Origin of the sequence: Flavonifractor sp. An82 (genome assembly GCF_002159265.1) — a bacterium.
GTDB lineage: Bacteria > Bacillota > Clostridia > Oscillospirales > Oscillospiraceae > Flavonifractor.
Map to the genome: position 1 here is coordinate 57672 of NZ_NFHG01000007.1, position 87417 is coordinate 145088.

Annotated in this window: 92 protein-coding genes, 1 other RNA gene, 1 pseudogene and 2 riboswitches (1 of these 96 cut by a window edge); of the genes and pseudogenes, 24 read left to right on the forward strand and 70 right to left on the reverse strand. The window is 62.8% G+C overall.

Going from position 1 to position 87417, the window contains the following annotated elements; genetic code table 11:
• The 4 genes from ssrA to B5G34_RS09175 all read right to left on the reverse strand — a co-directional run.
• Positions 1 to 212: a transfer-messenger RNA gene (ssrA, locus tag B5G34_RS09160) on the reverse strand (it extends 136 nt beyond the left edge of the window).
• 65 nt (positions 213 to 277) lie between these two features.
• Complete coding sequence (locus B5G34_RS09165) at positions 278 to 799, reverse strand: peptidylprolyl isomerase (protein WP_087336327.1); 522 nt, start codon at positions 797 to 799, stop codon at positions 278 to 280.
• Positions 800 to 841: 42 nt separating this feature from the next.
• On the reverse strand, positions 842 to 1315 hold the full coding sequence (smpB, locus tag B5G34_RS09170) for an SsrA-binding protein SmpB (RefSeq protein WP_087336329.1): 474 nt from the start codon (positions 1313 to 1315) through the stop codon (positions 842 to 844).
• Positions 1316 to 1377: 62 nt separating this feature from the next.
• Entirely contained in the window at positions 1378 to 1872 is a 495-nt protein-coding gene (locus B5G34_RS09175) for a hypothetical protein (protein WP_087336331.1), read from the reverse strand.
• A 155-nt stretch (positions 1873 to 2027) separates the two neighbouring features.
• On the opposite strand from B5G34_RS09175, the gene B5G34_RS09180 reads away from it, so the two are divergent.
• From B5G34_RS09180 to B5G34_RS09200, 5 genes are all read left to right on the forward strand, one after another.
• Positions 2028 to 2564, forward strand: coding sequence for an NUDIX hydrolase (locus B5G34_RS09180; protein ID WP_087336333.1), 537 nt, complete (start codon positions 2028 to 2030; stop codon positions 2562 to 2564).
• A gap of 15 nt (positions 2565 to 2579) precedes the next feature.
• The gene (locus tag B5G34_RS09185; RefSeq protein WP_087336335.1) at positions 2580 to 3290 is read left to right on the forward strand and encodes a response regulator; all 711 of its coding nucleotides are present in this window, start codon (positions 2580 to 2582) and stop codon (positions 3288 to 3290) included.
• 81 nt (positions 3291 to 3371) lie between these two features.
• Positions 3372 to 5162: an ATP-binding protein gene (locus tag B5G34_RS09190; RefSeq protein WP_087336337.1), complete on the forward strand. Its 1791-nt coding sequence runs from the start codon at positions 3372 to 3374 to the stop codon at positions 5160 to 5162.
• Positions 5149 to 6486 carry a hypothetical protein gene (locus tag B5G34_RS09195; protein WP_087336339.1) on the forward strand — a complete coding sequence of 446 codons (1338 nt, stop codon included), beginning with the start codon at positions 5149 to 5151 and terminating at the stop codon, positions 6484 to 6486. Before B5G34_RS09190 ends, B5G34_RS09195 begins: the two co-directional genes overlap by 14 nt.
• Positions 6487 to 6524: 38 nt before the next feature.
• Positions 6525 to 7352 (forward strand): hypothetical protein, encoded by an 828-nt coding sequence (locus B5G34_RS09200; protein ID WP_087336341.1) that lies wholly within the window; start codon positions 6525 to 6527, stop codon positions 7350 to 7352.
• 50 nt (positions 7353 to 7402) lie between these two features.
• Here B5G34_RS09200 and raiA read toward each other — a convergent pair whose 3' ends face one another.
• The 31 genes from raiA to B5G34_RS09355 form a co-directional block, all read right to left on the reverse strand.
• Entirely contained in the window at positions 7403 to 7948 is a 546-nt protein-coding gene (gene raiA, locus B5G34_RS09205; RefSeq protein ID WP_087336343.1) for a ribosome-associated translation inhibitor RaiA, read from the reverse strand.
• A 97-nt stretch (positions 7949 to 8045) separates the two neighbouring features.
• The gene (locus B5G34_RS09210) at positions 8046 to 8453 is read right to left on the reverse strand and encodes a DUF134 domain-containing protein (RefSeq protein WP_087336345.1); all 408 of its coding nucleotides are present in this window, start codon (positions 8451 to 8453) and stop codon (positions 8046 to 8048) included.
• A 97-nt stretch (positions 8454 to 8550) separates the two neighbouring features.
• Positions 8551 to 9831: a glutamate-1-semialdehyde 2,1-aminomutase gene (hemL, locus tag B5G34_RS09215; RefSeq protein WP_087336347.1), complete on the reverse strand. Its 1281-nt coding sequence runs from the start codon at positions 9829 to 9831 to the stop codon at positions 8551 to 8553.
• On the reverse strand, positions 9831 to 10814 hold the full coding sequence (gene hemB, locus B5G34_RS09220) for a porphobilinogen synthase (protein ID WP_087336349.1): 984 nt from the start codon (positions 10812 to 10814) through the stop codon (positions 9831 to 9833). The genes hemL and hemB overlap by 1 nt, the downstream gene beginning before the upstream one ends.
• Before the next feature lies 1 nt (position 10815).
• A complete protein-coding gene (gene cobA / locus B5G34_RS09225; protein ID WP_087336351.1) occupies positions 10816 to 12300 on the reverse strand; it encodes a uroporphyrinogen-III C-methyltransferase in 1485 nt (494 codons plus the stop codon).
• On the reverse strand, positions 12285 to 13175 hold the full coding sequence (gene hemC / locus B5G34_RS09230; RefSeq protein ID WP_087336353.1) for a hydroxymethylbilane synthase: 891 nt from the start codon (positions 13173 to 13175) through the stop codon (positions 12285 to 12287). The genes cobA and hemC overlap by 16 nt, the downstream gene beginning before the upstream one ends.
• Positions 13172 to 14818, reverse strand: a complete 1647-nt coding sequence (locus B5G34_RS09235) for an NAD(P)-dependent oxidoreductase (RefSeq protein WP_242956947.1) — start codon at positions 14816 to 14818, stop codon at positions 13172 to 13174. Before B5G34_RS09235 ends, hemC begins: the two co-directional genes overlap by 4 nt.
• Positions 14815 to 15507: a precorrin-2 C(20)-methyltransferase gene (gene cobI / locus B5G34_RS09240; protein WP_087336355.1), complete on the reverse strand. Its 693-nt coding sequence runs from the start codon at positions 15505 to 15507 to the stop codon at positions 14815 to 14817. Before cobI ends, B5G34_RS09235 begins: the two co-directional genes overlap by 4 nt.
• Entirely contained in the window at positions 15504 to 16352 is an 849-nt protein-coding gene (locus B5G34_RS09245) for an ATP-binding cassette domain-containing protein (RefSeq protein ID WP_087336357.1), read from the reverse strand. The genes cobI and B5G34_RS09245 overlap by 4 nt, the downstream gene beginning before the upstream one ends.
• The gene (gene cbiQ / locus B5G34_RS09250; protein WP_087336359.1) at positions 16349 to 17128 is read right to left on the reverse strand and encodes a cobalt ECF transporter T component CbiQ; all 780 of its coding nucleotides are present in this window, start codon (positions 17126 to 17128) and stop codon (positions 16349 to 16351) included. The genes B5G34_RS09245 and cbiQ overlap by 4 nt, the downstream gene beginning before the upstream one ends.
• Positions 17129 to 17130: 2 nt before the next feature.
• The gene (locus B5G34_RS09255; protein WP_087336361.1) at positions 17131 to 17427 is read right to left on the reverse strand and encodes an energy-coupling factor ABC transporter substrate-binding protein; all 297 of its coding nucleotides are present in this window, start codon (positions 17425 to 17427) and stop codon (positions 17131 to 17133) included.
• A gap of 13 nt (positions 17428 to 17440) precedes the next feature.
• Complete coding sequence (locus B5G34_RS09260; protein WP_087336362.1) at positions 17441 to 18160, reverse strand: energy-coupling factor ABC transporter permease; 720 nt, start codon at positions 18158 to 18160, stop codon at positions 17441 to 17443.
• 32 nt (positions 18161 to 18192) lie between these two features.
• A riboswitch (cobalamin riboswitch) is annotated at positions 18193 to 18389 on the reverse strand.
• Positions 18365 to 19150 (reverse strand): sirohydrochlorin cobaltochelatase, encoded by a 786-nt coding sequence (locus B5G34_RS09265; RefSeq protein ID WP_162609457.1) that lies wholly within the window; start codon positions 19148 to 19150, stop codon positions 18365 to 18367. It overlaps the preceding riboswitch by 25 nt.
• A 5-nt stretch (positions 19151 to 19155) precedes the next feature.
• The gene (locus tag B5G34_RS09270) at positions 19156 to 19803 is read right to left on the reverse strand and encodes a precorrin-8X methylmutase (protein ID WP_087336364.1); all 648 of its coding nucleotides are present in this window, start codon (positions 19801 to 19803) and stop codon (positions 19156 to 19158) included.
• Positions 19804 to 19806: 3 nt separating this feature from the next.
• Positions 19807 to 21303, reverse strand: coding sequence for a cobyric acid synthase (locus tag B5G34_RS09275; RefSeq protein ID WP_087336366.1), 1497 nt, complete (start codon positions 21301 to 21303; stop codon positions 19807 to 19809).
• The gene (gene cobD / locus B5G34_RS09280) at positions 21303 to 22358 is read right to left on the reverse strand and encodes a threonine-phosphate decarboxylase CobD (protein WP_087336368.1); all 1056 of its coding nucleotides are present in this window, start codon (positions 22356 to 22358) and stop codon (positions 21303 to 21305) included. Before cobD ends, B5G34_RS09275 begins: the two co-directional genes overlap by 1 nt.
• Before the next feature lie 14 nt (positions 22359 to 22372).
• Positions 22373 to 23350 carry an adenosylcobinamide-phosphate synthase CbiB gene (gene cbiB / locus B5G34_RS09285; protein WP_087336370.1) on the reverse strand — a complete coding sequence of 326 codons (978 nt, stop codon included), beginning with the start codon at positions 23348 to 23350 and terminating at the stop codon, positions 22373 to 22375.
• Positions 23347 to 23940 carry a histidine phosphatase family protein gene (locus B5G34_RS09290; protein ID WP_087336372.1) on the reverse strand — a complete coding sequence of 198 codons (594 nt, stop codon included), beginning with the start codon at positions 23938 to 23940 and terminating at the stop codon, positions 23347 to 23349. Before B5G34_RS09290 ends, cbiB begins: the two co-directional genes overlap by 4 nt.
• Complete coding sequence (locus B5G34_RS09295) at positions 23931 to 24287, reverse strand: bifunctional adenosylcobinamide kinase/adenosylcobinamide-phosphate guanylyltransferase (protein WP_087336374.1); 357 nt, start codon at positions 24285 to 24287, stop codon at positions 23931 to 23933. Before B5G34_RS09295 ends, B5G34_RS09290 begins: the two co-directional genes overlap by 10 nt.
• Positions 24284 to 25051 carry an adenosylcobinamide-GDP ribazoletransferase gene (locus B5G34_RS09300; RefSeq protein ID WP_204245935.1) on the reverse strand — a complete coding sequence of 256 codons (768 nt, stop codon included), beginning with the start codon at positions 25049 to 25051 and terminating at the stop codon, positions 24284 to 24286. The genes B5G34_RS09295 and B5G34_RS09300 overlap by 4 nt, the downstream gene beginning before the upstream one ends.
• Positions 25048 to 25569 carry a bifunctional adenosylcobinamide kinase/adenosylcobinamide-phosphate guanylyltransferase gene (locus B5G34_RS09305; protein WP_087336376.1) on the reverse strand — a complete coding sequence of 174 codons (522 nt, stop codon included), beginning with the start codon at positions 25567 to 25569 and terminating at the stop codon, positions 25048 to 25050. The genes B5G34_RS09300 and B5G34_RS09305 overlap by 4 nt, the downstream gene beginning before the upstream one ends.
• Positions 25570 to 25620: 51 nt before the next feature.
• Positions 25621 to 26679 (reverse strand): nicotinate-nucleotide--dimethylbenzimidazole phosphoribosyltransferase, encoded by a 1059-nt coding sequence (cobT, locus tag B5G34_RS09310; protein ID WP_087336378.1) that lies wholly within the window; start codon positions 26677 to 26679, stop codon positions 25621 to 25623.
• Complete coding sequence (locus B5G34_RS09315) at positions 26676 to 28046, reverse strand: cobyrinate a,c-diamide synthase (RefSeq protein ID WP_087336380.1); 1371 nt, start codon at positions 28044 to 28046, stop codon at positions 26676 to 26678. Before B5G34_RS09315 ends, cobT begins: the two co-directional genes overlap by 4 nt.
• Positions 28043 to 29236 carry a precorrin-6y C5,15-methyltransferase (decarboxylating) subunit CbiE gene (gene cbiE / locus B5G34_RS09320; RefSeq protein WP_087336382.1) on the reverse strand — a complete coding sequence of 398 codons (1194 nt, stop codon included), beginning with the start codon at positions 29234 to 29236 and terminating at the stop codon, positions 28043 to 28045. The genes B5G34_RS09315 and cbiE overlap by 4 nt, the downstream gene beginning before the upstream one ends.
• Positions 29233 to 29973, reverse strand: a complete 741-nt coding sequence (gene cobK, locus B5G34_RS09325; RefSeq protein ID WP_087336384.1) for a precorrin-6A reductase — start codon at positions 29971 to 29973, stop codon at positions 29233 to 29235. The genes cbiE and cobK overlap by 4 nt, the downstream gene beginning before the upstream one ends.
• Position 29974: 1 nt before the next feature.
• Positions 29975 to 30709, reverse strand: a complete 735-nt coding sequence (cobJ, locus tag B5G34_RS09330; RefSeq protein WP_087336386.1) for a precorrin-3B C(17)-methyltransferase — start codon at positions 30707 to 30709, stop codon at positions 29975 to 29977.
• Positions 30706 to 31695 carry a cobalt-precorrin 5A hydrolase gene (locus B5G34_RS09335; protein ID WP_087336388.1) on the reverse strand — a complete coding sequence of 330 codons (990 nt, stop codon included), beginning with the start codon at positions 31693 to 31695 and terminating at the stop codon, positions 30706 to 30708. The genes cobJ and B5G34_RS09335 overlap by 4 nt, the downstream gene beginning before the upstream one ends.
• The gene (gene cobM, locus B5G34_RS09340) at positions 31692 to 32447 is read right to left on the reverse strand and encodes a precorrin-4 C(11)-methyltransferase (protein ID WP_087336390.1); all 756 of its coding nucleotides are present in this window, start codon (positions 32445 to 32447) and stop codon (positions 31692 to 31694) included. Before cobM ends, B5G34_RS09335 begins: the two co-directional genes overlap by 4 nt.
• A 46-nt stretch (positions 32448 to 32493) precedes the next feature.
• Positions 32494 to 33630, reverse strand: a complete 1137-nt coding sequence (gene cbiD, locus B5G34_RS09345; RefSeq protein ID WP_204245936.1) for a cobalt-precorrin-5B (C(1))-methyltransferase CbiD — start codon at positions 33628 to 33630, stop codon at positions 32494 to 32496.
• 95 nt (positions 33631 to 33725) lie between these two features.
• Positions 33726 to 33909, reverse strand: a riboswitch (cobalamin riboswitch).
• Positions 33910 to 33956: 47 nt separating this feature from the next.
• Positions 33957 to 34409, reverse strand: a complete 453-nt coding sequence (locus tag B5G34_RS09350; RefSeq protein ID WP_087336489.1) for a GNAT family N-acetyltransferase — start codon at positions 34407 to 34409, stop codon at positions 33957 to 33959.
• A 2-nt stretch (positions 34410 to 34411) separates the two neighbouring features.
• Positions 34412 to 36847: a cation-translocating P-type ATPase gene (locus B5G34_RS09355; protein WP_087336392.1), complete on the reverse strand. Its 2436-nt coding sequence runs from the start codon at positions 36845 to 36847 to the stop codon at positions 34412 to 34414.
• Positions 36848 to 37037: 190 nt separating this feature from the next.
• On the opposite strand from B5G34_RS09355, the gene B5G34_RS09360 reads away from it, so the two are divergent.
• On the forward strand, positions 37038 to 37298 hold the full coding sequence (locus tag B5G34_RS09360; RefSeq protein ID WP_087336394.1) for a hypothetical protein: 261 nt from the start codon (positions 37038 to 37040) through the stop codon (positions 37296 to 37298).
• A 47-nt stretch (positions 37299 to 37345) separates the two neighbouring features.
• Here B5G34_RS09360 and B5G34_RS09365 read toward each other — a convergent pair whose 3' ends face one another.
• The 4 genes from B5G34_RS09365 to B5G34_RS09380 all read right to left on the reverse strand — a co-directional run bounded on the left by B5G34_RS09365 (position 37346) and on the right by B5G34_RS09380 (position 41179).
• Positions 37346 to 38296 (reverse strand): ROK family protein, encoded by a 951-nt coding sequence (locus B5G34_RS09365; protein ID WP_087336396.1) that lies wholly within the window; start codon positions 38294 to 38296, stop codon positions 37346 to 37348.
• A gap of 88 nt (positions 38297 to 38384) precedes the next feature.
• Positions 38385 to 39458 (reverse strand): lysylphosphatidylglycerol synthase transmembrane domain-containing protein, encoded by a 1074-nt coding sequence (locus tag B5G34_RS09370; RefSeq protein WP_087336398.1) that lies wholly within the window; start codon positions 39456 to 39458, stop codon positions 38385 to 38387.
• Complete coding sequence (locus B5G34_RS09375) at positions 39458 to 40546, reverse strand: glycosyltransferase (protein ID WP_087336400.1); 1089 nt, start codon at positions 40544 to 40546, stop codon at positions 39458 to 39460. The genes B5G34_RS09370 and B5G34_RS09375 overlap by 1 nt, the downstream gene beginning before the upstream one ends.
• A 108-nt stretch (positions 40547 to 40654) precedes the next feature.
• Entirely contained in the window at positions 40655 to 41179 is a 525-nt protein-coding gene (locus B5G34_RS09380; protein WP_087336401.1) for a 4'-phosphopantetheinyl transferase superfamily protein, read from the reverse strand.
• A 591-nt stretch (positions 41180 to 41770) separates the two neighbouring features.
• On the opposite strand from B5G34_RS09380, the gene B5G34_RS09385 reads away from it, so the two are divergent.
• Both B5G34_RS09385 and B5G34_RS09390 read left to right on the forward strand, forming a co-directional pair.
• Positions 41771 to 42469: a response regulator transcription factor gene (locus B5G34_RS09385; RefSeq protein WP_087336403.1), complete on the forward strand. Its 699-nt coding sequence runs from the start codon at positions 41771 to 41773 to the stop codon at positions 42467 to 42469.
• Between the two features lie 28 nt (positions 42470 to 42497).
• Positions 42498 to 44615: a HAMP domain-containing sensor histidine kinase gene (locus B5G34_RS09390; RefSeq protein ID WP_087336405.1), complete on the forward strand. Its 2118-nt coding sequence runs from the start codon at positions 42498 to 42500 to the stop codon at positions 44613 to 44615.
• Between the two features lie 48 nt (positions 44616 to 44663).
• Here the strand turns inward: B5G34_RS09390 and nifU are convergent, their stop codons facing one another.
• Both nifU and nifS read right to left on the reverse strand, forming a co-directional pair.
• Entirely contained in the window at positions 44664 to 45104 is a 441-nt protein-coding gene (gene nifU, locus B5G34_RS09395; RefSeq protein ID WP_087336406.1) for a Fe-S cluster assembly scaffold protein NifU, read from the reverse strand.
• Between the two features lie 19 nt (positions 45105 to 45123).
• Positions 45124 to 46323, reverse strand: a complete 1200-nt coding sequence (nifS, locus tag B5G34_RS09400) for a cysteine desulfurase NifS (protein ID WP_087336408.1) — start codon at positions 46321 to 46323, stop codon at positions 45124 to 45126.
• Between the two features lie 210 nt (positions 46324 to 46533).
• Here nifS and B5G34_RS09405 point away from each other — a divergent pair, with 210 nt between their 5' ends.
• Complete coding sequence (locus B5G34_RS09405) at positions 46534 to 47655, forward strand: AI-2E family transporter (protein WP_242956949.1); 1122 nt, start codon at positions 46534 to 46536, stop codon at positions 47653 to 47655.
• Between the two features lie 215 nt (positions 47656 to 47870).
• Here B5G34_RS09405 and B5G34_RS09410 read toward each other — a convergent pair whose 3' ends face one another.
• Entirely contained in the window at positions 47871 to 48749 is an 879-nt protein-coding gene (locus B5G34_RS09410; protein ID WP_087336410.1) for a DegV family protein, read from the reverse strand.
• A gap of 99 nt (positions 48750 to 48848) precedes the next feature.
• On the opposite strand from B5G34_RS09410, the gene B5G34_RS09415 reads away from it, so the two are divergent.
• The 3 genes from B5G34_RS09415 to B5G34_RS09425 are packed head-to-tail and all read left to right on the forward strand — an operon-like array spanning position 48849 to position 50936.
• Positions 48849 to 49448: a TetR/AcrR family transcriptional regulator gene (locus tag B5G34_RS09415; protein ID WP_242956950.1), complete on the forward strand. Its 600-nt coding sequence runs from the start codon at positions 48849 to 48851 to the stop codon at positions 49446 to 49448.
• A 57-nt stretch (positions 49449 to 49505) separates the two neighbouring features.
• A complete protein-coding gene (locus B5G34_RS09420; RefSeq protein ID WP_087336412.1) occupies positions 49506 to 50696 on the forward strand; it encodes a nucleoside recognition domain-containing protein in 1191 nt (396 codons plus the stop codon).
• 30 nt (positions 50697 to 50726) lie between these two features.
• Positions 50727 to 50936, forward strand: coding sequence for a hypothetical protein (locus tag B5G34_RS09425; RefSeq protein WP_087336414.1), 210 nt, complete (start codon positions 50727 to 50729; stop codon positions 50934 to 50936).
• Positions 50937 to 50982: 46 nt separating this feature from the next.
• On the opposite strand, the gene B5G34_RS09430 is transcribed toward B5G34_RS09425, so the two are convergent.
• Positions 50983 to 51501, reverse strand: a complete 519-nt coding sequence (locus tag B5G34_RS09430) for a nucleoside recognition domain-containing protein (protein ID WP_087336417.1) — start codon at positions 51499 to 51501, stop codon at positions 50983 to 50985.
• 2 nt (positions 51502 to 51503) lie between these two features.
• Entirely contained in the window at positions 51504 to 52082 is a 579-nt protein-coding gene (locus tag B5G34_RS09435) for a spore maturation protein A (protein ID WP_087336419.1), read from the reverse strand.
• Positions 52083 to 52297: 215 nt separating this feature from the next.
• On the opposite strand from B5G34_RS09435, the gene B5G34_RS09440 reads away from it, so the two are divergent.
• Positions 52298 to 52540, forward strand: a complete 243-nt coding sequence (locus B5G34_RS09440; RefSeq protein ID WP_087336421.1) for an AbrB/MazE/SpoVT family DNA-binding domain-containing protein — start codon at positions 52298 to 52300, stop codon at positions 52538 to 52540.
• A gap of 247 nt (positions 52541 to 52787) precedes the next feature.
• Here the strand turns inward: B5G34_RS09440 and rsmI are convergent, their stop codons facing one another.
• Genes rsmI through B5G34_RS09460 form a run of 4 tightly spaced genes read right to left on the reverse strand, consistent with a single transcriptional unit; the run spans position 52788 to position 55099 of the window.
• Positions 52788 to 53618 carry a 16S rRNA (cytidine(1402)-2'-O)-methyltransferase gene (rsmI, locus tag B5G34_RS09445; RefSeq protein ID WP_087336423.1) on the reverse strand — a complete coding sequence of 277 codons (831 nt, stop codon included), beginning with the start codon at positions 53616 to 53618 and terminating at the stop codon, positions 52788 to 52790.
• A gap of 4 nt (positions 53619 to 53622) precedes the next feature.
• Positions 53623 to 54267 carry a methyltransferase gene (locus B5G34_RS09450; protein WP_087336425.1) on the reverse strand — a complete coding sequence of 215 codons (645 nt, stop codon included), beginning with the start codon at positions 54265 to 54267 and terminating at the stop codon, positions 53623 to 53625.
• Positions 54264 to 54875, reverse strand: a complete 612-nt coding sequence (locus B5G34_RS09455; RefSeq protein ID WP_087336427.1) for a CoA pyrophosphatase — start codon at positions 54873 to 54875, stop codon at positions 54264 to 54266. The genes B5G34_RS09450 and B5G34_RS09455 overlap by 4 nt, the downstream gene beginning before the upstream one ends.
• Positions 54872 to 55099, reverse strand: a complete 228-nt coding sequence (locus tag B5G34_RS09460; protein ID WP_242956952.1) for a helix-turn-helix transcriptional regulator — start codon at positions 55097 to 55099, stop codon at positions 54872 to 54874. Before B5G34_RS09460 ends, B5G34_RS09455 begins: the two co-directional genes overlap by 4 nt.
• Positions 55100 to 55167: 68 nt before the next feature.
• Between B5G34_RS09460 and B5G34_RS19405 the strand changes: the two genes are divergently transcribed.
• The gene (locus tag B5G34_RS19405; RefSeq protein ID WP_275532295.1) at positions 55168 to 55302 is read left to right on the forward strand and encodes a hypothetical protein; all 135 of its coding nucleotides are present in this window, start codon (positions 55168 to 55170) and stop codon (positions 55300 to 55302) included.
• Here B5G34_RS19405 and nrdG read toward each other — a convergent pair.
• From nrdG to B5G34_RS09485, 5 genes are all read right to left on the reverse strand, one after another.
• Positions 55297 to 55824 (reverse strand): anaerobic ribonucleoside-triphosphate reductase activating protein, encoded by a 528-nt coding sequence (nrdG, locus tag B5G34_RS09465; protein WP_087336428.1) that lies wholly within the window; start codon positions 55822 to 55824, stop codon positions 55297 to 55299. The genes B5G34_RS19405 and nrdG overlap by 6 nt on opposite strands.
• A 60-nt stretch (positions 55825 to 55884) precedes the next feature.
• Positions 55885 to 56448, reverse strand: a complete 564-nt coding sequence (locus B5G34_RS09470) for a chromate transporter (RefSeq protein ID WP_087336429.1) — start codon at positions 56446 to 56448, stop codon at positions 55885 to 55887.
• A complete protein-coding gene (locus tag B5G34_RS09475; RefSeq protein WP_087336431.1) occupies positions 56445 to 57041 on the reverse strand; it encodes a chromate transporter in 597 nt (198 codons plus the stop codon). Before B5G34_RS09475 ends, B5G34_RS09470 begins: the two co-directional genes overlap by 4 nt.
• A 1-nt stretch (position 57042) precedes the next feature.
• Positions 57043 to 58965, reverse strand: coding sequence for an NAD(+) synthase (locus B5G34_RS09480; RefSeq protein WP_087336432.1), 1923 nt, complete (start codon positions 58963 to 58965; stop codon positions 57043 to 57045).
• Positions 58966 to 59116: 151 nt separating this feature from the next.
• Positions 59117 to 59569, reverse strand: a complete 453-nt coding sequence (locus B5G34_RS09485; protein ID WP_087336434.1) for a helix-turn-helix domain-containing protein — start codon at positions 59567 to 59569, stop codon at positions 59117 to 59119.
• A 405-nt stretch (positions 59570 to 59974) separates the two neighbouring features.
• On the opposite strand from B5G34_RS09485, the gene B5G34_RS09490 reads away from it, so the two are divergent.
• The 9 genes from B5G34_RS09490 (at position 59975) to B5G34_RS09530 (ending at position 70365) form a co-directional block, all read left to right on the forward strand.
• Positions 59975 to 60325 (forward strand): cupin domain-containing protein, encoded by a 351-nt coding sequence (locus B5G34_RS09490; protein ID WP_087336435.1) that lies wholly within the window; start codon positions 59975 to 59977, stop codon positions 60323 to 60325.
• Positions 60326 to 60380: 55 nt separating this feature from the next.
• Positions 60381 to 61190 carry an SDR family oxidoreductase gene (locus B5G34_RS09495; RefSeq protein ID WP_087336437.1) on the forward strand — a complete coding sequence of 270 codons (810 nt, stop codon included), beginning with the start codon at positions 60381 to 60383 and terminating at the stop codon, positions 61188 to 61190.
• A gap of 32 nt (positions 61191 to 61222) precedes the next feature.
• Entirely contained in the window at positions 61223 to 62152 is a 930-nt protein-coding gene (locus B5G34_RS09500; protein WP_087336440.1) for a 3-hydroxyacyl-CoA dehydrogenase NAD-binding domain-containing protein, read from the forward strand.
• Positions 62153 to 62203: 51 nt separating this feature from the next.
• Positions 62204 to 63217: a cyclase family protein gene (locus B5G34_RS09505; RefSeq protein WP_087336442.1), complete on the forward strand. Its 1014-nt coding sequence runs from the start codon at positions 62204 to 62206 to the stop codon at positions 63215 to 63217.
• A gap of 134 nt (positions 63218 to 63351) precedes the next feature.
• Entirely contained in the window at positions 63352 to 64200 is an 849-nt protein-coding gene (locus B5G34_RS09510) for a 3-keto-5-aminohexanoate cleavage protein (protein ID WP_343286561.1), read from the forward strand.
• A gap of 530 nt (positions 64201 to 64730) precedes the next feature.
• Positions 64731 to 66068 carry an MFS transporter gene (locus B5G34_RS09515; RefSeq protein WP_087336444.1) on the forward strand — a complete coding sequence of 446 codons (1338 nt, stop codon included), beginning with the start codon at positions 64731 to 64733 and terminating at the stop codon, positions 66066 to 66068.
• A 639-nt stretch (positions 66069 to 66707) separates the two neighbouring features.
• On the forward strand, positions 66708 to 68513 hold the full coding sequence (gene thrS / locus B5G34_RS09520; protein WP_087336446.1) for a threonine--tRNA ligase: 1806 nt from the start codon (positions 66708 to 66710) through the stop codon (positions 68511 to 68513).
• 119 nt (positions 68514 to 68632) lie between these two features.
• Positions 68633 to 68932, forward strand: a complete 300-nt coding sequence (locus B5G34_RS09525) for a hypothetical protein (protein WP_087336448.1) — start codon at positions 68633 to 68635, stop codon at positions 68930 to 68932.
• A 122-nt stretch (positions 68933 to 69054) separates the two neighbouring features.
• Positions 69055 to 70365, forward strand: coding sequence for a glycosyltransferase (locus B5G34_RS09530; RefSeq protein ID WP_204245937.1), 1311 nt, complete (start codon positions 69055 to 69057; stop codon positions 70363 to 70365).
• Between the two features lie 37 nt (positions 70366 to 70402).
• On the opposite strand, the gene B5G34_RS09535 is transcribed toward B5G34_RS09530, so the two are convergent.
• Entirely contained in the window at positions 70403 to 70642 is a 240-nt protein-coding gene (locus tag B5G34_RS09535; RefSeq protein ID WP_087336501.1) for a helix-turn-helix transcriptional regulator, read from the reverse strand.
• Between the two features lie 114 nt (positions 70643 to 70756).
• On the opposite strand from B5G34_RS09535, the gene B5G34_RS18445 reads away from it, so the two are divergent.
• Positions 70757 to 70915, forward strand: a complete 159-nt coding sequence (locus tag B5G34_RS18445) for a hypothetical protein (RefSeq protein ID WP_162609458.1) — start codon at positions 70757 to 70759, stop codon at positions 70913 to 70915.
• 67 nt (positions 70916 to 70982) lie between these two features.
• On the opposite strand, the gene asnS is transcribed toward B5G34_RS18445, so the two are convergent.
• The 16 genes and pseudogenes from asnS to B5G34_RS09615 form a co-directional block, all read right to left on the reverse strand.
• Positions 70983 to 72377, reverse strand: coding sequence for an asparagine--tRNA ligase (asnS, locus tag B5G34_RS09540; protein WP_087336450.1), 1395 nt, complete (start codon positions 72375 to 72377; stop codon positions 70983 to 70985).
• 49 nt (positions 72378 to 72426) lie between these two features.
• On the reverse strand, positions 72427 to 73875 hold the full coding sequence (locus B5G34_RS09545; protein ID WP_087336452.1) for an APC family permease: 1449 nt from the start codon (positions 73873 to 73875) through the stop codon (positions 72427 to 72429).
• Between the two features lie 89 nt (positions 73876 to 73964).
• Positions 73965 to 74471: a hypothetical protein gene (locus B5G34_RS09550; protein WP_087336454.1), complete on the reverse strand. Its 507-nt coding sequence runs from the start codon at positions 74469 to 74471 to the stop codon at positions 73965 to 73967.
• Positions 74468 to 74740 (reverse strand): hypothetical protein, encoded by a 273-nt coding sequence (locus B5G34_RS09555; RefSeq protein WP_087336456.1) that lies wholly within the window; start codon positions 74738 to 74740, stop codon positions 74468 to 74470. The genes B5G34_RS09550 and B5G34_RS09555 overlap by 4 nt, the downstream gene beginning before the upstream one ends.
• Positions 74741 to 74743: 3 nt before the next feature.
• Positions 74744 to 75034, reverse strand: coding sequence for a hypothetical protein (locus B5G34_RS09560; RefSeq protein ID WP_087336458.1), 291 nt, complete (start codon positions 75032 to 75034; stop codon positions 74744 to 74746).
• Positions 75035 to 75871 (reverse strand): DUF3021 domain-containing protein, encoded by an 837-nt coding sequence (locus tag B5G34_RS09565; RefSeq protein WP_087336461.1) that lies wholly within the window; start codon positions 75869 to 75871, stop codon positions 75035 to 75037.
• A 15-nt stretch (positions 75872 to 75886) separates the two neighbouring features.
• The gene (locus B5G34_RS09570; RefSeq protein ID WP_087336463.1) at positions 75887 to 76321 is read right to left on the reverse strand and encodes a LytTR family DNA-binding domain-containing protein; all 435 of its coding nucleotides are present in this window, start codon (positions 76319 to 76321) and stop codon (positions 75887 to 75889) included.
• A gap of 92 nt (positions 76322 to 76413) precedes the next feature.
• Positions 76414 to 77625, reverse strand: coding sequence for a beta-N-acetylhexosaminidase (gene nagZ, locus B5G34_RS09575; protein WP_242956954.1), 1212 nt, complete (start codon positions 77623 to 77625; stop codon positions 76414 to 76416).
• A pseudogene (gene rnr / locus B5G34_RS09580) lies at positions 77625 to 79685 on the reverse strand (ribonuclease R); the annotation flags it as partial. The gene nagZ and the pseudogene rnr, both read right to left, overlap by 1 nt.
• A gap of 81 nt (positions 79686 to 79766) precedes the next feature.
• Positions 79767 to 80540, reverse strand: coding sequence for a helix-turn-helix transcriptional regulator (locus tag B5G34_RS09585; RefSeq protein ID WP_242956957.1), 774 nt, complete (start codon positions 80538 to 80540; stop codon positions 79767 to 79769).
• 175 nt (positions 80541 to 80715) lie between these two features.
• A complete protein-coding gene (secG, locus tag B5G34_RS09590; RefSeq protein ID WP_087336503.1) occupies positions 80716 to 80946 on the reverse strand; it encodes a preprotein translocase subunit SecG in 231 nt (76 codons plus the stop codon).
• 140 nt (positions 80947 to 81086) lie between these two features.
• The gene (locus tag B5G34_RS09595) at positions 81087 to 82856 is read right to left on the reverse strand and encodes an ABC transporter permease (RefSeq protein WP_087336471.1); all 1770 of its coding nucleotides are present in this window, start codon (positions 82854 to 82856) and stop codon (positions 81087 to 81089) included.
• Positions 82846 to 83610: an ABC transporter ATP-binding protein gene (locus B5G34_RS09600; protein WP_087336473.1), complete on the reverse strand. Its 765-nt coding sequence runs from the start codon at positions 83608 to 83610 to the stop codon at positions 82846 to 82848. The genes B5G34_RS09595 and B5G34_RS09600 overlap by 11 nt, the downstream gene beginning before the upstream one ends.
• A gap of 124 nt (positions 83611 to 83734) precedes the next feature.
• Complete coding sequence (locus B5G34_RS09605) at positions 83735 to 84658, reverse strand: pseudouridine-5'-phosphate glycosidase (protein WP_087336475.1); 924 nt, start codon at positions 84656 to 84658, stop codon at positions 83735 to 83737.
• A gap of 25 nt (positions 84659 to 84683) precedes the next feature.
• Positions 84684 to 85760 carry a PfkB family carbohydrate kinase gene (locus B5G34_RS09610; RefSeq protein ID WP_087336477.1) on the reverse strand — a complete coding sequence of 359 codons (1077 nt, stop codon included), beginning with the start codon at positions 85758 to 85760 and terminating at the stop codon, positions 84684 to 84686.
• Between the two features lie 75 nt (positions 85761 to 85835).
• The gene (locus tag B5G34_RS09615) at positions 85836 to 86978 is read right to left on the reverse strand and encodes a site-specific integrase (protein WP_087336479.1); all 1143 of its coding nucleotides are present in this window, start codon (positions 86976 to 86978) and stop codon (positions 85836 to 85838) included.
• Positions 86979 to 87417: the final 439 nt, after the last annotated feature.

Sequence of the window (87417 nt, forward strand, 5' to 3'; positions counted from 1 at the left end):
GGTGCGCTCAAAGCTTTGCGCACACACGTGCACCACTAAACGACGCCCCGTTCCGGCTCGTGGTCCTTCCGGACGGGACGGCCGCTAATTAAGCAGCGGCGAGAACGACGTTATCGTTGTTCTTTAATTTATAAGTTGCCCGTTTTTAGGATGTCAGGCACATCCGCCCGCTATTCCCGCCTCTACGTCCCCGTCGAAACCAGTACGCCCCCGTAGAGCGGCGCGGTCCAACCGCGCCGCGGCAGGTAACATGTTTAGTTATGTGCTTTAGTCGCTCTCAGCACTTCTCCGGGGCGGGATAATCCACACCGAAGGTCTCCACGGTGACCGACTTCATCCGCTGATCCTCGTAGGGGCGGTCCATCCGGTCCCGCTTGGCGCCCACGATGGCGTCGGCCACGTCCATGCCCTCGATCACCTTACCGAAGGCGGCGTACTCGCCGTCCAGGTGAGGAGCCTTCTCCACCATGATGAAGAACTGGCTGCCGGCAGAGTTGGGATGCATAGCACGAGCCATGGACAGCACGCCGCGGTCATGCTTCAGGTCGTTCTTCACGCCGTTATGGGCAAACTCGCCCTTGATGGAGTAGCCGGGGCCGCCCATGCCGGTGCCCTGGGGACAGCCGCCCTGGATCATGAAGCCGGGGATCACCCGATGGAAGATCAGGCCGTTATAGAAGCCGGACTTCACCAGGCTGATAAAGTTGTTCACGCTGTTGGGAGCCACCTCGGGATAGAGCTCGGCCACCATTTTGCCGCCGTTTTCCATCTCAAAGGTCACAATGGGATTCTGAGCCATGTGAATCTCCTTCCTTTCTCCGGGGGTCCTTCCCCCGCTTTGTCAATAACCGCCGCGGCGGTGTGCTTTCATGGTACGGTCCATCTCACGCTTGGCGTCACGGGCAGCGGCGGAGTCCCGCTTGTCGTAGAGCTTCTTGCCCTTTGCCAGGCCCACCTCCAGCTTGACCCGAGAGCCCCGGAAGTAGATGGACAGAGGGACCAGCGCGTATCCGTCCTGCTTGACCTTGGCAAACAGTTTCAGGATCTCCCGCTTGTGCATCAGCAGGCGGCGGGGCCGCAGAGGGTCCTTGTTGAAGATATTGCCCTTCTCGTAGGGGCTGATGTGCATGCCGTGGACATGCATCTCCCCGTCCTTGACGATGCAGAAGGAGTCCTTCAGGTTGACGTGGCCCTGGCGGATGGACTTGACCTCGGTGCCTGCCAGCTCGATGCCCGCCTCGTACTTATCCTCGATGAAATAGTCGTGGTAGGCCTTGCTGTTTTTGGCCACGATCTTGATGCCCTTGCTCTCCATTCCGCCACCTCCCAACCGGGACAAATCTTCTGAGAATACATTATACCATATCTGTCAATAGCTCAGACAGGGAAATAGGTCAGCAGTCCGGTGAGGGCGTCGGAGGAGAGCACAGTGCGGCCGTGCTCGGCCAGACTGGCCGCAAGATGGGGGCGGTGGGTCTCGCTGCGGCCAAACTCCGAGAGGCGGGCAGCCGCCTGCTCCGCCCCGGTGGGCAGAGAGATCCACCACCGGTCCTCCCACCACAGCAGGGCCGCGTCCGGCCGGGGAACGGATAGGGCCCGAGCGGCGGCGGCCAGATCCTCCAGGCTGCCGAAGGAGAACCAGCACCGCTCCGGAGCGCGGACGTGGGCAAACACCAGCACCCCGCAGGACTCCGGGTAGGCCTCAATCTCAATGGCCCCCTCCAGGTCGATGCCCGCCTGGCGGAAGGCGGTACGGGTAAGCTCCAGGGCCTGCTCCAGGGTCAGGCCCGCGGAGGTCAGGCCGTGCTCCTTCAGATCGGCGGGGGTGATGTACAGGGCAACGCTGGCGCTGCCGATGGGCTGGATGGTCATAGGCTACCTCCTCATGTGATGAAATTGATTATAGCCGCTCTGCCCAGCGGCGTACAGCTGTAATGATTGGCGGGATTGGAAAAGGTGAGGGTGGCACAAGAACTGGAAGTATGGTATAATGCATCTAACCGATCAAAGAAAAGGGGATATGCCGGATGGAACTGTGGGAAAAGACCGTGGAGAGCGAAACCCTCTTTGAGGGCAAGATCGTGACGCTGAAGCTGGACAAGGCAGAGCTGCCCAACGGCCGCGTGGCCCGGCGGGAAGTGGTGGAGCACCCCGGCGGGGTGGCCATTCTGCCCCTGTTTGACGACGGCACGGTCAGCATCGTGCGGCAATTCCGCTATCCCTTCCAGGAAGTGGTCACCGAGCTGCCCGCGGGCAAGCTGGAGAAGGGAGAGGACCACCGCCCCGCCGCTCTGCGGGAGCTGGAGGAGGAGGTGGGGGTCACCTGCGGCAAGCTGACCTATCTGGGCTGCCTGTACTCCTCCCCCGGATTTTCCACCGAGGTGCTCCACATGTATCTGGCCCAGGAACTGACCCAGGGCGCCTGCCACCCGGACGACGACGAGTTTCTGGATGCGGAGCGGATCCCCTTCTCCCAGCTGGCGGACCAGGTGATGTCCGGCGAGATTGTGGACGCCAAGACGGTGGCCCTGGTGCTGAAAGTCAAGCAGCTGCTGGGTCTGTAAGGACAGGAGGTTACCATGAGCAAGCGTATTTTGATCGTGGAGGATGAAAAGAACATTGTGGACATCCTCAGCTTCAATCTGGGCAAGGAGGGCTACGAGACTCTGGAGGCCTACGACGGCGAGGCCGGTCTCCAGCTGGCCCTGGAGCAGAACCCCGACCTGATCCTGCTGGATCTGATGCTGCCCAAGATGGACGGCTTTGACGTGTGCCGTAACCTGCGCAAGGAAAACCGCTCCACCCCTGTCATCATGCTCACCGCCCGTGAGGAGGAGACTGACAAGGTCCTGGGGCTGGAGCTGGGGGCCGACGACTACATCACCAAACCCTTCTCCATGCGGGAGCTGCTGGCCCGGGTAAAAGCCAACATCCGGCGCAACGAGATGGTGTCCGGCGCCCCCGTCTCCGCCCCCGCCGCCTCCGGCAGCCGGATGGAACTGGGCCGCATCTCCATCGATCCCGACCAGATGATGGTCTATAAGGACAACCGGGCCCTGGACCTGACCCAGCGGGAATATGAGCTCATCAAGTTCCTGGCCGCCCAGCCCGGCAAGGTGTTCTCCCGTGAGGCCCTTATGGAGCACGTGTGGAACTACGAGGGCTATGTGGGCGACGTGCGCGCCGTGGACGTGGCCATCCGCCGCCTGCGTGAAAAGGTGGAGGATGATCCTGCATCGCCTCAGTTCGTGGTTACAAGACGAGGGCTGGGATATTATTTCAACGCCTGATGAAACCGATTCCGGCGGGCCGGGGCAGCGGTCCCTGCCCGCCCTATTTTTGATTCTGACAAGAGAGGAGTGGTCCGCAGTATGTTTCGCAGCCTGCACATGAAGCTCATGCTCATCATGACGCTGCTCATCATTCTGCTGATGACCGTTGTGGGCGCATTCCTCATCAACTCTGTGGCCAACTACTACACCCAGGACTTCTACACCCAGATGTCCGAGGCCTTCCAGGACGCAGTGTTCTGGTCCGACCTGACCACCCCCACTCCCGGCGAGGAGGACGGGGCAGCCAGCATTGCTGAGATCCTCAACACCTACAACGGAACCCTGGGTGTGGACAACCGCAGCCGGAAATACTATGTGCTGGATGGCTCCGACGGCCATTTTCTGGCGGGCTCCGACGATCAGGACGCCGACCAGCCTCTGGACATGGACTCCCGCAATCTGATGCGGGTGCTGGCCGGGGAGGAAAAGAGCGACGACTGCACCCCCTCCGCCTCCTACATGGACGTGGCGGTGGCGGTCCAGCGGGGCGGCCAGCGGTACATCATCTACGTCCGGGACGACGGCACCAACGCCGCCGCCCTGAACAGCGAGCTCATCACCCTCATTGTGGAGGCCCTGGTCTTTGGTCTGGTCATCTCGGTGCTCCTCTCCTTCCTGTTGTCCAAAACCCTGATCACCCCCATTGAGCGGCTCACCGAGGGAGCCGAGCGGGTGGCCAACGGCGACTTCTCCCAGAAGCTGGAGGTGGCCTCCCGGGACGAGATCGGCATCCTCACCGGCACCTTCAACGACATGGCCCGGCAGCTCCACCAAACCCTGGAAGAGGTGGAGAACGAGCGCAACAAGCTGGGCACCCTCTTCCTCCACATGACCGACGGCGTGGTGGCCTTCGCCCGGGACGGCGCGGTGATCCAGTCCAACCCCGCCGCCGAGGAGCTGCTGGGCATGGACATTCCCATCGGCGGCAGCGTCAACTACGACACCCTCTTCTCCGACATCGCCCCCCTCCAGGGGGTGCTGGCGGTGGAGTCCCCCGGCTATCTGGACGGAGTACGCAACGTGGGCGGCAAAAGCCTGGAGCTGCTGCTCACCCCCTTTGACCAGGAGCGGCTGGGCGGCGTGCTGGTAGTGATCCACGACGTCACCGAACAGCACAAGACCGAGGAGATGCGCCGGGAATTTGTGGCCAACGTGTCCCACGAGCTGCGCACCCCCCTGACCAACATCCGCTCCTACGCCGAAACACTGGTGGACAACGCCGGAGAGCTGCCCCCCGACACGGAGAAAAACTTCCTGGGGGTCATCCTCAACGAGTCCGACCGGATGACCCATATCGTTCAGGACCTGCTCACCCTGTCCCGGTTCGATTCCGGCCGGTCGGAGCTGAAGCTGGCCCCCTTCTCCTTCGGGCAGGCGGTACAGGACGTGTACAACGCCATCCTGATGGAGGCCCAGCGCCACGGCCATCAGGTGGAGCTGAAGCTCCCCTCCGCCCTGCCCGACATCGTGGGCGACCGGGAGCGTATCGTCCAGGTGATGATGAACATCGTCTCCAACTCCATCAAGTACACCCCCGACGGCGGCCACATCCGCATCTCCGCCGGCCAGTGGCCGGGCAAGGTGTGGATGGAGGTGGCCGACAACGGCATCGGCATTCCCGAAGCCGACCGGGGCCGTATCTTTGAGCGCTTCTACCGGGTGGACAAGGCCCGCTCCCGGGAGTCAGGCGGCACCGGTTTGGGCCTCTCCATCGCCAAGGAGATCATCGACCGCCACGAGGGCATCATCGAGCTGCTGGACCGCCCCGGTCCCGGCCTGACGGTGCGCATCACCCTGCTGACGGAGGGACCACGCCATGGAAAGGAGTAAGCCCAGACGCCGCCGCAACCGGGGCATCGAGCGGCTCAAGAGCATCCTGATCGTGGTGCTCTCCCTCTCCGCGGTCTACCTGACCTTCCGCGCCCTGGTACAGAACGAGGTGCGCTCCGGCTCCCAGGGACTCCTGGGGTCGGTCCTCTCCCTGTTCCAGGACCAGGAGTCCACAGCACCCTCCAATCCCACCGGCAGCAGCGAACTGACTGCCGCCGCCCGGCCGGTGCGCATCGCCGTATATGACGGCGTCAACCGCTACGCCGTCCAGTATAATACCGCTCAGACCGACAAGCTCTTTGACACCCTGGGCATCCTGCTGGGGGAGGCCCTGACCAGCGCCAAGGCCCCTGGTGAGATTACGGAACAGCAGTGGCAGGCCGCCCTCCAGTCTCCCAGCGTGTGGTTTGACTTTCTGGGGAACATTCCCCTGGAGACTCTCAGCGCCTGGACCGGCGGAGGGAGCGCCAACCATGTCCTGTCCGGCTCCGCCCGGCAGATCGCGGTAGCCCTGGATGGGCAGAACGTGCGGCTGTACTATCATAATGAAAGTGACGGCCTGTATTATGCCTGCGAAACGGCGGTGGCCTACACCGGCCACATGGACGAGCTGGTGTCCGGCTACGGCGGTAACGGCACCTTTTTTGTCTTTGAGCTGGGGGAGGACAGCGGCTACACCGGGCTGGACCCCTATGTGCTCATCTCCGCCTCCACCCCCACGCCCCCGGTCTACCGTGCCTCCAACCCGCTGTCCAGCCTGGAGGAAAGTCTGATCAGTGAGCTCCAGGAGGCCCTGTCCTTCCAGACCGCCTCCTACCCCATCCCCAACGGCATCCGCATCCGGGAAGGCCAGGAGACCCTGGAGATCAACCGGGACGGCACCGTGGTATACAGCACTGCGGAGGACACCGCCTCCCGCTACCTGGTGGGGGACAGCGACGTGACCGAAGTGATCGAAACCACTTATCGCCTGGCGGCCGACACGGTGGGCCGCTACTGTTCCGCCGCCCGCATCTATCTCATGGGCATAGAGCAGACGGAAGCGGGTGTAGAGGTCTCCTACGGTTATTGCCTGAACGGTACCCAGGTCAGTCTCTCCGGTGGCGGCTATGCCGCCCGGTTTACCATCCGGGACGGACAGATCACCGCCTTTACCCTCCGCTTCCGCCGGTATGAGGACGGCGGAGAGGCCGGTCTGCCTCTCCTGCCCGAGCGGCAGGCCGCCGCAGCACTGGAGGCCCTTCAGTCCGAGGAGCGGGAGCTGGTGCTCTGCTACACCGACACCGGCGGTGAAACGGTACAGGCCGACTGGATCGCCCAATAACATTCTGAATTTCCGGCAGGCAGGAGAGAGAGGTTCCTATGGAATGGTCAAAGCTGAAAAACGTGATCCTGCTGATGCTGGTATGTGTCAACGTGATCCTCCTGCTGCTGGTAGGCAGCCAGGAAAACCGGGACCACCGCTATCGGGAGGAGACCCTGGAGGCCGTTCAGCAGGTGCTGGAGAAAGGCGGCATCACCTTTGGGCTGGATGAAGTGCCGGAGGACCTGTCCCTTCCCCTGGTGACTGTGACCCGGGACCGGGACAATGAGGCCGCTGTGGCCGCCGCCCTGCTGGGTGAGGTCACCCTCCAGGGGGAGAGCGAGGTGCGCCCCCGCTATACCGGCCCCGGCGGCACCGCAGAATTCTCCATGAACGGCAGCTTTACCATCTTCCTTCAGCCCGGCGTCCGCACCCTGAAGAGCGGTCAGGATTATGAGGCTGCAAGCCGGGAGTGTTTGCAGACCATGGGCATTACGGGAACGCTGGAGGATCTGGAGATGAGCGGCTCAGACGCCGTGGTCACCTACTGCCAGAGCTGGGAGGACAGCCCCCTTTTCTCCTGTCCGGTCATTTTCTACTGGCAGGGAGAGGATCTGGTTCGGGTGGAGGGCCAGCGGCTGGATGGCACGGTATCGGAGTCGTCCAACACCAAGCTGCTGTCCACCACCACCATTCTGGTCCAGTTCCTGGCCGGGATCAACGAGGGCGGCTATGTGTGCAGCCGCATCGACGACATGACCGCCGGCTACCTGACCTCCAGCAGCACCACCCGGCAGGTCCAGCTCACCCCGGTATGGCGTTTTCTCACCGACACCGGCACCTACTATGTAGACGGAGTCACCGGCGCCTTTACCCCGCTGGAATAAAACACGTAAAAAAGGGAGCGGCGAGAGCCGCTCCCTTTTTTATGTTTGGATTACTCCTGGTCCACAATCAGACCGTAGCCGCCGTCGTTGCGCTTATACACCACGGCAAAGCGGCCGTCCTGGTCCACATCCTTGAAGGCAAAGAAGGTGTGGTCCACCAGATTCATCTGGAGCACCGCCTCGTCCACCGTCATGGGCTTGATGGGGAAGCGCTTGGTGCGGACGATCTTGAACTCCTCTTCGTCGGTGTCAGGAACAAAGGAGGAGATCTCCTCCGCATCCACGCTGCGGGAGAAGGCGTCCTGACGCAGGCGCTTCTCCAGACGGCTCTTATTCTTGCGCAGCTGGCGCTCTACAGAGGAGACTGCCGCGTCGATGGTGGCAAACATATCGGAGGTGCTCTCAGCCACACGGATGATGGTACCGCCGGAGCGGATGGTCAGCTCCACATTGTTGCGGTCCTTTTCCACGCTGAAGACGATGGCGGCCTCCGCATCCGCCTTAAAATAACGGTCTAACTTGCCCACCTTTTTCTCGGCATAGGCATGGACCTTGTTGGGCAGATTGATCTTCTTGTCTGTGAATACGAACTTCATCGTTTTCAACTCCTTCCACCCTCCGAGGAGGGATTGGGTCCCGGCGGGTCCGGTTCCCTGTCTTAATTATACCACGTCGTACGCAGATTGTCACAACTTATTTCAAAATCTTTTGTGAATTTTGCCCATCGTCTTTACCGGAACATGAGCCGCAGCCGCAGCGTCCCCTGCCGCAGTCCCGCTTGGCACAGCTGCGTCCCGGGCAGACCTCCCCCTGGGGACACAGGACGTAATCGCCGCCGGAGATGTGAAGCCGCCGCCCTTCCACCAGGGCCAGAGCCAGCTTTTTCCGGGCAGTGTCATACACCTGCTGCACCGTGGACCGGGCCACCCCCATCTGGGCGGCGCACTCCTCCTGGGTACATCCCAGCAGATCCATCAGGCGGATGGACTCATACTCCTCCACCGCCATCTCCACCGTCCCGTCCGCCGCTCCCTCCAGGGGGCCAAAGCTGCTGTGCCGGGGCAGGGCGCAGATGCGGCGGCATTTTTTCGGTCTTGGCATGGGTCTTCCCTCCTGTTCCTGCTCTCAGTGTAGCAGATTCCCGGTATCTGTCAACCGTCCAAAAAACAAAGCCGCTGCTGATGCAGCGGCTTTGTACTTACAGCTCGGCAAATACCGCTTCCGCAGCGGCCAGAGTAGCCTGGAGCTCCTCCTCCCCGTGGGCGGCGGAGACAAACATGGCCTCAAACTGGGCGGGAGCCAGGGCCACGCCCCGCTCCAGCATCCCCTGGAAGTAGCGGGCGTACTTGCCCACGTCGCTGCCCTTGGCGTCCACGAAGGTGGACACGGCGGTGGGGGTAAAGAAGGGGGCCAGCAGGGAGCCGATCTGGTTGACCACTACCGGCGCGCCGGTTTTGGCGATGGCTGCCCGCAGGCCGCCGGCCAGCTTCTCACCCTTGGATGCGATGTCGGTATAGACCTCCGGGTGCTCCTTCAGATAGTTGAGCTGGGCCAGACCGGCGGCCATGGCCACCGGGTTGCCGCTGAGGGTACCCGCCTGATACACCGGGCCACAGGGGGCCACCTGCTCCATGAGGGCACGGCTGCCGCAGTAGGCCCCCACCGGCATACCGCCGCCGATGATCTTGCCAAAGGTGACCAGGTCGGCCTTCACGCCGAAATACTCCTGGGCGCCGCCCAGGGCCAGCCGGAAGCCGGTGATGACCTCGTCAAAGATGAGCAGGGCGCCGCTCTTGTCGCACAGCTTCCGCAGGCCCTCCAGGAAGCCGGGGGCGGGACCCACTACGCCCATGTTGGCGGCCACCGGCTCCACGATGATGCAGGCAATCTGGCCGGGCCAGGCGTCCAGCAGCTCCTCCACCGAGTGGAGGTCGTTGAACTGGGCGGTGAGGGTATGCTTGACAATGTCCTCTGGCACACCGGCGGAGGAGGGATGCCCCCCCGCCAGGGCGGAGGAGCCGGCATTCACCAGCAGGCAGTCGGAGTGGCCGTGGTAGCAGCCCTCAAACTTGATGATCTTATCCCGGCCGGTGGCCCCCCGGGCCAGCCGGACGGCGGACATGACCGCCTCGGTGCCCGAGTTGACCATACGCACCATCTCGATGTTGGGCACCAGGTCGATCATCAGCCGGGCGATCTCCACCTCCCGGCGGGTAGGCGCGCCGAAGGACAGGCCGTCTTTCACGGCCTTCTCCACCGCCTCCCGGATCACCGGGTGGTTGTGGCCCAGGATCATGGGGCCCCAGGAGCAGACGTAGTCGATATACTTCTTTCCGTCCTCGTCCCAGATGTAGGGGCCGTCTGCCCGGGTGATGAAGCGAGGGGCCATGCCCACCGCCCGGTAGGCACGCACCGGGGAGTTGACCCCGCCGGGCAGCACCTGTACCGCCTGCTCAAACAGTTCCTCTGAGCGTCCCATCAGCCGATATCCCCTTTCTGGATGGCCTGAGCCAGTTCCTTGGCGTAGTAGGTAATGAGCATATTGGCCCCCGCCCGGAAGACGGACAGGGCGGACTCACACATAATGCGGTACTCGTCGATAAGGCCCGCCGCCGCCGTGGCCTTGATCATGGCGTACTCACCGGACACGGAGTAGGCGCACATGGGCAGGTCGTAGGCATCGGAGCACTCCCGGATCACGTCCAGATAGCTGAGGGCGGGCTTGACCATGATGATATCGGCACCCTCCTCAATGTCCAGGGCGCACTCCTTCAGGGCCTCCTTCCGGTTGTGGGGGTCCATCTGGTAGCCCTTCCGGTCCCCGAAGGAGGGGGCGGAGCCCGCCGCCGACCGGAAGGGGCCGTAGAAGGCGGAGGCATACTTGGCGGAGTAGGCCATGATGGGGGTGGCGGTGTAGCCGTGCTGGTCCAGGATGGCCCGGATGGCAGCCACCCGGCCGTCCATCATGTCGGAGGGGGCCACCATGTCGGCCCCGGCCTGGACGTGGGACAGGGCGGTCTTGGCCAGCACCTCCAGGGTCTGGTCGTTGTCCACCTCATGGCCGCAGAGGATGCCGCAGTGGCCGTGGTCGGTGTACTCGCACATGCACACGTCGGTGATCACATAGAAGTCGGGGTACTTTGCCTTGATGGCACGGATGGCCTCCTGGACCACGCCGTGCTCGTCCCAGGCGGAGGAGCCGATGGCGTCCTTGTGGGCGGGCAGGCCGAAGAGAATGCAGTGATTCACTCCGGCAGCCAGGCACTCCTCCACCGCCTGGCACACGCTGTCCAGGCCGTAGTGGTTCTGTCCCGGCAGAGCCTCGATGGGACGTACCCCCTGAAGGGTCTCGTCCACAAAGATGGGGTAGATCAGGCTGTCGGGGGACATGCGGGTCTCCCGGCACAGGCGGCGCACCGCGTCGTTGCCCCGCAGGCGGCGGGGCCGTTGGATCAGTTCCATATCAAACACCTTCTGTTATCAATTCCACCAGCGCATCCATGGTGGCCTCCCGGGCCACCCGCACGGGAATGCTGTACTTCCTGGCTTCGGCGGCGGTCTGGGCCCCGATGCACATACCCACCATACGGGAGAAGTCGGCGTCCTCCCCCACGGAGGAGACAAAGCCCTTCACGGTGGAAGCAGAGGTGAAGGTCACCAGCAGGCCCTCCGTCCCCTCCACCGCCTCCCGCAGCTCCTGAGAGCGGGGGTTGTCGTACACCGTGCGGTAGCTGGCCACATCGTCACAGGCAATGTTACGCCTTGCCAGCGCCTCTGTCAAGGCGGGAGAGCCCTCCTCCGCCCGGAGGGCCAGCACCTTGCCCGTGGCGGGCAGGCCCTCTCCCAGATGGGCAGCGTCATACACCTCCGGCACATAGTCGGCCCGCAGCCCGTGGGCCGCCAACGCCTTGGCGGTACCGGGGCCGATGGCGGCCAGCTTCACCGTCCCCAGGGCACGGGCATCCCTGCCGTGGTCCTCCAGCCACTTCCACAGGGCCTCCACCCCGGCGGGGCTGGTGAGGGCCAGCCACTCATAGCCGGAAAGCTCCTCCATGGCCTTGTCCACACCGGGACAGGGGTCCAGAGGGAGGGTGGCGATACAGGGATATTCCCATACATCGGCCCCCAGCGCCCGCAGCCGGGCGGACAGGGTGCCAGAGCGCTCCCTGGGCCGGGTGACCACCACCCGCTTGCCCTTCAGAGGCAGCTTGTCGAACCAGTCAAAATCCTCCGCCAGGGCGCACACCTTGCCCACCACGATGACGGCGGGGCTCTCCACCCTGGCCTCCTCCGCCACGGCGGGCAGGGTGCCCAGGGTGGCGGAGATGCGCCGCTGGGCGGGGGTGGTCCCCCGCTCCACCACGGCGGCAGGCATATCCGGCTCCATGCCCGCCTCCAGCAGCCCTGTGCAGATCTGGGGCAGGGCGGACACGCCCATCAAAAAGACCAGGGTACCGCGGGTTCGCACCAGGGCCTCAAAGTCGATGTCCAGCTCCTTCCCCGCCCGCTGATGACCGGTGACGATGTGCAGGGAGGAGCAGCAGTCCCGGTGGGTCACCGGGATACCCCCGTAGGCGGGGGCGGAAATGGCAGAGGTGATGCCGGGCACCTCCTCAAAGGAGACACCGTGCTGGGCCAGCAGCTCCAGCTCCTCGCCGCCCCGACCGAAGAGGAAGGGGTCGCCTCCCTTGAGGCGCACCACATTTTTGCCCTCCAGGGCCTTGTCCAGCAGGATCTGATTGATCTGGTCCTGGGGCACCGGGTGGCGGGAGGCCTGCTTGCCCACGTCGATGTGCTCGGCCTTCTCGGGCATCATGGCCAGAATGGCGGGGCTGACCAGCCGGTCATACACCACCACCTCCGCCTTCTGGAGGGCCTCCAGCCCCTTTCGGGTCAGCAGGCCGGGGTCACCGGGGCCTGCCCCCACCAATGTCACTTTACCAGGCATGGATGTCCCTCCTTCATGGAATTGGCCAGCTGCTCCGCCAGCGCGGTGCCCCGTTCTCTGGGTCCGGAGATCTTGTCCCGGAACACCTGACCGGCCTCGTCCACATAGAGGCCGGTGAGGGTAATGTTCTCCCCCTCCAGTACGGCGTGGGCGGCAATAGGGGAGGAGCAGCCCCCGTCCAGCTTGCGAACAAAGGCCCGCTCGGCCCGGGCGCACAGGGTCCCCTCCTCATCCACCACGCCGGTAAGATAGCTCAGGTCCTCCCCGGCCCGGGTCTGGAGGGCCATAATGCCCTGACCGGCGGCGGGGATCATCTCCTCCACGGTAAAATACCGGGTGATGCGCCCCTCCAGCCCCAGCCGCTTCAGACCGGCGGCGGCCAGCACCAGGGCGGAATACTGGCCCTCGTCCAGCTTGCGCAGCCGGGTGAGCACATTGCCCCGCACCGGAGCCACCTCCATGTGGGGGAACAGGGCTTTCAGCTGCACCGTCCGCCGGGCGGAGGCGCAGCCGATGGGCTTGGTGGGGTCCAGTTCGGTGACCCCCTCAGGGAGCACCAGCACGTCCCGGGGGTCCTCCCGCTGGGAGAAGCCCGCCAGGGGGATGGCCGGATTCTCCTCCATGGGCAGGTCCTTGCAGCTGTGTACCGTCAGATCCACCCGCCCGTCCAGCAGGGCGGCGTCCAGCTCCTTGACGAAGAGGCCCTTGCCGCCGATCTTGTCCAGGGTGCGGTCCAGGATCTTGTCGCCGGTGGTCTTCATGGTCACCAGCTCCAGCGTAATATCCGATTGATGGGTGCGGATGGCCCCCATCACCAGCTCCGACTGGATGACAGCCAGCTTGCTCTCCCGGCTGCCCACCCGTATGGTCTTCATTCCAATCCCTCCAGTACGGCCCGGATGGCCTTGGCGGCCCGGGCGGTGCGGGCGTGGTCATCTCCCCGCCCGGCCACGCCGGCCACAATGTTGTCCCCGGTGCAGACGGCGGGGAAAAAGAAGGTGCACTCGTCGGGGGCGTCGGCCACGCTTACCGGGATGCCCAGAGCCCGGGCCTCCTCCCCCACGGCGCGGTTGACGGCGCGGTCGTCGGTAGCGGCCACCGCAATGGCGGCTCCCGCCAGATCGCCGGGGGCATAGGGCCGACCCTCCCACTGTATGCGCCCGTCCAGGGGTTTACACCTGGGGGCGATGACTTTGACCTCCGCCCCGAAGCGGGAAAGTACCTCCGCCCGGCGGCAGGCCACCACGCCGCCGCCGATAACCACGGCAGTTTTCCCCACCAGGTCGATGAAAAGTGGAAAACGGAAGTGCTTTTCCGGCGGCAGGCTCCACCGGGGCCGGGCGGCGGTGTGCACCTCGATCTTGGCGGCGCACCGCTCCAGGTCCTCCGGGGTCAGGTTGTCTTTCAGCCCGCCGGACAGCAGGTCCACCGCCCGGCTCACTGCCAGCTCCACCAGTTCCCGGGCCTCCGGGCCCTCCAGGTCGGTGGACAGCACCCGGGCGGCCACCGCCTGCTTCACCCGCTCCAGGCCGGGCAGGCAGGAGCGGTAATTCTCCCACTGGCTCAGCCGGTCCAGATACTTTTCCACAATTTCTGCCGCCTCCGGTGGAATCTCCCGGCTGGCGTCCACCCCCAGGTCGTCCACATTGTAGAGGGTGAAGCCGGGCAGGGTGGCCACCTGGGGCTCGATATCCCGGGGGATGGCCAGGTCGGCCAGCACCCTGGGCGGATGGGACAGCTCCGCCAGCTCCCAGGCCGTCACGGTGTAGTGGGGGCTGGTGGTGGCGGAGAGCACCAGGTCCATATCCTCCATGGCCTTGTAGCGCTCCTCATAGGGGGTGACGGCGCAGCCGGCGGGCACCACGGTCTCCCCGTGGTGATAGCTGCGCAGGGTGATGGTGACGGCGCACGCCGCCTCGTGGAGGAGGGATGCCGACAGCCGGCCCATCTCCCCGTTGCCGATGACCAGGGCCTTGCGGCCCTTCAGGCCGCCCAGATGGGCCTCCAGCCGGCCCACGGCGGACCGGGCCGCCGACCGGGGCACCCCGATGAAGCGCACCCTGGTCTTGATCTCCTTGCCGGCGGCGGCGGCATTACGGAAGAGGGTCTCCAGCACACCGTCCGCCGTCCCCGCCTCACGGGCGGCGGCGGCGGCTCCCTTGACCTGGGTGACGATCTGATCCTCCCCCCAGATCTGGGAGCGCAGTCCCCCGGCCACCTCCATCAGGTGGCGGGCTGCCTCCTCCCCCGTCCGGGTGACAAAGGCGGCCTCAAAGGGAGCGTGGTCCACCCCGGCCTCGGCGCACAGCAGCCGACCAGGATCGGGGAGAGGCCCCTCCGCACAGGAGAGGTAGAGCTCGGTCCGGTTGCAGGTGGACAGCAGCACGCAGCCCTCCACCCCTTCCCGGCGGGCCAGACGGCGGTCCAGCTCCAGCACCTGGTTGCGGGTGAAGGACAAGCCCTCCCGCAGGTCGATGGGGGCCTTGTGCCAGTCCAGGCCGGTCATGATGAGATTCACGCCTGTTCCCCCTTTTTCACCAGCACCACCGAGAAGTAGCCGCTGCCCTCCTCCAGCTCGGCAAAGCGGGGACACACCAGCTCCCCCTCCATGCCGCAGTTGGCCACCAGGCTGGCCTTGTCCAGCAGGCCGTGATCGGCCAGGGTGGTTTTCAGGGCCCCGATCTCCTTGCCCGCTTTCATAAACACCAGGTTGGCGTCCAGGTCCAGGCAGTCGGACACGTCCTTATGGGAGGCGGGGACAATGAGCAGCCGCTCGCTCTTCTCGCACAGGGCCATGTTCAGCTTGGCGGCCACCGCGCAGAAGGAGGGCACGCCGGGAATGATCTCGGCCTCATAGCCCCGCTCCAGAATCTTCTTATGGAGGTAGAGGTAGGTGGAGTACACCGTGGGGTCCCCCAGGGTGATGAAGGCCACGTCCTTGCCTGCATCCAGGGCGGCGCACACCAGGTCGGCGTTGCGCTCATAGGCCGCGTCCAGGGCGGCATGGTCCCGCACCATGGGGGCCTCGCAGCTCAGCAGCTCCTTGCCCTGGGCCAGCTCCCCCACGATGTTGAGGGCGGTCTTCTCCCCCCGGCCCGCGTCGGGCACAGCCAGCACCGCCGACTGGCGGATAATACGCTCGGCCTTTTTGGTGATGAGCTCCGGATCGCCGGGGCCAACCCCCACGCCGTACAGCATTCCTCTCATTGGTTTTCCTCCTTCAGCATGCGCAGGATCTCCCGCCGGGCCGCCCCGATGGTGGCGGCGGACCGGTCGGCGTCCAGTCCGTCCACGTCCCGCAGCACCTCCATCAGGTGGGCGATGCGGGGCAGACGGAGATGATTGGCCCGCAGGGCCGCCGGGTCGGCAAAGAGGGTCTCCGGCGTTCCCTCCAGCAGAACCTTGCCGCCCCCCAGCAGGTAGGCGTAGTCACAGTACAAGGGCACGATGTCCATATCGTGGGTGGCGATGAGCACCGTCATGCCCAGCTCATCTCGCAGGCGGGTGAGCAGCTTCATGATGTCGCTGACTCCCTGGGGGTCCAGACCGGCGGTTGGCTCGTCCAGAATGAGCACCTCCGGCTCCATCACCAGCACACCGGCGATGGCCACCCGCTTCTTCTGTCCGTAGGACAGGGCATGGGTGGGTTTGTCCCGCAGGTGGGACACGCCGGTGCGCTCCAGGGCGGCCTCCACCCGGCGGCGGACCTCCTCGGCGGGCAGGCCCAGGTTCACCCCGCCGAAGGACACATCCCGGTACACATCGGCGGAGAAGAGCTGGTCGTCCGGGTCCTGGAACACGATGCCCACCCGGCGGCGCAGCTCCAGCAGACCCTTTTTGTCATAGCGCACCGGCTGACCTGCCAGGGTCACCCGACCGCTTTTGGGGGTGAGCACTCCGTTGAGACTGAGGAACAGGGTGGATTTGCCCGCCCCGTTGGCCCCCAGAATGCCGGTGACCTTACCCTGTTCCGCCCCGAAGGTGATGTGGTCCAGGGCCACGGTGCCGTCCTCATAGGTATAACACAGATCTTCTGCCTGGATGGCCTTCACGGCAGCAGCCTCCCTTCCACAAACCAAATGGCGATCTGCCCCGCCGCCGCCAGGGCGGTGAGGGGGAGCAGCCCCCACCCCGGCCGGTATTGGTCGGCCAACGTGGTAAGGCTGCCGGTATAGCCCCGGGACTCCAGGGCGGTATAGATGCGCTCAGCCTTCCGCCAGGAGCGCAGGAACACCATGGAGGCCAGCATCCCCAGGGAGGACACCGACCGGCGGAAGCCCTGATAGCCCAGCCGGGAATCCTGGGCGGTATGGATGTGCTCGGCGGTCTCGGCCAGCACGAAGATGAAGCGGTAGATGAGCTCCATCAGCTCCACCAGCAGCCGGGGCACATGGAGCTTTTCCAGGGCCATGGTCAAATCCGTGACCGGGGTATTCAGGGCCAGAAAATACATGCATCCGATGGTACCCATAGCCTTGCAGAAGATCTGGGCGCCCAGATACAGCCCGTCGGCGGTAAAGCCCCACAGCCTCTCCCCCACCGGCAGGGCGGCCACCATCTCCGTCCCGGCACGGTAGGAGCCCGCCACGATGGTGATGCAGCCGATGACCAGGAATACCAGAGGGACCTTGAGAAAATGGAGGTACACCCTGGGGGACAGGCCCCCCAGGGCGGTAATGAGCACCCCCATCAAAACCAGGGTGGCAAGGCCCACCGCCACGCTGCTGCAGCACAGGCACACCACCAGCGTCACCGCCGTCAGCAGCAGCTTGGGCATGGGGGACACCCGCCGCAGGCGGGACTGGTAGGCGTAGCGGTCGGTGCCCATGGTCAGTTCGTTCCTTTCTCTTTTCCGTCCGGCTTCTTGGTGATGCGGCCCAGGATGAAGCCTACCACCCCCGCGCCGATGGCGGCCTGGAGGGCAAAGAGCAGGGACTCCACTTCCCCGCTGGCAGGCTCCAGAATGGGCTGGAACCAGGGCTCATAGTCGGGGTTGAGCTCCATGATGGCCTCCTCGGCCTGGCCGTCCGCCCCGCCGAACTCCGCATTGGGCAGCAGCCACAGGGGTACGGCGGCGATGAGCACCACCAGAAGGATCAAAATCAAATTTTTCTGCCAAACTTTCATATCCGTCCCCTCCTTACAGCACCTGCAGCTCATGAAGCTCGGTCTTGCTGTACTTCTCCAGCACGTTGAAGATCACCACCGTCAGCAGGCCCTCGGCAATGGCCAGAGGGATCTGGGTAACGGCGAAAATAGTGAGGAATTTCACCAGGCCGCCGTTGACCACCGTCAGCTGGAGGGAGGTGACCACATAGGTGAACAGGTCACCCAGCGCGGCCGCGGCGAACACCGCCACAGCGGCGGGGGCCTTGGCCTTCCGCAGCAGCTTGTAGACCAGCCAGGACACGATGGGTCCGGCGATGGCCATGGAGAAGGTGTTGGCGCCCAGGGTGGTGAGGCCGCCGTGGGCCAGCAGCAGGGCCTGGAAGAGCAGCACGATGAGGCCCAGCACCGTCATCACCAGGGGCCCGAACAGGATGGCGCCCAGGCCCACACCGGTGGGGTGGGAGCAGGAGCCGGACACCGAGGGGATCTTGAGGGCGGAGAGCACAAAGGCGAAGGCGCCGCACATGGCCAGCAGGATCTTGGCCCGGGGGGCCTGATCGATCTTCTTCTTAATGGAGAAGAAGCCGGCCACCAGGAAGGGGACACACACAGCCCCCCAGCCGATGGCCCAAGGCATGGGCAGCATGCCCTCGGCGATGTGCATGGCGGAGGCGCTCATGGTCATCAGACCCAGCAGCCCCACCAGCACCGCCGCGGCGCGGACGGTTTTGTTGGCAGTCAGATTTCTCATACTCGTTTCATCCTTTCCTATCACTCGTAGGTGGTTGGATTGTCGGGCCGGGCAAGGTTTTCCGGCTTGAGTCTCTCTGCCGCCGCGCGTCTTCCCAGGTGACCCCAGTGACATGGTGCCCGGCGGCTCTTCTCTTACGGCAGCGGGACTGCGCGGGATTTCCACCCGGCTTCCCTTTTCCCGGCCCTCTCTATGCAAACAGGCTTACGCCTGGAGTTGTTTTGCCTCTCCGGCGTGCTTGACGAAGAGGGCCTGGATGCTGGGGAACTCCCCCAGACCCTGGAGCACGCAGCTGACGGCGTAGCCCTTCTGCTCCAGCAGGGACTTCCAGGAGTTCTCCTCCTCCCCCGCCAGATCGTTTTTGGCGTGGTCCCCCGCCACGATCATCAGGGGCCGCAGCTCCACCTTTGCGGCGCCCAGCTCCCGGATGCGGCGCACCGCCTCCCCAAAGCCGGGGTAGCCCTCCACGGTGCCGATGACCACGTCCTTCCGGCCCAGGTCGTGGAACACATACTCCAGCAGGGCATAACAGGAGTTGGCAAAGTGCTCGGTGCCGTGGCCCATGTAGAGGATGGCCTTGCCCGCCTCCGCCTCCGGCAGGTCGTGGAGCAGAGCCTGTACCGCGTCCAGATAGTCCCCCGTCTCGGTAAGCAGGGGGCGGCCGAAGGTCAGCTTTTCAAACCGGCCCTCAAAGGGGGTGGCCAGGTCCATCATCTTGTCGTACTCGTCGCCGTTCATGATGTGGGTGGGCTGGACCAGCACGTCGGTATAGCCCTCCTCCGCCAGCTTCTCTAGGGCGGCAGGCACGTCGTCGATGTGGGTGCCCTCTTTTTCCAGCTTGCGCAGGATCATGCCGCTGGTGAAGGCCCGGCGCAGGGTGCGCTCCGGAAAGGCGGCGGCCAGGGCGTGCTCAATGGCGGCGATGGTCTTTTCCAGGGTGTCCCGGTGGCTGGTGCCGAAGGACACCGCCAGAAGGGCTTGTGTGTTCATTTCCTTCACTCCCGTACGTTGTTGCTGGCCTGATAGAGCAAGGCGTTGCAGATGGCGGCGGCAATGTTGCTGCCCCCCTTGCGGCCCCGGGCCACGATGTGGGGGGTATCCATGGTGAGGAGCAGCTCCTTGCTCTCCACCACGTTGACGAAGCCCACCGGCACGCCGATGACCAAGGCGGGAGCGAGCCTGCCCTCGTCTATCAATTCACAGATCCGGACCAGAGCGGTGGGGGCGTTGCCGATGGCAAACACCAGGGGTCCCTCCAGCTGGGCAGCCCGCTCCATGGACACGGTGGCCCGGGTCTCCCCCCGGGCCTTGGCCTCAGCGGCCACGTCCGGATCGGACATAAAGCACACCGCTTTCCCGCCGAACTTCTCCAGCACCTTCTTATTGACGCCGGAGAAGGCCATCTGGGTATCGGTGACGATGGTACAGCCCCCCTTGATGGCGGCGATGCCCGCCGCCACCGCGTCGGAAGAGAACACCAGGTTGTCGGCGTAATCAAAGTCGGCGCTGGTGTGGATGGCCCGCTTGATAATGGGCAGCTGGTCGGCGGGAAATACCCGCTCACCCAGCTCCTGGCCGATGATCTCCATACTTCTGGCCTCAATGTCAGCGGGAGCCACCCGCTGTAATTCCACTTTTTTCATGGGTCATTCCTCCCCGTTCAGGATGCGGTAGATCCGCTCCATGTCCAGACTGGCCCGCAGGCCGTCGGCCAGCTTGTCATACTGCCGCTGGGCATACTCCTGCCAGTCCACGCTGGCGGCCTGGCCCTCCAGGCCCTTGGCCTTCATCAGGGCATTCACCAGGGCCTCAGCCACGCCGGCCTTGTCAAAAATGCCGTGGACGTAGCAGCCCCACACGTTGCGGTTACTGAGGCCGTCGGTGTGTTCCTCCCCGGTCTGGGTGGCAAACTGCACCAGGGGGGCGGCGGCGCTCTCCGTTCTGCCCATGTGGATCTCATAGCCCTCAAAGGCCACCCCCGCCAGGGGGGCAAAGATACCTTCGGCCTGGGCGAAGGTACCGGTCACCCGGGTGCGGGTCTTCTCCCCCTGGAACACGGTCTCGGCGGGCAGCAGGCCCAGCCCCGCCAGGGTGCCGCCCCCCTCCACCCCGTCGGGGTCGGAGACTGTGTTGCCCAGCATCTGATAGCCGCCGCAGATGCCCACCACCGCGCCGCCCTTGGCGGCGTGCTTCAGGATGGCCCCCTCCAGGCCGCTCTGCCGCAGCCAGCGCAGGTCGTCCATGGTGTTCTTGGTGCCGGGCAGAATGATGAGGTCGGGGTGGCCCAGCTCCCCCACGCTCCCCACATAGCGGAGGGAGACCTCCTCCATCCGCTCCAGGGGGTTGAAGTCGGTAAAGTTACTCAGCCGGGGCAGGCGGATGACGGCAATATCCACCAGGCCCACTTTACCGGATTTGGACAGACGGGCAGACAGGGAGTCCTCGTCGTCCACGTCCACCTCCAGCATGGGTACCACGCCCAGTACCGGCTTGCCCGCCAGCTCCTCCAGCTGGGCAAGGCCCGGCCGGAGAATTTCCACGTCTCCCCGGAACTTGTTGATGATGAGGCCCTTTATCAGGTCCTGCTCGTCAGGGTCCAGCAGCTTCACCGTGCCGTAGAGGGAAGCAAACACGCCTCCCCGGTCGATGTCGCCGCACAGCAGCACGGGGGCTTTGGCCATGCGGGCCATGCCCATATTGACCAGATCGTCCTCCTTCAGATTGATCTCCGCCGGGCTGCCCGCCCCCTCGATGACGATGATATCATACTCCTCAGCCAGGGAGGAATAGGCCTCCATCACGTCGGGGATCAGGTTTTTCTTATACTGAAAGTAATTTCCCGCCTTCATAGTACCCCGGGGAATGCCGTTGACGATGACCTGGGAGCCCACGTCGCTGGTGGGCTTCAGGAGGATGGGGTTCATCCGCACGTCGGGAGCTACCCCCGCCGCCTCGGCCTGCATGACCTGGGCACGGCCCATCTCCAGCCCGTCGGGGGTGATGGCGGAGTTGAGGGCCATGTTCTGGGACTTGAAGGGGGCCACCTTGTAGCCGTCCTGTTTGAAGATGCGGCACAGCCCCGCCGCCAGCAGAGACTTGCCGGCGTTGGAGGCGGTGCCCTGGATCATAATTGCCTTTGCCATCACTGCACCTCGCTGAGGGCGGCCAGCAGCCGCCGGTTTTCTGCCTCGCCCCGGACGCACACCCGGTACCAGTCGGGGCCCAGTCCGTGGTAGTTGGCGCAGGAGCGGATGAGCACCCCCCGCTCCAGCAGCTTTTCTTTCAAATTTGCCACGCCGGGCAGCCGGAACAGGAGATAATTGGCCTGCCCGGGGATGACGGTACAGCCCGCGGCCTCCAGCCCCGCAGCCAGTCCGGTCCGGGTGGATTCCACCATGGCCCGCCCCTCCGCCGCCCAGTGGGGGCAGCTGGTGAGGGCGGCCACGCCCGCCGCCTGGGCGGGGGTGGACACGCTCCAGGGCTGGGCAAATTTGCCCAGCTGCTCCCGCAGTCCCTGGTTGGCGGTCAGGCAGTAGCCTAGCCGCAGCCCTGCCATGGCATAGCTCTTGGTGAAGGCCCGCAGCAGCACCAGATTGGGGTAGTCTTTGAGCCGGGGTGCCAGCCCCGGCCCGCCGGTGGCCAGAGGCAGGAAGCACTCGTCCACCGCCAGCACCGCGCCCACCGCGCCGCACCGGTCCAGCACCGCCTCCAGCAGGTCTCCGTCAATGAGCCGCCCTGTGGGATTATTGGGGGTACACAGGAACACCAGGTCGATGTCCGGTCCGATGGCGTCCACAAAGCCAGCATCCAGGTCAAAATTCCTGCTCTGATCCAGGGCGTAGCGGACCATCTCACATCCCATACAGGTGAGGGCCTCTTCATACTCGGAGAAGGTGGGGGCGGTGACCAGGGCTTTCCTGGGTTTCAGGGCGAAGGCCAGCCGAAAGATCAGGTCGGCGGCTCCGTTGCCGCACACCACCTGCTCCTCCCCCACCCCGTCGTGGGCGGCGATGGCCCGCCGCAGGTCCCGGCACAGGGGGTCCGGGTAGCAGGCCGACTGGTCCGCCGCCTGCCGGGCCGCCTCCGCCACCGGGGCAGGCATCCCCAGGGGGTTCAGGTTGGCGGAAAAGTCCAGGACCTCCCCGCCGTAGGCGGCCTGGGCGGTGAGAATGTCGCCGCCGTGGGTGTAGACTGGCATAACAACGCTCCTTTTCACGGAAACAACAAAATCAGCAGGGGTACCCCGCAGAAGAGCAGCAGGGCGAAAAAGGCGGTGGCGTATAAGACCCGGCCCGAGCGCAGGATATCCAGAGGCTCGGCGGGCCGCTGGTCGTCCCCGATATAGGGCTTCTCCACCAGCTTACCGAAGTACCAGTTGGGTCCCGCCAGCCGGAGCTGGAGGGCACCGGCACAGGCCGCCTCGGTGTGGGCGGAATTGGGGGACTTGTGCTTCTTCCGGTCCCGCAGGAAAATGCGCCAGGCGTTCTTCCCGTCATACCCCGCCGCCGCGGCCCCCAGGCACATGAGCACTCCGGAAAGGCGGGCGGGGATGAAGTTCAGCACATCGTCCCACTTGGCCGCCGCCCGGCCAAAGTAGAGATACTTGTCATTTTTATAACCCACCATGGAGTCCATGGTGTTGGCCGCCTTATAGAACATACCCAGGGGCGCGCCGCCGATGGCCAGGAAAATGAGGGGAGCGATGACGCCGTCGGAGGCGTTCTCCGCCACCGTTTCCACGGTAGCCTTGGTCACGCCCGCCTCGTCCAGCCGGTCGGTATCCCGGCCCACGATCATGGAGACGGCGTACCGGGCCTTGTCCAGGTCCCCGGTTTTCAGGGCGTCGTACACCTTCCGGCTCTCGGCGGCCAGAGACTTGGTGGCCAGCAGCTGGTAGCTCACCACACTTTCCACCGCCAGGGCCAGCCAAGGGCTGACCTGCCAGCAGGCCCACAGCAGCAGGGCTGTCAGAGCGGTGGGAATGAACAGGGTGAGAAGCACCAGCACCACGCCCCCCGCCAGCTCTCCCCCGTGGGATTTTGGGAAGATGCGCCGCAGCACCTTCTCCAGGGCAGCGATCAGAGCGCCGATGGCCCGTACCGGATGGGGGGCCCAGTGGGGGTCCCCCAGCAGCAGGTCCAGGCAGAAGCCGATGAGCAGCGCCGCCAGATGACTGATCCACCAACTCATCCCTTGTACTCCTCCAGCACCGTCAGTTCCAGGGTATCCGGGTCCAGGGCCATGCGGAAGCCTCCGCAGTTGGGGCACATCCAGCCGTAATACTCCCGCTCCGGGCGGCCGTACTTGGACAGCAGGCCCATCAGCGCCCCGCCGTGGGATACCACACCCACCCGCACAAAGCCGTGGGCGGCGGCATCCTTCGCCAGCTTCCCGAGACCCATGGACACCCGGTCCACCACCTGCTGGGCGGTCTCCCCTACCGGCATGGCGGCAAAGTTCAGCCGGTCGCCCTGGCCGATCCAGGCCTGATACAGGGGGTCGTCCTTCAGCTCTTCGTGGTTTTTCCCCTCAAAGGGGCCGAAGTCGCTCTCCCGCAGTTCTTCGATGACCGTCATCTCCACCCCCGGCCAGAGAAGCTCCGCCGTCTGGCGGCACCGCATCAGGGGGGAGCGGTAGATATGCTCCACCGCCGGCAGGGTGGGGCTTACTTTGCGGGCCAGCTCCTCCCCCTGAGGGGCCAGAGGCACGTCCAGGGTGCCCACAAAGCGCTTCTCCAGGTTGCCCTGGGTGGTTCCGTGCCGGATGAGGATCAGTTCCATGGTTTGTCTCCTTTCAGGGTCATGGGCAGGCCGCAGAAGATGCGCTCCACCCGCTCCGCCCGACGGGCCAGGCGGCAGCACAGCCGCCCCACATCCTCCCGCCAGGCCCGCTGGTCCCGGTCCACCGGCACCACGCCGCACCCCACCTCATCGCAGATGAGGATGATATCCGGGTTGGCGGTCAGCAGTTCCTCCTCGTCCAGGTCCGGCCACTGCTCCAGCCCGTCAAAGACCGGTTTGGTTTTGGCCTCCTCCGGGGTATGGGCCACCTGGTCGGGGGTATATCCGGTTTTATGCAGCACGTAGTCCAGCTTGCCCTGGCCCGCGCCGCCGATGATCAGAATCATACCAACACCTCAATTTTCTGGACCACCGCCACCATCAGCACCATGGCCAGCTCGCAGGTCTGGAGGAAGAAGCCGGCCAGATCGCCGGTGACGCCCCCAAACTGCCGGGCGCTCATGAGCCGGTAGTAGAGGCAGGCCAGTCCCGCCCCCAGCAGGGCGGCCCCGCCGGTCCACAGGTCCAGCCACAGCAGGGCGGCGGCGCAGACCACCACCCAGATCACCAAAATGCCCCGGGCCCGCACGGTGTCCATAGGCTCCGTAAAGGTAGCCAGCAGGCCGGTGCCCCGGGCGTTGGGCAGAGTGACGGCAAAGAGGCCGGACAGGCTGCGGGAGAGCACCGGCCCTAAAGCCAGCACCAGGGCGGCCCGGCCCACTGCCGCCACCTCACTCCAGCAGGCGAAGAACACCAGCAGGTAGAGCCCGCAGCAGATGATGGCGAAGGCTCCGGTGTGGGAGTCCTTCAAAATCTCCAGCTTGCGCTCCCTGGTCTGGTGGGAGGACAGAGCGTCGCAGGTATCGCAGAAGCCGTCCAGGTGGATGCCGCCGCTGAGGGCGATGGGGATGAGCAGGGCGAAGGCTGCAAAGAAGAGGGGGCCGAAGCCCAGGTACCGTACCAGGGCCATCCAGCCGTACAGCACCGCCCCGATGACCACTCCTACCATGGGGAAAAAGCACAGGGCCCAGGACAGGGCCTTCTTTTCCCAGTCCACCCGGGGCATGGGCACCTTGGAGTACATGGCAAAGGCAATGATAAGACTTTTCACACACGCTCTCCTTTCCACGCCACCGGGATACCGCACACCACTTCGTAGACCTGGTCCGCCAGGGCGGCCGTCCGGCGGTTCAGTTCCCCCAGCACCGACAGGTAGTCCAGAGTAACTCTGTCGTAGTCCATACCGTCGGAGAAGAGCTCGTTGGTGACCACCACCAGCAGCTCCGCCCGGTCCGCCGCCCGGCGGATGCCGGAGAGCACCCGGTCCAGGGTGCCATCCGTTCCGTCGGGGGAAAAATACTCGTTGGCGCACAGGTTGGACAGATCCTCCAGCAGCACGGTGCAGCCGGGAGGCAGAGGGGCGTCTGCCAGACCGGTGGGACACTCCACCGTCTCAAAACCCTTGCCGGAGCGCATCTGCCGGTGGCGCTCCACCCGGCGGACGCTCTCGTCGTCCCACACCTGCATGGTGGCCAGATAGATCCGTCTTTCCAGACCGGAGGAGGTCACCAGAGATTCGGCAAACTCCGACTTCCCGCTGGCCGAGCCGCCGGAAACCAGGATCAACATGGTGATTCCTCCCTTCAAACGGGCGGGTATGGGCACCCGCCCCTACAAATCTCAGCTAAGAGGCTGGTATGCCTCAATGTCCGCGGCCTCAAAGGTGGTCATCTCCCGATAAACCGCCAGGCCCATATCCAGCAGAGGCATCACAGCCACCGCACCGGTGCCCTCGCCCAGCCGCATACCGGCGTAGAGGAAGGGCTCCAGGCCCAGCTCCGCCAGCACCAGCTTGCTGGCCGGCTCGTCGGAGGCATGGGAGCCCAGCATGTAGTCCTTACAGTTGGGGCAGATGCGGGCGGCGATGAGGGCGGCCACCGAGGAGATGAACCCGTCTACCAGCACCGGCACATGGCACAGGGCGCCCCCCAGGAATACGCCAGCCAGGCCCGCCAGATCCAGGCCGCCCACCTTGTGGAGCACATCCATGGGATCGCTGGGGTCGGGCTGGTTAATTGCGATACCCCGCTCGATGGCGTGGATCTTGCGCTGTAAACCCTCGCTGGACAGGCCGGCGCCCCGGCCGGTCATGACCTCGGGCTCCTTGCCCAGCAGCACGGCGGCCACGGCGGAGGAGGTGGTGGTGTTGCCGATGCCCATCTCGCCAGTACCCAGCAGCTTGACGCCTTTGGCGCACAGGTCCCGGGCTACCTCCACACCGGTGAGCACCGCCCGCTCGGCCTCCTCCCGGGTCATAGCGGGACCCTGGGACAGGTTGGCAGTGCCCCGGCGGATGTTCTTCTGCAAAATCCGCTCCCCATGGAGGGGGGTGGCCACGCCGATGTCCACCGGCACGATCTCCACCCCGGCAGCCCGGCCCATGGCGCACACACTGGTGTCACCGGTGGACATGTTCTCCGCCACAATGGCGGTGACCTCCTGACCGGTCTGGGTGACCCCGTCGGCCACCACGCCGTTGTCGGCGCACATCACCACCACCGCCCGCTTGGAGATATCCACGTTGGGGGTGCCGGTGATGGCCGCCATGCGGATCACCGCGCTCTCCAGAGCGCCCAAACTGCCCAGGGGCTTGGCGATGGAGTCCCAGCGGGCCTTGGCCGCTGCCGCCGCGTTCTGATCGGCGGGGGTGATGGAACGGACCACTTCTTCCAGTGTCATAGCGATGCCTCCTGTTGATAGCGGCGGGCCGCCGCCACGAAATTGCGGGCCATATGGGGCTGGGCCCAGAAATGAAAATGGGGAAATCCGGCGTACAGGGCGGGGGTGTGGATCCCGCAGTCCCAGCCCCGGTCACTCAAAGGCTTCTGGGCCCGGAAGCTGTCGCCGGGGTGCTGGCTGTCCCAGTAGTGGAACTCATGGGCGGGCAGCTGATCCCCCGCCTGACACAGCAGACCGTCGACCCGGGCGGTAAGGGTCACATAGCCGAACCGGCCCAGCTTGCCGGTATTCCAGGCCCTGCCGGGGATCACACCCACCATGGGCCAGTCTCTTCCGTCTGTATCCTCCAGCATCTCATGGAGGTAAAGGAAACCGCCGCACTCGGCCACGGTGGGCAGGCCGCCCGCCATCGCATCCCGGATGGCGGACAACATGGCGGTGTTTTGACTCAGCTGCTCCGCCAGCAGCTCCGGGTAGCCCCCTCCCAGGTAGAGGCCGCAGGTGCCTTCCGGCAGGCGTTCATCCTCCAGGGGAGAGAACTCCACCAGCTTTGCCCCCAGCCGCTCCAGCAGCTCCAGGCCGTCGGCGTAATAGAAGCAGAAGGCCTTGTCCCGGGCCACGGCGATGACCGGCTCCCCCTCCACCGGCTCCGGCAGCTCCGGAGGTCCGGCATTCAGGTGGGGGGCGGAGGCCGCCAGGGCCAGCAAACCGTCCAGATCCACGGTTTTCTCCGCCTGAGCGGCCAGCTTATGGAGCTTCTCCTTCAGGCCCGCCACCTCGTCGGCGGTGACCAGACCCAGGTGGCGGCTCTCCAGGGCGCAGTCGGGCAGGCTAGGCAAAAAGCCGTATACGGTGACGCCGGCCTCAGCTTCAATGCACTCCTTCAGCCGGGGGTAGAGCATGGGAGACACCCGGTTGAGGATCACGCCCTTGATCTGGCTGTCCTCCCGGAACTGCTTCATGCCGCTCACCACAGCGGACATGGTGAGGGCGCTGCCCCGGGCGTCCACCACCAGCACCGCCGGGGTGGAGGTGGCTTTGGCCAGGTGGTAGGCGCTGGCCTCATGACTCATGGCGATGCCGTCATAGTAGCCCATGACTCCCTCAATGAGGGCCAGCCCTGCCCCGGCGCTGTTCTGCTCCAGCAGGGACCGGGTGCGGTCCTCCCCCAGGAAGAACAGGTCCAGGTTGCGGCTTTTGGCCCCGATGACCTTGCTGTGGAACATGGGGTCGATGTAGTCGGGGCCGCACTTGAAGGCCACGGGATTGATCTTTCGGTCCATCAGGGCCTGCAAGAGGGCGCAGGTCACGGTGGTCTTGCCCCCTCCGCTGGCGGGGGCGCACAGCAGCAGCCGGGGGGCGCTCATGGCCGACCCTCCCCGGAGAAGATCCACACCGGATTCTGGGCGTCCATGAGGTGATACCGGCCCGCCTGTCGGGTGCGGGTGGCGGCCACCTGCACCATGTCGGCCCCCTCCAGAGGGGCGAAGAGCCGGGCGGCCTCAGCCACCGTCTCCAGGGTGACGGCGGTACACACCACCCGGGCGGCGGGATTTTTCCGGAAGATGATGTTCAAAATTTCCTCCAGCTCGCCGGAGGTGCCCCCCAGAAAAACCCGGTCGGGGGCGGGCAGGTCCTCCAGGGCCGCCGGGGCGGTGCCGGGCACCACCACCAGATTGTTGGTGTGGAACCGGGCCTTGTTCTCCGCCAGCAGGGCCAGGGCCTCCTCCTTCTTCTCCACGGCGTACACCTGCCCGGCGGGACAGGTCAGAGCGCACTCCACCGACACCGAGCCGGTACCGGCCCCCACGTCCCACACCACGTGGTGCTCCTCCAGCCGCAGCTTGGAGATGGCGAGGGTACGCACCTCCTCCTTGGTCATGGGCACGTCCCCCCGAAGGAAGGCCCCGTCGGGCAGGCCGGGGGAGTTGAAGGGCCGCACCACCGGGTCGGGGTTCTCGGCCAGCACCACCGACAGGTCGGCAAAGGACTGCTCTGCCAGTTCCGCCGCCGTGCCGGTGACCACCCGCTCGTCGGGGTAGCTCAGCCGCTCCCCCACCGAGATGGTGACGCCCCCCAGACCCCGCCGGGTCAGCTCCTTGCAGATGTCCTCCGCCTTGGTGGCTCCGCCGGTGAGGGCGAAGGTGCGGCTATTGCGCTGGATCTCTCCCACCACGTTGTGGCTGCGGCCGTGGGCGCTGACAATCTTCACATCCTGCCAGCTGGTGTGCAGCTTGGCACAGAAGTAGCTGAGAGAGGAGATGCCAGGGATGGTAATGACCTGATGGTTCCCCAGCAGGGTCCACAGTTTTTTGGCTCCGCTGTAGAAGCCGGTGTCCCCGGACAGGATGACCCCGATTGGGCCCTCCTGCTTCTTTTCGATGTATTCGGCGATATCGCTCCCGGTGATGAGGGGGACGCAGGTGTGGCTTTCCCGGAAGGGCTCCAGCAGCCGGGGAGCCCCCACCAGGGTGGAGCACTCCTTGACGGCCTCCAGCGCCCACACCGTCATGGTCTCCGGGGCCCCCATGCCCATGCCGATGAGATAGACTTTCATGCTTCTCCCTCCCGCAGCTGCGCTTTACATTCCTCCAGAGTCAGGCCGTCCTCGGCCTGGGGCCGCTCCACCACCAGCAGCGCGCACCCCGCCTCACGGGCGGCCTCCGCCTTCTCCCGGAATCCGCCGTAGCCCCCGGTGTCCTTGGTCACCAGAGTCTTGATGTGATATTGCTTGAGCAGGGCCACATTCAGCTCCCTGGAGAAGGGACCCTGCATGCAGATAATGTTTTTGGGCGGAAAGCCCAGCTTCAGGCAGCGATCCAGGGATTCCGCCATGGGCAGCACCCGGGGACAGCACCGCTCCGCCAGGCCGGGCCGGGCAAAGGCGTCCAGCTCCTTGCTGCCGGTGGTGAGCAGCACGTTGCCCGGCAGCTCCTCCAGCAGGTCCGCCGCCGCCGCCATGGTTTTTACCCTGCGGCACCCGTCCTCGCTGTCCGACCGGCGCACCAGCCGCAGCAGGGGCAGGCCCACGGCCTCCGCCGCCGCCCTGATGTTGGCGGTCACCTCCACGGCGTAGGGATGGGTGGCGTCCACCACATGGGTGAAGGGGCGGGAGGCCATCAGCTGTTCCATCGCCTCCCGGTCCATCCGGCCCACGTGGGCCTCCGCCCCAGGGGGCAGGAGGGTCTCGCCGTATTCGGTGGCTACGCAGACCAGAGCGGGGATGCGGCGCTCCAGCAGCCACTGGGCCAGCTCTCTCCCCTCCCCGGTGCCGCCGAAGAGCAGGATGTTCATCTTACTCCCCCCGCTGGAGGTAGCCACGGGGGGTGACCATTTTGCCGCCCAGCACCTTGGTCTGGCTGTTGCCGATAAACACGGTGGTGAACATATCCACCTGGGTGTCCCGCAGCTGGGTCAGGGTGAGGAGCTTGCCCTCCTCCCCCTCCCGGCCGATGTTGCGGACGGTACCGCACACGGTGTTGGGGTCCTTGTCCCGCAGCAGGATGTCGCAGGCCCGCTGCAAATAGTCGGGCCGGTTCCGGCTGGAGGGATTGTAGAGGCAGATGACGAAGTCCGCCTGGGCGGCGGCAGTCAACCGCTTCTCGATCTTCTCCCAGGGGGTGAGCAGGTCGGACAGGGAGATCACCGCAAAGTCGTGGGTCAGGGGGGCGCCCAGCACGGCGGCGCCGCCGCAGGCGGCGGTGATGCCGGGGATCACCTCGATCTCAATGGGGTCATACTCCTGGGCCACCTCGTAGACGAGCCCCGCCATGCCGTACACCCCGGAGTCGCCGGAGCATACCACCGCCACGTCCTTGCCGGTGAGGGCGGCCTCCACGGCAGCCCGGCAGCGGTCCACCTCCCGGCGCATGCCGGTGGACAGCACCTCTTTTTCCGGAAAATCCGGGCGTACCAGCTCGATATAGGCGGTATAGCCCACAATGAGGTCACACGCTTCCAGGGCGGCACGGGCCCGGCCGGTGAGGTCGACGCCCCCGCCGGGGCCCAGTCCGATCACAGTTACTTTCATACCATATTCCTTCCCGCCACCGCCACGGTGACGCCGTTTTTTGCTTGTTTGGGCACCAGAATGGTACCACCGGCACAGACTGCCGCCCGCTCGCACACATTGTCCACCCCGGTGATATGGGCCACAAAGGCGGACCGTGTAAATCTGCCCTTGGCCGCCGCCAGCTCCTCCGCCGTGTATATGGCAAGGGGCAGGTTATGGGCGGCACAGAAGGCCAGCAGGCCGGGCTCCTCTTTCTTCAAATCAATGGTGGCCGCCTGGACCACCGCCTGGGGCTCATAGCCGGACAGGGCTTCCTCCACCGCCTCCCGGATGGTCTCCTCCGGAGTGCCCTTCCGGCAGCCGATGCCCAGGATCAGCCCCCGGGGGGCCAGCCGCAGGGTGCGGGGAAAGGGGCCCTCCCTCCGCCGGTAGGTGACCCACAACCCCAGCTCCGCCGGGCCACAGGTCAGCCCCCCCGGGCAGGGGTGGCCAAAGTCGCTGACAAAGCCTACCGGCTTCCCCTCCAGCAGGGCAGCGGAGATCTCCTTGGCCAGCACCCGGTCGGTGATGACCATGTCCCGCTCCCTGGCCCACACATCTACGGCAAAGAGGCCGTTGACGTCGGTGGCGGTGGACACCGCCGCCTGGCCCCCGGTGAGGGCGGCTATGTTCAGGGCCAGCTCATTGGCGCCCCCCACGTGGCCGGACAGCAGGGGGATGACGAACCGCCCCGCCTCGTCCACGCTCACCACGGCGGGGTCGGTAAATTTATCCTTCACATGGGGTGCGATGGCCCGGACGGCGATACCCGCCGCCCCCACAAAGATGAGGGCATCCGCTTCTGTCCATGCTTTGGCGGTCCAGCCCTCCAGGCTGCCATAGGCCTCCGCCCCCACCTCAGGGGCGAAGCGGGCGGGCACATGGAGGGTAGCCTCCAGGGAGTGGGCCAGGGTACGGCCCAGGGCCGCCCCCCGCCGGGTAAAGGCGATGATGGCCGCCGTCACTTGCTGGCCTCCCGGAATTCATGGGTAAAGGTGGGGTCGTACAGCTTGGACCGCTGGTAATCGTTCCCCAGAAAATAACCGATGGTAATGAGAGCCGTCTTGGTCACCTTGTTCTCCTTGGCGGTTTTCGCCAGGGTGGACACGGTGCAGCGGTACACCTTCTCCTCCGGCCAGGTGGCCTTGTACACGATGGCCGCCGGTGTGTCGGGCGCGTAGCCGCCTGCCATCAGCTCCTCCTCCACCTGCTCCAGCAGACCGGTGGACAGGAAGAGCACCATGGTGCAGCCGTGGGAGGCCATCTTGCGCAGCTGCTCTCCCTCAGGCACCGGGGTACGGCCCGCCATACGGGTAATGATAACCGACTGTGATACATCAGGCAGAGTATACTCCGCGCAGAGGGCGGCGGCCGCTCCGGAGAAGGAGGACACGCCGGGGGTCACGTCGTAGGCGATGCCCAGTTTGTCCAGCTCGTCCATCTGCTCCCGGTGGGCGCCATACAGAGAGGGGTCGCCGGTGTGGAGCCGGACAGTGGTGCCTCCTCTGGCCTCGGTCTCTTTCATCACCTCAATGACCTCTTCCAGGGTCATCTTGGCGCTGTCGTAGACCTGACAGCCTTCCTTTTTATACTCCAGCAGAGCGGGGTTGACCAGGGAGCCGGCGTAGATGATGACGTCCGCCTCTCCCAGCAGCCTGGCTCCCCGCACGGTGATTAGATCGGCCCCGCCGGGGCCCGCGCCGATGAAATGTACCATAATCGAAACTCCTATCTGTACCGGCGGGCGACCATAAAGGTCGCCCCTACGATTGATGTTGATGCAGGGCCAGCAATGTTTCGGCCCCTGCAGTCTGTCCCAGCAGTCCGTACTGGTTGGAGAAGAACACCGCCTCAATGGCCAGGTCCGGCCCGGCCCGGTGGCGTAAAACCTCCTCCAGGGCTTGCGCGATGGAGGCCATCACCGGCTCCAGCAGTCCGGCACCCTTCAGCAGCTCCACCCCCGCGTCGGTGGTGGGGCAGTCAAAGAGGGCCTTCAGCAATTCCCTGTTCCCCCCCGCCAGGGCGGCGTGGGCGGTGAGAGTCTCCCGCCTGCCGTCGGCCACCTTGGAGTGGGTGTTCATGCTGCCCGCAGCCACTTTGATCAGCTTGCCCAGGTGGCCCACCAACAGGAAGGACCGGAAGCCCAGTCCTGCGGCGTGGTCGATGGCGTGGCCCAGGTAGTTGCTGCAGGTACAGCGGTGGGTCAGGTCCAGCCCCAGATTTTCCTCCGCAAAGGCATCCCCGTAGTTGCCGGGGGTGACCAGCAGGTCGGTTACCCCGGTGGCGCGTGCCTGTTCCTGCTCCAGGTAGAGGGAATCGATGAGGGCGGCCTCGCTCATGGGCCGGACGATGCCGCTGGTACCCAGAATGGAGATGCCCCCCTCGATGCCCAGCCGGGGATTGAAGGTGTGCCCCGCCAGGGCCTCCCCCTGGGGCACCGAAATGGTGACGGCCAGCCCGCCGGTATAGCACACTTTTGCCATCTCCTCCTCCACCTGCCGGCAAATCATCCGCCGGGGGGTGGAGTTGATGGCGGCCTGGCCCACCGGCTGGTCCAGACCAGGCCGGGTCACCCGGCCCACTCCGATACCCCCGTCAATGACCACGCCGGGAGCATCGGTCTGTTCCACCCTGGCGAAGATCAGGGCCCCATGGGTCACATCCGGGTCGTCCCCTCCGTCCTTTTGGACGGCGCAGGAAGCCCAGCCCGGTCCGGCGGTGTGCTCCAGCAGCTCGGCCTCCACCGTGATTCCCGCCGGGGTATCGATGACCACGGCAGGCAGGCGCTGGCCGGTAAGCAGCAGCCGGGCCGCCCCGGCGGCGGCCGCCGCCGCGCAGGTGCCGGTGGTATAGCCGCAGCGCAGCTGCTTGTTTCCCACCGGGATATAGACTTCCAGCACCGGACCGCCCTCCTTCCATGCAAAAAGGCCCTCCCCAAACTGGGGAGGGCCTTTTTCACTTGAAAAATGCCGCACCTCTCCACCTCAGAGCTACGTTGTACCGTATCCCTTGCAGCGGGTTTCCTGGCTCGCGCTTCCTCCGCCGGCGCACCTTCTCAGCCCCATGGGCCAATGGTCTCTGCGCCTTTGTCCACGCTTACAGTAGAGGTAAGACTGCGCCGGATTTGCACCGGCTTCCCCTTTGGCGGCAATGCCGCAACTGCGGATACTATTTGATTCCTCGCCATTATATCAGGGGCTCTTAAAAAAGTAAAGATAAATTCTTGTCACAGCCGTGCATCCACAGCCTTCCATTCCATCACGAAATTGGTTAATTTGACCCCATGGCGCTCCACCTGCTGCTCCCGCACCACCTGCCACCCCCGCTTCTCGAAGAAGGGCCGGGCGGTGATGGAGGCATGGGTGAGCCGGGCGCCGGGCAGGGTGTCGCACAGTGCGGTGGCGATCCCCCGGCCCTGGAGGTCCTTATGGACGTAGAGCCGGTCCAGATAGCCGTCGTCAGCCAGGTCAGCAAAGCCTGCCACCAACCCATCCCACTCCGCCACCAGAGTGGTATGGGCCCGGAAGGAGGCGTCCCAGGCCGCCAGATCCACCTGGCCGTGGGCCCAGACATCCAGCTGCTCCGGGGTATAATCCCGTCCGCACACCCCGTGGACAGTCTGATAGAAGAGCTCCGCCAGAACTGGGCAATCCGCCGGACGGTAGGGGCGCAAGATCACACTCATCGCCGGTCCCCCCTGTGGGTCAGCTTGTCCAGCAGCAGGGCACCCAGCTGGCAGAGGTTCAGGATCACATGCATGACGGGATAGGCCAGACCCAGGAAGACCGCCAGCACCAGCAGGTTCTGGACCGTCAGGGCGCTCAGGCCGAAGTTTCCGCCAAACCACAGGATGGCCACCAGGGAGGAGCCGGTCATGGCGCCCATCAGCACCCGCCGCTTCCAGTCAAAGGGCTTACACACCTGATAGAGCACCAGCAGACCCACCATCACCAGCAGAATGGTGGACATGGTGGACAGCTGGTCGGTGGTAAAGCCGAAGGCCAGATAGAAGGCCTCCAGTCCCAGCACCACGATCAGGTCGGTGAGGCCGCCGGGCAGAGCCGCCCGGAACACGTTGGTGAGGAATTTTCCCTTGACAATGCCGTGGTTGGGCTCCAGGGCCAGGAAAAAGGAGGGCACGCCGATGGTGACCGCGCTGAGGAAGGAAATCTGCAGGGGGGTCACCGGATAGGGGAAGGTTGCAAACAGGGAGATGATGGACAGGATAAAGGAGAAGATATTTTTGACCAGATAGAGGGCGGCGGCCCGCTGGATGTTATTGATGACCCGCCGGCCCTCCGCCACCACCTTGGGCATGGCGGAAAAATCGGAGTTGAGGAGCACCAGCTGGGCGGCGTGGCAGGCGGCCTCCGCACCGGAGGCCATGGCGATACCGCAGTCGGCGTCCTTCAGGGCCAGCACATCGTTGACGCCGTCGCCGGTCATGGCCACGGTGTGGCCTCCACGCTGGAGGGCCCGCACCAGCCGCCGCTTCTGGTCGGGGGTGACCCGGCCGAACACGGTGTACTCCCGCACCGCCCGGTCCATGTCGGCGTCAGACTGGAGGGTGGCGGCGTCCACATAGCCGTCCGCCCCCTGGATACCCGCCTGACGGGCCACCTCGGCTACCGTCACCGGGTTATCACCGGAGATGACCTTGACGGCCACCTTCTGCTCTGCAAAGTACTGGAAGGTCCTGGGGGCGGAGTCCCGCACCCGGTTGGCCAGCAGCACCAGGGCCATGGGACATACCCGCCGGGGGTCCAGCCCCTTCTGGTCGGGAGTACCCTGGTACTCCGCCGCCAGCAGCACCCGGTAACCCTTGGCGGACCAGGGGTCCACCGCCTCCTTCAGATCGGAGTAACGGGGTCCCATGATAAACTCGGGTGCGCCCACCACATAGGCGCCGTGGCCGGGAAAGACGGCGGCACTCCACTTGGTGGCGGAGGTAAAGGGAATGGTCAGTTCCGCATGCCAGGTGGAGACGCCGTGGAACTTCTTCTGCATGGCCCGGGCGGTGTCATTGTCCGCCTCGGACGCCTGATAGAAGGCGTTGAGGATCTCGGTGACCTCGGTTTCGGCGTACTTCTCCTCGTCCAGGTACACCACCTCCCCCACCTCCATGCGGGGCTCGGTGATGGTGCCCGTCTTGTCCACGCACAGCACGTCCACCCGGGCCAGGGTCTCGATGCAGTTCATGTCCTGGGCCAGCACCTTGCCTCGGGCCAGGCGGATCATGCTCACCGCCAGCGCCACGCTGGTCAGCAGGTAGAGGCCCTCGGGGATCATGCCGATGAGGGCGGCCACCGTGGACACCACCGTCTCCTGGAAGGTGCGGCCCACGATGAAAAATTCCTTGGCAAACAGGGCGATACCGATGGGGATGAGCAGGATGCCGATGACCCGGATCAGCTTGTCCAGGGAGGACATCATCTCGCTCTTACCCACGGTGACGTCCTTCTTGGCCTCCAGGGTCAGGCGGGCGGCGTAGGACTCCGCCCCCACCCGGTCCAGCCGGGCCCGGCAGCGGCCCGCCACCACGAAGGAGCCGGAGAGCAGCTGGTCCCCCGGCTTTTTGATGATGGCATCGGCCTCGCCGGTGATAAGGGCCTCATTGACCTGCACCTGGCCGGAGAGCACGGTGGCGTCGGCGGGGATCTGGTCGCCGGAGGCCAGTTCCGCCACGTCGTCCCGCACCAGGTGGGAGGCGGGCACCGAGCCCAGATGGCCCTCCCGCACCACATTGGCCCTGGGGGCGGCCAGCAGGTTCAGCTTGTCAATGGTCTGCTTGGAGCGCATCTGCTGCAAAATACCGATGCCGGTGTTGGCCATGGCGATGAGCAGGAAAAGCAGATCCTCGGTGGACCCCACCACAATGAGCAGGACAGCCAGGACCACAAAAATAAAGTTGAAGAAGGTAAAGACGTTGGAGCGCACGATCTGGCCCACGGTCTTGGTGGGAGATTCTACCGGATCATTGGCCCAGCCGTTCTGCTGGCGCTCCTTGACCTGGGCCATGGTAAGGCCCCGTTCCGGATCGGCGCTTACCCGGGGCACATCCCGGCGGGGCCTGGGTCCCTCCTGGACAGCCGGACGCTGTTTTTGCTTGCCTTTCATGCATCAGCCCTCGATATTGCGAATTTCTGTTTGTCATAGGTAACTGTTTCAAAATCTTGTCACATTATAGCCGATTTTCCCCCTGCATACAAGGCCGGCGGGGAAATCTTAACCATTTCTCCACAATTTCTTAAAGGGGAGCATGGCGCCTCACCTTCCCCGCTATACTGGAAGAAAAGGAGGGGTATCCATGGAACAAGCATCGGAGAAAATCCAGCTTCTGCTGCGGCTGGCCCTGTGCGGCGGCGGAGCCGCCCTGCTGTACGGCGGGGCTGCCAAGCTGCCCGCCCTGGAGGAACACAGGCCCTGGCTGGAGGAGCACAGGCTCCAGGTCATCGCCCTGGGAACGGCGGCCCTGTTCGGTCTGTCCCTGCTCCTGGTTCCCAGGCCCCAAAGCGATGAGGCCCACGAGGCCCCGGACTGCTGCGACGGCTATGAGCCGGTGGAGTGAGCCTTCCATAAGCGAACAGGGCCCGCCATAGGCGGGCCCTGTAGGGGTCAGCGGAACAGAGGCAGCAGAGCGGCGCCGATGATGCCGGCGTCGTTGCCCAGCGCCGCCCGCACCAGCCGGGTGCGGTGGACACTGTTGCGGGCGTAGTCCTCCCGGTTGAGGATGTAGCGCACCGGGGCCATCAGGGTCTCCCCCTGGGCGGAGGGACCGCCGCCGATGCAGAACACCTCAGGCTGGAAGATATTGACCAGGCTGGCCACGCCGCAGCCCAGGTAATCCACATACTCGTCGATGACCTTGCCGGCGGCGGCGTCGCCCAGAGCAGCGGCGTCAAAGGGGGTGCGGCCGTTGACCGCCTCCAGGGAGCCCGCCAGCTCCCACAGCTTGGAGTCGGGATGCTCCTCCATCACCTCACGGGTGCGCTTGATGAGGGCGGTGGCAGAGCAGTAGGCCTCAAAGCAGCCCTTCCGGCCGCAGGTACACAGGCGGCCGCCGTGCTCGATAACAAAGTGGCCCACCTCCATACCGGCATAGTTAAAGCCGGTATACAGCTTGCCGTTCAGGACGGCGCCGCCTCCCACACCGGTGCCCAGAGTAATGGCCACCATGGAGTTGCTGCCCTTGCCGGCGCCGGCGGCAAATTCGCCCAGGGCGGCGGCGTTGGCGTCGTTCTCCAGATAGATCTCCTTATCCAGCCGCTCCTTCATCAGGGCGGTCAGGGGTACGTTGGTGAAATCCAGGTTGGACCAGAACCGGATCACGCCGGTATCCGGCTCGATGGTGCCGGGGGAGCCAATGCCCACCGACGCAATATCGTCCATGGACAGGCCCACCTGCTCCACCGCGGCCCGGGAGGCCGCCGCCATCTGGTCGGCCACTTGGTCCGCCGGCACATTCCGGGGTGTGGGCAGGCTGACCTTGCCCAGCAGCTCGCCCTTTTCCGTCACAACTGCAGCGGCCACGTTGGTGCCGCCCAGATCAATTCCCAAGTAATACATCGTCCCGCCTCCTTTTTCTCTTCTCTGATTATAATGCACCAGGCCCGGCGGCACAAGAGAAAAAACGGCGTCCATGGGACGCCGTTTTTCAGGTTACGATAGGCCCCCGGGCCCGCTTAGGGTAAGGGGCGGGCCCTCTCTCACTCCGCTTCCGGCGGCCCCGCAGGTGGACCGCCAGGGCGATCACCGCGCTGAGGAGCAGGAAGGAATAGAAGCTGATGCCCCGGGAGACCAGCACGGCGGGGGTGACCAGTCCCGCCCCGAAGAACAGGGCCATGGCGGTGACGAAGCCGCCCTCGGAGGCGCCCACGGCGCCGGGCAGGGGCAGGTTGGACACCGCCAGGGTCACCAGAGCCTGAGTGGCGATGATATTCACCGGGCTGCTGCCGCTGAGGCCGAAGGCAAAGTAGACCATCACGGGCACGGAGAACAGGGCGGTAAGCTGCACCACGGTGATGGCCAGCAGAGCGGGCACCATGCCGGGGTTGGCCTTCACACACTCGGCCCCCCGCCGGTACTCCTCCATCTGCTTCTCCAGTCGCTGGCGGGCCTTCTCCTCATTGCGGATAATGCGCACCTTCACCAGCAGCCTGAGTACACCGTTGGTGAGCTTGCGGGCGGCGTTGGGCAAAAACATCAGGCAGAGCATACCCACCGTCAGAACGCCGCTGACCAGGGCACCATAGAGCAGCAGCAGGCCCAGGCCGCCTCCCAGATTCTTCACCAGATCGAAGTGGGTCAGGGCACAGATCAGGGCGTAGCCGATGACCACCACCTGATAGCACACCGCAATGAGCATCATGTTCAGGGCCCCGTGGGCGGCGGGGATGTCGTCCCGGGACATGTAATACACCTGGGCAGGCTGTCCGCCGGTGGCGGAGGGGGTGATGGAGCTGACATAGAACCCCACAAAGGAGTACCCCAGACAATTCCGGTAGCGCACCTTGTGGCCCAGCCGCCCCAGGATGATGCGGGAGCACATGGCCTCGCTGCCTACGAAGAGGAACATCATCCCCAGACCGGCCAGCAGCCACAGGGGGTTGAGGTGGCTCAGGGTACCGGCCAGACGCGAGAAGGATATATCCCGGAACAGCATATAGCCGGTAAAGAGCATCAGGGCCAGAATCAATCCGATACCGACCAGGCTTTTCCGTTTGTCCATCAGGCGCACACCCCTCTTTCCGCGTTCAGCCGGGCCAGGATGTGGATAAGGCTCTCCTGCTCCAGCTGTTCCTTCATTGCATGCATTTTCGCCGACATATCCGCCAGCGTATCGTCGTCATAGATCAGTTCCCGAATAGCCGTCAGGCACTCGTCGGGCTCCTTGGCCGCCACCCGGCCCATGCCCCGCTCCACCAGGAACTGGGCGTTGCGCTTCTCCTGCTCCAGGAAGGGCTCCCAGGCCAGGATGGGCAGCTCGGAAAAGATACTCTCAAACACCGTGATGCCGCCGGGCTTGGTGAGCACCAGATCGGCCCAGGCCATGTACTCATACACCCGGTCGGTGAAGCCCACCACGTTGATATGGGGGTATTTGCCCACCAGCCGGTCATACAGCTTCTGGTTGCGGCCGGTGATGATGGTGGTGTTCACCCCGGGCAGGCTGTCCAGCACCTCATAGAAGGAGTCCTTCCGGGGCATCATGCCCAGGCCTCCGCCCATGATGAGCAGGTTGCGCTCCTGCCGGTCTCCCCGGTGGACGGGCAGCTTGAACTCCGCCCGGACGGGAATACCGGTCACATGGATGATGCTCCGGTCCACCCCCTTGGCCGCCAGCCGCTCCTTGATCTCCTCGGTGCCCACCAGATAGTAGTCGGTGTCCCGGTGGATCCACTCGGAGTGGCTGGTCAGATCGGTGATACAGGTCACCAGGGGCAGGCTGCTGCCGGTCTCCTGCTTCCACCGGGCCACGATGCGGGCGCAGATGGGATGGGTGGCAATGACCACATCGGGCCGTTTGACCGCAAAGAGCTCCTCCACCCGGTCAGGGCACTGCTCCTCATTGAGGGGGCGCTCGTCGGAGTCCTTGTTCTGAGTAAACTTATAATAAAGGTTGAACAGGCCGCTGCCCCGGGTCACCAGGACATTGAACCACTTGTACATGGACTCAGGATTGTGGCTGGTGCAGGCGATGAGGTCCATCACTTCCACCTGTGCCTCGGGAAACGACCGCAGCAGCTGCTGCCGCAGCGATATGGAAGCGGACCAGTGGCCCATACCAAACTTTCCCGTTACGATCAGAATGTTCACGCCGCTCCCTCCTCATGTCACTCTTTTTCATCCTCAAGTATAACGGATGTTCCTTTAGAAAATCCGGTCCTGTTTCTTAAAAAGATATTAAGATTAAGGAACAGTTTGTTACTTCCCGTCCTCCAAGGCCTCCTGCAGGGGCTCCGGGCCGGCGGAACACACCGCCGCCCGCCAGCCTTCCCCGGCGTAGGCCCGGAAGGTGAGCCCGTCCAGAATGCCGGTCTGACCCGGCTCCAGCAGGGGCACGGCGATGGAGCGGGGAGCCTGCCGCAGGCCGGCACCGGTACACTTCACCCGCGCCTCCTTCAGGGTCCAGAGGGTGTACAGGCTCCCCCAGTCCCCGCCCCGGAGGGTAAACCAGGCATATTCCTCCTCCGAGAGCACATAGCGGGCCAGCCCCTCCCGCCGGGGGCGCACCCGCTCCACATCCACGCCCAGGGGATGCTCCCCCACGCCGCACAGAGCCAGACCGCCGCTGTGGCTCAGGTTGAAGTGGCACTGGGGATATTGGGGAAACCAGGGCTTTCCGCTGTCGGTACGGGCCACCGGGGGCAGCTGCGCCCAGGCAAAGCGCTCCCCCAGCTTCCGGGCCAGCAATGCCCAGGCATCTCCTTCTTCCAGCCACAGTTCCATACGCGCCTCCGCTGCAAAAAGGCGGCGGCCCCACCGCCCGCCGGGCGGTACGGCGGGGACGCCGCATACTCTTCTGCAGGTATTATATCATGTGTACTGAACAAAGCTGTATATCTTGAAAGCCAAGGCTTTCAAGGTAAAATAGCTTTGTTCAAGTGCAAGGATTTCGGGCCGTTTACGCCCAAAATCCTTGCACCACTCAGACAGGTGCCACGGCACCTGTCTGAGTATACACATTGCTGCAATGTCTCAATGGATGTGAAAACGGCTGATCTCAGTCGCTTTCACATCCATTGCGCGGCAATGCCGCGCAAATAAACCGCATGGCGGTTTATTCAATAGACATTATATCGGTATATTTCGAGATCCGCAAGTGTTTTTCATACATTTTACATAGGTATTCTTTCCATTTGATATAGTTCGACCCCTTTCGTCTCTTTTCCGGCCTCACCGGTCCGGTCATTGCTTTTGAGGCCGGTTGGAGGTACAATGGTGTCTGATCTTCCAAGGATCTTAAAGGGTTCTTAACCGGTTTGCGCCCTTTGTCTTAAAAGACCCGTGCTATACTCTGCTTTTAAATGAGGTGAGTGCATGTATACCATTCTCGTCTGCGACGACGACAAAGACATCGTCTCCGCTCTGGATATCTACCTGACCAGCGAGGGCTACCGCACCGTCAAGGCCTACGACGGCCTGGAGGCCCTCCAGGCCGCCGAAAGTCAGCCGGTGGACCTGATCTTGATGGACATCATGATGCCCGGCCTGGACGGAATCCGGGCCACCGCCAAGCTGCGGGAAAAGCACAACGTGCCCATCATCCTGCTCACCGCCAAGAGCGAGGACGCCGACAAGGTGCTGGGGCTGAATATCGGGGCGGACGACTATATCACCAAGCCCTTCAACCCCATCGAGGTCATCGCCCGGGTGAAGAGCCAGCTGCGGCGGTACACCAGTCTAGGCGGCAAGAGCGGCAGCGGCGACAGCGGCAAGCTGCTCACCAACGGCGGTATCGCCCTGGACGACAGCGCCAAGTCGGTGACAGTGGACGGAGATCAGGTCAATCTCACCCCGCTGGAGTACAACATCTTACTGCTGCTGCTGAAAAATCCCGGCCGGGTCTTCTCTACCAGCCAGATCTACGAACTGGTATGGAACGACCCCTCCCTGGGCTCGGAAAACACGGTGGCGGTACACATCAGGCATCTGCGGGAAAAGATCGAGATCGATCCGGCCAACCCCCGGTATATCAAAGTAGTGTGGGGCCTGGGCTACAAGATGGAAAAGATCTGACCCGCCACAGACAAGGAGCAGTGATACCATGAAGCAACTGGGTACCCGCCTGGCGGTGAAGGTTCTGGCCTTTCTGCTGGCCCTGGGCACCGGGGTGGGCGGCGTATGGGCCTCCCTGTTTATTTTTTCCCAGTGGGACACCCTGTGGACGGGGGTGGGCTACTACTCCAGCAACTCCTGTTTCCAGAACATGAGCATCTGGTACAATCAGGTATCCGAGCTGGCCCGTCTGCTCCAGTACCAGGACTGGGACGCCAAGCTGTCCTACCTGGATGAGCAGCGGCTGTCCGACCTGGAGTACAAGCTGGACAACAGCCGGACCAACTTCCGCTTCTCCATCCGGCGCAACGACACCGGCGCGCTGATCTATACCAATCTGGAGGACGGCGCCGCCATGGAAAGCAGCGTCCATACCGTGTACCGGGACTCCATCTCCCTGACCTACAATGACGGCACCGAGCGCCGGGGGGACTACTTCGTATGGAACGGTGAGAAGCAGTTTTATCTGCTCTATGCGGTACTGGACGACGGCAGCGAGCAACTCATCACCCCCAATGACGCCGCCCTTGCCGCCAAATACGGCTACACCTTCAACGGCAACTCCTGGGACTACGACCAGTCCAAGGACACCCGGCTGCTCTATGTGGAGCTGGCGGTGGAGTACGGCGTGGACCCCACCCTTCCGGTCCATGATGACTTTTATGAGGGCGCCGCCGACTTTACTGAGTACGCCCGCTATCTGCCTGCCATGGCGGTGCTTACGGTGGTACTGGACCTGTCCTGCGTGCTGCTGTGCGCCTTCCTGTGCCGCACCGCCGGCAGGCGGGCCGATCAGAAGGGCATCTACCTCACCTGGTTTGACCGCATCCCCCTGGACCTGCTGTTGCTGCTGGAGGTATGGGCGGTCCTCCTGCTGCTGGCCGGTGGAGACCCCATGGCCGTCGCCCTCAACGCCAACGGTCCCACCACCGACCTGGTGGTAGGTCTGGCCCTGGTGTCCTGCGGCATCGGCCTGTGCCTGCTCTCCGCCCTGCTCACCTGCATCGTCCGCGTCCGGGCACGCACCTTCTGGTCCAACACCCTGGTGTGGCGGCTCATTTCCGTACTAGGCCGGGCAGTCCGCAATGTGGTGGGCAGCTGGCCCCTGACCAGCCGTACCATCCTGCTTTTCCTGCTCTATCTGGTGGGCAGCTTCCTTACCGGCCTCACCCTGGTGCTGGTCCCCGTCTATCAGGGGCTGGTGCTGTGGCTGCTGTGCCGGTGGACCCTCCAGTGGAACCGGGTACGCCAGGGAGCCCAGCGCATCCTGGGAGGCGACCCCAATTTCAAGATCAACACCAAGGGTCTGTACCGGGACCTGGCCGAGCACGCCCGACAGCTCAACGACCTGGGCGGCACCATCAGCCAGGCGGTGGATGAGCGCATCCGCAGCGAGCGCTTCCGGGCCGAGCTCATCACCAACGTGTCCCACGATCTGAAGACTCCCCTTACCTCCATCATCAACTATGTGGACCTGCTGAAAAAGGAGCCCATAGACAATCCCCAGATCCAGTCCTATATCGAGGTGCTCACCCGCAAGAGTTTGCGGCTGAAAAAACTGACGGAGGACCTGGTGGAGGCCTCCAAAGCCTCCACCGGCACCCTGCCGGTCCACCTGGAGCCCCTGAGCATGGTCCAGCTGGTGCAGCAGGCTTTAGGGGAATTTGAGGAGAAATTTACCCAGAACAGGCTGTCTCTGGTCACCCGATACCCTGACGAGGCCGCCTGGATCCAAGCTGACGGCCACCATCTGTGGCGGGTCATCGACAACCTGCTGTCCAACTGCAACAAGTACACCCTGGAGGGTACCCGGGTCTACGTGGACATCGAGCATCAGGAGGACAAGGCCGTTTTCTCCGTCAAAAATATCTCCCGGGAACCCCTGAACATCCCTCCGGAGCAGCTGATGGAACGCTTTGTGCGAGGGGATACCTCCCGCACCACCGACGGCTCCGGCCTGGGGCTGTCCATTGCCCGCAGCCTCACCGAGCTGCAGGGAGGGCAATTTGGGCTCTCCATCGACGGGGATCTGTTCAAGGCCACCGTCACCTTCCCCCTGGCCCCTCCGCCGGAGGAGGAGACCCAGCCGCTGCCCCCCGCCACCTGATCAAAGGACCCGCCCCGGAACATCGGTTCCGGGGCGGGTCCTTTCTCTTTATCCGCAGGAGGAGCAGCAGTGCCCCTCTTCACAGTCACAGGGCAGCTTGAGGGAGTCGGGCACCGGCTGACCCTGTTTCCTGTAGTAGTCGGCCAGGGCGGCCTTGATGGCCTCCTCCGCCAGCACGGAACAGTGCATCTTATAGGCGGGCAGGCCGTCCAAAGCCTCTGCCACAGCGGCGTTGGTGAGATTCATGGCCTCCCCGATGGTCTTACCCTTGATCATCTCGGTGGCCATGGAGGAGGTGGCGATGGCCGAACCGCAGCCGAAGGTCTTAAACTTCACGTCGGTGATCATATCGCCGTCGATCTTCAGGTACATCTTCATGATGTCGCCGCACTTGGGATTGCCCACCTGGCCTACCCCGTCGGCATTCTCAATTTCTCCCACATTGCGAGGATGTTCAAAATGGTCCATGACCTTATCAGAATACAGCATGTGATATTCTCCTTTTCTATTACAGTTCCCAGGTAGGCTTCTGGGCTTCCTTGTCCCAAACCGGGGACATCTCCCGCAGGTAGGCCACTACGGCGGGCACTTCTTTCAGGATATAGTCCACCTCTTCCTCGGTGTTGTCAGGCCCCAGAGAGAGTCGGAGTGAACCATGGGCAATGGCGTGGGGCAGGCCGATGGACAGCAGCACATGGGAGGGGTCCAGGGAGGCGGAGGAGCAGGCGGAGCCGGAGGAGGCACAGATCCCCTTGGCGTCCAGGTGAAGCAGCAGAGCCTCGCCCTCCACGCCCTCGAACACGAAGGAGGCAGTACCGGGCAGCCGCTTGGAGGGGTGGCCGGTGAGGCTGGTATAGGGCAGCTTGCTCAGCCCCGCAATGAGCTTGTCCCGCAGGGCGGTCAGCCGGGCGGATTCCTCCGGCAGCCGGTCCACCGCCTCCTTCAAAGCAGCGGCCATACCCACCGCGCCGGGCACGTTCTCGGTGCCGGAGCGGCGCCCCTTCTCCTGGCCGCCGCCCTGGATGAGGGCGGGCAGGCGGAGGGGCTTTCTCATATACAGAGCGCCGATCCCCTTGGTCCCGCCGAACTTATGGCCGGACAGGGAGAGCAGGTCCACGTTCCACCCCTCCACATCCACCGGGATGTGGCCCACCGCCTGGACGGCGTCGGTGTGGAAGAGCACCTTGTGGGCCCGGGCAATGGCGCCGATCTCGGCGATGGGCTGTATGGTGCCGATCTCATTGTTGGCAGCCATGATGGAGATGAGGATGGTGTCCGGCCGGATGGCCTGTTCCACGGCGGCGGGGTCTACCAGACCCTCCCGGTCCACCGGCAGGTAGGTCACCTCATAGCCCTGCTTCTCCAGGTACTGGGCGGTGTGGAGGATGGCGTGGTGCTCAATGGCGCTGGTGATGATGTGGCCGGTCTTTTTACCCTTGAGGGCCATCAGCTCAGCCACACCCCGCAGGGCCCAGTTGTCGGCTTCGGTGCCGCCGGAGGTGAAGTAGATCTCCTCCGGCTTGGCATTCAGGCAGGCAGCCACCTGGGCCCGGGCCTCCTCCAGGTGGGTCTTGCCCTCCTGAGCGAAGCGGTACAGGCTGGAGGGGTTGCCATAGTCCCGGGTGAAATGGGGCAGCATAGCGGCAAGGGCAGTATCAGTCACAGCGGTGGTCGCCGCGTGGTCAGCATAAATGAATCGTTCAGCCATAGGTGGCTCCTTTCCGGAATCTACTTAATTCCTATCTGTTTACTAGATTATACGATAGCAGTTCATTCCTGTCAAGTAAAATTTCATGAACTTACATTTCATCGGGTCTCTGCTTAAATTTTTATGAAGCATCCCTCTTTCCCGTTGACGGCATACCGCCGGGATGCTATAGTGGAACTACCATTCTTTGCTATAGAACTGAGGTCTGTTATGGATAAAAAGCTGTTCAAAAGCATCCTGCTCATCATTACCTATGCGGTGGTGCTGGTGATGGTACTGGCCCGGCTGGATGTGCTGGCCGGTGCGCTGGGCATCCTGCTGTCGGTGTTCAAGCCCCTCATCATCGGCTTCTGTTTGGCATTTGTGCTCAACCGTCCCTGTCAGTTCTTTTTCCGGCTGTACAGCCGGGGCCTGGACAAAATCTCCGCCCGGGGCGCTGCCCGGCCCCTGGCCGTCCTTACCTCCTATCTGGCCCTCATTATTATTGTGGTGGCCATCTTCTCCTTCGTACTGCCCAAGCTGGTGGAGAGTATCCAGACCTTTGTCCTCAACCTCAGCGGCTATATCGCCAACGCCCAGAACTCCATCAACCATCTGCTGGACTACCTCAATCTGGATATTGAGCAGCTGGACCTGTCCAAGCTGAATACCACTCTGGAGGGCATCCTCAACAACGCCCTGAAATTTCTCTCCAACCTGGGCCCCCAGATCATAGAGTTCACCACCGGCCTGGTCTCCATCGTCGTCACCGGTGTGCTGGCCCTGGTTTTCTCCATCTATATGCTCTCCGGCCGGGATAAGTTGCTGGGCCAATGCCGCCGCCTGCTGAAGGCCTATGTCCCCGCCAAGGTGGCCGGTCCCATCTCTGATGTGGTCTCCCTTACCGCCGCCACCTTCACCAAATTTGTCACCGGTCAGTGCATCGAGGCCTGTATCCTGGGCGGACTGTGCACCATCGGCATGCTGTTCATCCAGCCCGACTACGCCCCCCTCATTGGCGTCACGGTGGGAGCCTCGGCCCTTATCCCGGTGGCGGGCGCCTACATCGGCGCCATCCTGTCGGCCGTCCTGCTGCTGATGGTCTCCCCCCTGAAGGCCTTTATCTTCCTGGTCTTCCTCATCATCCTCCAGCAGGTGGAGGGCAACGTGATCTATCCCCGGGTGGTGGGCACCTCTCTGGGCCTGCCCGGTATCTGGGTGCTGGCCGCCGTCACCGTAGGCGGCAGCCTGTGGGGCGTGCCCGGCATCCTCGTCAGCGTCCCCATCGCCTCGGTGGCCTACACCCTGCTGCGCCGGGACCTCCGCAAGCGGCTGGATAAGCCCGCTGTCTGAGTACAAAAATGCCCTGCTGCCTGTGCAGCAGGGCATTTTTATGGTTGTTTCTTTAGGCCTTGTTTGAATATTGGCGATATGCCCAGCGGCGAGGAATTTTGGCCGCTGGCAAGCAATTTTTTTGCAGGAATCCTGACGGATTTCAAGGAAAAATTGTGCCGTCCAGAGGGCAAAAGGCCCGGCGATTGGGCTTGTTGATAATATTCAAACAAGGCCTAATCCTCAAGCAGCTGGATCCCGCCGCCCAGCACACCGTCGCCGATGTAGACGCTGAGGGTGGCGTCAATCTCGCCCTCCCACATGTGCTCAGCATTGGGAAAGCGCTCTCTCATCCGGACGGCAAACTCCGCCATCTCTTCAGGTGCGCCGCCGTTGGCAATGCCCAGGTTATACCGCACACCGGGCTTGAGCTTCTGGGCCATCAGGTCCAGGATCTTGTCCTGTACCTGCCGGCGGCCCCGTACCTTGGCCACGCTCTGGAGCTGCCCATCCCCGGCAAAAGAGATGACGGGCTTGATGCTCAGCAGTGTGCCGGCCAGAGCGGTCACCTTGCCGATACGCCCGCCCTTGCTGAGATACTCCAGGGTATCCACCGAGAAGAAGGGGAAGGTGTTGTCGATCAGCTGGGGCACCCGCTTGTGCACCAGGGTATCCCAGTCGGCGCCGGCCAGGATATCCTCCCACAGCTGGAGCACCATGATCCCCATGCCCAAGGAGCCGCTCTTGGAGTCAAACACGGCGATCTCCAAATCGCTGCGGGTCTCCGCCAGAAGGCGCACCATATTATAGGTGCCCGACAGGCCGGAGGACAGCATAACAGCCAGCACCCTTTCATAGCCGTCGGCCTTGATTTGGTCCAGGGTGTCGCTGACACTGCCGCCGTCAGGCAGCGATGTCCGGGGCAGTTCGCCCCGGTGCAGCCGCTCATAGATATCCCCGGAGAAAATGTCCACCCCGTCGGAGTACTCCCCGTCGGTACACACGATCTTCAGGGGGACCGTATAGATGGGCTTGCCCTCCCGCAGGGCGGGGGACAGATCGGCGGTGGAATCGGTGAGCAATGCGATCTTCTGTACGTTTGACAAGCTGATCATCCTACTCTATAATCAAGTTTGGGAAACTGACATAACGTCGTTATGTGACTACTTAAATTATAGCGGCAAAGGGTCGCCGCTGTCAAGAGGTGGAAGCCCGTGGAGGACTATCGAACCCGTAGAAAAGAGCAGGCCAAACAGACCGAGCAGGCCATTTTGCAGGCCGCCATGGACCTGTCCCGCAAGCAGAGCTTTGACAAGGTCTCCATTCGGGAGATCTGCCAGCAGGCGGGCATCACCACAGGGGCCTTTTACCACCACTTCCGCTCCAAGGAGGACCTGCTCTCCCGGGGCTTTGCCCCGCTGGACACCTATCTGGAGCAGGCCCTCAACGGCCACCAGGACGACCCTCCCGCCGACCGGCTGTGGCGGCTGATGACCAACTACGCCGAATTTCTGGAAAACCTGGGCTGGGAGCTGGTGGCCCGTTACTACCAGCGGCGGCTGGACTCCCCTGACGACACCTCCTCCATGGATTCCAGCCGGTTCACCCTGCGGGCCATGGCCGATTGTCTGGGGCAGGCGGAGGCCGAGGGCGGGCTGCTGCCCGGCTGGTCGGCGGAGTGGACCGCCGACTTCCTGCTGCGTCACTTCCGCGGCGTAGTCATCGACTGGACCCTCCACCGGGGCTCCTACCGGCTGCTGGCCAGGCTGGAGCAGGACTATACCCTTTTCAGCCAGGTGTTCCGCACCGGCTAAGGGACAGGCAACTTTTTCTTCCATGGCGCATACCCATCTGTGAAGGAGGTGTGTGCCATGTCCCGACTGCTGTCCAAGGCCCGGATCCGCGATCTGCTCCTGGGTCTGGTCCTGTTGTGCGCCACATTGGCGCTGATGCTCTACCCAAAGCCATCCATGGAGGCCGCCCGGACCGGCCTCCAGCTGTGCTATAACGTGATTATCCCGTCTCTGTTTCCTTTCTTTGTGCTCTCCTCCCTGGTGGTGGAGCTGGGTCTGGCCCGCTATCTGGGCCGGCTGCTGGAGGGGGTCATGCGCCCCCTCTTTCACGTCAGCGGCGCCTGCGCCTCCGCCTTTGCCCTGGGCTTCGTGGGGGGCTACCCGGTGGGCGCCAAGACCGCCATCAGCCTGTATGAGAAAGGGATGTGCACCCGTACCGAGGCGGAGCGGCTGCTGGCCTTCTGCAATAACTCCGGCCCCGCCTTTATTCTGGGGGTGGTGGGGGCGGGCATCTTCGCCAGCAGCGCAGTGGGGGTGGCCCTCTACCTGGCCCACGCTCTGGCGTCGGTGTGCGTGGGGCTGCTCTTCCGGTTCTACAAGGCCGCGGAGGACTGCGGCAAGGGCAAGGCCCGCCGCTCCTCTCCTCAGTTTCAGGCCCAGCGCTTTTCCACCGCCTTTACCGGCTCGGTGAAAAATGCCTTTCTGTCTACCCTGAATATCTGTGCCTTTGTGGTGTTTTTTACAGTCGTGATCCAGCTTTTGATCCGCTCCGGCTTTCTGCCCGGTTTGGCTCAGGTGCTGGGTACCGTGCTGGCCCCCTTCGGTCTGACCCCGGAGTGGGCCCAGCGGCTGCTCACCGGCGCGCTGGAGATCTCCTCCGGAGTGTCCACCCTGTCGGAGGGGGGCGCCCTCAGCGGCCGGCTCACCATGGCCGCCTTCATGCTGGGATGGGCAGGGCTGTCGGTCCACTGTCAGGTGCTCTCCTTCATCGGGGGCAGCGGTCTGTCCGTGGGCACCTATCTGGCAGGCAAGCTGCTCCACGGCTTTTTGTCCGCCCTCTTCATCGGGGTGCTGGTCCGTCTGGTCCCCCTCACCGCTCCCGTTTCCAATTACCTGGCCGACCAGGTGGCCGGCATCGCAGGCATGGAATTTCACAGTACCCTTACCGTCTCCATCCTGGCGGCATGGCTCATCTTCCTTGGCTTTCTGCTGGCGGCGGCCCTGGGCTCACGAAAATGCCTTGGCAAACGCCGGAAAAGCGTGGTATAATGATAGGTACGAGAAAAGAGGAGGGAGCATATGCTGTTCCAAAAGGACATTGAGCCCCGCTGCTGCTACTGCCAGCGCGGCACCAAGCTGGACGAGGAGCAGGTCCTCTGCGTCAAGAAGGGCGTGGTCTCCCCCGGGGGCAGCTGCCGCTCCTTCCGGTATGACCCGCTGAAGCGGGTGCCCACTCCGCCGGTGTCGCTGGATCTGGGCAAGCTGAAGGACGAGGATTTCACCTTATAATCAAAGCGGGACCCGCTGCATCAGCAGCGGGTCCCGCTTTTGCGTTTTAAAACAGTAGCCGCACCGCCCAGGCGGCGGCCAAGAAGCCGGCCAGATCAGCGCACAGAGCGGCAGGCACGGCGTAGCGGGTCTTGACGATGCCCGCCGCCCCGAAATAGACGGCAATGGTATAGAAGGTAGTCTCGGTAGACCCCAGCATGACGGCAGCGGTACGGCCGATAAGGGAGTCCGGGCCGTAGGTGGAAATGAGCTCCGCCCCCACACCCAGGGCGGCGGAACCGCTGACCGGACGCACCAGCATCAGGGCCACCGTCTCCGGCGGGATGCCCAGGTTGGTAAGCAGAGGCGCCAGGGCCTCCGCCGCCAGCTCCAGCACCCCCGAGGCCCGCAGCATGTACACCGCTGTCAGCAGGCCCACCAGGGCGGGCACGATGCGGATGAGCACCCCCAGCCCCTCCTCCGCGCCGGAGATAAGGGCGCTGTACACGTCCACCTTCCGCACCATGCCCCACAGGGCAACCGTCCCGATGATGATGGGCACCAGCATGGTAAAAAAGGTCCCCATGGTCAGTCCCTCCACAGCCTGGCCAACAGCTTGGTCGCCAGGATACCCACGGTCACTGACAGGGCGGAGGCCAGCCACACCGCCGGCAGGATATCAAAGGGGGTCTCACACCCGGCAGCCAGCCGCACCCCCGCCACGGTGGTGGGAATGAGCTGAATGGAGGCAGTGTTGCACACCACTAGCATGCACAGGGAATCGGAGGCCACTCCCGGAGTGCGTCGGCTCATGAGCCGGGCCGCCTGAATGCCCAAGGGGGTGGCGGCGTTGCCCAGTCCCAAAAGGTTGGCCGATACGTTGGCGGAGATGCTGTCCATCACGTCCCGGTCCCGGGCAAAGGCCGGGTAGAGCCGGCCCAGCAGGGGCCGCAGCAGCCGGGACAGGCCGGCGGACAGACCGGAGCGCTTCATGATCTCCATGACCCCCATCCACAAGCAGAGCACCCCTGACATGGCCAGACACAGATCCACCGCCGCCCCGGCTCCCTCCAGCGCCGCCGCCCCCACCGCCCCGCCGTTGCCGGTGGCCAGCCCGCACAGGATGGAGATGACCACCATCCCCGTCCAGATTGCCGCCATTGCCATGCCCTCCGCCCCTTTCTCCTTCCTAATTTCCAGATCAGGCTATCTATACGATCCAGCTTCGGAAAAGATACCCAATTCCACGGCGAAAATTGGCAGATAATATATGAAGTTTTTGTAACATCGCTTGACAGGGCAATACGTTGTGTTATAATTGTGTCAGTTTCTAGTTAATGAAGGGAATAATTGGAAGCTAATAGGGAAAGGAAGTAGCATTTATGAAGTCAACTGGGATCGTACGCAAAGTAGATGAGCTGGGCCGCATCGTCCTGCCCATCGAACTTCGCCGCACGCTGGATATCGCGGAGAAGGATTCTCTGGAGATTTATGTGGACGGCGCCTCTATTGTGCTGAAAAAGTATCAGCCCGCCTGCATTTTCTGCGATGATGCCAAGGATGTGGTCAACTTTAAGGGCAAAAACGTGTGCACCAACTGCATCCGTGAGCTCCAGCTGAAGTGATCCAAGCAGAAAGAAACCGGGACTCCACCTGCATTTTGCAGGTGGAGTCCCTTTCTTTTGCTAAATTTGCTAATAATTATACAATTAACACAGGTTAAAAGATTGCTTCAATTTTGTGCTGTTTTTTCCCATCTTTTTCCCTGTTTTCCCGCTGAATCGACGCTTTTTCTGCGGATTTGACACTTTTGATTCGGGTCAAAAATATACGATTTGTAATATTTGATTATCCTAATTAGGATAACATTGTTTATTCATTCATAGCCCTGCTATAGAGCTCATTCTTGGGCAGACCGGTCTCCTTGGCGGCCTGCCGGGCGGCGTCCTTCAGGGACATGCCCTGCTCCCGCAGCTGGGCCACCCGTTCCAGCCCCTGCTCCAGGGTGGGGGTCTCCCGGGCGTCCTCCGCGGCGCCCTCCACCACCAGGACGAACTCTCCCCGGGGCGGGTTGGCCTCGTACCAGGTCACCGCCTCCCCCAGGGTGGTGCGGCGCACCTCCTCGTGGAGTTTGGTCAGCTCCCGGCACAGGGAGATCCGCCGGTCCGTTCCAAAGACCTCCGCCAGATCGGCCAGGGTGGCAGTCAGCTTGTGGGGGGCCTCGTAGAAGATCATGGTACGCCGCTCCTGCCGCAGCTCCTCCAGGTGGGCCCGGCGGTTTTTCTTGTTCATGGCCAGAAAACCCTCAAAGGTAAAGCGGCCGGTGGGCAGCCCGGATACCGACAGGGCGGTAACCAGGGCGCAGGGGCCGGGAATGGCCACCACCTCCACCCCATTCTGGGCACACAGCCGCACCAGATCCTCGCCGGGGTCGGACACCGCCGGGGTACCTGCGTCGGTGACCAGAGCGCAGCTCTCCCCTGCCAGCAGGCGGCCCAGCACCGCCTGTCCACCCGCCTCGGTGTTGTGGCGGTAGTAGGAGATCATGGGCTTTTTCAGCCCCAGGTGATTGAGCAGCTTGAGGGACACCCGGGTGTCCTCGGCGGCAATGAAGTCCACTGCCGCCAGGGTATCCGCCATCCGCTGGGAAATATCCCCCAGGTTGCCGATGGGGGTGGGTACCAGATATAAGATTCCGGCCATAGGATTACCTCCGGTTCATCAGTAATGTAGGCAGGACCTCCAGTCCCGGCCTGCCCTGCCGCACCGCCTCCACCAGAACAGCGGAGGGGGGCGTGTCCTCCCGGTGCTGGATCAGCCGGAGCCGTTTGGGCTCCAGGGCGCTTTCATGGAGGGCGGCAAAGAGCTCTGCCAGACGCTCCGGCCGGTGGACCAGGGCAAACCGCCCGCCGTTTTTGGCCAGCCGTCCGGCGGCGGCGCACCAGTCGGCCAGCGTGGCCTCCTCCATGCGGGTCGCTCCGCCGTCTCCCCCGCTGCCCGCCTTGAAGTAGGGCGGGTTGGCGATCACCAGGGAGAAGCCCCCCGCCGGCAGAGTTTTGCACACCTGGCGGAGATCGCCGGTGTAAATTTCCCCCGTCAAGCCATTTTCCGCCAGATTCTTGCGGGCCAGGGCACTGTCCGCCGGGGAAATTTCCACACCGGTCAGGGTCAATGTGGATTGCCGCCCGGCCAGAAGCAGGAGCAAAGCCCCCGCCCCGCAGCCCAGATCGCACACCCTGTCCCCCCGCCGCAGGGTGGCAAATGCGGCCAGGGCCAGGCTGTCCTGCCCCAGGGGGAAGCAGGTGTCCGACTGCTCATAGCGGTAGGGACCCAGCTGCTCCGGCCCTCTCATGCCATACCCTCCATCAGGCGGCGGACGATGCGGCCGGTGAGTCCCCAGATAGGCCGGTCCGTCCAGGGGTAGACGGGCACAGTGGCCGTCCCGCTGCGCCAGCGGTAGCCGTTGGGAAAGCCAATGCAGTCATAGGGGAAGTCCGTCCCCACCTGGGGCTTGAGCTCGTAGGAGTAGATCTGAGGCGGGTGGGTGCGCAGCCACTCCACCGGCACCAGGAAGGTGCTGTCCACCTCGGCAGGGCTGGGGGCCATGGCGGCCAGTCCCGCCGGGCTCACCACCCCCAGGAAGGGGTGCATCACAAACTTGCCCTGCTGCACCAGCAGGTCCAGGGGGGAGATAATCTCCACCTCCCCAGCTGGGATGGCCAACTCCTCAAAGGTCTCCCGCAGAGCGCAGTCCCGGGGGCTCTCCCCCCGCTCCACCTTGCCGCCTGGGAAGCACACCTCTCCCGGCTGGTGGGCCAGGGTGGAGGCGCGCACCTCGAAGAGCAGGCTCAGCCCCTCCGGCCCCTCCACCAGAGGGACCAGCACCGCATATTCCTGCTTGACGTCCTGGATTTCAGGCACATGGCCCGCCCAGCGGGCCCGAAAATCGGCCAGGGTCATGCTTCTTTCCCTTCCGTCCGCCCCAGCAGGTAGTCGGTGGTCACGCCGAAATAGTCAGCCAGATGAATCAGCGTCAGGGACGGCACATTGATATAGCCATACTCCATCCGCTGATAATGCCGGTCGGTACAGTCCAGAAGCTGTGCCATTTCCACCTGGGTCTTATGCTTTTCCTTCCGAAGCTCTTTGAGCCGCTTTCCAAAGGGCTCCATGATTTTTTCCATTGTAACAAGGCCCCCTTGACATGACATTTTATGTGGTGTATAATAAACACGACATTGGAGGTGGTGCTATGAGTGACTTTCTGACCTTCCTCTATGAAGGATACATCAAACCCTATCTGGACCGTCAGAGCAGGGACGACGGGGATGCCTTCCTGCTGGGGGTACGCACCGGGGCGGGCCTGCGCCAGAACGGGGCGCTATGACTCCGGTCGGGTGAAGTGGGCCAGGGGATCGGGGCGACTCCACAGCACCACTTTCCCCGACGCCCGGCTCTTGGGTACATCGATGAGCCGCTGGTTGGTGCTCCCCCGGAAAAGAGCGTCATAGGACTTGAGCTTTTCCACAAAGGGCCCGTCCACCAGCACATCTACCTGCTCCAGCAGGGCGGGCACGCCACCGTCCTCCCGCTCCAGCAGGGTTTCGTAGAGATAGCCGGTGTAGGCCCACACATTGAGGCCGCGGGCTCTGGCCCAGGCCGCCAGGGCGGCGCACTCCTCCGCCTGGTCAAAGGGCTCCCCGCCGGACAGGGTGAGCCCGTCGGTGAGGGGATTGGACTCCATCTGCTCCGCCAGCTCCTCCACCGTCACCTCCCGGCCCCCGGCGGGGTCGTGGGTGTCGGGATTGTGGCAGCCGGGACAGTGATGGGGACAGCCCTGAGTAAAGACAGTGAACCGCAGGCCGGGGCCGTCCACAATGGAGTCGGACACCACATTGGCAATACGCATATCAGTTCTCCTGTAAAGAGGGGGCTGCTGCACCGCAGCAGCCCCCTCTTCCTTCTTATTTTAGAATTGGAACACCACGCCTACCACCGCCGAGGCGGCGATAAACACAATGGGGTGGATCTTTTTCAGGGATTTCACCTGAAGGCAGGCAAAGACCACCACCGCCAGCAGGATGCTCTTCCACTGGAAAAATTCCGCTGTACCGAAGGCGGCGCCGGTGTTGATAAGGGCGATGGCGCACACCTCCATCAGGGCCGCGGCGATCAGAGCGGTAGAGGCGGGACGGATGCCGTAAAACACCGCGTCTACCCCCCGGCTCTCCCGGAATTTTTTCAAAAATCCGGCGATCACCAGAATCACGATGATGGATGGACAGATCAATCCCAGGGTGGCGATGACGCCGCCTGGTATGCCCCCCACATGAAATCCCACATAGGTGGCCATGTTCACCCCCATGGGGCCGGGGGTGGACTCAGAAATGGCGATCATATTGGCCAGATCCCCGGCGGTAAACCAGCCGGTGCGGGTCCCCATGTCGGTGAGGAAGGGAATGGTGGCCAGGCCGCCGCCGATGGCGAACAGACCTGTTTTGAAAAACTCATAGAAGAGCTGGAGATAACTCATCCCTTCAGCCCTCCTTTGGCGGCCCGGACACACAGGCCGGTGACACCCGCCGCCACCACCAACACAATGGGTGAGGTGACAAAGCCCATCACCGCCGCCAGGGCGGTCCCGGCAGGAAAGGTCACAAAATTGCCCACCACCGCCAGTACCACCACCACCGCGAAGATGAGGACAGTGGGCAGATCCACCATGGTACTCTCGCGCAGCTTGAGTACGCTGGACAGGATGAGGGCGCACACACAGGCCCGCACGCCGTTGAAGGCGTGGATCACCGCCGGCAGCTGGGCAAAATTCTGTAAAAAGGCGGCAATGACCATGATAATGACAATGGCGGGGAACACCACCCCCAGGGTGGCTACCACGCCCCCCACACCGCCGGCCAGCTTATGGCCCACAAAGGTGGCGGTGTTGACGGCAATGACGCCGGGGGTACACTGGCCGATGGCAAAATAGTCGGTCAGCTCCTCCTCCCGAACCCAGTCACGCTTCTCCACCAGCTCCCGCTGGAGGATAGGCAGCATGGCGTAGCCGCCGCCGAAGGTGCACACGCCTATCCGGGCAAAGAGCCAAAACAGCTTCCAGTAAAGATTCACGTTACTCCAGTCCCTCCAGTTCCTCCATCCACAGGGAGGCCACAGCGTCAGAGGGCATGCGCCAGTCGCCCCGGGGGGACAGGGCCACCGAGCCCACCTTGGGGCCATCGGGCAGACAGGAGCGCTTGAACTGCTGGGAGAAGAACCGGCGGTAGAAGTTCTTCAGCCACTTGAGCAGGGTGGCCCGGTCATACCGCTTGCCCATGGCCTGCTCGGCCAGACGCAGCACCTTTTTGGGCCCAAAGCCCCAGCGGATGGCGTAATAGAGGTAGAAGTCATGGAGCTCGTAGGGCCCCACCAGATCCTCGGTCTTCTGGGCGATCTGCCCCTCAATGGCGGGAAGCAGCTCGGGAGACACGGGGGTATCCAGAATGTCGGCCAGCACGGTGGACAGCTGAGGGTCCTCCGCCTCCTTGTCGTCGGAGATGAAGCTGACCAGATGGCGCACCAGAGTCTTGGGGATACCGGCGTTGACAGCGTAGTTGCTCATGTGGTCGCCGTTATAGGTACACCAGCCCAGGGCCAGCTCGCTGAGGTCACCGGTGCCAATGACCAGGCCGCCTGTTTGGTTTGCGATGTCCATGAGCACCTGGGTACGCTCTCTGGCCTGGCCGTTCTCAAAGGTGACGTCGTGGTCCTCCATAGACTGGCCGATATCCTTGAAGTGGCGGCGCACCGCCTCCCCGATATCAATAGTCTTGAGGGTGCAGCCCAGCCGCTCGGCCAGCAGCACCGCGTTGGACTTGGTGCGGTCGGTGGTGCCGAAGCAGGGCATGGTTACCGCGATGATATCGCTGGCCGGCCGGTCCAGCATCTCCATGGACACCGCCGTAATGAGTACCGCCAGGGTGGAGTCCAGACCGCCGGACAGGCCCACCACCGCCGTCTTGGCGTGGGTGTGCTCCAGCCGCTTCTTCAGGCCCAGGGCGGCGGTGTACAGGATCTCGTTGCACCGCTCCGCCCGGTCGTTCCGGTCCTGAGGCACGAAGGGGGTGGGGGACACCGGGCGGGTGAGGCGGGTGTCGGTCAAATCCAGATCAAAGGAGGCCCGCCAGCACTCTCGGCTGGGGTCGGCCTGATAGGTGTTCATCCGCTGCCGCTCATAGACCAGCCGGTCCACATCGATCTCGCTGATGGTCAGGCCGTTGGCAAACCGCCGCTCGGCCAGGATGGTTCCATTCTCAGCAATGATATTGTGTCCGGCAAAGACCAGATCGGTGGTGGACTCCCCCTCCCCGGCATTGGCATACACATAGCCGCACACCAGCCGTCCGCTCTGACCGGACACCAGCCCCCGGCGGTAGGCCGCCTTGCCCGCCAGCTCGTTGGAGGCCGACAGGTTCAGGATGACGGTGGCTCCCGCCCGGGCCAGACGGATGGAGGGAGGCTCGGGGGCCCACAGGTCCTCGCAGATCTCCACGCCGATGACCAGATTGGGCATCTCTGCACAGGCAAACAAATCGTTGTTCGACAGGGAGACCTCCTGGCCGCACAGGGAAATTCTGGTCTCCACCCCTGCTCCCGAAGCAAACCACCGCTGCTCATAGAACTCCCCGTAATTGGGCAGGTAGGTCTTGGGTACCAGCCCCAAAATCTCTCCGCTCTGTATCACAGCGGCACAGTTATACAGTTTGTTGTCCCATTTATTCCAGACCGGCAGGCCTACGGCGGTCACCATGTCCAGATTCTTGGTGGCCTCCAGAATGGTGGCCAGCCCCTCCTCCGCCCCTTTCAGCAAGGTGGGCTGGAGGAACAGGTCGGCACAGGTATAGCCGGTGAGGCACAGCTCAGGCAGAGCCAGCACCTTCACTCCCTGCTTGTCCGCCTCCCGCATGAGGGTAAAGATCTGTTCCGCATTGTAACGGCAGTCGGCCACCCGGATTCTGGGGGTGCCGGCGGCAACCTTGACAAATCCATCGCGCATATCACGCGCCTCCTTCCATCAGGATCTTTTTCTAGCGAATATGATACCCCAAACCGGCCCATATTGCAACGCTTCCGGTCGGGAAGAGCAAAACCCCGCCAGAGACCGGCAAAGCCGGACCCGGCAGGGTCTTTTCTGACATAAGGCCGTCTCAGTCCCGGTCCCGCCGATGGCGGGTGCGGCCCGGTTCAAAGTCGTTGGCCTGCATGATGTCCCCCAGCTCCTCGGTGTATTTGCTGGAGGTGTGGACCACAAAGGCATCGGAGTCGATGGGGATCCCCCGCTCGTCCATCTGCCGGATGCTCCAGATATACAGAGCGTCCAGTGCGGGGATGATCTGCTCCCCGCTGGGGGTGAGCACATACTCCACCTTGGGTGGGATGGTGTCGTAGGAGATGCGGCGGATGAGTCCCGCCTCCACCAGCTCCCTCAGCTGCTGGCTGAACACCTTCTCAGAAATGGGCAGAGCCTTCAACGTCTGGTTGAAGCGAATGCTCCCGTAGGTGTGGATCTCATGGAGGATGGTCATCTTCCACTTCCCGCCGATGCAATGCAGCACATAGTGGTAGGGATTTGTCGGTGTGTCAAAATGATCGTTCCACACAAGCAGTTACCTCTTTCTGTCCCAGATTTACACGTGGGGGCCGCAGACCCTCCGCTACCATGATACCACAGCGTCCCCGCTCCCCACAAGGAGGGGAATCATACTTCCGCGTCAGCTCTGCCAAAATTTTAACAAAGAAATTGTGTAGTTTCAACAAGAAGTGAAAATTCATAGCTTTCTTTCAGCCGTTTTGCACATTTTATATCTCTTCCTTTAGTCGTTTTTCACAATTTTGCGGTACTTACCATTTGGTGGGTGCAAACCGTCAAGTTACCTACTTACATAATTGTGCGTATTGCACAAAACCCGCTCCGTGACTACACTATACCCAGACAAAGTGCTGAGGCCAAAGGGGCCTGGCAATGACCCAAACACATGAAAATTATTTAAAGGAGCGGATTTCAAATGGTTAAGCGTACTGTTGAGGAGCTCAAGACTTATGAGGCCGCCGGCCACTTCGGCTGCGTCGCCATGCGCATTCACGGCAAGGAGGAGACCGGTGCCGAGAAGTTCTGGGTTGGCGTTTCCACCTTCCTGCCCGGCGGCGGCGCTGAGTGGGCTTACGAGGACAACCCGCTGGAGAAGGTCTACTACGTGCTGGAGGGCGAGATGACCGTCACCGATAAGGACGGCAAGAAGTATGTCATCCACGCCAACGAGTCCATTTCCTTCCCCCCCAACGAGGGCCGCGGCCTGAAGAACGAGAGCAACCTGCCCGCCCGCATGCTGGTCATCATCAACTACCCCAACGCCTGATCTCGTATCCGATCAGTCATTTGACCACTCATTAGAATATAAGGAGGAAATCATCATGGTTCCCGTGAATAAGGACTTCGTTGAGAATATGTTCTCCGTCAAGGGCAAGGTGGCTCTGGTCACCGGCGCTACCGGCGCTCTGGGCTGCGTGCTGGCCAAGGCTTACGGCTACGCCGGCGCCAAGGTCTTCATGACCGGCCGCAACGACGCCAAGCTGAAGGCTCTGGAGGACGAGTTCAAGGCTGAGGGCATCGACTGCGCCTACTTCGTGGCCGATCCCGCCAAGGAGGAGGACGTGGACGCTCTGGTCAAGGCCTGTGTGGCTCAGTACGGCTGCATCGACATCCTGGCTGTCTCCCACGGCTACAACAAGCCCCAGAACGTGCTGGAGCAGTCCGTTGCCGACTGGCAGTACATCATGGACGCCGACTGCAAGAGCGTTTACATCGTGACCAAGTACGTGGCTCACCAGATGGTGGCTCAGTACGAGGCCGACAACACCAAGCGCGGCAAGATGGTCATCGTGACCTCTCAGCGCTCCAAGCGCGGCATGGCCGGCTACACCGGTTACTGCACCTCCAAGGGCGGCGCCGACCTGATGGTCTCCTGCCTGGCCTGCGACCTGTCCGCCAAGTACCACATCAACGTCAACTCCATCTGCCCCACCGTGTTCCGTTCCGACCTGACCGAGTGGATGTTCGATCCCGAGTCCGCCGTGTACAAGAACTTCCTGAACCGCGAGCCCATCGGTCGTCTGGGCGAGCCCGACGACTTCGTTGGCTACGCTCTGTTCCTGTCCTCCGACGCCTCCAACTTCATCACCGGCAGCAACTGCGACTGCTCCGGCGGTTACCTGGTGGTGTAATTTCCGTTTGACGGAAAGGACGGCATAACGCAATGAAGAAAATCAAAAATATCATGATCTGCGGCGCGGGCATGATGGGCAAGAACATCGGCTTCGTGTTCGCTTCCAACCCCGACTTCCAGGTGGGCATGTACGACCTGTACCCCACCGACGTGGAGGCCGGTATCCGCACCAACACCAAGCAGCTGGTGGAGAAGGGCGTCATCACCGAGGAGGAGCTGGCTGACCGACTCTCCCGCATCTCCTTCACCACCGACATGGACAGCGACATCGTCAAGAACGCCGACTTCGTCATCGAGGCCGTGTTCGAGGACATGAAGATCAAGCGTGAGACCTTCGCCAAGCTGGAGGAGCGCTGCGCCGAGGACACCATCTTCTGCACCAACTCCTCCGTCATGAGCCCCAGCGAGATCTCCGCCGAGCTCAAGCACCGCGAGCGCTTTGTGGGTACCCACTTCTGGAACCCCGGTCACCTGATCCCCCTGGTGGAGGTGGTCAAGTCCGACGCTTCCTCCGACGAGACTGCTCAGACTGTCATGGAGGTTCTGCGCTCCGTGGGCAAGAAGCCCGTGCTATGCAAGAAGGACGTGCCCGGCTTCATCGCCAACCGTATGCAGCACGCCCTGTGGCGTGAGGCCATCTCCATTGTGGAGAACGGCATCGCCGACGCCGCCACCGTGGACGAGGCGGTGCGCTACTCCTTCGGTCTCCGTCTGCCCCAGTTGGGCCCCATGGAGAACGCCGACATGGTGGGCACCGACCTGACCTACAACATCCACGACTACATCCTCCAGGACCTGGAGGACTCCCACAAGCCCTCTCCCCTGCTCAAGCAGCTGCGGGATGAAGGCAAGATCGGCTTCAAGACCGGCGAGGGCTTCCAGAAGTGGACTCCCGAGCAGGTGGCCAAATCCAACGCCGATCTGAACGAGTATCTGATCCGGATGCTGTACGGCAAGTAAGTCATCCGGCCTATCCTACGCACTGAAATCAACTTTAAGGAGGAACCTGTTATGGGTAAGACTGTTTTTGTTGACCTGACTCACCCCTTCGGCGCCGAGATCCCCCGCTGGCCTTACTTTGACAAGCCCGACATCGTGGGCGCCCATTCCATGGCAAAGGGCGGCGTGCTGACTCAGCGCATCACCTGCACCATGCACACCGGCACTCACTGCGACGCTCCCCGTCACGTCATGGAGTATGAGTTCGACGGCCGCCGGGCCCGCTACTCCGATGAGATGCCCATCGACGCCTACACCGGCCAGGCTGTTGTGCTGAAGATCGACATCGAGCCCTGGGGCCTGATCACCGACAAGCACCTGGACGCCGCCTGCGAGAAGTACGGCATCAACCAGGCTGACCTGGAGGGCAAGGTTGTCTGCCTGAACACCGGTATGCACCGCCTGTTCGACGACTCCAAGGCCTACTATCACTATGCCGCCGGCACCGGTGTTGAGGCCGGTAAGTGGTTCGTCAAGAACAAGGTCAAGTGCGTGGCCATGGACAGCCAGGCTCTGGACCATCCCCTGCACACCGCCATGGGCAACAACGGCATGACCCGTATGAACCTGCTGGGCGCCACCGGCCGTCCCATCACTGAGGAGTACAAGGAGCTCTTCGGCGAGGAGGCCTATGCCAAGTTCGACAAGGAGGAGTACATCCGCATCTTCGGCCAGAAGGCTTACGATGAGCTGTACGGCGATCTGGAGAACATCGGCGTTTGGGGCACCTGGGAGCCCTGCCACAAGGAGATGCTGGGCCACGGCATCGTGGGCGTTGAGAACCTGGGCGGCGACCTGGACAAGATTCCCGCCGGCGTGTGGTTCCGCTTCAACTGCTTCCCCCTGCGCTGGTACATGGGCGACGGCTCCATGGCCCGCTGCAGCGCCGAGATCGACGAGGACCTGCTGATCAAGGACGTTCCCACCCGTACCTACAAGTACGGCGGCACCGGCTACGGCGAGGCCGAGGGCAACGGCGACAGCGGCCTGGAGTACATCCAGAAGCTGTTCAACCGCAACAAGTAATTCCCCCTTTCCTCTCTTTGTTCTATTAACTACCCTAAATTCCCTTCCCATTCCATGCCATGCGTAAAGCGGCGGGCTGTCGCCCGCCGCTTTATGCGGTATCTTCATTTCATTAGAAAGGACGATGACAGATCATGGCCGATCTGAAGAATAAGACCATTATTACCGTGGCCACCACCGGCGCCTGGCCCACCAAGGAGAACAACCCCAACGTCCCCATGACTCCCGCCGAGATCGCCGAGGATGTGTACGCCTGCTGGAAGGCCGGCGCCGCTGTTGCCCACCTGCACATGCGTGACGAGCAGGGCAAGGGCACTATGGATAAGGAGAAGTTCCGCGAGACCGTGGAGCTGCTGCGTTCCAATCACCCCGACTGCGATATCATCCTGAACATGACCACCTCCGGCGACCTGAACGCCACCGATGAGACCCGCCAGATCCACCTGAAGGAGCTGCGCCCCGAGATGGGTTCCTACGACTGCGGCTCCATGAACTGGCTGCACACCTCCCTGTTCCTCAACCCCCCCGCCTTCCTGGAGGAGCTGGGCAAGAACATGCAGGAGTGGGGCGTCAAGCCCGAGATCGAGGCCTTTGACCCCGGCATGATCGCCAACGCTCAGTACTACCTGAAGAAGGGCGTGCTGAAGGGGCCCCTGCACTTCCAGTTCTGTATGGGCTGCGCCAACGGCATCCCCGGCACCATGAAGAACCTGATCTTCATGAAGGAGACCATGGAGTCTCTGTGCCCCGGCTCCACCTGGAGCTGCTTCGGCGTGGGTCACTCCGCTATGACCATGCTGTACGGCGCCGTGGCCCTGGGCGGCCACATCCGTGTGGGCATGGAGGATAACGTCATGTACGCCAAGGGCCAGCTGGCTCAGAGCAACGTCCAGTTCGTGGACCGCGCCCGCCGCGTCATCGAGGAGTTCGGCAAGCAGGTTGCCACTCCCGCCGAGGCCCGCGAGATCCTCAGCCTGAAGTAAGCTTTACCATTTCCCCCGCAGGAGCGATAAACGCTCCTGCGGGTCTTTTTATATCTATTTTCGCCCTCTTCGCGCTCTGAGGCCACACACGGCTTCCAGAGCGTCTTTTATCTCCCCGGTCTCCTACCACGTCACACGTGTTTTCCCCGTTCCAGCGCCTCCTGTGCCCCTCTCAGCCCATTTCACATATCTCCAGGCTTTTGTGCGTTTTTTCATCAGTGCTGTCCCAATAGGCACCTCACCCACCCTCAGCGACAAAATTTTACCTCCAAAATTGTGCATACTGAACATTTTAAATTATAAACTAAAATTTACGCGCATTGGTTTGTCAAATTTTTAACTATACTTTTAGATATATTATACAAAACTAGATACTTATTTTTTGGTCAATATGTACTTTTGGTTAGTAACTCACCAACTTGTGGGGATTGCACAAAAGCCCTTAACTGGATAAAGTATACCTGCAACAAGGAATGGACTTGCCGGCACATGTCCTGATCCAAACCATTTTTAGAGATGAGGGAAGATCAATGGCGAAACAAAACCTTCGCGACGGAAACAAGAATTCCGTGGTCAATTTCGGCGCAGGCTGGGTCGTTATCATCTACTGCCTGCTCATGTTTTTCCTGTACGTCGGTATGTGCAACGACGGCGCTAACATCACCGCCCCCAACGTGGCCTATCGCCTGGGTGTGGAAAACGGCATGATCATGAACATGAACTCCCTGGCCGGTATCGTCGGCGTGGTGTTCTTCATCATCGTGGGCCAGATCAACCGTAAGATCGGCGCCCGCATGACCTCCGGTATCTGCTGCATCATCTCCGGTATCGCGTACATCCTGGCCTGCAACGCTCCCAGCATTGTGGTCTACACCGTAGCTATGTGCTTCGTGTACGGCGGCATCATGTCTGCCGGTTACGTGGCCGGCGGCACTCTGGTTGCCACCTGGTTCCCCAAGAAGAAGGGCGTGGTCATGGGCTACACCACCATGGGCCATAACTTCGCTTCCGCTTTCTATGTGCAGCTGGTTGCCATCCTGATCGCCCCCATGATGGCGGGCACCGAGAATATCGGCGAGAACTTCTCCGGCGGCATCATTCCCATCGGCATCGCCGCCATTGTCCTGGGCATCCTGGGCATGATCTTCATCCGCAACACTCCCCAGGAGCGGGGCCTCAATCCTGACAATGTCTCCGACGAGGTCTACAAGAACGAGTACGACACCGCCGATGAGGTGGACGGCGACGGCGGCTGGACTACCGGCAAGCTGCTGGCCACCAAGGAGCTGTGGCTGGCTGCCATCACCACCGGCGCCTTCCAGATCTGCTCCGTGGGCGTCATGAGTCAGCTGGTCATCCGCAACACTCAGCTGGGCTTCACTCAGCAGCAGGCTATGAACGTCATGACCATCCTGGCCCTGGGCGGCGTGGTCGGCTCCTGGCTCATCGGTATCATCGACGACAAGATCGGCACCAAGAAGACCATGGTTGGTTTCGGCGTGTGGTACGCCATCGCCCTGCTGTGCAACTTCGGCGCTGCCGACAGCTCCTCCCCCCTGGTGTATGTCTCCCTGTTCATGATCGCCATGGGCATCGGCGGCTCCGCCAACTTCACCACCTCCCTGCCCGCCTCCATCTTCGGCCGTCATGGCTTTGACAAGGTGAACAGCGTCATCTTCCCCATCCAGGGCGCTATCACCGCCCTGTGCTTCCTGGTCAACGGCGCCGTGCAGCTGATGACCGGCGGCCAGATCAAGATGGCCTACCTGGTGTTCGCCGGCGTGGCTCTGGTCAACGTGGTGCTGGTGCTCATCATCAACGAGCATCGCTTCAACCGCGACTGGAAGGCCGCTCACCCCGGCAAGTAAATCCTGTACCCTTGAGAGGACCGGCGCCCCGCCGGTCCTCTCTTTTTGTGTTCCCAAGCACCAAAAAGCCCCGGCCATACGGCCGGGGCTTTTTGGGTGTGTGTTGTGTGTGTTGCAAAGGTGTTGGAGAGGGATAAGAGAGGAATTGGTTTGGGAGGATGGTCTCTTGTTTTGATTCATCTCTGAATCTGTCTGTATCATACCCTGTAAATAAGGCTAAATCGTGTATGCATTGTGAATAAACTGTAAATATCGATTTTCCTGATTTCTTCCTCTCGTTCTGTCCACTTTGCCGCTTGACAGGGCCACGGTTTGGTGCTATAGTTTCCTCGTTAAAATGGCATGGACGGAGAAGAACCCGCACAGCGGCGGACAGAGAGGGTCCCGTTTTGGTGGAAGGGACCTGCGACACGCGGCGGCTGTACCACTCCCGAGCCGCCCGGGATGACCGGGCCGGGGCTTTCCCGTTACAGAAAGTCACAAGCGGCATGAAGTCACGCTGCGCGCCCTCCGCGACGGCGCCTCTGCACTCCATGCAAGCAGGGTGGAACCGTGGGACGTTTTTTCGCCTCACCCCTGACCGACAGGGGTGAGGCGTTTTCTTTACCCTCCGCCCCAAGTTACAAGGAGGTTTTTTGTATGTCCGAAGAAATCAAGAACGAGTTTTCCTTTGAAAATCCCGAGTACCGCAAGACCTACTGGCACACCTGCTCCCACATTCTGGCCCAGGCTGTCAAGCGTCTGTGGCCCGAGGTGAAGCTGGCCATCGGCCCCGCCATCGAGGAGGGCTTCTACTACGATATGCTCTCCCCCTTCCCCTTCACCGCCGATCATCTGGCCCAGATCGAGGGCGAGATGCGCAAGATCTGCAAGGAGAAGCTGAAGCTGGAGCGGTTTGAGCTACCCCGGGCCGAGGCCCTCAAGCTGATGGAGGAGAAGGGCGAGCCCTTCAAGGTGGAGCTCATCAACGACCTGCCCGAGGATGCCGTCATCTCCTTCTACAAGCAGGGCGAGTTCACCGACCTGTGCGCCGGCCCCCACCTGGACTCCACCGCCCGGGTCAAGGGCAACGCCATCAAGCTCACCGCCTGCAACGCCGCCTACTGGCGGGGCGACTCCAACCGGGAGACCCTCCAGCGCATCTACGGCATCGCCTTCCCCAAGAAGGACGAGCTGGATGCCTGGGTAAAGCAGCGTGAGGAGGCCCTCAAGCGGGACCACAACAAGCTGGGCCGCGAGCTGGAGTACTTCACCACCGTGGACGTGATCGGCCAGGGCCTGCCCATCATCCTGCCCAAGGGCGCCCGCACCATCCAGACCCTCCAGCGCTGGGTGGAGGACGAGGAGCAGAAGCGGGGCTATCTGCTGACCAAGACCCCCTATATGGCCAAGCGGGAGCTGTATAAGATCTCCGGCCACTGGGACCACTACCTGGACGGCATGTTCGTGCTGGGCGATCCCCACGACGAGGAGCAGGAGTGCTTCGCCCTGCGTCCCATGACCTGCCCCTTCCAGTACCAGGTCTTCCTGAACCGGGGCCGCAGCTACCGCGACCTGCCCATGCGCCTGGGTGAGACCTCCACCCTGTTCCGTAACGAGGACTCCGGCGAGATGCACGGCCTGATCCGTGTCCGCCAGTTCACCATCTCCGAGGGCCACCTGATCCTCCGCCCCGAGCAGCTGGAGCAGGAGTTCAAGGGCTGCCTGGATCTGGCCAAGTACTGCCTGGGCACCGTGGGCCTGCTGGACAAGTGTACCTTCCGCTTCTCCCAGTGGGATCCCGCCAACCCCAACAACAAGTACGAGGGCACCGCCGAGCAGTGGGAGACCGCCCAGAAGGTCATGGGCCAGATCCTGGACGACCTGGGCGTGGAGTACACCATCGGCATCGACGAGGCCGCCTTCTACGGACCCAAGCTGGACATCCAGTACAAGAACGTCTTCGGCAAGGAGGACACCCTGGTCACCATCCAGATCGACATGCTGCTGGCCAAGCAGTTCGGCATGGAGTACGTGGACGCCGACGGCCAGAAGAAGACCCCCTATATCATCCACCGCACCTCCCTGGGCTGCTACGAGCGCACCCTGGCCTACCTGCTGGAGGAGTACGGCGGCGCTCTGCCCACCTGGATGTCCCCCGAGCAGATCCGCATCCTGCCCATCACCGACCGGGCCGCCGACTACAGCTATGAGCTGAAGAACAAGCTGTTCGCTCAGGGCTACCGCGTGGAGGTGGATGAGCGCAACGAGAAGATCGGCAAGAAGATCCGGGAGGCTCAGATGGAGAAGGTTCCCTATATGCTGGTCATCGGCGACAAGGAAGTGGAGAGCGGCGAGGTGGCCGTCCGCAACCGCAAGGGCGACCAGACCGTCATGGCCTTCGACGCCTTTGTGGAAAAGCTGAAGGACGAGGTGGATTCCAAGTCCATCCAGCAGAAAATGTAAGCACGAATTCAAAGAGCGCCCCGCGTCTTGCGGGGCGCTCTTTTTGTCACCCTGACCTCTCCGCGGGCATGGCATACTGCGAGCAGATGCTCAATACCATTGAAGGAGTATACACGCTTATGGGAATGCCCGTTATCACCTCCAGCACCACCACCCGTACCCAGGCCATCACCGACATCATTGAGTCGGTGGCCCTTCAGGAAACCGCTCTGTCCCACATCCTCAATGCCGAGGGTGAGAAGATCCAGAAGATGGTGGCCCTGGAGGACGTCACCCCCGAGGTGCTGCTCGCCACCAACAAGTCGGTGGAGTCCATGGTCAACGCCGTATCCCGGCTGGAGATGATCCTCCACTCCAAGCTGTCCGCTTTCGAAGGCTGCCTGTGCAAGCCCGCGGAAGAGGCTGCTGTCCAGGAGTAACCAAATCCCCCCAGGCGGGGCTCCTCATGGGGCCCCGCCTTTTTGGCACCATCAGAGGACACGCCGCATAGAATAACCGTGCACATGTGATACCCTCACACTCTTCCTTGGGAGGACCTTTTATGGCGATCAATTTTGGCCTTGCCAACGACTATAACGTATTCGTATTCGGGAATCTGAGCCTAAGCAACACCGACGCAGAGGGCCGGGTGGCGGCGGACCAGATCCGGATGCTGCTGCAGGCCGGGATTCAGGTCAAAATGCTGGTCAGCGAGAGCTGTCCCGACGGGGAGCGGACCGGCGTCTTTCTGGATGAGCGTCTGGAGTGGGGCAAGATCACCAATACCCTCCACGGAAAGGCCATCCAGTGGCATGACTACACCGCTCCCACCGGGCAGGTCCACGATACCTTCTTTGAGGAGGCCGACCACATTGCCAAAGATTTGGTAGCGCAATTACAGGATGTGGACGTGTGCATCCTCCACGACATTCTCTATCAGGGCTGGCACCTGGTCCACAACATTGCCGTCCGCAAGGCCCAGCAGGAACTGCCCCACCTGCGGTTTTTGGCCTTCACCCACTCCTTTCCGGCCGCCCGGCCCCAGGAGATGGAGTATCCCTTCTCCGCCCGGTTTACCGACCTGCCCAGGACCAAATTCATCTACCCCACCCGCTCGGGCATTCCGGCCCTGGCCAGGCAGTACGACGTGCCGGAGGGGCGGTGCGCGGTGGTCTACAACACCCTGCCCCTGCTCCCCGCCATGAGCCAAGAGGTGCAGGAGGTGGCCCGGCACATAGACCTGACCCGGCCCGACCTGCTGGCGGTCTACCCCGCCCGGCTGACCACCGGCAAGCGCCCGGAGAAGGTAGCCGCCCTGGCAGGGGCCATCCGCGCCGCCGCGGAGCAGGAAATCAAGGTCATCTTCTGCGACTTCCCCAGCGCCGACATCTCCCCCAGGCTTTACAAGTCCATGATCCGCACCGAGGGGAAAAAATTCGGCCTGCGGGGGAAGGATCTGCTGTTCACGTCCGACATCGGATTTCCCGACGGCTTCCCCCGGCAGGGAGTGTTTGAGCTGTTCCAGCTGTCCAACCTGTTCATCTGCCCCTCCTACTCGGAATCCTTCGGGCTCACCGTGCTGGAGGCCGCCAGCCGGGGGAACTTCCTGGTGCTCAACCAGGCCGTCCCCGCACTGAAGGAGCTGGGGGAGAGTCTGGGGGCCTACTTCATGCGGTGGGACGCCCGGAACTTCGGCTATGACACCCACGAAAGCTACTCCCCCTCGGAACAGGCCTACTATGAGGATCACGGGAGGGCAATCGTCAATCTGATACGGGAGGACCGGAGCTTGCGGGCCAAAACCATGGTGCGCCGCCAGTACAGCGACGCCTGGATCTGCCGCAACCAGCTGCTGCCCCTGCTGGAGGGATAAAAAGAGCCTCGGCGCAGTACGCCGAGGCTCTCTTATATCAAAGTTCCAATCCCTTAAAAAAGTCACGGTATTCCGCCTGAAAAATCTCTTTCATCGCCACCAGTTCGCTTACCTTAATGTTCATACGGTTGGTTTCCAGTTTAGCATAGGTGCTTTTTGAGATATTCAGACCCATCAGCTGGAGTTTCGCCACCACCTGCTCCTGAGTCATACCCGCGCCCCGCCGCAGCATTTGAATATTGTGTCCGATATCCAGATCCGGTCGAATCTTCTGCATAGCTTCACCCATAATTCGCAATAAAGAATTTATGAGTTGAGTTTATCCATTTCACATGATATAATGTTTCGCAATAACGAATTTATCTGGTGAATGCTTATGATGAAGTGGCCTATGTGGATACGTGTAGTAGTGGGCACAGCAATATTTCTGGTTTCCCTTGCCCTTGCTTTCTTTTTGGAAGCCTTCTTGGGTGACTATAGCCAATTTATCACGCTTCTTGGCGCAGCGGCATTTATTTATTTAAACCCAGAGTTAATGCGCGGCGATTGATATAAAAAGAGCCCCGACAAGGCGCTGCTTTGTGCAGCGCCCCGTCGGGGCCCTCTTTCCTTTTCAGTTAGAAATCAGCGTTGCCCACGGTACGAGGATGCAGTTCCACGTCGCGGATGTTGGACACGCCGGTGAGGTACATGACCATCCGCTCGAAGCCCAGGCCGAAGCCGGCGTGGCGGCAGGAGCCGTAGCGCCGCAGGTCCAGGTACCACCAGTAGTCCTCGGGGTTCATGCCCAGCTCCTTGATACGGCTCTCCAGCAGGTCCAGCCGCTCCTCACGCTGGGAACCGCCGATGATCTCACCGATGCCGGGCACCAGGCAGTCGGCGGCAGCCACGGTCTTGCCGTCGTCGTTGAGGCGCATATAGAAGGCCTTGATGTCCTTGGGATAGTCGGTAACAAACACGGGGCGCTTGAAGATCTGCTCGGTGAGGTAGCGCTCGTGCTCAGTCTGGAGATCGCAGCCCCACTCCACCTTGTAGTCGAACTTGTCGTTGTTCTGCTTGAGCAACTCCACCGCCTCGGTGTAGGTCACCCGGCCGAAGTCGGAGGAAGCCACATGCTCCAGCCGCTCCTTCAGGCCCTTGTCCACGAAGGAGGAGAAGAAGTTCATCTCGTCGGGGCACTTGGCCATGACGGTATTGATGATATACTTGATCATGGCCTCGGCGGTATCCATATAGTCGTTCAGGTCGGCGAAGGCCATCTCAGGCTCGATCATCCAGAACTCAGCGGCGTGGCGCTGGGTGTTGGAGTTCTCGGCCCGGAAGGTGGGGCCAAAGGTGTACACGTTGCCGAAGGCCATGGCGAAGTTCTCGGCGTTGAGCTGGCCGGACACGGTGAGGTTGGCCTTCTTGCCAAAAAAGTCCTTGGAGTAGTCCACCTGGCCATCCTCGGTCTTGGGCACGTTGTTCAGGTCCAGGGTGGTGACCTGGAACATCTCGCCGGCGCCCTCGCAGTCGGAGGCGGTGATCAGCGGGGTCTGGGCATACACAAAGCCCCGGTCCTGGAAGAAGCAGTGGATGGCGTGGGCAGCCACGGAGCGCACCCGGAAGGTGGCGGAGAACAGGTTGGTGCGGGGCCGCAGGTGCTGGATGGTACGCAGGTACTCCACGCTGTGGCGCTTCTTCTGCAGGGGGTAGTCGGGGGTGGAGGTGCCCTCCACCTGGATCTTGGCGGCCTTGACCTCCAGGGGCTGCTTGGCCTCAGGGGTCAGAACCACGGTACCAGTGACGATGAGGGCAGCGCCCACATTCTGACCGGCGATCTCTTTATAATTGTCCAGCACATTGGCGTCCAGGACCACCTGCAGATTCTTGAAGCAGGAGCCGTCGTTGAGCTCCACAAAGCCGAAGCTCTTCATGTCCCGGATGGTGCGGGCCCAGCCGCAGACGGTGATCTCTTTGCCGCCGAACTGCTCCTGGTCCGCAAAAATCTGTGCGATTTTGGTGCGTTCCATTTCCATTTCCCTCGATTCGTAAAAATTGGTCTCAGTGGGCACTAGTATATCATTTTTTGCTGATTTTGCAAGGGGTTGCGGGCAATTCTCCCCCCAGAAGGTCCCCAAATATCAGCTTTTGCTGCTCCAGGGCGGTGACCGACCGGTCCCGGAACTGGTAGAGCACCCATCCCAGGGCGGTCAGGGCTGCCGCCAGGGCATACTCCAGGCCGCTGAGGGCGCCGGGGCTCATGGGCAGCAGGATATTGCCCGCCAGGAATACCGAGGCCAGCACGCCAAAGACCGCCGTCACCTTTCCGCCGGGCATGGACACCGGCCGGCGCAGGTCGGCCCGGGTCCTTCTCAGCCACAGCACAGCAGCAAAGGACATGACCCACATGACGATGGTGGTCAGGGACGCCACGTTGATAAAGGGAATAAAGAACAGCTTGCCGGTGAAGGGAGTGAGCACCACAAAGGCGGCAGTGAAGCAGATGCACCGCACCGGCGTGCCGTATTTGGGATGGAGGACGGCGAACTTTCTCGACACCAGGGCAAACCGGGACAGGCCGTAGAGCATCTGGGCGGAGGAGTAGAGGGTGGAGTTCATCACCCCAACCGCCCCCACAAAGGCGGTGACCAGGAACGCAATCCGCACCCAGGGCAGGCCGGTGATGGACACCAGCACGTCGGCAAATGGGGCGGTGCGGCCCACCGCCTCGGTCCAGGGCATACAGCCCGCCACAGCGGTGGACACCAGGCACAAAATACCGGTGACCAGAATGAGGCAGGTGATAAGGGCGGCCCCCGCCTTGCGGGCGGCGGGACCGGTGGCGTCGGCGGCGGCCTTGGACACCGTCTCCCATCCGGCCACCGAGAACACCAGCAGGGAGAGCAGGGAGGCCGAGCCGGCAAAGTCAAACTCCAGCCCGCCGTCCGCGGCGTACACCGCCGGGTCGAAGTGAGCAAAGCACACCGCCAGGCCGATGGCGCACATGACCAGCAGCACCACCGTGGCCAGCTTGGCCAGGGAGGCGCACACATTTGCCCCCTTGATCTGCACCCACAGGATGGCCCCCGCCAGCAGCAGCTGGAGGACCAGGTTGGGCAGGGTCACCGGGAAATCCCCCACGTGGTAGAGTACCATGCTCTCCTTCAGGACGGGGAACAGCTCGTCCAGCAGGGAGATGGCGGCCAGATCCACCCAGCAGAATACGATGGTGTTCATCAAAATGCCTGCCCAGCCCACGGCAAAGCCGCCCCTGGGGCCAAAGGCGGCGTAGGAGTACACCACCTCGCCTCCCGGCAGTGGAAACATGGGGATGGCCTCCATGTAGGAGAAGGCAAAGGGCAGCTCAATGACGATGCACAGCACAAAGGCCACCGCCAGGTTTAGGGGCCCTCCCGCCGTGTCAAGCCAGGTGCCGGTGAGCAGCAGCCAGCTGGTGCCCAGCATGCAGCCGATGCCCATGGCCACCAGCCCGAAAAAGCTGATCTTGCCGCCCCCCTGTTTTGCCATACCCATCCCGCCTTCATTTCAGATATTGATATTATACCGGCCCGCAGAAAAAGCCGCAACCCCAACGTATCGGGGCCGCGGCTTTCCGTTCAATAAGCATAGAGGGGGATCAAAAAGGTCCAGGGAGCGGTGACGATGGCCATAGTCAGGGCGATGATATGCCGCTGCCGCTCGTCCAGCAGGGCGCAGGACCTCATGGCTCGTTTATCGAAGAAGTAGATGCACACACCGACAATGGCCACCCCAGACAAGGTGTACAGGAAGCCGGACAGGGTGCGGAAGGGATTGAGGAAGGCGGCGGAGAGCACCTGGTCCACCCAACTGCCCACAGGGTCCGGCAGCAGGGAGAGGTACCAGAAGCCGAAGAGGAACAGGGCTCCCATGAAGTCGGCCAGAAAGCCCAGCAGCCAGAACTTCCACCACAGCTGTTTCAGTACCGCCTTTTTCCCGGTGTGCTTTAACACCGCCAAGGTGATCAGCAGCACCCCACAGTCGATGATCAGGTTGCCCGGCAGGGTGATGAACCACACCTGGGGGAAGAAATACAGGATCCAGATGGGCAGCAGGATATTGTACAGCTTTACTTCCCGTTTCATGGCGTCCGCTCCTTTCCCCGGCAGAGGGCCCGCCCGAACAACCAGCCCAGGAAGATGGCCCCGCCGATCATGGCCCACAGCGCCACCGCCAGCTGCCACAAAAAGCCGCCCTGCTTCCACTCATACACGCCTCCCGCCAGGGGGATAAGCAGAAGGCCCAGAGGAAGCTGGATCAGCGGCTGGAACCAGCGCCGGGTCAGCCTCCCGATCAGCAGGGTGAGGACCAGCGTGCCTGCCAGCGCACCCCAGAACAGTAAAAACAGTTCCATCTCTCAAATATCCTCCTTTCTCCGGCTGAGCCGCCACCCGGTCAGCCAGCCCACAAGGATGGCACCGCCCACGACACCTGAGCCCAGTTCCCAGAATGACCAGGGCTTATGGATCGTCAGATACAGGTGCAGGGCGATGGTCAGTGGGATGGCCAGAAGTACCAGGAGCAGCAGTCGGAGCGGGCGGAACCGCCCCATGGTCAGACGGCACACCAACAGGGTGAACACCGTCGTACCCAGCAGAGCACTCAGAATGGGCGCGCCGCCCATCATCAGCAGATACAGCCGGTCCATTCAGTCCTCCTTCTTTTTTCTGGGCCAGGCCCCCGCCGCCACCCCCAGCAGGCCGGACCCAAAGGCAATGGCGCACATGAGAATGAGTATGGTGTGATCATAGAGCAGGAAAACGGCAGGCAGCACCCCTACCGCGCACAGCACCGGATAGAGGGGACAAAAGCCGTGCCACTCCCCCAGGAACATACCGACGGCCATACAGCCGATGGGCAGCAGCAGTCCCACATAGATGGCCCCGCTGAACAGCGGCATGCCGCCCCCCTCCAGCAGCCGAAGCAGCCAGGGCAGCCCCAGGCAGATGAGCAGGATCACCGGGATGGAAGGCAGGGTCTCCTTCCACTTCCACTGAGAGGGCTTTGGAATAAGTCCCAGCTTCTTCCGCATGGCCTCCACCTCACTGTTCCAGATGGCCCAGCGGACCAGCCAGATGAGGGCATAGACCAGGGCCAACAGGAAGAGATAGGCCACCAGAGGCACCCACCTCCCCCAGTTCCATCCGCACAGGCATACCATCAGGGTAAGCGCTCCGGCGGTAACGGCAAAGTGGGCCAGGGACCGGCGGACCAGGGTGGCCCCGTCGTCGGCAAAGGGCAGGGTGGACACCCCCACCACCGCCCCCATCAGGAAGTAAAGCCCCAGCTGGACCGCCAGGGCGGCGGGGCCGGCAAGCCGCTCCAGATCATAGCTTACCAGCCGGAAGGGGGTGTGGTTCCCCATGGCCAGGAGGCCACCACTGACCAGGTCGTTGAACAGTCCCCCCACCGGCACCAGAAGGGCCACTCCTGCCAGTCCGCCGATGAGGATGCGGACCAACCACTGTTTCTGTCTGTGTGTCACAGGATCTCCCTCCTTTCAAAGCCCCAAAGCTTCTTTGATCTTCTTCACATACCGCCGGGAGACGTAGCACACCGTCTCTTCCGCCAGAGTGATGCGAATGGTACCGGTGAGACCCAGGTCCATGGCGGTGATCTTACGCAGGTTCACGATCTCCGAGTGAGAGATGCGCACAAAGGTGTGCCGGTCCAGCTTGGCCTCCAGCTCATAGAGCCGCTCCCGCAGGTCGAAGATACCCTGGGTAGTCTGGACCTTCACTCCCTTCTCCTCCCCGTAGCAGCGGAGGATGGCTTCCTCCTCCAGCGGCACGGCGGTATCCCCCCGCCAGCCGGTGAGGATGCCGCCCCCCTCCAGCCGGGCCGCCAGGGCTTTCACCTCGTCGGTGAGGGCGGGAGCGGTGATGGTGACCTCCGGCTCCGCCCGGTTTGGATCAATGACAACGGTTACCTTCACGTTCCCTCCCTCCTTTCACCCCCACTATAGCGAAAAGGGGACCGTCTGTCCACGGTTTTCGGACAGACGGCCCCGCTGAGGGGACGGTCGGTTCAGGCAAGGGCCTGAATCTGGGCGTTGAGGGAATTGATGTCAGGCTGGTCCACCGGGTCGTTGGTAAGGCCGTACTCCTCCTTCAGGGCGAGAATGCGATAGACGCTCTCATCCAGCCGTTCCATAGAGACGCGGCCCTCCTCCACCGCCGAGAGCAGTGCATCCTGGGCGGCGGTCAGATTGTCCGCCTCATGGCACACCAGCAGCAGGTCGCAGCCCGCCTCCAATGCCATGATGGCGGCCTCCCCCGTGCCGTATGTATGGGAGATGGCGGCCATGGTCAGATCGTCGGTACACACCACGCCCTCATATCCCATCTCCTGCCGCAGCAGGCCGGCAACCACCCGAGGAGACAGGGTGGCGGGCAGGTCGGGGTCGATCTGGGTCATCAAAATATGGGCCACCATGACCGCGGGGGCCCCTGCGTCCACGGCCGCCTGGAAGGGGATGAGTTCAAATTGCTCCAGTTCCTCCACCGTCTTGTCCACCACCGGCAGCTCCACATGGGAGTCGGTGCCGGTGTCCCCGTGGCCGGGGAAGTGCTTGACCACCGGGATCACGCCCCCCTGGCTCAGCCCTTCATTGATTTCCAATCCCGCCCATGACACCGTGTCCGGGTCGCTGCCGCAGGCCCGTTTCCCGATGACGGTGTTGTCCGGGTTGGACCAGATGTCCAGGCAGGTGGAGAAATCCAGGTTGAAGCCGAAGGCGGCACACTGGGCGGCCAGCACCTTTCCCCGCTCCAGGGGGTCGCCGCCGGAGGCGATAGCGTCATAGGCTGAGGGCAGGTCGTCCACCTCCGGGGGCATCCGGTCTACCCGTCCCCCCTCCTGGTCCACGCACAAAAAGAGGGGGACATGGTCTCCGTTCAGTTCCTTCAGGCCGTTGGTCAGCTCCACCAGCTGTCCGGCGCTCTCCACATTCCGGCCAAAGAGGATGATCCCCCCCACCTGGTAGTCCTGAATGGCCCGAAGGGCATCCTCGCCGGGCTCGGTCCCCATGATCCCCGCCACCAGCAGCTGTCCCACCTTCTCCTCGGTGGTCATGGCCGCCATGGCCTCCTCCACCGGGTCAGGGGTGGGGGTAGGTTCCGGGATGGGAACCGCGCTGGGGGTAATTGCCGGAGCGGGGGTGGAGGCGGTGGTTTGACCGCCGCACCCCGCCAAAAGCAATACAGAGAGCAATATTACACCGACCAGAATACGCTTCATTATCGTTTTCTGCCTCCCTTCCGCCGTTTGGGCACATGCATGGCCCGGCCTTTCCCGGGCTTGCGGGGGCTCTTTTTGCCGCCCCGGCCGGGCCGCTCCTTATGCTCCTCCTCCCGTTTTTTCCGGGATACCGGAGTGCCGCCGGGGAGGATAAAGTCCACCTGTCCGCTCACCGGGTCGGCGGCGGCGCATTCCACCTCCAGGGCCATGCCGAAGGTGTACCGGCCGCTGCCGTTGTCCTCCAGCAGGGTAAGGTGGGCCTCGTCGTAATGCCAGCTTCCGCCGGGCAGGGCCTCCACGGGCAGCAGGCCCTCCACGCCCCCGGCCACCGACACGAAGAGACCGAACCGGGTGACGCCGGACACCACACCGGCGAAGGTTTCCCCAATGTGGCCCGCCATGAACTCGGCCAGATAGCGCTTCTCGATCTCCCGCTCGGCCTCCTGGGCCGCCAGTTCCCGCTGGGAGGACTGGACGGCAGCCCGCTGGGTGGCTGCGGCCAGCTTCTTTTCCTGCTTGTCCAGGGACCCGTCCAGCAGGGCGGTGAGGATGCGGTGGACCATCAGGTCGGGATAGCGGCGGATGGGGGAGGTAAAGTGGCAGTAATACTCTGCCGCCAGACCGAAGTGGCCCAGGTTGTCCTGGTCGTACCGGGCCTTCATCAGGGAGCGCAGCACCATCATGGACACCGCCCCCTCCTCCGGCCTGTCCTTGGCCCAGTCCAGCAGCTTCTGGAGGGCATGGCTGTCCGCCCCCTTCAGGTCGTAGCCCAGGGGGGCCACCATGGTACGCAGGGCCTCCGTCTTCTCGTCGGAGGGCTTCTCATGGACCCGGTAGACGCAGGGCTTGTGGAGGCGGTTGAGATGCTCCGCCACGCACTCGTTGGCCGCCAGCATGAAGGACTCAATGAGCTTTTCGCTCTCCCCCTGCTGCCGCAGGGCCACATCCACCGGCCTGCCCTCGCTGTCGCAGATCACATAGCTCTCCTTGGTCTCCAGATCCAGAGCCCCCCGGTTTTTCCGCAGCTTCTCCAGCACCTTGGCCAGGGCGGCCATGTTCCGCAGCATGGGCAGGATGTGGGCGTACCGCTCCGCCAGAGCCGGGTCCTCCCCCGCCAGCAGTACATTGCAGTCCTCATAGGTCATCCGCTCAGTGGAGCAAATCACAGACTTGGCGATGGTGTGGTCCACCACCATGCCGCTCTGGTCCATGGTCATGATGCAGGACAGGGCCAGCCGGTCCACATGGGGGTTCAGAGAGCAGATGCCGTTGGACAGCTCCACCGGCAGCATGGGCACCACCTGATCGGCAAAATACACCGAGGTGCCCCGTTCAAAGGCCTCCATGTCCAGAGGGGAGCCGGGGCGCACATAGTGGCTTACATCGGCGATGTGGACCCCCAGCACCCAGCGGCCCTGCTCATCCTGTTCCAGGCTTACCGCGTCGTCAAAGTCCTTGGAGGAGGCCCCGTCGATGGTGATGATGGTCTTGTCCCGCAGGTCCAGCCGTCCCTCCAGGGCGGAGGGCTCCACCGCCTGGGGCACGCCCTCCACCTCCATCAGCACGGCGGGCGGGAAAGAGCGCTCAATATCGTGGGTGTAGAGGATGGCCTCCACGGCGCTCTCCCGCCGGTCCGCCGGACCGAACCGCTCCCGCAGGGTACCCATGGGGGCGGTCCTGCCGCCGCCGAAGCTGGTCATGGCCACGGCGGCCCGCTCGCCGGGGCGCACGCCCTTCCGCTTGGTAAACACCTGGATGGGACCGGGCAGGCGCTCGTTGTCGGGGCGCAGCCACAGGGCGTGGTCCTGCCGCTCCAGCACGCCGGTGACGGTCCTGTTGGCCCGCTCCAGCACCTGAACCACTTTGGCCACCCGGCGGCCTGCCGACCGGTCTTCCTCGGTGATGACAGCCGCCACTTTATCTCCGTTCCAGGCGCCGCCCTCCGCCCGGGGCGGGATGAAGCAGTCCTCCCCCTCCTCCGGGATCAGAAATCCGAAGCCCCGGCCGCTGGCCTGGTAAATACCTGTCAATTCCTGTTTGTCTTTCATAAACATTCCTTTCTCATTGCTTTTTTCTTTATTATACCCCCTTCCAAGTGCCTACTCAACGAAAATGTAAGACCGCCGGCAGTCCAATCCCTGCTACCAATTCTGCGCCAGAAAAACCAGCAGGTTTTGAAGAAAGCGGGGCAGGCCGGAGGCCGCCGCCCGGATGGCGCTCTCCACCGCCGCCGGGTCGGCATCCCGTCCAAAAGTAAGGGCTCCCTCCGCCGCCTGACCGATGGCCAGCGGGGCGTGGGCCGAGCCGCCGATGGCAATTTCCGAGGCGATGGCCCCGCCCCCGGCGGCGTACATTCCAAAAGCGCCGCCCCCCATGGCAAACAAGCCCACGGCTCCGCCGCCCAGGGCGATCAGTCCCATGGCGAGCCCTCCAATGGCAAACCCTCCCACGGCCCAGCCGCCCAGAGACAGGAGCAGGCCCAGAGATAGCCCGCCCACGCTGACCAGTCCCAGGGAGAAGCCGCCCAGGGCGACCACCCCCACAGCGCAGTTGCCGACGGCGACGATCCCCCTGGCCACAGCCATCCCGCCGCGGCCAAACCGGATATGGACCAGAGGCAGGCCAAACAGGGTCCGCTTGCTTTTATACTCATACTGATAGCCGGAATAGTAATTGTTGACAATGGTGGTGGCAGGAGGGTCTGAGGCCGCCCTGCTCTCCTGCCCGGTGACCAAATAATCCAGGGACACATTGAAGTACCGGGCCAGGGCGGCCAGGTTGTCCAGGTCGGGCCGGGAGGTGCCCGCCTCCCACTTCTGCACCGCCTGCCGGGACACATTCAAAAGATCGGCCAGTCCCTCCTGAGACAGCCCGGACTGCTTCCTCAGTTCATAAAGCCGCTGCTGAAATTCCATTTCCAACCCTCCGAAACCAAGAATGGTCAATGGCCTTTGACGAGGTCCAGCATAGCAAACCCCAGCCGACAGCGCAACCAAAAGTGGGATACAATTTGACAACTGCCGGTTGCACCCGGTATTTTGCAACGAAAAACGCCCTTCCGCAGTCGGAAGGGCGTTTTTGTTTGCTTTCTCAGAGCAGGCAGATCACAAAGGTCAGGATCATAAACCCGATGGCCACCCACTTGGTCATCTTGGCCAGCTTGGCGTCCCAGCTCTTGGCCTTGTTCTTGGCCATGAAGGTGTCGGCAACACCGGCGATGGCACCGGACAGGCCGGCGCTCTTGCCGGACTGGAGCAGCACCACGGCGATGAGGAACAGGCAGGCAGCCACGTCAATAATGCTCAGAATCAGCTTCGGGATCACGCTACATCGTCCTTTCGTCCCCGGTCACGGGGCAATTATCCATGCTATGTTTGGGCGCGACAAAGTCGTGCAGTCTCTTACACGTAAATGAAATGATAGCATAAATAGCGAACGATTGCAAGGGTTTTTCGCATTTTTTACGCCCCTGCCCGCAGGATCTTCCTACTGCCCCAACAGGTTGCCAGGAAGTAGCCTCCGTACACCGCCACCAGCAGCAGGGCGGTAACGGCACTGGAGGAGGCGGCATCTACCTTTCCTACCTGGGCAATAACGGCGTTGGCAGCGGTCATACCCACCACAGCATGGACCAGGGCCAGGGCCAAGGGCAGGAAGAAGGCCAAAAACACCTGGATATCCACCGACCGGCCCCGCATGCGCTCCGAGACGCCCAATCGGGACAGTACCCGGTAGCGCTGGGCGCTGTCGGCAGCCTGGCTGAGCTGCTGGAGGGCCAGCACCGCCGCCGAGGCCACCAGGAACACCACCCCCAGATAGAGGCCGATAAAGAGCACCAGCACCTTGGTACCCATCAGCTCCATCCAGGTGGACAGTTTAGTGGTATAGGTGTAGCTGTAGGGGAAATCTGCCTGATCCAGCGCCCCCAGGAAGGCCTCTTCGGTCTGCTGGGCGTCTCCGGCATAATCGGCCAGGAAGTAGCAGCGGTCTGCCGTCAGTCCTTCCTCCAGCTGGGATACCAGGCGGATGCGCCAGCTATCCACAAAGGAGTCCACCTGCTCCTGCCCCCAGGCAGCGGCGTAGGCGTCATAGTCGGCCCGGAGCATGACGGAGTGTCCGTCCTCGTCCCGATACACAGAAAAGGAGAGCCAACGGCTGCACTGGGTATCCGGGTCAAAGCCACCCTCTTTCAACCCGGCGGGCAGGTCCGGGAGCTTTCCCTGTTCCGCCCAGGCGGCCAGCTCCACATCCTGAACGATGGTCTGATCCGCCATCTGGGCCACGGTGTTGTTCAGGCCCACCGAGGTGGCCGTGATGCCGATGGCCAGCAGCAGCATCAGACAGATCACCGTCATGGAGCGGTAGGTGGTGTTGATGCTGGCGTTGAACTGCCGCAGGATGAACATGTTAAGGTTTTTGTAATAGAGCTTTTTGCTGCTCTGGCACAGCCGCAGCAAAAAACCGGACAGGGCTCTAAAAAAGAGCAGGGTACCCAGGCTGCCCAGCCCCAGCATCACCCAAAACAGTTCATCCACCCGCAGCAGGCCCCGGGTGAGCAGCATGGCATAGGCGATGACCAGCAGAACGCAGCCCGCCAGGAAAAAGAAGACCGACGCCCCCAGAGAGCGCACCTTCAGCTCCTGGTTCACCCGCCGGGCCCGCAGCAGGTCGATGAGCTTCCGCCGGGACACGGTAAAGGCATGGTAGCACATCACCAGCAGAAAGATGGCGGCGAAGGCCAGGATGGTCTTCAGCAAGGCCGGAACAGAGACGGAAAAGGTGAAAAAGGTCATGGGCACAGCAAAAAGCCCGGCGGTAAAGACCGACAGGGCCTGGGAGAGCACCACGCCCAGTACCAGCCCCACCGCCAGGGCCACCAGGGCGGTAAATGCAGTCTCCGCCAGCAGCAGCCGGGCCACCTGCCAGCGCTCCATGCCCAGCATCAGGTAGGTGCCCAGCTCCCGGGACCGGCGGCGCACCAGAAAGCCGGAGGCGTACAGGATGAGAAAGGCCAGCACCACCCACACGAAGACCGACAGGATGCCGATGAGCTGCTGGATGGCCCCCACGATATTGGTCCGGGGATGCTGGGCCAGATAGCGGATCACGGTCTGGGTCTCCAGAGCGTTGAATACATAAAAGAGGCACACGCCGAAGGCTACGGTGAGAAAGTATACCCCGTAGTCCCGGAAGCTGCGCCCCACGTTTTTGACCGCCAGCTTAGAGAACATTGCTCTGGTCACCTCCCAGCTCGGTCACCACGTCGATGATCCCCCGGAAAAAGTCTCTGCGGTCCTGGTTTCCCCGTTCCAGCTGGGCAAACACTGCGCCGTCCCGCAAAAAGAGGATGCGGTGGCAGTAGCTGGCAGTGAATGCGTCGTGGGTGACCATCAGGATGGTGGCCTGTCGCAGCTGGTTCATCACCTCAAACCGCTCCAGCAGCAGCCGGGCGGACTTGGAATCCAGGGCTCCGGTGGGCTCGTCGGCCAGGATCAGGGCGGGTTCGGTGACAATGGCCCGGGCGGCGGCGGTACGCTGCTGCTGGCCGCCTGACATCTGGTAGGGATATTTGTTCAGGCACTCTGTGATCTCCAGCAGCTGAGCCGTCTCCTTCACCAGCCGGTCCACCTTCTGAGGGGGCGTTTTGCGGATGGTGAGGGCCAGGGCGATATTCTCATAGGCGGTGAGGGTGTCCAGCAGGTTGCAGTCCTGAAACACAAACCCCAGCCGCTCCCGCCGAAACCGGGAGAGCTCCTTCTGCTTCAGGGCGGTAATATCCTGTCCTTCCACCCAGATATGCCCCGCCGTGGGGGTGTCGATGGTGGAAATACAATTGAGCAGGGTGGTCTTGCCGCTGCCCGAGGGGCCCATGATGCCTACAAATTCCCCCTTTTCCACCGAAAAATCCACATGGTCCACCGCGTGGGTGACCGTTCCTCTGCCATAATCCCGGCACAGTCCTTCTACCTTGAGAATCTGCTCCATTGATCTGCCTCCTTTGCTTGTGAAGACAGTGTAGCAGAATCATCTTAAAAATTTCTAAATCCCCTCTTACCATTTTATGAAAGAAAACAGGGCGCCGCAGACGCGGCGCCCTGTGGCGCTTTTCTTATTTCATGGCGCACAGCTCGGCGGCGGTGCGGGCAGCCAGGCGGGCGTTATTGAACACCAGCTGGATATTGGAATCCAGGCTGTCGCCGCCGGTGAGCTCCTTCACCTTGGCCAGCAGGAAGGGGGTGGTGGCCTTGCCGTGGATGCCCTGGGCGTTGGCCTGGGCAATGGCCTCGTCGATGGCCTTGTTGATCACGTCGTGATCCATGGCAAACTCCTCGGGGATGGGGTTGGTCACCAGCATGCCGCCCTTGAGGCCCAACTCCCGGGAGACATGGAAAGCGGCAGCGATCTCCGCCGGGGTATCCATGCGGTAGTCCACCTCGAAGCCGCTCTTGCGGGTGTAGAAGGCGGGCAGCTCCTTGGTACCGTAGCCAATGACCGGCACACCGTGGGTCTCCAGGTACTCCAGGGTGAGGCCCAGATCCAGGATGGACTTGGCGCCGGCACACACCACCATCACGGGGGTGGAGGCCAGCTCCTCCAGGTCGGCAGAGATGTCCATGGTGGTCTCGGCGCCCCGGTGGACGCCGCCGATGCCGCCGGTGGCAAAGATCTGGATGCCCGCCATGTGGGCGATCATCATGGTAGTGGTGACGGTGGTGGCACCGTCAGCCTTGCGGGCCACCAGCACCGCCAGGTCCCGGCGGCTGGCCTTGATCACTTCCTGGCCCTTCTTGCCCAGGTACTCGATCTCCTCGGCGGTGAGGCCGGCCTTCAGCCGGCCGCCCAGAATGGCGATGGTGGCAGGTACGGCGCCGTTATCCCGGATGATCTGCTCCACCTTCAGGGCAGTCTCCACATTCTGGGGATAGGGCATGCCGTGGGAGATGATGGTGGACTCCAGGGCCACCACGGGCTTGCCCGCCGCCACAGCGGCGGCTACTTCAGGGGCTACATCCAGATATTGATTGAGATTCATCATAGATACCTCCATATAAAATCCTTTATTCCATCCGGTCCCGGAGCCGCTGGGGGCTCATGGCCGGGTTAATGGTTTCCGCGCTCTCCATGGCAATGGCGCCCGCCGCCATGGCGGCCCGGGCGGTACCCTCCAGGTCGGTGCCCTCCAGGTAGGCCCAGGCAATGGCCGCCATGCCCGCGTCGCCGCAGCCGGTGGTGTTCACCATCCGGCCGGGGCAGCAGGGCACATGGAGCCGCCGGGTGTGGTCGGCGGCCAGCATGCCGTCGCCTCCTAGACTGATGAACACCCGCCGCAGACCGGTAGCCAACAGGGCGTCTGCCGCTGCATTGAGGCTGGCCTCGTCGGTGATCGTGACGCCGGAGAGGAGCTCCGTCTCCATCCGGTTGGGTTTGAGGGTATGGAGCTTGCCCAGCACCGGCCGCAGCTTCTCCGCCTTGGCAGTAGACACCGGGTCGGCAAAGATTGGCAGGCGCAGGTTGTCCGCCAGCCAGGCAATGGACTCCGCCGGGATATTGGTATCCACCACCACCAGCTGGGCGTTTTGCAGCAGCCGGGCCCGGCCGGCCAGGAAGGCGGGGGTCATATGGCGGTAGATCTCCATGTCGCTGACCGCCAGGGCCATGTCCCCCCGGTGGTCAGAAATAAACAAATAAGTGGAGGTGGCGCCCCCGGGCACCGTCAGGCACTGGCTGATGTCGATGCCCAGCTCGCCGCAGCTGGCGGCAATGCGCTGGGCGTTCATGTCATCCCCGAAGGCGGTGAGCAGACGCACGTCCATACCCAGCAGGGCCATGTTGTGGGCAATATTGCGGCCCACGCCTCCCAAGCTCATGCGCACCTGGCCGGGGTTGGAGTCCTCAGGCACCAGCTTGTCCAGGGAACGGCCGCCAATGTCCAGATTGACACCCCCCACCACCACCGCATAGGGGGCGGTACGGACGATGTAGCCCTTGCCGGCGATGTGCCCCTGCTTCATCAGGTTGGAGATATGTACCGCCGCAGACGACCGGGTGATGCCCGCCTTGTCCGCCAGCTCCTGCTGGGAGATCATAGGGTTCTCCTCGATCCATTTCAGGATCTGCCGCTCCCGCTGGGTCATGGGACACCTCCTAAACTTTTATCTATATTCTAATCATATGCTTATATATTCTGTTTGTCAAGACCCTTCCGGCGGTTATCCGGCTATAATGCGGGCGGCCACAGTGTTGAGCACCTCTTGGTGAGTCTGGTCAAAAATATGGGTGTACACCCGTCCTGTGATGGACACGTCCTTGTGCCCCAGGGCCTTTCCAATGTCCACCAGAGGGATCCGGGCGCTGTTGGCCAGGCTGGCAAAGGTGTGCCGCAGGCCATGGACAGTAATGTCGGGCAGATGATGACTCTGCACAAACAGATGAAAGGCCTTGGTGACCTGGTTGGGATGCCTGGGCAGACCAGTTTCATCGGTGAGCACATAGCCGCTGTCCTGATACTCCGGCTGTTCCGCCGCCAGTTCCAGCTGCCGGGCCCGAATGGCATGCAGCAGCCGGGTCAGGTCGTCCAAACCCGCAATACCCAGGGTGCGAATGGAATTGGCGGTCTTCGGGGTCTTTTCCACCACGCGGTTTCCCGCCGTGGTGCGGGAGATACGGATGCGGATGACATAGTGATCAAAGTCCACATCGGACCACCGCAGGCCGCAGATCTCCCCCCGCCGCAGGCCCAGATAGGCCCCCAGCTTGACTACCACCTCCAGCCATTCCCCCTCCACCGCGCGGAAGAGCTGCCGCAGCTGTTCCGGGGTGTAGTAAAACTGCCGGGTGGGGTGCTCCCGTGGGGCCTCCACCCGCTCCACCGGGTTCTCCCGCAAAATCCGCTGTCGAAAGGCCAGATGGAGGGCAGTGTGGAGCAGGATATGGTGCTTGTGGACGCTGTTGGAGTCCAGGCCGCCTTCCCGCATCTTCTCGGCATAGTATCGCTGGATATGCCAGGGCTCCAGCTGCCGGAGGCGAATGCGGCCAATGGCAGGGTTAATGTGTTTCTTGATCATGGAGCGGTAGCAATAATAGGTGGTATAAGCCCGGTTGGGGGCAATGACCTCCTCCAGCCAGTACTCCAGCCACTCCGACAGGCGCAGGCGGGACGAATCGCAGGGTAATCGTCCGACTTTTCCACTCTGGAACTGTTCCAATGCCAGTTCAGCTTCCGCCAAATCGGTAAAGGTACGCATCCGGCGGTCACGGTGTCCTTCGGCGTCGGTTCCATAATTAAAGCAGACATAGTAAAGCTGCTTTTGATCGTCATACGCCAGATTCTTCCTGATTGCCTTTCTTGCCATTCTGGTCCCTCCTCTGCGCGCAAATAATTTTGTCGAATAAGCGCGTATAGTAGATATTGTGTCAGGTAATTTCACTTGCGTCAATCGTCGTTTTCCGGATTTTCTCCCCCTAATTTTTCCTGTTTTTTCCTATTTTTTGGCTACCTAGCGGCTACCGGTAGCCAATGCCCTTCTTGGCATCCCTTGCAGCCCAGCAGATTGGCGTCTTGGGCAGAGATTGTTCCCTTGTCTCCCGGGCCAAATCTAATAAGGAGGAATTCCGAATGAGAAACCTCAAGCGAGTTCTCAGCCTGGCTCTGGCCGTCATGATGCTCATCGGCATGATGGTTATCGGCGCCAACGCTGCGGGCTACAACGATTTCACCGATAAGGATGAGATCGTGAACAAGGATGCCGTTTCCATGCTCGTTTCCCTGGGCGTGATCAACGGCATGGAGGA

Bases quoted from the DNA above. Each gene is read 5' to 3' on its own strand.
- B5G34_RS09440 (WP_087336421.1), top strand. From the start codon at position 52,298: ATGAAGTCAACTGGGATCGTACGCAAAGTAGATGAGCTGGGCCGCATC.
- B5G34_RS09295 (WP_087336374.1), bottom strand. From the start codon at position 24,287: ATGATTCTGATCATCGGCGGCGCGGGCCAGGGCAAGCTGGACTACGTG.
- B5G34_RS09185 (WP_087336335.1), top strand. From the start codon at position 2,580: ATGAGCAAGCGTATTTTGATCGTGGAGGATGAAAAGAACATTGTGGAC.
- raiA (WP_087336343.1), bottom strand. From the start codon at position 7,948: ATGAAGTTCGTATTCACAGACAAGAAGATCAATCTGCCCAACAAGGTC.
- B5G34_RS09290 (WP_087336372.1), bottom strand. From the start codon at position 23,940: ATGGAACTGATCCTCATCCGGCACGGAACCACCCAGGGCAACCTGGAG.
- B5G34_RS09175 (WP_087336331.1), bottom strand. From the start codon at position 1,872: ATGACCATCCAGCCCATCGGCAGCGCCAGCGTTGCCCTGTACATCACC.
- B5G34_RS09535 (WP_087336501.1), bottom strand. From the start codon at position 70,642: ATGCAGAAGATTCGACCGGATCTGGATATCGGACACAATATTCAAATG.
- nagZ (WP_242956954.1), bottom strand. From the start codon at position 77,625: ATGAAGCGTATTCTGGTCGGTGTAATATTGCTCTCTGTATTGCTTTTG.
- cbiB (WP_087336370.1), bottom strand. From the start codon at position 23,350: ATGAGTTGGTGGATCAGTCATCTGGCGGCGCTGCTCATCGGCTTCTGC.
- B5G34_RS09550 (WP_087336454.1), bottom strand. From the start codon at position 74,471: ATGAAACGGGAAGTAAAGCTGTACAATATCCTGCTGCCCATCTGGATC.
- B5G34_RS09410 (WP_087336410.1), bottom strand. From the start codon at position 48,749: ATGATCAGCTTGTCAAACGTACAGAAGATCGCATTGCTCACCGATTCC.
- B5G34_RS09370 (WP_087336398.1), bottom strand. From the start codon at position 39,458: ATGGACAAACGGAAAAGCCTGGTCGGTATCGGATTGATTCTGGCCCTG.
- B5G34_RS09390 (WP_087336405.1), top strand. From the start codon at position 42,498: ATGAAGCAACTGGGTACCCGCCTGGCGGTGAAGGTTCTGGCCTTTCTG.
- hemC (WP_087336353.1), bottom strand. From the start codon at position 13,175: ATGAAGACCATACGGGTGGGCAGCCGGGAGAGCAAGCTGGCTGTCATC.
- B5G34_RS09210 (WP_087336345.1), bottom strand. From the start codon at position 8,453: ATGCCAAGACCGAAAAAATGCCGCCGCATCTGCGCCCTGCCCCGGCAC.
- B5G34_RS09615 (WP_087336479.1), bottom strand. From the start codon at position 86,978: ATGGCAAGAAAGGCAATCAGGAAGAATCTGGCGTATGACGATCAAAAG.
- hemL (WP_087336347.1), bottom strand. From the start codon at position 9,831: ATGGGACGCTCAGAGGAACTGTTTGAGCAGGCGGTACAGGTGCTGCCC.
- B5G34_RS18445 (WP_162609458.1), top strand. From the start codon at position 70,757: ATGTGGATACGTGTAGTAGTGGGCACAGCAATATTTCTGGTTTCCCTT.
- B5G34_RS09420 (WP_087336412.1), top strand. From the start codon at position 49,506: ATGTCCCGACTGCTGTCCAAGGCCCGGATCCGCGATCTGCTCCTGGGT.
- B5G34_RS09505 (WP_087336442.1), top strand. From the start codon at position 62,204: ATGGGTAAGACTGTTTTTGTTGACCTGACTCACCCCTTCGGCGCCGAG.
- asnS (WP_087336450.1), bottom strand. From the start codon at position 72,377: ATGGAACGCACCAAAATCGCACAGATTTTTGCGGACCAGGAGCAGTTC.
- B5G34_RS09405 (WP_242956949.1), top strand. From the start codon at position 46,534: ATGGATAAAAAGCTGTTCAAAAGCATCCTGCTCATCATTACCTATGCG.
- B5G34_RS09365 (WP_087336396.1), bottom strand. From the start codon at position 38,296: ATGTATTACTTGGGAATTGATCTGGGCGGCACCAACGTGGCCGCTGCA.
- B5G34_RS09270 (WP_087336364.1), bottom strand. From the start codon at position 19,803: ATGAAAAAAGTGGAATTACAGCGGGTGGCTCCCGCTGACATTGAGGCC.
- B5G34_RS09610 (WP_087336477.1), bottom strand. From the start codon at position 85,760: ATGACCCAGCGGGAGCGGCAGATCCTGAAATGGATCGAGGAGAACCCT.
- cobD (WP_087336368.1), bottom strand. From the start codon at position 22,358: ATGCCAGTCTACACCCACGGCGGCGACATTCTCACCGCCCAGGCCGCC.
- B5G34_RS09585 (WP_242956957.1), bottom strand. From the start codon at position 80,540: ATGGAATTTCAGCAGCGGCTTTATGAACTGAGGAAGCAGTCCGGGCTG.
- B5G34_RS09380 (WP_087336401.1), bottom strand. From the start codon at position 41,179: ATGGAACTGTGGCTGGAAGAAGGAGATGCCTGGGCATTGCTGGCCCGG.
- smpB (WP_087336329.1), bottom strand. From the start codon at position 1,315: ATGGAGAGCAAGGGCATCAAGATCGTGGCCAAAAACAGCAAGGCCTAC.
- B5G34_RS09600 (WP_087336473.1), bottom strand. From the start codon at position 83,610: ATGGAGCAGATTCTCAAGGTAGAAGGACTGTGCCGGGATTATGGCAGA.
- B5G34_RS09555 (WP_087336456.1), bottom strand. From the start codon at position 74,740: ATGGAACTGTTTTTACTGTTCTGGGGTGCGCTGGCAGGCACGCTGGTC.
- B5G34_RS09560 (WP_087336458.1), bottom strand. From the start codon at position 75,034: ATGGACCGGCTGTATCTGCTGATGATGGGCGGCGCGCCCATTCTGAGT.
- B5G34_RS09435 (WP_087336419.1), bottom strand. From the start codon at position 52,082: ATGGCAATGGCGGCAATCTGGACGGGGATGGTGGTCATCTCCATCCTG.
- cobA (WP_087336351.1), bottom strand. From the start codon at position 12,300: ATGCCTGGTAAAGTGACATTGGTGGGGGCAGGCCCCGGTGACCCCGGC.
- B5G34_RS09385 (WP_087336403.1), top strand. From the start codon at position 41,771: ATGTATACCATTCTCGTCTGCGACGACGACAAAGACATCGTCTCCGCT.
- B5G34_RS09260 (WP_087336362.1), bottom strand. From the start codon at position 18,160: ATGAGAAATCTGACTGCCAACAAAACCGTCCGCGCCGCGGCGGTGCTG.
- rsmI (WP_087336423.1), bottom strand. From the start codon at position 53,618: ATGGCCGGAATCTTATATCTGGTACCCACCCCCATCGGCAACCTGGGG.
- B5G34_RS09490 (WP_087336435.1), top strand. From the start codon at position 59,975: ATGGTTAAGCGTACTGTTGAGGAGCTCAAGACTTATGAGGCCGCCGGC.
- cobI (WP_087336355.1), bottom strand. From the start codon at position 15,507: ATGAGAGGAATGCTGTACGGCGTGGGGGTTGGCCCCGGCGATCCGGAG.
- B5G34_RS09305 (WP_087336376.1), bottom strand. From the start codon at position 25,569: ATGTTGATCCTGGTTTCCGGCGGCTCGGCCAGCGGGAAGTCGGAGTTT.
- B5G34_RS09165 (WP_087336327.1), bottom strand. From the start codon at position 799: ATGGCTCAGAATCCCATTGTGACCTTTGAGATGGAAAACGGCGGCAAA.
- B5G34_RS09275 (WP_087336366.1), bottom strand. From the start codon at position 21,303: ATGGCAAAGGCAATTATGATCCAGGGCACCGCCTCCAACGCCGGCAAG.
- B5G34_RS09450 (WP_087336425.1), bottom strand. From the start codon at position 54,267: ATGAGAGGGCCGGAGCAGCTGGGTCCCTACCGCTATGAGCAGTCGGAC.
- B5G34_RS09360 (WP_087336394.1), top strand. From the start codon at position 37,038: ATGGAACAAGCATCGGAGAAAATCCAGCTTCTGCTGCGGCTGGCCCTG.
- cobM (WP_087336390.1), bottom strand. From the start codon at position 32,447: ATGGTACATTTCATCGGCGCGGGCCCCGGCGGGGCCGATCTAATCACC.
- B5G34_RS09470 (WP_087336429.1), bottom strand. From the start codon at position 56,448: ATGAGTTATCTCCAGCTCTTCTATGAGTTTTTCAAAACAGGTCTGTTC.
- B5G34_RS09195 (WP_087336339.1), top strand. From the start codon at position 5,149: ATGGAAAGGAGTAAGCCCAGACGCCGCCGCAACCGGGGCATCGAGCGG.
- B5G34_RS09200 (WP_087336341.1), top strand. From the start codon at position 6,525: ATGGAATGGTCAAAGCTGAAAAACGTGATCCTGCTGATGCTGGTATGT.
- cobJ (WP_087336386.1), bottom strand. From the start codon at position 30,709: ATGAAAGTAACTGTGATCGGACTGGGCCCCGGCGGGGGCGTCGACCTC.
- B5G34_RS09605 (WP_087336475.1), bottom strand. From the start codon at position 84,658: ATGAATCTCAATCAATATCTGGATGTAGCCCCTGAAGTAGCCGCCGCT.
- B5G34_RS09455 (WP_087336427.1), bottom strand. From the start codon at position 54,875: ATGACCCTGGCCGATTTTCGGGCCCGCTGGGCGGGCCATGTGCCTGAA.
- B5G34_RS09495 (WP_087336437.1), top strand. From the start codon at position 60,381: ATGGTTCCCGTGAATAAGGACTTCGTTGAGAATATGTTCTCCGTCAAG.
- B5G34_RS09515 (WP_087336444.1), top strand. From the start codon at position 64,731: ATGGCGAAACAAAACCTTCGCGACGGAAACAAGAATTCCGTGGTCAAT.
- nifU (WP_087336406.1), bottom strand. From the start codon at position 45,104: ATGCTGTATTCTGATAAGGTCATGGACCATTTTGAACATCCTCGCAAT.
- B5G34_RS19405 (WP_275532295.1), top strand. From the start codon at position 55,168: ATGAGTGACTTTCTGACCTTCCTCTATGAAGGATACATCAAACCCTAT.
- B5G34_RS09500 (WP_087336440.1), top strand. From the start codon at position 61,223: ATGAAGAAAATCAAAAATATCATGATCTGCGGCGCGGGCATGATGGGC.
- B5G34_RS09265 (WP_162609457.1), bottom strand. From the start codon at position 19,150: ATGAACACACAAGCCCTTCTGGCGGTGTCCTTCGGCACCAGCCACCGG.
- B5G34_RS09255 (WP_087336361.1), bottom strand. From the start codon at position 17,427: ATGAAAGTTTGGCAGAAAAATTTGATTTTGATCCTTCTGGTGGTGCTC.
- B5G34_RS09315 (WP_087336380.1), bottom strand. From the start codon at position 28,046: ATGAGCGCCCCCCGGCTGCTGCTGTGCGCCCCCGCCAGCGGAGGGGGC.
- cobT (WP_087336378.1), bottom strand. From the start codon at position 26,679: ATGACACTGGAAGAAGTGGTCCGTTCCATCACCCCCGCCGATCAGAAC.
- B5G34_RS09430 (WP_087336417.1), bottom strand. From the start codon at position 51,501: ATGGGGACCTTTTTTACCATGCTGGTGCCCATCATCATCGGGACGGTT.
- hemB (WP_087336349.1), bottom strand. From the start codon at position 10,814: ATGGAACTGATCCAACGGCCCCGCCGCCTGCGGGGCAACGACGCGGTG.
- B5G34_RS09595 (WP_087336471.1), bottom strand. From the start codon at position 82,856: ATGTTCTCTAAGCTGGCGGTCAAAAACGTGGGGCGCAGCTTCCGGGAC.
- B5G34_RS09190 (WP_087336337.1), top strand. From the start codon at position 3,372: ATGTTTCGCAGCCTGCACATGAAGCTCATGCTCATCATGACGCTGCTC.
- nifS (WP_087336408.1), bottom strand. From the start codon at position 46,323: ATGGCTGAACGATTCATTTATGCTGACCACGCGGCGACCACCGCTGTG.
- thrS (WP_087336446.1), top strand. From the start codon at position 66,708: ATGTCCGAAGAAATCAAGAACGAGTTTTCCTTTGAAAATCCCGAGTAC.
- B5G34_RS09180 (WP_087336333.1), top strand. From the start codon at position 2,028: ATGGAACTGTGGGAAAAGACCGTGGAGAGCGAAACCCTCTTTGAGGGC.
- cbiQ (WP_087336359.1), bottom strand. From the start codon at position 17,128: ATGGGCACCGACCGCTACGCCTACCAGTCCCGCCTGCGGCGGGTGTCC.
- B5G34_RS09530 (WP_204245937.1), top strand. From the start codon at position 69,055: ATGGCGATCAATTTTGGCCTTGCCAACGACTATAACGTATTCGTATTC.
- nrdG (WP_087336428.1), bottom strand. From the start codon at position 55,824: ATGCGTATTGCCAATGTGGTGTCCGACTCCATTGTGGACGGCCCCGGC.
- cobK (WP_087336384.1), bottom strand. From the start codon at position 29,973: ATGAACATCCTGCTCTTCGGCGGCACCGGGGAGGGGAGAGAGCTGGCC.
- B5G34_RS09510 (WP_343286561.1), top strand. From the start codon at position 63,352: ATGGCCGATCTGAAGAATAAGACCATTATTACCGTGGCCACCACCGGC.
- B5G34_RS09545 (WP_087336452.1), bottom strand. From the start codon at position 73,875: ATGGCAAAACAGGGGGGCGGCAAGATCAGCTTTTTCGGGCTGGTGGCC.
- B5G34_RS09460 (WP_242956952.1), bottom strand. From the start codon at position 55,099: ATGGAAAAAATCATGGAGCCCTTTGGAAAGCGGCTCAAAGAGCTTCGG.
- B5G34_RS09525 (WP_087336448.1), top strand. From the start codon at position 68,633: ATGGGAATGCCCGTTATCACCTCCAGCACCACCACCCGTACCCAGGCC.
- B5G34_RS09480 (WP_087336432.1), bottom strand. From the start codon at position 58,965: ATGCGCGATGGATTTGTCAAGGTTGCCGCCGGCACCCCCAGAATCCGG.
- B5G34_RS09355 (WP_087336392.1), bottom strand. From the start codon at position 36,847: ATGAAAGGCAAGCAAAAACAGCGTCCGGCTGTCCAGGAGGGACCCAGG.
- B5G34_RS09425 (WP_087336414.1), top strand. From the start codon at position 50,727: ATGCTGTTCCAAAAGGACATTGAGCCCCGCTGCTGCTACTGCCAGCGC.
- cbiE (WP_087336382.1), bottom strand. From the start codon at position 29,236: ATGAAAGTCTATCTCATCGGCATGGGCATGGGGGCCCCGGAGACCATG.